Here is an 89,449-nt window from a genome sequence, read left to right on the forward strand (position 1 = left end):
CCCTGCTTTCCCCCGTAGGGCGTATGCGGTATTAGCGCTCCTTTCGGAACGTTGTCCCCCACTAATAGGCAGATTCCTAAGTATTACTCACCCGTCCGCCGCTAGGTTCCAGTAGCAAGCTACCTTCGCCCCGCTCGACTTGCATGTGTTAAGCCTGCCGCCAGCGTTCAATCTGAGCCATGATCAAACTCTTCAGTTTAAAATCAGTAGTGCCTAAAGGACACCAATCTTGGCTCATCAATTTTCTGACAAATTCTCTCAAATAAACTTCGAGTAATTTAAACCAATCAATCAATGATAATATTTCGATCAATCAACCAGTAAAAATCCACACAAGTTGTTCTTCATAATCTCTTAATGATCTTCTTAAAACCTCGTCAGCTTTAAGTCCAACTTAATGACTCAACTTTTCGTTTGGTGCATTGCGTTGGTGTGCTGCGTATTCTATACAGTTTCAAAACGAGCGCAAGTGCTTTTCTTAAAAATATTCAAAAAACGCCACTGCCTGCTTATTTTTTAATCCGAAAGGTTATTTTTAACACTTTTTTAGAGTTTTTCTAGTTACTTCTGCATTTAAACTTTAAGCAAATGTGAATTTGCTCAAACTTCTTAAATAAAAAAGGATCAAAATTACTGTTGATCCTTATCTCCTAACTCTTAAAAGCTTAATTAGCCTGTTCAGCAAGCCACGCCATGAATTTCTGGCGTTCACTCTTAGATGCTTTTTTCCATAACTCAACCATTTGCTGATCACTACTGCTATTTAGAGCCAAGCTCTGTTGAGCTGATACCGTTGCAACCACAGGTTTAACTGTATGTTGTGTATATATAGCTGCGGGTTGATTGACTGGTATTGTAACTTCCCCTCCACTTAAGTCGTTGGCATTATCCCCCCCCCACCTCCAAACCATCGTTTAGAAGAGGCTTTTGCTCCTGCTTGCTGAACCAATAGTTGCTGATTAGCATTATATAAACCGATAATAGGTTGATCTTTATAGGCTTTCGCTTCATCAAAATCTTGTGGTGCATTAATTAAGGCCAGGTTATAAGTCTCGCCATCTTTTAATTCTGGAGTTTTGATCGTTACCACGCCCGATTTTAAAATATCATGTGAACTGTCATGATGTTGAAAGAACTCATTATAGCGAGCGCTAATCGTATTCACGCCCGGATCAATTTTATAAGTCTGATTTGAACGTAATAAGCCTGAATTTACCTTCTGATCATTCACCGCAACAATTTTAATTTCTTCAGGTACAGTTAAAGTGACCATTGAAAAAGCTGACGTACTGCCAAGTAATGCCATTGTCACTGCTGTGATACGTAAACCCATACTCTCTACTCATTGAATGATTCTTAAAAGTTCAGTTGCACTATGCCGTGTATAAATGTCAACTTTATGACAAACATTTCATTTATATTGCAGTTGCATCAATCTGGAGATTTTAGAAACGACAAATATAAAAAAAGAAGCAACAATGTGCTTCTTTTTAGCTTTCCACCCAATTATGCAAAAATTTTAAAGCGATCAGCATCATCTATAAAGGTTTTTTCACCCGCTGGCGCTTCGATTGAACCAAAGACCAACTGAGCACGCAGCTTCCAATTAGATGGCACATTAAAAGTTTTGGCAACTTCTTCATCAATAATTGGATTATAGTGTTGCAAGGAAGCCCCAATATTTCTTTCTGCTAATGCTGTCCAGGTTGCGAACTGAGCAATACCCGTAGAATGTTCTGACCAGTCTGGAAAGTGATCTGCATAGAGTGCAAACTGTTCTTGCAGAGATTTTATGATATCTTGATCTTCATAAAATAATGCTGTGCCATAACCTGCTGCAAAACCGTTAATTTTGGTATTGGTACCTTCAAAAGCCTCAGCAGATATGAGATCACGTAAGGTTTCGCGAACAATATTCCAGAACTTTTCATGTGACTCACCGAACAGAATCACGACACGTGAAGTTTGGGAGTTAAAAGCTGACGGGCTATGCTTGACTGCATCTTTAATAATGTTTTCAATTTCTGCCTGTTCCAGGCTCACGTTTTTACCAATTGCATAAATAGTACGACGTTGTTTGATCTCATTTAAAAATGCCATGAATCCACCTTTATCTATTCTGTTTATTAAAATCAATAAAGCCATCTTAGGCATTTTTCTGCTTTTAAACAGCCTTATTTCAATAACAATGCGTTTTATTTATAGAACATTCTTTATAGCACTAAAATTGATGAATTGTATCTAGCGCCTTGGCCCCTTCGTCTTGCTTGACATAATTTAAATTTAGCTAAAAACCTGGAAAAATTCCTGCTCCGGCTGCTTTACTTTTTCTGCGATAGTTTCTTCAATTGAACCAAAACATAATTGAGCTCGCAGCAGCCAGTTTAGATCTATTTGAAAATGCTCACCAACCCGGCGATCAATCTGCGGGTTATAATGCTGTAGTGAAGCCCCCACGCCAGCAGATGCAAGAGCCGTCCAGGCTGCGTATTGCACCATACCTGAACTTTGCTCGGACCAGACCGGAAAGTCTTCTGCGCTGAATGGCACTTTCTTTTGTAGCTGCTGAATCACTTGCTGATCTTCATAAAACAAGATCGTCCCCAAGGCATTTCGGCACTGATTTAGCTTAACTTCAACACCTTCATAAATCTGGGGAGGTACATACTGTCGTTGTACATCTTTTACAATATCCCAGAACTGATGATGTGAATCACTAAATAACACCACGACTCGCGCAGTTTGAGCATTATATGCAGAAGGACAACTTTTTACGGCTTCCTCAATCAGTTCGGTCAGATAAGCCTGACTATGCTGCACCCGTTTTCCTAATTGATAGATACTACGGCGTTTTTTTAACTGTTCAACAAATGGTATCTGCTGATGTTCAGATATTTTTTGTTTTCTTGAAATTTTAAAATCTTTAGTTAAATCGGTTGTTAATACATGACCAATCTTGTTAAGCAATGCCATCTTATCCCCCAAAGCCCGAGCTACATTACATCTGGCAAATCCCCTACAATTATAATGGCTTTAAGTCAGCAGATTAGTTTTCTGAAATTTCTAGTGTTGTTTTTTAAAACACTTAATTTCTTTAAAAACAATAAACTCCGCATTTAGCGGAGTTTATGTGATGCAGCCTGCATTCCTTATTTTTCAGTTTCAAAAAGCGCAGCTACAAAAGACTTGGCCGAGAAAGGACGTAAGTCATCAATTTTCTCACCCACCCCAATAAAACGAATGGGTACATGAGTGCGGCTAGCGATATTAAACAACACCCCACCTTTAGCTGTACCATCGAGTTTGGTGATGGTTAAGCCAGTTAAGCCGACCGCTTCATCAAACATTTCAACCTGGTTAATCGCATTTTGACCTGTACCGGCATCGACCACCAGCATGACTTCATGAGGTGCAGTCGCATCGATTTTTTGCATAACACGTTTTACTTTGGTCAACTCCTGCATCAAGTGACCTTTGTTATGCAAACGTCCGGCAGTATCAGCAATCAACACGTCCACACCTTTGGCACGTGCACTTTCAAATGCATCGAAAATGACAGAGGCAGAGTCAGCACCATGACCTTGGGCCACAACCTGAATATTATTACGCTCACCCCAGATTTGTAATTGCTCGGTTGCCGCAGCACGGAAAGTATCGCCCGCCGCCAGCATGACTTTTTTACCTTCACCTTGCAAACGTTTTGCCAGCTTACCGATAGTTGTAGTTTTACCTACGCCATTCACCCCCACCACCAAAATCACATATGGTGATTTGTTCGGATCAATGTGCAGAGGCTTGACACGTGGCGCCAGTAAAGCCACCAGTTCTTCCTGAAGTGCCTTATAAAGTGAATGTGAATAAATCAGATCACCACGTGCAGTACGTTCCGTCAGGTTGGCAATAATTGTTTTAGTGGCTTCTACTCCAATATCTGCCACTAATAACTGCTCTTCGACTTCCTCTAATAGCTCATCATCAATTTCTTTACCACCAATCAGGATATTCACCATACCATCCGCAAGGTTTTTACGGGTCTTGGTTAATCCTTCTTTCATCCGACTAAAGAAACCACCTTTTGCAGCAGATTCTTCTGCCTGAACGTCCTCTGTTCCAGGTGTCGATGGGAGGGTCTCACTGCCCTGTGTCTCTACTGATGCTTCTACAATCGGCACATTAACCGCAGGTAAACTCGGTAATGTGACATCATCATCTCCGATATCAGCATCAATCAAAAATTTGTTTTGCCCAGTAGATTGCTGTTGCATGCCGAATCCTTGAAAAGCATTGCGTTAAAAAATAGGATTCTACCATAACTTGGGCCTTTTTGAGCTAGCAATCCAATCGCCCAACAAAGACAGCAAAAAGTTACAAGCTGTGGTTGCTTTCAGTCCGACATTTATTAAAAATAACGATAAATACAAATATATTCAGGAAGATCGAGTGTTCAACTCCCGACTTACCACTTCCTCTTATTTTAAATTACTCAGACAGAGTTTTTATCCTGTCGCCACTCTTCTCATAAGTTTGGGTTTAACCCAAGCTTATGCTCAAACCAGCAGTGAACTTTCACGTACGACTTTTGAAACCACTTTAAGCAATGGTTTAAAAGTGATTATCCGGGAAGATCATCGCGCGCCCATGGTGATGACCCATATCTGGTACAAAGTAGGCAGCTCAGACGAATCCGGCAATATTCTGGGTGTATCTCATGTCCTGGAACATATGATGTTCAAAGGCACAACCAAGGTTCCCAATGATGAATTTACTCGCCTTAGCCGACTCTATGGTGGCAGCATCAATGCAGCGACCTTTACCAATTACACCAATTATTATCAGCTTTATCCCAAAGCCTACTTTCCCTTAGCGCTGGAACTTGAAGCTGATCGCATGAGTAATCTTTTATTAAGGCAACAGGACTTCGAACCTGAAATCAAAGTAGTCATGGAAGAACGGCGCCAACGCACCGAAGACAATCCTCGCGCACGTGCTTTTGAACGCTTTAAATGGATTAGTTATCCCACCAGTCATTATCGCCAGCCAGTGATTGGCCATATGAAAACTTTGAATAATATTCAGTTAAATGATGTGAAAAAATGGTATCGGGACTGGTATACACCCAACAATGCCATTCTGGTGATTGTCGGAGATGTTGAATCAGAAGCTGCATTGCATCAGGTACAAAAATATTTTGGCGATATTCCTTCACGCCCTACACCAGCCCGTAATGATGTGCTGGAATTTGAACAGCCGGGCTATCGGCATATGGAAATAACCACCGATGTACAGGTACCAAACCTGTATATGACCTGGAATGTAAAGTCTCTGGCGAGTGCCAAAAATCCCCAAGATGCCTATACCCTCAGTATTATTCGCAGCCTGCTGGATAGTGGGATTTCTTCACGCTTGCAGGATCGTTTAGTACGTGATCGCAAAGTCTTGACCTCTGTTAGCGCCACTTATGATCCTTATAATCGCGGCGACAGTATTTTTGGGATTTCAGCTTTGCCAGCCCCTGACATTTCTCTGGGAGAAGCACAAACAGCCATTCAGCAGGAAATTGAACTGTTAAAAACTCAAATAGTTTCCACACAGGAACTTGAACGCATCAGCACGCGCTTTATCTCCAGTTTAATCTACAGCCAGGATGATATTGGCGGGCAGGCAAAAATCATAGGCAATCTGGAGGTCAACGGTTTAAGTTACCGCCTGATTGATGCATTACCCACACACTATGCAAGTGTCAGTGCCGAAGATATCCAGCATGTAGCAAATACCTACTTTGTGCGTGATAATCTGAGTACGCTCTACATTATGCCTGAACAGAAAAACCAACAATAATGACGCATATGCCTTCTATTCGCTGTTTTCTTTTGCTAGTCAGTGTGAGTTTTAGTCCTGCTCTGTGGGCAGAAAGTTATTTAAATGCCGAAGTTGGTGTAAACAACTTGCCTGATCAGTTGACATCAGTTCCACTATTACAAAGTTTAAAGAAGCTGAATTTAGAACAGACCTTTCAGGCACCTCATATTCATGATCTCAACAATCGTTACAAGGTACGCACCCTGTTTGTAGAAACTCGAGATCTGCCGATGGTCGATATTCAGCTGACTTTTAATGCGGGCGCAGCACGTGATCAGGAAATTGCACCCGGCTTATACGGACTATCAAATATGGCAGCCAAGTTGATGCGTGAAGGTACAAAAGATTATACCGCCAATCAGATTGCTGCCGTACTTGATCAGGCTGGTGCACAATTGAGTATGCAAGCTTATCGGGATATGTTCATTGTCCGTTTACGTTCACTATCCGATCCTCAAAAGCTGGAACCTGCCTTAAGCATGATGATGGAAATACTGAATCATGCCTCCTTTAAAAGCTCCAGTATTAACCTTGTCTTAAGTAATACCCAAGTGGGCCAGAAACAGCTACAAGAAAATCCAAGCCGCTTAATGAACATCCGTTTCTACCGTACACTTTATGGTAAACACCCATATGCAGAACCAATTAGTGGAACGCAAGGTAGTACCAGAAAAATAACAGCCGACTTGTTGAAAAAATTTCGTGATCAGTTTGTGGTCGCACAGAATATGAATATTGCGATTACCGGAAAACTCACTCCAAAACAGGCATTAAATTTATCAGAACGCATTGCAGGCAACATACGACAAGGCTCAAAAGCTGCACCTTTACCTGAACCTGAACTCAAAACTGGTCTGGAGGTGGTACATTTACCCTATCAGTCTTCGCAGGCGTATGTCATTTTCGGGCATTTAGGACCAACACGCTCTAGTGAAGACCGTCTGGCGCTTGAAGTCGCTAACCGGATGTTTGGCGGCGGAGGCTTTCACTCGGTCTTGATGCAGGAGTTACGCATCAAACGAGGCTTTACTTATAGTGCCAACAGCTCCTTTACTTTTAGTCAGGCACCGGGGGTATTTAGTTTTCAATATTCTACCCGGCAGGATCAACTTCTTGAGAGTATACAAGTCGCGCATCGGGCATTTATTGATTTTGTCCGGCAACCTATTGATCAAAAGCGCCTGGAGGAAACCAAGGCCGGCATGTTGCGCGCCTTTCCTAACAACTACAGCAGCAATGCAACCATTAACGCCCAGTTGGGCACAATGGGCTTTTATGATGAGAAAGCAGATTATTTATCTAGCTATCCTGAGCGACTCAGGAAAATCAGTGCAAGGGATGTACAAGATTCAGTGCGCAAGCACTTACATCCGGAAAATGTCAGTCTGGTGATAGTCAGCAAGGAGCTGGACAGTGCTCAACTAAAAATGCACCTGCAACACAATCTGCTTGAGACCCGTTCTGGTGAAGCAATATCCAGTAAAAACTAGGGATTTTCTAGAGAGATTGGTGGCAGCTGATGCGCACGTAAAGACTCTCGCTGATAGGCGTGCATCAGTTTTAGATATTGTCCTCGGGAAATCTGCTCTTGCTTTAATAGCAGCTGTGCCATGTCCTGGGTTTGTGGCAAGTTATGCTGCTCGGACAATTGCAGCAACTGATTCAACTGCGCCGCTGTTAAAGGACGATATAATGCAAAGGTGGCTAAAGCTAAAATCACCACAACAATAAAAACCACAACCGTATTATAAATTTGTTCAAGCTGAATCTTGCTGAAAAAATCACTAATTTTTTTGCTGTCTATAGCCATACACTACCTCAAGTTAAAAGTAGTGTATGGCTGCGGTTACTGAAGTTCAAGTCATGAATCCGAATATCCATCACCTGCTGAAATGTTATACAGCGATTAATTCAGCCGCTCAAACACGCTCCAGGCAATGACAAACGCTACCAGAGCAAGCACCAGGAAAATTGCAAATTTGCTTAGACCTGCCTCTGCTTCTGGTGGATGCCAGCGGTCTTCTGTTGCAATTCGGACCAGTTCAGTATTGTAGAGTTTATAAAACTGTGCTCGCTGATTCTCATCCAGGGCACGGGTGAAATCATAAACTTCTTTACGCTGAGCCAGACCAAAATGCCCTAAATGTGCATGCCTATCATAAATCACATTATCGAGTTTCTGGCGATGTAAGTCTGCAAGCTGGAGGACCTGACCAGCTGTAGGTGGCATGTCAAAAGTAATACCATCCAATATTCTTGTGCTCATCATTTTTCTCCTTTCTTGTTTCTTGTCTTATTAAAATTTATACTATTAAAAATTATAAGTGTGTATAGTTTAATCATGTAAACTATAATACTGATAACAAAGCTTCAACAATAATTGACTTTTCAATCATTCTGTAATATTAGTTTAATAATACTTAGATATACTTGTATGTAGACTTAGTTAAAGTCGATCCTGTAATCATAATTAAAATTAAGGAGTTTTTATATGATACAACAAATCTCTCAACATGACTTAGAGCATCTGTATGCTGATGCAGTCAATACGATCCAATCACAAATGAACTTTGTAGATGCAGTCAAACAACTAGAAGATGCAGCGCGTGCTGGTCATGGTAAAGCAGCTCTCTTTTTAGCAGAACTGTATTACCAGGGTTTTCGTGTAGAACGGGATTCTCTTAAAGCCCAGTACTGGCAGAGTATGGCCACGATGCAAGCATAAAAAAACGTCACCTCGGTGGCGTTTTTTTCATCTTATATTTCAATAAACTACTAACACTTACATACTTTATTACGATTGCTTGCAAAGCTGAAACAGTAATTTCATACAGATTTCCTAAAATAGCACCCAAGTCCAATACGTACTTTACTCTAATGACAATACCTAAGCTGACCTATCCCAATCTTATTCAGTACAATCCGATCTGCAAAAAAAATTTGCTGAAAGTGACTATGCTCAAATCCCTGATGTATTGTGGCATCCTGTGGGGCGTCTATCATCAGGGTTGGGCCATGATGCGGGATCATGAGGATTGTATCTTTCCATTTTGGCTTAACCCTTTAGATGCTAAAAATTATGCAAAACAGCACTGGCCAAATTATGAGCCACGCAAAATCAATTCAGAGGATTTTGAGAACAATCTGCTGCCTACCCTAACGCGCCTTAATGTAATTCCTGCTCTATGTAATCCAAACGGATCAAAACTAAAATTAACTACAGAACAGATGCGTTATTTATTTTTTTCTCAACAGAGACTGCACATTGCCTGAATAACATGTTATTTATAAAGACTAAACTAAGAAGCAGCTAGCGATAATCAGTTTATATTTCTTCTAAAACCAATAATAAATGAACGAAAGGATCCAATAGAATGACCAATGTGGCACAAGTGCTCAAAGCCAAAGTACACCAGGTAATTTATACCATTCATCCAGATGCAACCGTACTGGAAGCCATCACTCTAATGGCAGATAAAGGAATTGGTGCGGTGGTCGTGACTCAGGAAGACAAAGTGGTCGGCATTCTGTCAGAGCGGGATTACACTCGTAAAATTGCCCTTATGCAAAGATCTTCTGTCGATACAACCGTGAATGAAATTATGACGCCTAAAGTGATTACTGTAACTACAGGCAGCACAGTCGAAAACTGTCTGGAGCTGATGACTGATCATCATTTACGTCACCTGCCTGTGGTTGAAAATGAAAAGCTGATAGGCCTGATTTCAATTGGTGATCTGGTCAAAGCGACCATGGAAGATCAACGGCAATTGATCGATCAACTACAACAATATATTTCGGGTTAAGCTTTCTTTAAAGTATTCAAAGAAATCTCATTCCGATTATTCATTATTGGCTTGTAATGATTTTGAGATAATGAGATATAAAAAAAGATCCCAGCACTAGGCTGGGATCTTTAGTTGAACTCAGGCTATTAATTTAAGCCCAGTTTCTCTGCAACATAGTCTGAATCTTTATCACCACGGCCAGACAGGTTCACCACAACTTTTGTCTCTTTCGACAACTTGCCCGCTTCACGAATCGCCCAGGCAACTGCATGTGAGCTCTCCAGAGCCGGAACAATTCCTTCCACCCGTGACAAGGTCATAAAGGCATCCAGACATTCCTGATCTGTCGCTGTAGTGTATTCTACCCGCCCCAAATCCTTAAGCAGGCTATGCTGCGGACCCACACCCGGATAATCCAGGCCTGAGGCAATTGAATGCACAGGCAAAGGCTCACCTTGTTCATCTTCCAGCACATAGCAGGCCATACCATGCAACTGGCTCGGCCTACCCAAAGTCAAGGTTGCTGAATGCATATCGGTATTCAGACCATGACCTGCCGGTTCCACTCCAATCAGTTTGACTTCGGGATTATTTAAAAAAGCACTAAATGCACCTACAGCATTTGAACCGCCGCCGACACAGGCAACCACATAATCCGGGTTTGCACCAAAACGCTCATGCGTTTGAACTTTAATTTCTTCACCAATAATGGACTGGAAATCACGCACCATCATTGGGAACGGATGTGGCCCTACCACAGAACCAATCGCATAAATAAAGTTTTTCGGATCTTTTAAATATTCCTCAAAGGCACTATCAACCGCATCTTTTAAAGTTGCGGTACCACGAGTCACAGTCACCAGATGAGCACCCAGAATTTTCATCTTGACAACGTTTGGATGTTCTTTTTCGATGTCCACCTGTCCCATGTGAATTTCACATGGAATACCAACCAAGGCACATGCCGTAGCCAGTGCCACACCATGCTGGCCTGCTCCGGTTTCAGCAATGACTTTGGTCTTTCCCATATATTTGGCTAAAAGTGCCTCACCCAGACAGTGATTGATTTTATGAGCACCAGTATGGTTCAGGTCTTCGCGTTTTAAATAGATCTGCGCACCGCCCAATTGCTCAGAGAGACGCTTGGCGTGAAATAAAGGACTCGGACGGCCTACATAATGAGCAAACAGCTCTTTCAGTTCATTTTGAAATTCTTCAGTCTGGCGAATTTCCTGATAGGCAACATTAATATCATTCATGGCCTGTTTTAAATCAGGCGGAATGAACTGACCACCATATTGGCCAAAGAAGCCTTCTTCATTTGGCAGCGCAATGCCATTAATTTGATGATCCATAGCAATCCTTAACTGTGAAATATAGATGAGCACTCAATTGCTTTACTTTATAAACCTGAAAGCAACAGCTTGAGCAATCAAAACTTAAACCATTGATATAAAAAATAAACTAACGGGCCAGATATTTGGTCATATCTTCAATACCCTTTAAGGTCATCGGGAACATATGCCCCTCAAAGATCTGCCTGATGAGCCCGATGGTATGGGTGTAATGCCAGTATCTTTCTTCTTCCGGATTGAGCCAGGCGGTTTTATCAAAATGCTGACGCAGTCGCTGTAACCAGACCTGTCCAGCCTCGTCATTCATATATTCAACTGAGCCGCCCACCGAATTCAATTCATAAGGCGCCATACTGGCATCACCCACCACAATTACCCGATAGTCTCGGCCATAAGTATTGAACAGATCCCAGGTATTCATGCGTGAACTGGAACGCCGAACATTATCTTTCCAGACGTAGTCATACAGACAGTTATGGAAATAGAAATATTCAAGGGTCTTAAATTCGGTCTTGGCTGCACTAAACAGCTTTTCACACTGGGCAATGTGCGCATCCATGGAACCACCGATATCAAACAGCATCAGCACTTTAATACGGTTACGGCGCTCTGGTACCAGCTGTACATTCAGAATGCCCTGCTTGGCTGTTTCACGAATCGTACCATCAATATCCAGCTCTTCCGCTGCACCCTGACGGGCAAATTTACGCAAACGGCGCAGCGCCATTTGCATTTGCCGGCTACCCAGAAGCTGATCATCATCCAGATTACGATATTGACGCTGCTCCCAGACTTTTACCGCAGAGCGTTTACGCCCTGGCCCGCCAATCCGTACACCTTCCGGATGATCACCATAGGCACCAAAGGGAGAAGTCCCACCCGTGCCAATCATTTTGTTACCACCCTGATGTTTTTTATGCTGTTCGCGCAGACGCTCTTCCAGCATTTTCATCAGTTCTTCCAGCGAACCGGCTTTTTTCAGCTCTTCACGCTGTTCAGGGGTCAGATGCTTTTCCAGTAATTCCAGGTCAAACCAGTCTTTAGGCAGTTTGTGCACCTGATTCAACAGCTCATCCAGATCAAAGGTTGAAATACCATCAAAATAGTCTTTCATGGCGCGATCAAACTTGTCGAAATAGCGCTCATCCTTAACCATGATAGTTTTGGCCAGCTGATAGAATTCATCCTGATCAGCAAAGACAATTCCGGCAGCTACTGCCTGATTCAGGTCAATCAGTTCACGGGTCGAAACCGGCACACCATAGCGGCGCAAGGTATAAAACAGTCGCACAAACATGCCTGTTCCCCCCTAACGGCGTGACATAAAGGCTAGACGCTCAAGCAGCTGTACATCCTGCTCGTTTTTGATGAGTGCGCCGTAGAGTGGCGGAATGGCTTTGGTTTTATCAGCATTACGCAGCACATCTTCCGGCATGTCGTCGGCCATGAGCAGGCTGAGCCAGTCAATCAATTCAGAGGTTGATGGTGGTTTTTTTAAACCGGGAATCTGACGTAATTTAAAGAAAACTTGTAAAGCTTCACTCACCAATGTGGCAGAGATATTCTCGAAATGCACATCGATGATTTCGCGCATGGTGGCTTCATCCGGGAATTCGATATAGTGGAAGAAACAACGGCGCAGAAATGCATCCGGCAATTCTTTTTCATTATTTGAGGTAATAATGACAATTGGACGCTGGGTCGCAGTAATGGTCTCGCCAGTTTCGTAAACATAGAACGACATTTTATCGAGTTCATGCAACAAATCATTTGGAAACTCGATATCAGCCTTGTCAATTTCATCAATCAGCAGAACACAGCGCTCTTCACTGGTAAAAGCTTCCCAAAGTTTACCTGGTTTGATGTAATTTTTAATATCATAGACCCGGTCATCGCCCAGCTGGCTATCACGCAAACGAGAAACTGCATCATATTCATACAATCCCTGTTGTGCCTTGGTGGTCGACTTGATATGCCAGGTAATCAGCTTCAATCCCAAACTGTGTGCCACCTGTTCAGCCAGCAGGGTTTTACCGGTCCCCGGCTCACCTTTGACCAGTAAAGGCTTTTGCAAACTACGCGCAGCTTTTACGGCCAGCTTTAGACTGTCAGTCGCAATATACTGATCTGTACCTGAAAATTGTTGAATATCAGCAGACATGATTTAACCTTATTTTTTTACTTACAACGGTGAACTTTTCTTGTTTAAAGTCGTATCCGGTTTTTTCGATATATAACTGGACCAGCAATAGCCAATCACACATCCAAGGCCAATGACAAATAAAATAAGTGACGCATTAATCCAAACCAATTCCTGCTCCTTGGTTAAAACCCCAAATAGCAGACCGAAAATTGCCGGGGCAACCGAGGCATTCGGGCCTTCAGAAACGGTGGGGGTTAATAAAACCGCGAAGGCCAGTAACCATAAAAAACTGCCCATTACTCTCGGCAGGCGTCTGGTTACCCCATACCAGCAAAGCAAGGCAATCAGGCTGCCAAGCAGATACACGGCTACTGCAATACTCTGTTCAGGAATTGAATCTAATACGTTTACATAACCATTCATCTCACAACTCCTGAATTCATATTAGGCACCACGCAATCCTTCAGGCGCTACAGCATTTGGATTGATCAAGCCTTCTGGCGGCATTTGCAAAAAGAAACCGCGAGTCACAATGGAATCCATTACATGCAGGACATTGGCACGCGCCAGTTTGCGCGATTCACTCAATTCAAGGTGCATGACAAAAGTTGCACGCCCAAATGCTACACGTACCGGCTCAGACAAGACTTCGAGCGGCTCAAATGTTTCTTCAGTTTCGCCCTCATCTGCTGGACGCGCCACATAAAGATACATTTCATCTTTTTTACTGGATTTGTAGATAGACACTTGCATGTTTTAAACGACTTTTCTTAAAAAACAACCGCAAGGATACATTAAAAAAAAGACAGATACATTAGCCTTGCCGAATGCATCAGTCGTGATTTTGTATAATTGCTTTATCTTTAATCAATTCTTCCCCAGTCATTCCGTGACTTTCATCTGGGTCGAAAGATAAGATTCATCCTCATGCAGCACCCGAAGTAGCGGCAAGGTCAGCAGTTCATAGCGCCAGCCTAGCAGATAATCCGGCAGCTCCTGCTCATCCTTATGAAAGACTACATGTTGATACAGGGCATTTAGCCATTTCTTACGCATCAGCACTTCCTTGGGGATGGTGGTTTCAGCAGAGACCTGCTGAATAAGGAGATCAATTTTATCGCCAACCTCTCTGGAAGAATGACGGATTGGACGAGCCAGACGTAATGGCCAGTCCGACTGTTCTGGCAGGAATTTCAATAAGTCCAGAATCGTTTTACCATGATCACGTACAATATTGGCACGTATGTCTTTCACCTGACTCAACTGGAAATTATTGCGCGGAAATTTCTCAACCAGATCAATCATGGTCGCATTTTTCAGAATAAAGCTGCGTGGCTGATTTAAAGCCTTGGCAATCTGTTCACGCCAAACCGCCAGCTGCTGTAATTGCATAAGCTGACGGCGAGAATGCCGGTAATTTCCCACATCCTGATACAGCAAGGCAGTCGGTGTTTCTTCCCCTATTTCCCGGGTTAGGAACTGACAATCCTGCAAGGCAAAATCAAGCAGGGATTTGCTGTTTAAATCCAGCTTGATTTTTTCAGCCAATTGCATCAGATAATGCACATCATTGGCCGCATACAGTAACTGCTTGCTACTTAAAGGACGCGCCAGCCAGTTGGAGCGGGTCTGGTCTTTTTCAATATCTATTTTCAGCATCTGCTTCAAGGCATTCTGGTAGCTGACTTGCAGACCATGCCCCAAAAATGACATCCCTACCTGCGTATCAAAAACATTCTCCAGTGCTTTTTGCTGGGTATAATGATAAATCAGGTCGATGTCTTCGCTACAGGCATGAAAAACATTCTGTTGGGCATTAAAAATCTTGTGCAAAAACTCAGTCAGATCCAGAGTCGTTCCATCCAGAAGATAAACCTGATTGTCGACATTGATCTGAAAAACACCGAGTTTTGGCCACAGGGTATCTACCTTGATAAACTCGGTATCCAGACCATAGATTGAATTTTGATCCATTAAATCCAGAACAGGATACAGGTCGTTTTGGTGTTGAATAAACTGAAACATAAAGGCTGAGTCTAAGAATAGATGCTCGATAGCGGAATACTAGCTAATATATAAAATATTTATATAAAAAAACATACTTAATGCGACTAATTATCTAAAATAATTTACTTTGTAAGGGCTAGTTAGGCATAAATTAATATCTTTTTCCTATTAAACTCACACCCTTTCAATAATACAAATTTTATTTAATCCTCATGCGGTTATGCACGGCCTGACTCAGTGTATGACTGTCCACATACTCCAGTTCGCCCCCTTGAGGCACACCTTGGGCAATACGCGTCATCTGCACCGCTAAATGCTTGCTGGCTTCAACCAGATAGTGTGCTGTTGCCTGTCCTTCTACAGTCGCATTGGTGGCCAAGATCACCTCCTTAATCTGCCCTTGACTTAAACGCTGCAGTAAATAAGGAATGCCAATTTCTTCCGGCCCAATCCCGTCAAGTGGTGACAAGTGCCCACCCAAAACATGATATTTACCCCGGAAGCTGCCACTTTGCTCAATAGCCATCACATCAGCAGGTGATTCTACCACGCACAGCAATTCATCATCTCGTTCCAAGGAGGTACAGATATTACAGACCTCATCTTCGGTCAGCGAATGACAAATAGAGCACTCATGAATATGATTGGTCGCCTCAGTCAAGGCATGTGCCAGACCGATCGCACCTTCACGGTTTTTCATGATCAGGTGCAAAGCCATACGCTGAGCCGATTTCGGCCCAACGCTTGGCAAAATGCGTAATGCTTGAACGAGTTGATCAAAACGATCACTAAACATTGCGCACTCTTCCCTAGAATAAACCAGCCAGACCTGGTGGTAAGCCCATGCCTGAGTTTGCTGCCTTCATGCGCTCTTCTGAAATAGTTTCAGCCTGACGCGCTGCATCATTCATAGCAGCTGCAATCAGGTCTTCGATCATGTCAGGATCGTCCTGAAGAAGTTCAGGATTAATTTCGATACGTTTCACTACATTACGTGCAGTCATGGTTACTTTTACCAAACCGCCACCAGCCTCAGCATGCACTTCAGTTTGCGCAAGCTCTTCTTTGGCCTTTTTCACGTTGTTTTCAACTTCTTTTTGCATGCGCTGCGCTTGCTGCATCAACATATTAATGTTCATAAAAATCTCCGAACATATATTTATAAAATTAAATTAGATCTAAACCGCGTGTAATGTCACGGATAATATCATCAATCTCTTCCAAACCGACAGAAATGCGAATTAAACCTTCGCAAATACCTGCTGCAGCTTTGGCTTCTGGAGACAGTTTGCCATGCGTGGTGGTTGCCGGATGAGTAATAGTTGACTTGACATCCCCCAGATTACCGGTAATTGAGATAAAGTTTGTATTATCAATTACTTTCCATGCACCTTCACGGCCCGCCTTCACCACAAAAGAGACTATACCGCCAAAACCAGTTTGCTGTTTTGCTGCCAGCTCATGACCAACATGCTCAGGCAGGCCTGCATAATAGACTTTTTCTACTTTCGGATGCGCATTCAGGAACTCGGCTAATTTTTGTGCATTGGCAGAATGTTCACGCATACGTAAGCGTAATGTTTCCAGACCTTTCAAAAAGACCCAGGCATTAAACGGACTCATGGATGGCCCCGTCGTGCGTACATAACCGAAAACCTCTTCAAGCAGCTTATGGCTCCCCACAACTGCACCGCCCAGAGCACGCCCCTGACCATCCAGATATTTAGTCGCAGAATACACCACCAAGTCTGCACCAAATTTGATGGGTTGTTGTAATACAGGCGTACAGAAGCTGTTATCAATTGCTAGCAAGGCATCATTTGCATGCGCAATATCTGCTAGCGCCTGAATATCCGCCACTTCTGCCAACGGATTTGATGGAGATTCAACAAAGAGCAGTCTGGTTTCTGGCTTAATAGCATTGTTCCAGGCTGCTATATCATGCAGGTCGACGAAATCTACAGCCACGCCAAATTTAGCCACGTATTTTTCAAACAAAGATACAGTCGAGCCAAATACTGCGCGTGAACAGATCACATGATCGCCTGCTTTTAAAAAAGCCATTGCCACGGCCATAATGGCTGCCATACCTGAACTGGTAGCAACGGCGCGCTCTGCACCTTCGAGTGCAGCCAGACGTTTTTCAAAAGTGGCCACAGTTGGATTGGTAAAGCGGGAGTAGATATTGCCCGGTTCCTGGCCTGAAAATTTTGCTGCCGCTTCGGCCGCATTCTCATAGACAAATGAAGATGTTAGAAAAATCGGTTCGCCGTGCTCGCCTTCAAAACTACGGGTATGACCGGTACGAATGGCTAAGGTTTCTAACTGGTAGGAAATATCATCTTGCTGGCTCATCACTTTACCCCAGTCCAAGGGACTGCCTTTTGTAAAAATTTGCCAACATTTTGAGCGCCTAAGCTATTTCAGGTCAAGGTATAATAAGCAAATATTGCTTAGACTTCGATCAAATCTTCCCGAATACGGATAATTTATTTACATGATTCAATTAAAACAAAATATTCAGCGCCAGCGGAAAAAATTAAAACATCTTAATGCGCGTCTGTTTAATTCATCTACCCTGATTCTTTCGCAAAAAACACCTTTTGAATATATTGCCGCCACTGAATTCTGCAAGATTCGTTATTATGCCTCTCCTGACAAGAAATATCGTGAGCCACTGGTCTTTATCGCGCCACTCGCAATCAATATGGATATTTACGACCTTTATCCTTATCGTTCCTTAGTCAAACATTTTCAACATAGTGGCTTTGAGGTGTATTTGCTGGAATGGAAACGTTTTCGTTATAAACATCGCCATTTAAATTTCCTATCCTTTGTTGACGGCGCAATTCCGCAAGCAATTGAGCGCATTTGCGCTCATTCTGGCAGCCAGTTTATTTCGTTGCATGGCTGGAGTATGGCCGGAATTTTTGCCACGCTCTATACTGCCCTGCATTCACCCGAACATGTTAAAAATCTGATCGTACTCGGCAGCCCGATTGACAGCTATGCTTCTGGTCGTATTGGTAAACTGTTTAGGAGCGCCAATCAGTTAATTTCTAAAAATAAAAACTTGCAACATACCCTCTATCAAGGCCTGATTCCAAAACTCTATATCCATTCACCGGGGGTCCTCAATGCGCTTGGCTTTAAATTACTGGACCCTGTTGGCTGGTTTAAAAGCCAGAAGCAGTTTTTACTGAATCTGGAAAATGTAGAAGATGTCTATGAACATGCCACCATGGGCAATTTTCTTAACAAAATGATTGATTATCCGGGTGGAATCAATCAGGACATGGTGCTGAATTTATGGTTACAGAATCCTCTGAAAGAAGGCTCTATGACTTTAAAGGGGCAAACCATCGACCTGAAAAATATCAACTGCTCCTTGTTGGTAGGCGCAGGCCAAACCGACCAGATTGTCACCAAGCACTCAGCTAAGCCTTTGATGGAATTGACAAGCAGTACCGATAAGACGTTTACTCTTATCCCAGGGGGCCATTTGGGGCTGATGTCTAACCAGAAAGCGGCCAATACCTTCTGGCCTAAATTAACCGCTTGGCTGGCACACCGCTCCACACGACTTGATGCCTGACCGCTCGGGGATCCAGAGTCTTTTAAAATTAGCTTTAAATCAGAAAGAATATTCAGAGGATAAACATGATTCAGTCAGTGGCTTTTATTGGTTTGGGTGCAATGGGTTATCGTATGGCAGCGCATCTGCCCAAGCATTTCGATACGGTCTATGTCTGGAACCGGACTTTTGCCAAGGCTGAACAACATGCCGCTGAATATGCTACACAGGCGGTTGCTCTGGAGCAGGCTGTTCAGGCTGATATTATTTTCTCCTGCCTACCCACCAGTGCGGATGTTGAACATCTCTTAAAAGACCTGCCGCTTAAAGCAGGTTCTATCTGGGTAGATTGTACCAGTGGTGTGCCTGAATCCGCCCGTAAACTGGTCACTCAACTGAGTGATCAGGGCGTTATTTTTCTGGATGCGCCGGTAAGCGGCCAGACGATTGGCGCTGAAAATGCCACGTTAACCGTGATGGTCGGCGGTGATGCCCAAGGCTTTGAAAAAGCTCTGCCAGCCATGCAGGCTTTTGGCAAGCTAATCAAGCATGTCGGGGAATCCGGCTCTGGTTTTGCAGTCAAAGCGGTGAATAATATGTTAATGGCCGCTCACCTTTGCGCAGCGGCCGAAGGCTTGACCACCTTAAAAGCACACCGTGTTAATCTGAGTGAAGCACTGGATTGTATTAATGCATCGAGCGGTAAAAGTATGGTGACTGAAACCGTGATTCCACAGCGTATTTTAAATCGCAGTTTCCCGCTGACCTTTGCTCTGCCTTTATTAGCCAAAGACACAGGCATTGCCATAGATCTGGCGCAAGAAGCCAAACTTTCAGTACCTGTTCTGGCACTGGCACAGAATCTGATTCAGGCGGCAAACAGCCTATCAGATAAAAATAGTGATTTTTCAACTGCCGTGAAAATGTATGAATCATGGAGTAAAATTACCATTGAGTAATATCTCGCCATTGAATAATGATAATAAAACCACATATTGTGACTATAAAGCAGTCACACTGAGTGAATAAGCTAGAGGAAATTGCTATGAAAAAATTATCTGTTGCAGTATTAGTAGGTTTTGCAACATTGTTTGGGGCTTCAACATCGGTACTTGCATCTGAACAGGAATGCAAAAAACTGAAAAATGATCATGATGTCATTTATGCATCTAAAGGCTTCTGTTTTAAAGATCCTGAAGCCAAGGCCAAGTTTGGTAATGACAATTGCTATACCACCAAGCCAAAATTCTCTGAAAAAGAGCAACAACGGCTTGACGCGATCAAGGAACGTCAGAAAGAATTGAACTGTAAATAATACAGTTTCAATAATTTCAAGGAATGTAACTATGACTTATGATGATCAGAATATTTTTGCACGAATTTTACGTGGTGAACTTCCTGCCATTAAAGTGTATGAAGATGACCAGGTTCTTGCATTCATGGACATTATGCCTCAGGCAGATGGTCATACCCTGATCATTCCCAAAACGCCAGCAATAACGCTGCTGGATCTGCCAGCAGAAACAGCAGCCTATACCATTCAGGTCGTACAGAAAATTGCGAAAGCTATTGAGAAAGGTTTAGGCGTAGATGGAATTGTCTTGATGCAGTTGTCAGGTGCAGCCGCAGGTCAGACCGTACCACATGTGCATTTCCATCTCGTACCGACTTCTCTGCATAACCTGGGCAAACATGCCGCACAGATGGGTGATCAAGAGAAAATCAAGGCGCTTGCTGAAAAAATTAAAGCTGCACTTTAAGTACGAAATCAATTTAAAGATGGAGCTAGATAGCTCCATTTTTTATGCTCTTTCAGGCACTATAATCTTTTATTTTTAATTATTTCAATCATACGCTGAGACAATTCCAACCGCATTTAAGAATGTAAATTAATAACCTCACCATAGTCGGCGGCTATTCGCTGTTCAAAAAATAAAATTTAATTGGCCATAAAAATTCTGTTGCTTGGGTATGTATATTGACTCGGTTACCATGAGGCAATCGCAGCAGACTGTTAATTACGTTTCTTTTTCACTCACCTAAAAATCCTCTTAGAACTTACAACGCAGTTTTTGCTAGAATCCTGCTCAGAAGCTCAAACCTCCGCTATCTAATGCTTGGTATTAGAAACTTGAACCCTGAGAAGGTACACTTACTCATTAGATTAATCAGGTTTCAAAAAGATTTAACGGGATTTGTCAGGATTTTTTTATGCAATTTATTGTAAATATTAATAGTTTTAAGGGTGCTAAATAAAGTGAAAACAGAAAATATAATCCCTGACCTATCCACGCTTACACCGATGATGCAGCAGTACATGTCGGTCAAAATGCAACATCCACACTCATTAATGTTTTATCGGATGGGTGACTTCTATGAACTGTTTTTTGAAGATGCCCATAAGGCTGCCAAAATTTTAGGTATTACCCTGACTCATCGCGGTAAAGCCAATGGCCAGCCGATTCCAATGGCTGGCGTACCTTTTCATGCAGCCGAGGGTTATCTGGCCCGTCTGGTAAAAAACGGCGAAACTGTGGTGATCTGCGAGCAGATCGGTGAAGTTACAGGTAAAGGACCGGTCGAGCGTGGTGTGGTACGTATTATTACCCCGGGTACCTTAACGGATGATGCTCTCTTAGGCGCTCACCAATCTTCCAATCTGGTCGCCTTATGTATTCAGCAACAGCAGATTGGGATTGCACTCTTAGATTTGAGTGCAGGTCTCTTTAAAGTCCAGCAGCAGGACTATGACCTTAACCAGCTGGCCATTGAACTGGCACGCTTGATGCCAAGCGAAATTGTTTTAGATGAAAATATTACAGATCCAGAGATCATTGAGCAACTTAAAAAACAGCTTGATGTGCCGGTGACCAAACGTCCGAATGTTGACTTCAACCTGAACAATGCCCAAAAAACTTTGTGTGACCAGTTTGCGGTCAGCACCCTTTCAGGATTTGGCATTGATCACTTGCCTTTGGCCAAAGCCGCCGCCGCTGCTTTAATTCACTATGCCAAAGAAACCCAGAAAACGGCTTTACCGCATATTCGCACGATTCAGCTGGAACAAAGCTCGGACTTTATTGCACTTGACCCTGTCACCCGTCGTAATCTGGAACTGATTGAACCGCTTTTTGACCATGGTACGTCACTGTTTCAACTGATCAATGACTGCCAGACAGCGATGGGGGGGCGCCTACTTAGCCGCACCCTGATGCAGCCTTTACGAGATACTGCGGTTTTAGATGAGCGACTGGATGCCACACAGGCCTTGCTGGACGGTTTTCATGAAACCCCTGTACGCCTGATATTAAAAGAAATCAGTGATATTGAGCGTGTGTTAAGCCGGATTGCCTTAGGCAGTGCCCGTCCACGCGATCTGGTCCAACTGCGTCAGGCCTGTGCACAAATCCCATTTTTAAGACATGCTCTACAACCAGCAATCAGCCAACCACAATCCTTCTTGTTACAACAGCTAAATCAAGAGCTTGGGGATTTTCATGGTCTGCATCAGCGGCTTATGTCTGCGATCGTAGAGAATCCGCCCGTCTTACTTCGTGATGGCAATGTCATTGCGGAAGGCTTTGACAGCGAGCTGGATGAACTGCGTAAAATTCGGGACCATGCTGGTCAATTCCTGATTGATCTGGAAATCAGGGAGCGCGAACAAAGTGGTATTCCCAACTTGAAAATCGGTTACAACCGAGTGAGCGGCTATTATATTGAGCTGAATCGTTCGCAGGCAGAACAGGCCCCTGAACATTATATCCGCCGTCAGACCCTGAAAAATGCCGAACGTTATATCACGCCAGAATTAAAGTCTTTTGAAGATAAGGTACTGTCTAGCGAATCTCGTGCGCTTGCCCGTGAAAAAATGCTGTTTGAAATGCTTCTGGATGAACTACGGCAAGATATTGGCAACTTACAGATGATGAGCAGTGCCATTGCCCAGATTGATCTGCTGGCAAACTTTGCCTATCAGGCACGACTGCGTAACTGGTCACGACCGACATTCAGTCCTGAAACTGGCCTTAAAATCATTGCTGGACGTCATCCTGTGGTTGAAGCTCTAAGCAAAACTGCCTTCACCCCGAATGATACCAAGCTCGATTATGCACATCGCATGGCGATTATTACCGGTCCAAACATGGGGGGTAAATCGACCTTTATGCGCCAGACTGCTCTGATTGCCTTGCTGGCCTACTGCGGTAGTTATGTGCCCGCGCAATCGGCCGTACTTGGTCCGATTGACCGGATTTTTACCCGAATTGGCTCTGCAGATGACCTTTCTACTGGCAAATCAACTTTTATGGTGGAAATGACTGAAACTTCGCAGATCTTACATCATGCCACCAGTCAGTCACTGGTTCTGATGGATGAAGTCGGTCGCGGTACCAGTACTTATGACGGTTTGTCATTAGCCTGGGCTTGTGTGCTTGATCTGACCAAGCGCATTCAATGCTTGTGCTTGTTCGCGACGCACTATTTCGAACTGACCGAACTCGACCGGGAAAAAGGTATCGACAATTACCATGTTACTGCCAAAGAATTGAATGGCAATCTGATTTTACTGCACAAAGTTCAACATGGTCCGGCCAGTCAGAGTCACGGCTTGCAGGTTGCCAAACTGGCTGGCATTCCTGCGGCAGTCATTAAAGAAGCACAAAATCGTCTGAAAGCTCTGGAAAAGCAGCATCAGGTGAAACCTTTCAGTCCACAGCATGATCTGTTTTCCGAACCTGAAATCGTGGAAAAGATCATTGAGGTTGAAAAAACGTCGCCAGCGCTGGAGCTGCTGGAAGATCTGGATATTGACAATCTGAGTCCACGGGAGGCGCTACAACAATTGTATGCTTTAAAAGATCTGATGAAACAACCAGGCTAATCTCTTTGCCAGAACCCTGATTTTTCTAGGGTTCTGGCCATGAGTTTCCTCATTTTTAGCCATTTATCCGTATAATTTAATTTTTTTCAAATTTAACAGCCCTATCTATAACAAATATCAATAAAAGGAATTGTTAGTTCCCCCCGTTTTTGCCTAAAATACAGCATTCGTAATTAGAACCATATTTTTTAGGTAGCTGTCGCCATGACCTTCGTTGTCACTGAAAATTGTATTAAATGTAAATATCAAGACTGTGTGGAAGTTTGCCCTGTAGACTGTTTTTATGAAGGCCCTAACTTCCTTGTAATTAATCCAGACGAATGTATCGACTGTGCGTTATGTGAACCTGAATGTCCTGCCAATGCAATTTTCTCCGAAGATGAATTACCAGAAGGCCAAGAAGTGTTTATCGAATTAAACGCTGAACTTTCACAAACATGGCCAAATATCACTCAAATCGGTGACCAGCCTGCTGACCGTGAAGAATGGAACGGTAAACCTGATAAATTACAATATCTTGAAAAGTAATTTAGCGTATTTTAAAAAAGATCAGTACATACTGATCTTTTTTTTATACTCATAACACACATTTCATTGCAATATTCTCCAATTTTCTCCGCATATTTAGTCTAGAATAGCGCTATTTTATAAACACTTGTATTTCTTTAAATGAAGCAATTTTCAAAGGGACTTTTAGGTCTATGCCTAATCCCGCTGATATTTGTGGGTTGTGCAACCACAAAACAACCCGGTCGTGTAAGCCCTGCAGATGGAAAACGGATTTATATTCCACAAGAACGGGTTCAATACGATCGCAAAGCACGGTCTAAAACCGTTCCTTATGTTTATACACACTGGGTTTCAGCACTCGACAATCTGTCACGTGTACGTGAATATGAGGTTTATCTGGAGCGTCATGGGGTGGGTAATATCATTCCAAGTTTTGAGCTGATGCGGACAGCACGCGATTGGGCCAAATGCGGCCGCTCACAATACATGATTCCAAGTCGTGAATTATGGGCTAATCAGATACCGACTTTACGAGTATTTAAATATCTGGTCGCAGCCAATGTACTGACAGATTTTGAAGTGACTTCAGTTTATCGCGACCTACCTTTAAACCGGTGTGCAGGTGGCGCCAATTCCTCCCGACATCTGTTTAACTCAGCGATTGATTTCAGAATCGGACCGGAATATCCGCAAGCCCAAGACTATACTTATATTGAAAATACCAAATTTAAATTGTGTCAATTCTGGAACCAGCATGGTCAAAGCCTGAATATGGGCTTGGGATTATATGCCTCCGGCCAGATTCATATTGATACTCAGGGTTATCGCACTTGGGGTCCTGATCTGACCCGCAACTCTTCAATGTGTAATTACTAATACATTACTTCTGCTATACAAGGCATAGTAGTGGCTTTGTATAGTGCAAAAATCATACAATTATTGAACAATAAATTGCGCTATGCCGCGAAAAGTTTAAAATGCACCCATCGCAACAAAGGTGCTCATACTATGCAACAAATGTGGACAGATATTGACGGCTACATTGATTCACATTTAATCCCTGAAGATCCGATCCTGACCCAGACGCTTGAAAATACCGCCGCACATGGCTTCCCAGACCATCTTGCAGTTGCACCTAATCAAGGCATGCTCCTGCAAATGCTGATTCAGATGAACAAGTGCAAACGGGTATTAGAATTGGGAACTTTTGCTGCTTATAGCACCATGTGGCTGGCGCGTGCCCTGCCTAAAGATGGGTATATCCTGACCATTGAAGGACGAGATACTCATGCCGCTATGGGCCAGGAAAATATTGACCGTGCCCAGCTTAAACCAACAGTCGAGCTTAAGTGTGGCCGTGCGGCAGATGTCCTGAGGGCATTACCTGAAGATACTGAAGCCTTTGACTTTATTTTTATTGATGCCGATAAACAAAGTTATCCTGAATATCTGGAACTCAGCTTAAAGCTGTCACGTTCCGGTACTATCATCTTTCTGGACAATGTAATTCGTGCCGGCGAGATTATTAATCCGGAGAATAAAAAGCCCAGTATCGAAGGTATTCGGGAAATGTTCCAAGCCATGGAAAATCATCCAAAAATTCTGTCTTGTACCGCTTTACAGACAGTAGGCAGTAAAGGACATGATGGTTTTGCACTCGCGATTGTGAAATAAAAGCTTACGCACAAAAATCAACCGACAATATATTTTATATAAATAACATGGTTTTATAAAATATAACCACAGAGTTATCCACAATTTATGAGGATAACTCTGGTTATTTTTAAATCAATCTGTAACAAATAATCTGGCGATTAAATTCTGCCTTATGTTTACCCTCTTGCTTACTTGACGACCAGTAAAGGCACTTTTGAATTACGGAAAATTGTGGTGGCAATACTTCCCAGGAAAAACTGATGAATTTTGCTATGACTAAATGCGCCCAGTACAATCAGCTGGATGCCCTGCTCTTGCTGATAGGACAAAATATTTTCAGCCACCTCTCCATAACGGTATTTAGGAATCACTTCGAGTCCAGCCTGCGTTAAATATTGCAGAGGTTCATTCAGAACCTCCACATGATCCCCAATATATAATAAATGGCACTCTAGCTGACGTAACAAATCACTTTCTGCAACCCGTTTCATCATTTTAAGGCAGGTTGGAGAGTATTCATAAGCAAAGATAAAACGTGTAGGTGGCTTGAATTGCTCTCCTACCGTCATGACCGTACAATTGGCGCCACGGATAAAGTTTTCCACGTTGGTGCCCACGGGTTTGTTTTTTTCGGCAGAACGTTCTCCAATTAATCCGATCACGGCAATATCATCAGGTCGTAAAATCTGAAAGCTCTGTTCCAGAAAATCCCCTTTTTCCTGAATATGGGTAGTCGGAATGCTATATTCCTTAAAAATACGGTCAGAGATATGCTGAAGTAAATTATTACTATAGTTAAGTGCAATCTCACTTTGTTTTTGTTCTAGCTCCGCCAGTTCTTTAAGCAACATCGCATTACTTTCAAAGCCAATGACCCCACTGATTTCCCCCAGATGATAACTGGCCGGATAATAGTCCACGACCTGTAGCAGCACCAGCTCACGTCCAGTCTTTCTGGCAATCCAGGCGGCAGCATCGGCCAAGGCATTGGTACAGGGTGAGGAATCTATGCAGGCAATGACACGTTTCATGTTTAGCCCCTCTCATTATAATAAAATTTTCTTAGTTATTTTTAACTTAGCATATGTTCTTAACAATGTGCAGCAAAATCTGTATGGCTTAAATTGAAATATGTTAATTTTTATGTGATTAAACTAAGTACTAGATTGATTCTAGGCAGGGTGCTAGCGAATCTCCCTTAATCGCGATAGCGGATCAATTTGGCCGGATTACCTGCCATGATGGCACGCGCTGCAACATCTTTGGTCACCATGCTGTTCATACCTATAATGGCCTGATCTGCAATCTTTACCCCATCTTTGATGCCCACATGAGCGCCTAACCACACATCCCGACCAATTTCAATTCCTCGGGAACGCACGGGCTGCTGATAAATCGGCTGTTCCAGCGCCATTCCATGATCAAAAGCATAAAGGTGACAATATGCAGCTAGACGCACCTGATCATGTAATTTGATACCGACCCGCCCCCCATCCAGAATACAATGATGATTGATTGCTACTTCATTGCCAATCTCTAGTGGACCATGCAAGGTACAATCTGCGGCAATAAAAGTATTATCCCCAATACTGATCTTGCGGCCCGGTTCGGCAAAAATATGTGCCAGCGGAGAAATAAAACAGTTTTTGCCTATTTCGACTGTTTCCATCTCCATGAGATAGGCCTGATATTCCTGCTGCCATTCCTCTGCCCAGCCCCGATGTTTAGGCTTTAGGGAGTAGTACAGCCAAGGCATATAATTCAGACGATGCTTATGCTGTTCACGGTATTTGAGCAGCGGATCTATCTCAGTCATCTGTGTCTTCTTCTATGATCTTCAGTTGTTCACGGCCACGGGTCACATCCTGAAGTTTTAAGGCAAAAGCTTCGATCTGATGCGCCTGAAACAAGGCACTGACCTGCACCCCTTCGGCAATATATTCTTCTTGGTAATCAATACCTTGCTGATTCAACTCATATTGAAAAATAGCCCATTCATTAAACTGGCAAAAGAAACTGGCTTTTTTCTTTTCGATTAGTTCAATTTTTTCTGCCAACAGCAAGCATTGTCCGGCACAGCCACCATAAGCCCGCACCAGTCCACCAGTTCCCAACTTGATTCCACCATACCAGCGATTAACCAGAACCAGTATATTGGTCAGCTCATTGCCTTCAATGGTCGCCAGTATGGGCCGACCTGCGGTCCCTGAAGGCTCACCATCATCATTAAAACGCACCTGATGGCCGATTTTCCAGGCCCAGCATTGATGCGTGGTGGTCGGGTCACGGTAAGTTTCCAAAAAATCCTTCACTTCCTGCTCATTTTCTACAGGAGTTGCAAAAGCCTGAAAGCGGCTTTTTTTAATTTCTTCTTCAAAAGTCACTAGACTGGCAATGGTAAATAGCATAAATTCAGGCTGTTAACACTCAGACTTAAAGTATACCCGCTTTGCACAATGAAATAAAAAAGCCTCTTGATAAAGAGGCTTGATTTTATTCAGCTCATACCCAGCTTAGCGTTCACGCAAGGCTTCCTTGGCTTTGTTAAACGGCTTGATCAGATAATCCAAGATGGTTTTTTCACCCGTACGGATATCCACTGTAGCCACCATCCCCGGCGTAATATTAAATTCCTGTCCGGTCTTATTACTCAGCTTGTCACTATCTGTACGGATATATACCCGGTAATAGAACTGATCCTGTTTGACTTCATCACGCAGAGTATCCGGTGAAATCACCGTCACTTTACCTTTTAGGCCACCATAAATGGAATAGTCATAAGCGGTAATCTTGACCAGTGCTTCCTGATCCGGGCGGATGAAGGCAATATCACGAGGTGAAATACGCGCTTCTACCAAGAGTTTTTCATCCAGCGGGACAATGGTCATCAGCTTGCCATTTTGCGGAATCACGCCGCCCAAAGTCATAACATCAATTTCTTTAACCACACCGCGTACGGGTGACTTGAATACAGTCCGGCTTAAGGTATCTGATTTGCCACGTACAATCTGCTGCTGGGTTTGTACATCGGTATTGGCCTTAGACAACTCTTCCCGCGCCTGCACAAAATACTGGTTACGAATGTCATTCATCTGATTCTGCAAGTCATTGGCTTCGCGTTTTAAGCGCAAAACTTCTACTTCACTGGCAGCGCCTTTGGCCACCAGAGGTTCTGTCATTTCCAGTTCTTGTCGTACCAGCACCAACGCCTGCTTAAGCCCAGCCAGTGAGTCTTCCAGATTGGCACGACGTGACTGATACAGCGCTGTTTCTTCTGCGACCAGTTTTGGATATTTCAATACCTCTTCTGGAAACTCTAAAGCTAGACCACTAACTTCTGCACGTAAACGCGCGGAGGTCGCACGTGATGCAACGAGCAAGGATTCCGACTCACCGACATTCGATTCAAAACGTGTAGGGTCCAGTTGGGCCAGCACCTGCCCCTGCTCGACAATTTCACCTTCCTTGACATTTAACTTGGTGAGAATTCCCCCTTCCAGAGACTGAATGACCTGTTCTTTGGAAGATGGAATCACTTTACCAGTACCGGTCGATACTTCTTCCAGCTTAAACAGCCAAGCCCATGTCAATAGAATTAACAGCCCAATACCGATAATCCAGATAATGACACTAGACTTGGGTAAAGGAGGCTCCTGAAAGCTGGCTTTGGTTGAACGTTTTAATTCTGCTTGTTCGCTCATGTACTTGCTCCAGCTGCCCGTTTTGTTCCAGTTGGTGACTGATTCAAAATCTGGTCACGTGGTCCATCCATCACAATCTTGCCTTCATTGACCACAATAATCCGGTCTACCAACTCCAGAACAGCGCGGCGATGCGTGGCTACAATCATGGTCCGGTGAGTCAGGTAGGTTTTTAAATGATCAATAAGCTGTTTTTCCGACACATCATCCAGAGCCGCAGTCGGTTCATCCATTAATACAATATTGGGCTGACGGATCAATAATCGCGCCAGCATCAGCGCCTGACGCTGGCCACCTGAAAAGCCTACGCCACCTTCCAGAATAATATGATCCAGCCCTTCCTTTTTCTCCTGCACAAATCCCAGAGCACCAGTAATCTGAAGCGCTTCGATAAGCTGCTGATCGGTTGCCAATGGTGCACCAAGCGTCAGGTTTTCACGAATAGAGCCATAGAACAGTTGTGAGTGCTGATTAAGCAAGCCCATATCCCGACGCACGTCTGCCGGATCAATCAGGTTTAAATCGAGTCCATCAAGTTTAACTGTACCTTGTATAGGCACCTGCATTCCCGATAGCAACTGTAACAGGGTTGATTTTCCAGCACCGTTTCGACCAAGAATCGCAATTTTTTCTCCCGGTTTAATTTCCAGTTTTTGAATCATTAAACTCGGTTTTGTATCATCTTCGGTGTATTTAAATACCACATTATTCAGCTCATAATGGCCACTTAAAACCGGACGATGAATCAGGTGAGCATAATCAGGCTGGTCTACCGGCTTTTTCATCAACTCATCCAGCCCGGCTTTTGCAGCTTTCGCCTGCTGTAAACGCCCCAAAACACCTGTTAGTTGTGAAATCGGTGCAAGCATACGTGAAGACAGGATTGAACAGGCCACCAGTGCACCGGTTGTCATTTCGCCTTCCATAACCGCAAAGCACCCCACCAGCACTACAATTGCAAAGGTTAAACCCTGAATTTTTTGAGTCCATGCGGTCATCAAGCCGACAATTTTACGTTGCTGCATGCTGACATCAGCAGAAACTTCGTTCATATGATTCCACTGATTCTGGAAACGGGCTTCTGCACGTAATAGCTTGACATCTTCAATGCCTTGGACGGCCTCTACCAGCAAGGCATTACGGATGGAGGATTCACGCATCCCCAGCTGAGCCAGCTCTGCCAGTTTTTTCTGTGCCAGAATACCCGGCAAAATCATTAAGGGTACAACCAGCAGCATCACCCAGAACAGGTTACCGCCAATGATCCAGAAAATCCCCAGAAACAGGAAGAAGAATGGAAGATCTGCAATTGCGGTCACAGTGGTTGAGGTGACCAGTTCACGTACCCCTTCCAGTTCTCGAATCTGTGAAATAAAAGTACCGGTAGATTTGGAACGCTCACTATTTTTAATTCGGAGCGAATGTCCAAAGACCCGGTCAGAGATTTTCAGGTCTGCGCGTTTTCCAATAATATCGGACAGATAAATCCGGGAGACACGCAAGATAAACTCAAAAATCGCCGCAATGAGTACCCCACTTGCCAGCACCCATAAGGTAGGAACGGACTGGGATGGAATTACCCGGTCATAGACATTCATTGAAAATACGATGGTTGCCAGTGCCAGAATATTGGCAATCAATGAGGCAAACATAACATCGATATAACGCTTCCAGTCATTCAGAACAATGGACCAGAACCAGTTTTTTTCAAAGGGCTTGATATATTCATCAACACGGGCATCAGGTACGGATGATTCGGGACGTAAAATATAAAGATGTTTTACCCCTTCATTCAGCTGCTCGACTTTAAATACCTGAGAAAGACCTTGATCTCCACTCAGTTGAACACTGACATTTCCTGCCGTATCAATCCGCTCAATGACACCCACATCACCGTTCTGAAACTCAACCAGCAAAGGTAAACGCCACGGGTTCAGCAAACTGCTGTCAAAGTTATTTTTACGGACATTTAAACCAATCTGGCGGCTGACGATTTTCAGTATCTCATCGGCATCCTGATGCTGACTCCAATCTAGCTGTAAACGGATCCGCTCTTCAGAAGGCTCGATTCGATAATGTTTTGCAATATTCAAAACCGCTTGGAGCCACGGTTGATAATTTATTATAGTACTCATGGCTGAACTTCAAATCCTTGAATTGAAATATCATTAAGCGCATAAAGATCGCGCGTACGACCAGTGACCTGAATATATTGCACAATCGCAGCATAAATATCATAACGCGCTGCCTCAATCTCTTGAGCCGCACTATGAATCGCCTGCTCGGCATTCAACAGATCCACCACGGTACGCGTACCTAATTTATATTGCTCTTGATAAAGCTCTTTGGTCCGGGCAGTGGTCGAGCGGCGTTTGGCCAAAACATCCATCTGCTTTTGCTTGTTCTCTATCTGTTCACGGATAAGACGGATTTGATCCTGCACATCCAAATAAACGGTATTGACCTGAGCACGTGCTGCTTCTTCGGCAAAACTGGCTGCACGAGCCTGAGAACGCATCGCTCCACCTTGATAAAAGTTACTGCTGGCTTCCAGCATAATAGAATTGTAGAACCCGTCATCTTCATTATTATTCGGGTTTCGCCCATTCACGGCCTGGCTTACACTACCTTTTAAGTTAAAGGTCGGATAGCTGCTTAAGCGTGCCTGATTTTTCTGTAAGCGTGCCACTTCCACACCGGCATTGGCCAAAATCATATTGGGAATCCGGGTGAAATCAGGATCTTGATACAAATGGGCTTGCTGCACAATCTTCTCTGGAATAACCCATTCAACATGAGAAACATCAAATCCCAGCAGATTGCGCAAGCGCTGCTGGTACTGTCTTAACTGGGTTTGCTGAATCAGTAGATTCGACTCTGCTGCTTCAAGATTGGATTGGGCTTGGATAGGGTCAGCCTGACTGCTGATTCCGGCTTGGGCACGTAAATTCGCAATTTCTGCGATCCGCCCAATGCCCTCAATCTGTTGCTGGGCAATCTTGGTAATTTCCTGATAGCGCTTGATATTAATAATGGCATCCGCAACTTCCAGAGCAATCTGATCCAGACTGATAAGTACACGTGCCTGCTCTTCTGTCAGTCTGGCTTCTTCGACACTGACATTGGTTTTAATTTTGCCAAAATCATATACAACTTGAGTAGCATTTAAAGAAATAACCTGCCGCCCACGCTCTCCGGTAGTGAAATCACCTGTCCCTAGCCCCCCGGATATCTGGGGATAATAGGCGGCTTTCGCTACATCAATACTGGCAGCCTGCGCAGATAATTGAGAAACACTTTGGGAAATTTCAGGACGCCTTTGTACCGCTGTATGCACTGCATCAATTAAACCCATTTTTCGGGGCAAAGCTACAGCCATTGGATTGACTACACCCTGTCCTGGCTGCGGGCGTATCACCTGAGGCAGCTCCGCGACCCGGGAGGTATCCATAGAGTATTGACTTAAACTAGACATCTCCACCTTATAGGCAGAAGAGGTAGGCTCAGGAGCAATCAGTTTTCCAAAACTATTTTTTATATTTGAAAAATAGCTGGTTTCTGCATGAACGAGAGAGATTTGCAGAGGAAAAAGGAAAAACATAAATATTCCACTTTTCACGTAAACTTTCCTCTGACTTTTAACGCTGTGTTTTACCCGAAATAACATGATTTCTTATATTTTACATTTTGCAAAGACTATAACAAAGTTTGTTTAAAAAGACTGTGTTCTTTCAAATAAATGCTTAAAAAAATTCCCTCATCATTCTAAGCTGATAATGAGGGAATTTTAAAGAAAATAGTAACGGACTTAAACAGTAAAATCATCACCCAAATAAACTTTTCTCACCGTCTCATTGGCCAGAATTTCATTCGGCGTGCCCTCTGCAATGACAGCACCCTCACTGACAATATAAGCATGCTCACAGATCGCCAGAGTTTCACGTACATTATGATCGGTGATCAGCACCCCAATTCCACGTTCTTTCAAGGTCATGATAATGTCTTTAATATCACCGACAGAAATTGGATCGACCCCTGCAAAAGGTTCATCCAAGAGCATAAATTTCGGATCAGCAGCCAATGCCCGTGCAATTTCAGCACGACGGCGTTCTCCACCGGAAACACTCATCCCTAATGAATCTTTGATATGGGTAATTTTAAAATCTGCCAGCAATTCCTTGAGGCGCTGCTGACGTTGTTCCTTATTCAAATCCTTACGGGTTTCCAGAATTGCCATAATATTTTCAGCGATAGTCAATTTTCTGAAAATAGAGGCTTCCTGTGGCAAATAACCAATCCCTTTACGGGCACGTTCATGCATGGCCAGATCAGATAAATCCAGATCATCCAGATGAATTTCACCCTTATCCATGCGCACCAGCCCGACTACCATATAGAAACTGGTGGTTTTTCCGGCACCATTAGGACCCAAAAGCCCTACAATCTGACCACTTTCCATGCTGAAAGAAACATCTTTAACTACCCAGCGTTTGCTATAGTTTTTTGCCAGATGCTTGATGCATAAAGTCTGAACCTGCTGCACTTGCTCCATTAATCACGTGCTCCCGGGAAGGACTGACTCGCAGATGGCGGAATCACAATCTCTACACGACCTGAAGATGAACCGGTTTTGTTCGGTGTACCGATGGCCTCAATATCCCCTTTGTTCATACTGTATTTAAGGATATTACCGCGAATGCTGGCACCATCCTGCTGCAGATAAGCATTGCCTGACAGGGTAATAATACCGGTTTCAGCATTATAAACAATTTTTTGTGCTTGCCCTTTCGCCAGACCTTTCGCCGCGTCTATTTTTTGCTGGAACCGAGCCGGACTACCTGTTGCAGTAATAACACTGATCTGCTTTTTACTGTTCAGATTGGCCACAATTGAGTTGGCCTGCAACCTCATAGTGCCCTGCTCGATAATGACATTCCCGGAATAAGTGGTTACCCCTGTACGCTCATTAAAGGTTGCACGGTCTGCCAGCAGGGTAATTGCCTGATTACGGTCAGATGGCAAAGCGAAAGCCGTCACCGAACAGCATCCGGCTATCGTCACGAGCGCCATGCGCTTCAGGAAAGTGCTCATTATTTTAACTCTACGAATTTGGTTCATACTTTCCTCGAATATTAAAGAACTCGTATTGACCATCATTAAGATCGGCTTTAAGCCCCTGACTCACAAACTCGGCTTGGGGAGAATCCACCAGAACGGTTTTGTCGGTTTCAATTTCACGTGTTTTCGGAAAACCTGTCAGCTCATCCGTACGAAAGCGGATTCTTCCATTGTTCAGGATTTTGGTCGCGATCACGCCATCTGAAAGTACCACTTTTGTATTGTCATCATAACCATTTCCCACCTTGGCAATAAAAGTGGCCTCTACTTTGCCATCTTTATAGGTGGAAGCTAGCAGATTTTTCAGATGCGAACTTCGTTGCTGTAGGTTTTGCTCAAGCTCATCGACTTGTGCACGAACTGACAGCATGCCATTTCCATCAGTTTGGGTTAAGTTAATATCCTTGGCAGAATAAGTCATGCTGCGGGCAGAATCTGTCTGCAGCTTGTTGCCTTTTCCACTGTAATAGTAATAACCACCACTTATTGCGGCAATAATGACAGCCGTAAGGTATAAAAATCTAGTATCCATAAGCGGTGTACTTAATCCAAATCGTATGAATTATTAATAAGGTGCACGCATATATTTTTCAAGTAACTCTTGGTATACGCCTTTAGAGGTCAGCAGCATATCGCAAATTTCACGCACTGCGCCGCGCCCGCCCATGGCCTGAGTCACCAGATCGGCACGACGGCGAACTTCCACATGACCATTCGGTACTGTCACCTTCATGCCAGCAATGGCAAATGCAGACAGGTCTGGCCAGTCATCCCCCATATACAGGCAATCTTCTACCGCAATCTCCAGTTGTGCACAAGCCTCACTCAAAGCCAGGCCTTTGTCTTCACGACCCTGATAGACCAGATCGACTCCCAGATCTGACATACGCTTTTCAACGATATTACTTTTACGTCCAGTGATGATAATCACTTTGATGCCAGCCTGCTGAACCAGTTTCATCCCCAAGCCATCGCGAATATCAAAAGATTTGATTTCATCGCCTGTATTGGTCAACGTGACAAAACCGTCGCTTAAAATACCATCTACATCTAGCACCAATGCTTTAATATGACGTGCCTGCTCTAGTAATACATAAGATGCCATCGATTAATTTACCCCAGCCTGAATCAGGTCATGCATACTGATCACACCAATCACCTTATTGGTCTCATCCACCACTACAAATTGGTTTATTTTACGCTCGTTCATACGTTCCAAGGCTTCGACTGCACGTGCTTCCTGAGAAATCGTCCATGGATTTTGAATCATCACGTCCTGCACCAGAAGATTAACATCAAAACCTTGCTGTTTATCAATCAGGCGGCGCAAGTCACCATCGGTAAAAATTCCGAGCAAACGCTCCTGCTCATCCACAATTGTGGTCAAACCTAAACGCTTATCAGAAATTTCATAAAGCACTTTATTCATCGGGGTATTAGGTGCGACCTTCGGCAAATCTTCCCCCGTATGCATCAAATGCTTTACATGCAGCAGCAAGCGCTTACCAAGCGCACCTGCAGGATGTGATCGTGCAAAGTCATCTGAGGTGAACCCGCGAGCATCCAGCAAGGCCACTGCCAGAGCATCCCCCAGTGCCAAAGTGGCAGTCGTTGAAGATGTCGGTGCCAGGCCCAGTGGACAAGCTTCCTGAATATCGCCCAAAGTCAGGGCAACATCAGCATTTTGTGGCATCGGGCCGCGATCATCACCACTAATGGTAATTAAAGGTACACCAAGGTGCTTGATCAAAGGCATCAGCATCATGATTTCATCACTTTTGCCTGAATTAGAAATGGCAATCAGCACATCTCCTTCGACCAGCATTCCCAAGTCACCATGCCCCGCTTCACCTGGATGCATGAAAAAAGACGGCGTACCTGTGGAAGCAAAGGTGGCTGCCATTTTACGGCCAATATGACCAGATTTCCCCATCCCGGTGATGACCAGACGCCCTTTGCATCGCAGGATAATTTCACATGCCCGACTAAAACGGCCATCAATCTGCCTAGCTAAAATCTGTAACGCATTTTCTTCAATGCGTAATGTTTCAAGTGCAACCTTCTGGAAATCGAATAAGTTCGCTGTTTTTTCTTGATTCAAAGCCTGTTTACCTACACTAAGGACAGAGAAAAACTTTCGTGAGATACGAATAATTTTCGCAATTTTATCATATCTATGCGAATCGCAGTTTTGAAAATAGTGTGCTTTTAATAAAACTTAAACAGAATGCCTTTAAATTCTTCATTCGCCCCGAATCTAGAGCTATACAGTTCTCTTTTCCTGATCAGTTTTTTATAGTTTTTTAGCAAGCAATAAAAAACCCCTAATCTTTCGATCAGGGTTTTTAAAATTTTGGAGCGGGAAACGAGACTCGAACTCGCGACCCCAACCTTGGCAAGGTTGTGCTCTACCAACTGAGCTATTCCCGCAATATGGAAATGAATTATAGAGAGTTTCTTACAACTGTCAACTCTCCATGCAATCAAGTGTCGAATTAATCAGCACGACGCCATACTGTTCCTTGACGGGTATCTTCCAAAACCACCCCTTGGTCCAGTAAGGACTGACGAATTTCATCGGCACGGGCAAAGTTTTTGTCTTTTTTGGCGTCTTGGCGCTGCTGAATCAGATCTTCGATCTGTTCTTCAGTTAGCCCCAAAGCATCCTGCCCAATATCAGATTTTAAAAACTCATCGACATTGTGCTGTACCAGCCCCAGAATATTGGTTAGGTGGCTTAAAGTAGCATATAGAATAGCAGCCTGTTCAGCCTTGTCCTCTTTAACCGCACGATTCAGTTCTTTATTGATTTCAAACAGGACTGCAATTGCCTCTGCCGTATTAAAGTCATCACGCATGGCGGCATTGAAGCGCTCCACCAGGGTTTCATCCAAGTTGCCTACTCGCTTGTCACCATAAACAGCCTGATACGCCTTAAATGAATGATAGAAACGTGACAACGCAGTTTTAGCTTCCTTCAGTGCCACATCAGAGAAGTTCACCGGACTACGGTAGTGTGAAGACACAATGAAATAGCGAATCACTTCCGGATGAAACTTTTCCATGACATCACGAATGGTAAAGAAGTTACCCAGCGACTTCGACATTTTTTCGCCATCGACATTGATAAAGCCCACATGCATCCAGTAATTCACATACTGTTCACCTGTGGAGGCTTCTGATTGCGCAATTTCATTTTCATGATGCGGGAACATCAGGTCCGAACCACCGCCATGAATATCAAAGTGGTTACCCAGGCAGCAGGTCGACATAGCAGAGCATTCAATATGCCAGCCCGGACGGCCATTACCCCATGGAGAAGCCCAAGCCGGCTCATTCTCCTTGGCATGTTTCCAGAGCACAAAGTCAAAAGGATGTTTTTTTTCAACTTCGACATCTACACGTTCCGAAGCACCTGCCTGCATGTCGTCCAGTTTACGCCCCGAAAGACGGCCATACTTTTCAAACTTTTCTACCTGAAAATATACATCACCATTTGCTGCCGGATAGGCGGTTCCCTTCTCAACCAGATTGCCAATCATGCTTTGCATCTGGTCGATGTATTCCGTAGCACGAGGCGCCTCATCTGGTTCCAAGCACCCCAAGTTGGCTGCATCTTCATTCATGGCTTGAATAAAGCGATCTGTCAGTGCCGTGATGCTTTCGCCATTTTCATTAGCACGCTTGATAATCTTGTCATCAATATCGGTGATGTTACGTACATATTTTACGTTCCAGCCCTGACTACGCAGGAAACGAATAATATAGTCGAATGCAACCATGACCCGAGCATGTCCAATATGACAGTAATCATAAACTGTCATACCACACACATACATGTCGATATGCCCTGCTTTGCGTGGAACAAATTCAACTTTTTTACGTTGCTCTGAGTTATATAGAACAAATGGTTGCATAGGTCTTCTAAAGTACGTTTACAAATGATCACTCATCTTAACCTAAGCATTATTTTTCACAAAGTTTTAAGAATCATTTTTATAGCTTCCTTGAAAACAATTTCTACATGAAATTAGAGCCTCAGCCCCGTCTTTCTAGTTGCCAAATGAAAATGAATAAAATAATGGCTTTGCAATAACCATCCACTGATCAATGTGAATGGTTTTCCTGCCCTTCATGTGACTCATGTTGATGCGACAGGTGATGATGCTGTTCGGGCAGACAATGCTCATCTTCAATTTGTAGGGTCATCTCGGTAATATGATGCGCATGCTTCAACATCTCAAATGCTTGCTGATGTAGTTTTTTATAATCAACCTCTGGCGCAACCAGATGAACCGTTAACATAACTTTCTTAGAAGTAATGGCCCAGACTTTTAACTGGTGAATCTCTTTCACGCCTTCCAGTGACAACAGGTCATTACGCAGCTTTTCAATATCAATTTCATCTGGCACACCTTCCAGCAGGATATTGATACTTTGTTTCAGCAAAACCCAGGTGCGTGGCATCACCCAAAAGCCAATCAGGACGGCAATCAGCGTATCAACCCACATCCACCCGCTAAAATAGATCATGATGGCCCCGATAATGACGCCGACTGAGCCTATCGCATCACTTAGCACTTCCAGATAGGCCCCTTTAATATTTAAGCTTTCCTGACTACTAGAAACCAGAATTTTCATTGAAATCAGATTGATGATCAGGCCAAGTACCGCAACCGCCAACATGCCCACACTTTGAATTTCAGGAGGATGACTAAAACGCTGATAGGCCTCAAACAGGATATAAAGCGCCACCACAAAAAGCATGAGCGCATTAAACAGAGCAGCCAGAATTTCAAATCGCTGATAACCAAATGTACGTTTATCATCTGCCGGTTTTTGGCCAATTTTAATCGCCGCCAGTGCAATGGCCAGTGCAGCTGCATCAGTAAACATATGGGCAGCATCAGAGAGCAATGCCAGACTTTGGGTCATGAAACCTGCTATGACCTCTACAATTAAAAAGGTCGTGGTCAGAAGCAATGCCAAGGACAGTTTTTTAGCATTTTTAGCACTGACTTCTACATGACTGTGATCATGTTGATGTGAGCCTCCCATACAATGCTCCTTCTATTTTTAATATTACCTTTGATTTTAAGCTGTTTTTTCGCTGCTTATTTTCAATACTACGTTGGAACTACTGATATTTAAACTCTTTTTTGTATAGTCAGGTTCATATAAAAATACACAGATCACATAATTGAGATACAACTCCCATCAGGAATGTCTATCCTCGGTCACTTAAATCTCCACCCAGTTTTTATAGTCTACCTATAACAGCCATATCTATCTGCATAACCCAGCCTTAATAAAAAATAGCTTAGGCACCTAACTTTGCATTTTCCTGAATCCAGGACTGAACCGAACTACGCTGGAAATTACGTTGGATATAGGCCTGAATTTTTTCAGGCAGTTCAACCTGACAACTAAGTAAGCGGTGTAGCATAAAGGCCAGATCAAAGTCGGCAATGGACCAGTGTTCAGTTAACCAAAACTCCTCTCCTAATACAGTGTCTGTGACTGCCAATAAACGCTGAATATCCTGCATGGCCTCGGCTGAAAAAATAGCAGGTACTTGAGGTGGCACAAAAATTGAATCTGAAGGCATTGCCTGCCGGATTGAGATAAAGTCGGTTTTTACCAAGGCCTGAACTGCGCGGCACTTTGCTCTGGCTTTAATTTCATCAGGATAAAGTGCGGGATACTCCGGGAATGGAAAGGTATTTTCCACATACTCCGTAATGGCCCAGGATTCAAATAAATGGAAATCGTTAACCACCAAACAGGGAATTTTGCCAGTTGGACAAATTCTGCGATAAGCCAGAGAGTGTTGTTCCTGCTGATCCAGATCAATCACTTTTTCCTGAAAATGAAGTCCTTTTTCTGTCAAAGCCACATACACTGACATGGCATAAGGGCTGATACGTTTTTTATCAATATAAAGGCAGATGTTTGGCATTTTTCTTCTTCAACTCTTTTTCTCTATTATCGTTACTCTACCGCTTTTCCCGCTAAAAAGGAAAATACGGCGGCACCATGATACTAAGCTGTTTTCATGTTTAATATCAGGCTAGCTTGAGAACAGAAGCTCTTTCTAGCACACCCAGCCTTTGAGTTAAAAAGACTTCTATTTTTATGCAAAATGACGTTAAATCAATATTTCCTTTTTCAATCTCACCATTATGCTGAACCTGGACCATTTACCCGATACTGTATATGCAATTCAACATCTGGCTTTTGAGGATTTAGGTGCCTGGGAGGATGTCTTTTATCAATTAGGACTACGGGTACGCTATTTTGAAGCCGGTGTAGATGACTTGCGTCAAGCGTATGAGCACTCAGGTCTGACTGTTATTTTAGGTGGCCCGATTGGGGTTTATGACACAGAAGACTATCCTTTCTTACATCAGGAAATAGACTTACTTAAAGTTCGTTTGAAAAAGAATCTCCCTACTTTAGGTATCTGTCTAGGTGCTCAATTGATTGCTCATGCACTCGGTGCTCGAGTCTATGCAGGACCGTATAAAGAAATCGGCTGGTCTCAACTCAGACTTTCCTGTATTAAAAACAATCCCTTAGAAGATTTAGAAAATATTAATGTACTGCACTGGCATGGTGACAGCTTTGATTTACCTGAACAGGCAATATTGCTGGCTAGCTCCAAACATTACCCAAATCAAGCCTTTCGTGTGGGTTCAAATATCCTGGCGCTACAATTTCATGCTGAAGTGGCCAGTGACAGTCTGGAAAAATGGCTGATTGGCCATAGCTCTGAATTGCGTCAGGCAAAGATTAATATTCCGGAATTAAGAACTGCCAGTCTACAGTTTGCTCCTATACTTGAGGCAACTTCACAGACTGTATTAAGCAAATTTCTGGCGCAATTAAATATGACCTCCAAGCCAGCGGCATTTTAGACCAAGACCTGACTCTTACCTGTAGAGATTTTATGGGCGCATGATTTGGGATTGCTATGATTCATTTTTCGCCCTGATCACTAGGGCCAAAGCTTTCTCTGTGACACCAAGTGCCATCCGGTACTCTAGACAACAGACTTTATGTGCAGCCTTAGGTATTTTACTGGTATTCTGGGTGTCAGTCTGTGCGCTCAGTTGCCATTTTCTATTTCATAAAATTATCTGGTTACAACAGGTTTTAATAATCTTTGGCGGATTCTATCTGTTTTATCTGGGCAGTCTGATGTTGAGGTCAAGTTTAAAGCTTCCCTTCCCAGACCAGAAAGCAAGGGTGCAATCTCCAACCATCAACTTTCATACTTGAAACTGTGTCTTCAAGGCTTTTGCACCAATATGGCGCCCCCAAAGCCCTGATTGACTTCAACAGTATTTTTCTTGGGTAATTCGCCCTCCAGCAACTTAGCCGAACAATCTTCTCTTTTGGTTCAGATCTTTGTAGAGAACTTATTCTGGTTTATAACTGTAGCCATTATTTTTTCGATACTAAAAATGAACCTCTATGATCAAAAATCTGTTCATAGATTGATAGAAAGGGAGAGTTTTCATCAACTACAGCTGCCTGATTCAGCAACAAAAAAAGCACTCCAGAAGAGTGCTTTTTGATAAGTTTATGGCTACAAACTTATTTTTTGGCTGGCTGAGCAGGAATGCTTGCTTCGGTGGTAATCTGTACCGTCACTTTATCACCGACATTAGGGGTATAAGCCCCTACACCAAATGCTGAACGATCAAAAGAAGTCGTCGCATTAAAACCAATTGCAGGCACTTTAGCCATTGGGTGTTCAGCCTGTTTATTCAATACTGCATCCAGTACCACTGGCTTGGTAATTCCCTTAATGGTTAAATCACCGGTAATCTTGAAGTTCTTTTTATCCTTCGTTTCTACTTTGGTACTTTTAAATGTAATGTTTGGGTATTTAGCCGCATCAAAGAAATCAGCCTTCAGTATATGCTCATCCAGTGCTTTTACGTTGGTATTAATACTCGACACTGGAATGGTAACATTGACCGATGACTTTTCTGGCTTCGCATTATCAACCACGATCTTACCCTGAATATCAGAGAAATTGGCTGATGGTGTAGAGAAACCAAAATGGCTCCAGCTAAATACTGTCGCTGTATGTGTCGGGTCAATCGTATAAGTCAATGGTTTTGCAAAACTAAAAGTTGCAACGGATGCAACGGCCAACCCTAAAGTTAATGTTTTCAAATTCATGTGGTTATCTCTCATCTGAATAAGCTTCAGTTTATAGAATATTAAAATGATTACATCCCTAAAGATAAAACGTTTTGTTGCAACCATGAAACAATGAAATTGTAAATTCTCATGTAAAGCTAGGCATTTAGGCCATACGATATTGGATAAATCCGGTTTTTTGGGCCACTTTGTCATACAGGACTTGTGCCTGATGATTACTTTCCTGCGTTAGCCAATAGATCCGATCACAATTACGCTGTTGTGCCACCTGATATACATGCTCAATCAGTTTGCGCGCCACACCCTGTCCCCGATAATCCGGATGAGTAAATAGATCTTGCACATAAGCATAAGGCCGCATGGTCCAGCTACTTTCATGCTCAACCACATGCACCAACCCTACGACCTTTTGATCAATGAGTGCAGCAAAACCGTACATATTGTCCTGTTCAGGGCTGGTCAGTTTTGACCAGGTGTTGGAACTCACCTCTTCTGATATTTCGGTTTGATAAAACTTTTGATAGCCTTTCCACAATACAAGCCACTCTTGTTGTGGAACTTTCATCATGTCTTTAATAGTAATTTCTGTCACACTTAAAACGGCCCCGTAAGTTTCTATATTATTAAAAAATCATGGAATATTCTTAGTGTTTAAATTTATACCATAACAAACACCGTTCTTTTAAAAGAATATTGATGACGATCTCTGAGGATTTGAATCAGCACCTCTATAAAACAAGTTGAACTATATTTTTGTTGATCAACAAAAAACGCCCCGAATCCGGAGCGTTTTTCTACAGCCTATTTAAAGATTAAGCAGTGATTTCTTTTACCGCCGCAACCACAGCTTCAGTGGTGATACCAAAGTACTGGAATAAATCTTTTGCAGGTGCAGATTCACCATATGTGGTCATGCCAATTACGCGACCATCAAGACCTACAAATTTCCACCAGTAATCTACATGCGCCGCTTCAACTGCAACACGTGCACGGATATGGGCCGGCAAGACTGCTTCGCGATAAGCCGCTTCCTGCTTCATGAATTCTTCTGCACATGGCATAGAGACGACACGCACACCTTCTAGCTGAGCATAAGCTTCCATCGCCAGGCTTACTTCAGAACCTGTTGCAATGATGATCGCTTTTAACTCGCCTTTTTCTTCAGCCAGTACATAACCGCCTTTTGCCACGTCAGCAATTTGAGCATCTGTACGGTTCTGGAATGGCAGGTTTTGACGAGAGAAGATCAACGCCGTCGGACCTTCAGCACGCATCAAAGCAGATTTCCAGGAAATCGCTGCTTCAACCGTATCACATGGACGCCATGTATTCAGGTTTGGTGTAGCACGTAAAGACGCAATTTGCTCGATTGGCTGATGCGTAGGACCATCTTCACCCAGACCGATTGAGTCATGCGTATAGACATGGATCACACGCTGTTTCATCAGAGCAGACATACGCACCGCATTACGTGCATATTCCATAAACATCAGGAAGGTGGCTACATAAGGAATGAAACCACCGTGTAGTGCTACACCATTGGCAATTGCAGTCATACCAAACTCACGTACGCCATAGTGTACGTAGTTACCTGCCGGATTGTCCTGTACGCCTTGTGCACCTTTCCATAGGGTCAGGTTAGAGCCCGCTAGGTCAGCCGAACCACCAAGAACCTCCGGTAAAGAAGGGACCAGCGCTTGCAGGGTGTTTTGACTGGCTTTACGTGTTGCAATGGTTTCGGCTTTGGCATTTACATCTGCAATATAGGCATCTGCTTTGGCGACGAAATCAGCTGGTAGCTCACCAGAAAGACGGCGTTTTAATTCAGCTGCTTCAGCTGGGTATTTTGCCGTATAAGCGGCAAAAGTTTCATTCCAGGCTGCTTCTGATTCAGCACCTTTGGCTTTCGCATCCCAAGCTGCATACACATCTTCAGGAATCACAAATGCTTCGTCAGTCCAACCTAGCGCTTCACGAGTCAATACGATTTCGTCATGACCGAGTGGTGCACCATGACTGTCTTCTTTACCCTGTTTGTTTGGTGAACCCAAACCAATCACGGTTTTACAGATAATAATGGTTGGTTTGTTCGCTTCTGCTTTTGCTTCAACAGTTGCCTGACGGATCGCATCTGCATCGTGACCATCAACTTTTAGTACTTGCCAGCCATAAGCCAGGAAGCGCTGTTCTGTATCGTCAGAGAACCAGCCTTCTACTTCACCATCAATCGAGATGCCATTGTCATCATAGTAAGCAATCAGTTTACCCAGACCTAAAGTACCTGCCAATGAACAGACTTCATGTGAAACGCCTTCCATTAAGCAGCCATCGCCCAGGAAGCAGTAAGTGTAGTGATCGACAACCTTGATGTCGTCTTTGTTGAATTGTGCTGCTAAGGTTTTTTCTGCCAGCGCAAAACCAACAGCATTGGCAATACCTTGACCCAATGGACCAGTGGTCGTTTCAATCCCGGGCGCATAGCCCAGCTCAGGGTGACCCGGAGTTTTCGAATGAAGCTGACGGAATGCTTTCAGATCTTCAATTGAAAGATCATAGCCCGTTAAATGAAGAAGTGCGTATTGAAGCATAGAACCATGACCATTCGACAATACAAAACGGTCACGGTTAGCCCAATTCGGGTTAGCTGGGTTATGGTTCAGGAATTCGCGCCAGACCACATCAGCGATGTCTGCCATCCCCATTGGAGCACCTGGATGTCCTGAGTTTGCTTTTTGCACAGCATCCATTGCCAATACACGAATTGCGTTTGCAATACGACGTTCATTAAGCGGGGTTGTCATAAATCAGAGTCCAAAATAATTCAGAAATAGGAAATGATGAAAAGACTTTCAAAACTGTGTTCTATTGTCTTAAAAAAACAGCGAGGGGTAAAGACTCCCCTACAATATTTATCAATTTATTGATCTTGTATTTTTTTATCGGGTGAATATTCTGCACTTTTTAGAGAAAAGCCTTTCATTCCAGACCATCAAATCCTGACAACCGATCAAAAATAAAGTTTTCAAATCACTTCCATATATTTTAAATCTGTTTCATAGAGAGAGCTTTTAAGAAAAAATGATCTTTTTGTTCAGCAAAATATCTGATTTTAACCAGAGTAAGGCATGTACTATTTTTTAGATTTAAAATGTCAATCTAAGGTATATTTTAAACACCCCTTATCTAGTTTTTATAATTCAGTACGTCCATATATAAGTCTTGACGTAAATATCGCTAAAGTGAACTTTGGCCCAAGCCAGATATTTATTGCCCAATACAATCTTTAGGTAAATAGCGTTGACTGATATTGCTGGAAAAGCAGTTGCCACTATAGACCTCAAAAGCAATCGACTTTCCGCGAATGGCGCCATTGATTCCATCCTGACGTAATTGAAATTCAATCCGGCAAGCAGCATTAATCACAACTTTTTCAATATACCGGCTTCCATTTCCAATCTGGCGCCCCGCATCACAATGCTCATTTGAGGCAATAAACTGGGTTCGATAAGCACCTGACAACTGAAATACTTCGGCCAACTGGGTCCGAACAATATAGCCCTGATAGCTCATCACGGCTACAGTAGTCAGAATAGCAACCATCGTGAGCACCATCATCATTTCAATCAAACTAAAAGCCTTTTGGTACATCTCTTGCTCTCCCCATAGCGTCCTAAACAAGTCATATAAAAAAGTTGGTTACCCCGACTGGCGACTAGTGAAGAATTGGAGCTAATATGCAGAATAAACTAACCCTGCCACAAGACAGCTTATCGAACATGATGAAGGCGCTAATTTTTTTATTAATATAACAATCACTCTCTTAGTATTTATCCGGTATGAAGGTGATGATTTTTCTGGACTACCTGTTTTTAAAATTTATTCAAAAATATCACCAGTTAATTTTATTATTCTGCTGAATAGAGTCAGTATTTTTTATACTGGATTGCTGAAGGAGAGCAAATCAAACAGCCATATCAGTTTTTTTAATTCCAATAATCAAATAAAAACACAATAATTTGAAACATTTTTAGACAATTTTGTCGTCTTATGCTAGTTCTAAAACGCAAGTCGATGTAACATACCGGGTCTTTAAAATTAACTGTGATAGGACTATGCGCGAGTACGCTGTATTTACTTCGGAATCTGTAAGCGAAGGCCATCCAGATAAAATGGCTGACCAAATCAGTGATGCTATTTTGGATGCAATCTTAAAAGAAGACCCATATGCACGGGTTGCTTGTGAAACGCTTGTAAAAACGGGTGCGGTGATACTTGCTGGTGAAATCACAACAACTGCTAATATCGATTTTGAAGCAGTTGTACGCCATACCGTAAACGGTATTGGTTATCACCATTCTGATCTGGGTTTTGATGGCTCAACGTGTGCAGTCATTAACATGATTGGTAAACAGTCTCCTGAAATTGCTCAGGGTGTAGACCGCCAGAAACCGGAAGATCAAGGTGCCGGTGACCAGGGCCTCATGTTTGGTTATGCCAGCCGTGAAACTGATGTGTTAATGCCAGCGCCAATTTCTTACGCACATCGTCTAATGGAAAAACAGGCAGAATTGCGTCGTAGTGGTGCGCTGCCATGGTTACGTCCGGATGCAAAAAGCCAGGTGACTTTTGCCTATGAAAATGGCGTACCTGTACGTCTGGATGCAGTGGTACTGTCTACCCAGCACGATCCAGAAATTACACAATCGAACTTAAAAGAAGCTGTAATTGAAGAAATCGTAAAAAAAATCATTCCAGCTGATATGTTCCATGCGGATACCAAGTTCCATATCAACCCGACCGGCATGTTTGTAATCGGTGGTCCTGTGGGTGACTGCGGTTTAACTGGCCGTAAAATCATTGTAGATACTTATGGTGGTATGGCGCGTCATGGTGGTGGTGCTTTCTCGGGTAAAGATCCATCCAAAGTTGACCGTTCTGCAGCTTATGCCGGCCGTTATGTTGCTAAAAATATTGTAGCTGCCGGTCTTGCAGATAAATGTGAAATTCAGGTGTCTTATGCAATTGGTGTTGCGGAGCCAACTTCGATTTCTATCAATACCTTTAACACTGCCAAAGTGTCAGAAGAATTGATCATTGCGCTGGTACGTGAGCACTTTGACTTACGCCCATATGGCATTACTCATATGTTAAACCTGATCCAGCCGATGTATAAGCAGACTGCTGCTTATGGTCACTTTGGCCGTGAAGGTTCTGATACTGCATTTACCTGGGAAAAAACCGACAAGGTCGAAGCATTGAAAGCCTCTGCCGGTCTTTAATTCCCCAGACCCGAAAAGCCCGTATAATTACGGGCTTTTTTATTGCAGATTTTATATTTCATACAGAGTGGGTAGATGTAGCACCCTCCTATACGTCATCATTCAACCTATTGTGCCTATTTTTCTTTAGCTTTATTTTCACTCCACTGAATATTTAAAAACAGGCCGCTCAAAATCCTTGACTCACTACAAATGCAGTAAAAAACGTTATAAGCCTTTATAAAAGTTACATTTGCTCAACAAATCATGATCTTTTCTGTAGCACAAAACCCTACCAACAGTCGTTAAACTGAATGCCATTCATACAACAACAAAGGATATTATTTGATGAATAAGTTACTTATTGCTTTAGGTCTGGTGGCAACTGTATCTCTTGTAGGCTGTGCGAAACAAGACGCCCCTGAAACAGGTGCGACCACAGGTGAACATCTGGAAAATGCAGCGACCCAAGCTGGTCATGATATGGAAGATGCAAGTCATGAAGCTGCTGTAGAAACTGAAAGAGCCATGGATAATGCTGCCGAAAATACAGCACAGGCAGCTGATGAGGCAGCCGCCGCTGCATCTCGTGCCGCAGATGCTACAGCTGAAGCAGCTAAAAATGCGACTGCTGCGACTGCTGCTGCAGTTGAAGAAGGCGCAGGTAATGTGCGTGAAAAAGCTGAAAACTAAGATCAGTTATTATGTTAAAAAGCCTGCAAAATGCAGGCTTTTTTATCGTGATTTTTATTGAATTTTTTTAAAAAACAATGCATTGTATCCAAGTTCCGACTAGTTAGAGCTTATACCTATGATTCATTCCCAGCATCATGAAAAACATTATATTAGCCGCACGGGCTGGTTAAGAGCGAGCGTATTGGGTGCAAATGACGGTATTATTTCAGTCACCAGTCTGATTATGGGAATGGCAGCTAGCGGTGCGTCTACGCAGACACTTCTGATCACCTGTATTGCGGGACTGATTTCAGGTGCTTCCTCCATGGCGGCCGGAGAGTATATTTCTGTTAAATCCCAGCAAGATATTGAAACAGCCGACCTGCATATGGAACATCGTGAATTACTTAAAAATCCGGCAGCAGAGCTTGGAGAACTTAGTCAGATTTATATTCAACGTGGCTTAACACCCGAACTTGCCCGGGAGGTTGCATTGCAGCTGACTCAACATAATGCCTTGCAAGCTCATGCACGTGATGAAATCGGGATTATGGAACATACGACAGCCAGACCTATACAGGCAGCCGCATCATCGGCACTGGCTTTCTCTCTGGGTGCCTTACTCCCCACCTTCTCGATTTTGCTCAGCCCGGCACAGTGGGTTGAGTCTGTGGTGGGGTTTGTAGGCCTGTTTTCTCTAGCTTTATTAGGCGCCCTCGCCAGTTACTTTTCTGGCACATCCATGTTGAAAGGCAGCTTAAGGGTACTCCTGTGGGGAGTAGCAGCGATGTTATTTTCCAGCTGGATCGGTTCGCTGTTTAATCTCAACACGATATAAATCAGCTAACCCAATAAATCATATCAATTATAAGACTGAGCAACTGCTCTTTAAATGACTGAACTGATCTCAGTTGAGGGGAGAAGTCGCGTAGAATATAACGGTTTAATCTCTAAAGCTTTATCTCCCATGTCAGTTATTGCTGCATCCTCCCAGCGATCGAATCTTTCGGTCTGGGTGGCTTTTATCTTGCTTATTGTCGGTACGATTGGTGCCTATCAAGTCGTCGGTCTTAACCAGGCTTTGCTTTTTCTCATCGGCGGCGCACTGGGAATGACCCTGTATCATGCCTCCTTTGGTTTTACTTCAAGCTGGCGCGTCTTTATTAAAGAGCGCCGTGGCCGCGGCCTGCGTGCACAAATGATTATGCTGGGCTTGGCAGTTCTCTTGTTTTTCCCTGCATTGGGAGCTGGTGAACTGTTTGGTAATCCGGTTAAAGGCAACATCAATCCAATCTCGATGTCCGTGATGATTGGTGCATTTATTTTCGGTATTGGCATGCAGCTCGGCGGTGGTTGTGCTTCAGGTACACTCTATACTGTCGGTAGTGGCAGTGCACGTATGCTGGTTACGCTATTTTTCTTCTGCACAGGCTCATTGATTGCCACTTCACATCTGGACTGGTGGTTTAACCTGCCTCATTTGGCACCGATTTCCGTGGTAGAAAGTTTTGGGGTGATCCCGGCACTTGTTTTAAGCTTTATCATTTTCGGCCTGATTGCTGCTGCAACGGTGTATTTTGAAAAGAAACGCCATGGCAGTCTGGAAGCGGAACCTGTCAGCGAACATCAAGGCTGGAAACGTTTTCTGCGCGGGCCTTGGCCTTTAATATGGGGGGGTATTATTTTAACCCTGCTCAACTTTGCCACGCTTGCTTTGGCAGGTCGTCCATGGGGAGTCACCTCTGCTCTTGCTGTTTGGGCAGCAAAAGTCGCCAGTCTTGCAGGGATGGAGGTTAGTGCCTGGGATTACTGGCAGCAACCGGGCAATGCCAAAGCTTTGGCTCAATCGCTCTGGTTTGATATTACCTCGATGATGAACTTTGGCATTATGCTGGGTGCCTTGCTGGCAGCTAGTCTGGCAGGTAAGTTTGCGCCGAATTTTAAGATCCCACGCCGCTCCCTGCTGGCTGCTGTGCTCGGTGGATTACTTCTGGGTTATGGTGCGCGTTTGGCTTATGGTTGCAATATCGGTGCTTATTTTAGCGGGATCGCCTCTGGCAGTGTCCATGGCTGGTTATGGCTGGTCTTTGCCTTTCTGGGCAATATCCTTGGTGTTAAATTCCGTCCGATTTTCGTCCCCGGTGAAAAGCCGAAAACTGAAAAATTAACAGGCTGCTAAACCATAAAGCCCATCTACTAGAGATGGGCTTTTGTATTCAGCGCCTAAACTGATAAAGCTGCTTTTAAATTACAACCATAATTCATGGTCTGCTGGACCTGACGATAGGTGGTATAACGATCCAGAATAAAACTGTAGAACTGATCAGAATCAGAGAAGTTCTTTTTCAGATCTTCCTCTTTGGCATTCGGCAATTGAATAGTGTGGACCAGATCCAGATTATAGTGGCCCAAACGATACATTTCGGCAAAGTAAGCATTCATCATATCGCAATAAGCCAGCTTGCTGGATTTCAATGCTGTCCGGCTCACCGGATGCTGATTCAAGGTTTGCAGATTATTGACATCCAGTGGAAGCTGGTGAGAAAAAGCTATGCTTTCTACTTTTTTAAACTGCTGGAAATCCTGCGCCAGCTGGGCATTGAGCGTATTAAAGCGTTGTTGCAGCTCTGCAGCAGTTTTCACCTGATATTGCACCGGATTAACCCTATCTTCAGGTTGCTGCTCTGCCGTACAAGCGGTTAATCCCACCACAAGGGCCAATGACATTAGCCTTGCCTTCATAATGACCTTCTCAGTTTCATGCTAGATAAGCCTATTATGGCAGACCCCTATTAGGTTTAAAGTATTTTTCTCACTCATCTCGCCACCAATTAGGCCACACTTGGGTAAAAGTTGATGATAACTACTTTGTTTATTGCACTTGGAAATAGACTCTCTTTTTCATAAGCCTTCATGCTGAGCACAATGTAATCAGCCTGTTACTAAAGAGCTTATATTTCATAATAAAATAACCAATATTATTTGCTTAATTCTGTTGCCAGAGGCAAAGTAATAAAAATAACAAGGAGCAAATCTATGTCTTTATTAGAGAAACTGGGAATACGACATCCTATTTTTTTAGCACCTATGGCTGGGGTTTCAACGCCTGAACTTGCTGCTGAAGTGTCTAACCAGGGAGGCTTGGGTTCACTGGGTCTCGGAGCCAGCAGTGTTGAGTCTGCTCGTGCACAGATTTTAAAGACTCAAGAGCTGACAGATTGCCCTTTTCAGGTCAATTTTTTCTGCCATGACAGTGAAGAACTTGATGACAGCATCGCCCAAGCATGGATTGCGCAGTTTAAAGATAAATTTGCAGAATACGGCGCCAATGCTCCTACCCAGCTCAAATGTATCTATCCCAGCTTTAAAGACAATGATGATTTTCTGAATTTGGTTCTGGACACCAAGCCCAGTGCGGTAAGTTTTCATTTCGGGATTCCGCATCCACACCAGATTCAGGCCTTAAAAGAAGCTAGGATTGTAACTATGGTATCGGCCACCAACTTTGCCGAAGCCAAAGCAATTGAAGCTGCAGGAATTAATATTATTATTGCCCAAGGCATTGAAGCGGGAGGACATCGTGGAATTTTTTGCACAAAATTTGATGCCTCTGTCAAAACCTCTAATTTAGTCAAACTGATCAAACAGCACTTTTCTCTGCCTGTTGTTGCAGCGGGCGGTATTATGGATGGCCAGCAGGCACGCCAAATGATGGAACTGGGTGCAGAAGCCGTTCAGCTTGGCACTGCCTTTGTACAATGCAAGTCCTCGAATGCCAGTGATGCTTATCGCAGAGCTTTATTGTCTAAGCCGCTTACTCAGGTAAGTGCCAGCATTTCTGGTCGTCCTGCTCGTGGGATTATCAACCACTGGCATATTGAAGTAGATACTCCTGAGCGCCTGGATGTACCGGCCTATCCTTATACCTATGATCTGGCCAAGCAACTATACGCAGCGGCTGCCCAACATGGCGATCACGGTTATGGGGCTTTCTGGGCAGGCTCAAATGTGGCACAGATCCGTGAAATAGAAGCCTCAGATCTGGTGAATCAGCTAGTTCTGGAAATGAGACATAGTTCATAACACAGTCAGAGTTTAAAAAAGCCTCTTATAAAAAGAGGCTTTTTTATTTGCAGAATGTTCACCTGCTATTTAACGCGTCATACGATCCCAGGCATCCTTAACTGCGAACTTGGCTTCTTCCCAGTTTAAACGGGTATTGCCTTTGACCTGTTCCCACTTCGTACGCAGTTCCGGTTCAGCATGAGAAAATTCAGTCTGGCGATCATAGCGTGAACGGTTCTCATAACCGACCTGATAGGCACCCCGATAATCACGGTCATAGTCCAAGTCGCTATACATATTACGGGTTTCACTATAATAGGGGCGATTATGGTACTCATCTCTCCAGTAGTTATCTTCCTGAATTAGATCACTTGGCTGCCGATAGTTATCAGCCTCTCGTAAATTTTCGGGATGCTGGTAATTATCTGCCTGATTTGGATGATCGGGTGTTGCGATATCATTACCTGCAATACCGCCTACAATACCCCCTACTATACCGCCAACGACTGCACCAGGAGGACCACCCACAGCACCAAATGCGGCACCTACAGCAGCTCCGCCTAAAGTACCGGCACCAGTAGCCACCAGATGATCTTCACCTTCATTCATATCTGGAACACGATGACTCTCTTTAGGAGGTGTATTTAAATCTGGACGTGCGCTTGCATCTGTAGCATCAATATCTAAGGCTTCACTGCGTTCTTCTGGTAATTCTGTTGAAGTTTTATGGCTGAATTCTGTCACTGGACGATTAGTATTAGTCATTATGAATCTCCCTTGATCATGAGAATGAACAAGACTGAAACTACATCTTGCCATGCTAGAGACCCATCTTAGAGAAGGTTCACGTAAACAGTGTCCAAGTCCTGTCCAGTTTAGGTGAATATAATATGCAGCTATGTTTAAGTCAGAATAAAATGTAACGGGAACACTTAAAAGCTTCGACTCAAGATAAAAAAGGTACTGTTTTCACTACAGCACCTTTCCTTAATTCATTAGCGATTAATCTGATTTATTTGGTTTCCAGCAGGTTAACTTGATCGACCTGCACATCACTCATAATCTGACCATACTCAAGTAAACGATCAAAATAATCTTCCACTACTTTATATTGATCAGCAGTGTTCTCCACCTGATACATACTTTGCCGGAATTCATTGCTCGAATGCAGCCCCTTGGTGTACCAGGCAATATGTTTACGCGAAATACGGCAACCGGAGTATTCACCATAGAATTCATAAAGTTCAGACAAGTGCCCAAGCAAAACCTGTTTAACTTCATGAATACTTGGCGCAGCCAGATATTCTCCGGTTTTCAGATAATGATCAATTTCACGAAAAATCCAAGGTCTACCTTGAGCAGCCCGGCCGATCATAATGGCATCGGCACCCGTATAGTCGAGCACATATTTGGCTTTTTCAGGACTGTCGATATCACCATTGGCAATCACAGGAATAGTCAATATTTCTTTCACATTTTTAATAAGCGAATACCGTGCCGTATTCAGGTACATATCTTCCCGGGTACGGCCATGCAAGGCCAATGCTGCAATACCTGCTTCTTCAGCACGCTTGGCGACACGTAGAATATTTTCCTGGCCATTCAGAAAGCCCAGACGGGTTTTGAGCGTCACAGGCACATCTACGGCCGCGGCCACAGTGTCCAGAATTCGGGCCACCAGATCTTCATCTTGCAGCAAGGCAGAGCCTGCCAGTTTATTGCAGACTTTTTTGGCTGGACAACCCATATTGATATCAACTATTTGCGCCCCATTGGCGACCTGATAGCGTGCAGCTTCTGCCAGATCCTGCGGGTCCGAACCTGCAATCTGTGCTGAAATGGGTGCCAGCTCACCATCAAAATTTGCACGATACAAACTCTTTTTACTCATGCGCAGGGTTTTATCCGAGGTCATCATTTCACTGACGGCATGGCCTGCACCAAAGTACTTGCATAAAGTCCTGAAGGGACGGTCAGTTACGCCCGCCATCGGGGCAACAATCAAATTATTTGACAGTTGATATGGACCAATATACATATAAAATCATCACTTTTTTGATGAGCATAGTATACTGCATCTGCTTTGTTCACTCATCTTTTCAATTGATTTACGGCATCATGAACAAAAAACCTGCTCTTTCTTTTTCTATTAAGTCCCTGTCTTTGCTTACACTATCTGTAGGTTTGCTGGGCTGCGGTAATGGTTCCTGGTGGTCTAAAGATCATGAACCCACCCTTGAGGTTGAACATATTCGTAAAGCCATTCCAGCCCGGGTCAATGACCGCGAGTCTTGGGCCAAGGATATTTATGACATTACCGAGCAGCTCGGCATTCCTCAAACCAAAGAGAATATCTGTACTATTGTAGCTGTGGTAGATCAGGAATCTAACTTTGTTGCCGATCCTGTGGTTCCAGGTTTGGGCGAAAAAGCCGTGAAGGAAGTGCAGGATCGCCTAGAAGAAAAATTCAAGGATAAACTGGGCGAATCGATTGGTGGAACAGTGGCGGGTTATTTTCAGGATGTACTAAGAAACCATCCGGATCCAAAAGATAATTATCTAAGTCAAATGCGCCGGGTGAAAACCGAACGTGAACTTGATGAACTGTATCGTGAAATTTTTGACTACATGGCCAAGTATTATCGTGTCAGTGCCTTGACGGGTGCCGCCAAACTGTTCGGTCAAAATATTGGTGAGAAGTTGAATCCGATCACCACCTTGGGTTCCATGCAGGTTCATATTAGTTATGCCAAAGAATATAAGCGTCAGGGAGGAAATATTGCAGCGTTGCGCAGCGACTTATACACCCAATACGGCGGCTTATATTATGGTATTCATCGGCTGATGATGTATCCGACAAACTATGACAAACCGATTTACCGTTTTGCAGATTATAATTCAGGTAAATATTCTAGTCGAAATGCAGCCTTCCAGAAGATGCTCAATAGCCTGACCGAGACTAAGCTCAGCCTAGATGGGGATTTATTACTTTATAATAAAGATGGTGGCATACGTGCACAGAAGAGCCAGTCAGAACGTGAGCTCATCCATGTTTTCGCAAAAAATAATTTTGTTATTACTGAACGCCAGATTCGGGCCGACTTAAAGAAAGAAAAAGAAGAAAGCTTTGAAAACACCATGACCTATCGAGGCGTCAGTAAACTTTACCAAGAGAAAACAGGTAAAACCCCATTTTATGCCATAATGCCGGAAGTGGTAATTTCTGGTCCGAAGCTCAGCCGGGATTATAATACCAACTGGTTTGCCACTCGTGTCGATGGTCGATATCAAACATGCATACGCAAAGTCAAAAATCTCAAACTCTAGCCTTATTCGATTTTGATGGCACCCTGTATCCTGATGACAGTTTTACCGGGTTCATCTTCCATGCATTGTCGAAAAGGCATATTCTGAAACGCGGTATTCGTATTTTGCCGTGGATTCAGGCCTATTATCTCAAGCTCTATCCTGCTCATGCGATGCGCCCTAAAATTTATGCCAGCATGTTCAAAAATAGTAATGCTATCGATATTCAGCAATTGGCTCAGGATTATGCCGAACAGCTAGTTTTTAAATTAAATCCCAAGTTGTTCGAGCAATTGAGAATGCATCAACGGCTCGGCCATCAGGTGGTTCTGGTGTCAGCCTCCATAGATCTATACTTGAAGCCGATTTGTGACTATCTGAAAATCGACCTGATTTGTAGCGAAACTGACATTCAAAATGACTATTTAACAGGCATGTACCGTACTGCGGACTGTAGTAAAGAACAAAAGAAAATCAGGGTAATGAAAAAATATCCCCTTGAAAACTTTACTGAAATTTATGCTTATGGAAATAGTGAAGAAGATGAAGAAATGCTAAGTTTGGCAGATTATGCTTATATGGAAGGACAAGATCAAAATCTTCCGGTACTACAGCCGCATAATCCTGAATCTATCCTTCGTTTGAATTATTAAGCGCTTAGCTGAGCATTAAAAGCACAACCCCTCATTCTTTTAATCCTACCTGTCTCAGGATTTTTCAATCCGAGTCTCTTTCCTAAAAGGGGATTCTATTTTGTGGTGATCTGTTAATTGATCTACATGATTGCTTAAATCAGTTGAAGAATATAAAGCTATTTAGACTTCCTGTGTTGATTTCCGGAATAATGACTGATCAAATCCATGGAGCTTTACAGCGCAATGTCATTACAATGTCATTACATATTTCATAAAATACTTAATTTTATTGAGCTTAAAAGCTTTAAAATCCTGGAATACTTGCCCCATTCATCAGCTTCGAGATTTGTGAAGTTTGCCATATTGCTTTAATATTCGATTGAATAATACACTTTATACCGGCATGCAAAACGACACTCAACTCTCCCTGAAAGAATATCTGTCTATGGTACAGGAAGTGGTTAAACTCACTTTCGATCAGCCGGTGTGGGTGACCGCCGAGATTCGTAACTTGAATATAAAAGCGGGTCATTACTATCTGGAACTGGCAGAAAAAGAAGCTGAAACAGATCGGGTCATTGCCAGCTGTCGTGCCACAATCTGGAAATTTAGTGCCCAAAAAATTGTCACCCAATTTGAACGGCACAGCGGAATTGAGCTCAGCTGTGATTTAAAAGTTCTGCTCAAGGTCAAGGCCAGTTTTGACCCACAATACGGCTTTTCTTTAAATATTGTAGGGATTGACCCTAGCTATACTTTAGGTGACATTGCCCGACGTTATCAACAGATCGTAGAAAAGCTGACTGTTGAGAAACTGATTGATCGTAATAAAAAACTGCCGGCCCCTTTTGATCTGAACCGGATTCTGGTAATCGCCCCTGAAAATGCTGCTGGTTTGGGTGACTTCAAGAAAGATGCAGATGCATTGCAGCGTGCACAGGTTTGTCAGTTTATTTATCACAGCGCCACTTTTCAGGGAAATACGGCTCCGCAAAGTATTATGCAAAGTCTGGCCCAAGCACTTAGACAATGGGCACAAACTTTTAGCCAAGCACCCGATCTGATCGTTATCATTCGAGGGGGTGGTTCAGTGAATGATCTGGCTTATTTAAATGACTATGAGCTGGCTGCCCTGCTGTGTAAACGCTCAGTCCCGATTTGGGTAGGCATTGGACATGAAAAAGACCGGACGATTCTGGATGAAATCGCGCATCGTTCCTTTGATACACCGAGTAAGGTTATTGCAGGTATCCGTAATCATATCGTGGAGCTCACCCAGGCACTGATGCAAAATCTGCAACAGATTCAGCGTCTTTCCCAGCAACAGATTCAGGCCTATCAAAACCAGAATGATCAATATCTCAAGCTGATACAAAATCTGGCCAGCCATCAACTCAGTTATGCCGTGCAGCTAGTGGAACAGCTTAAATCTGATACCTCGCATCTAGCTCAACAACATACTCAACTCATCAGCCAACAGCTGGATGCTCTGATGCGGGAAACTTTATTACAAAATCCGCGTCATGTTCTCGCTAAAGGCTATGCCATCGTACGCCAGCAAGATCAGGTGGTTCGCTCAGTCCGTCAACTAGATGTGCAACAACCCGTTCAAGTGGAATTACACGATGGTATTTTCTCCGTACAACTTACACAGGTAAATTCTCATGAGTCATGACACTTTAAGCTTTCAGGAAGGCTATAACATCCTGAAAAAAAATGCTGAATTGCTTGAATCTCAGCAAGAGCCAGATATCGACAACCTGATGAAAATTGTAGAAGAATCGATGAACGCTTATAAAGCATGCAAGGCACGTGTTGAAGCCGTACAAACGGCGTTGAACGATACTTTTAAGGAGTAATTCCAAAGAATGAGAAATAGCATTCACTCAGATCTTTCCATATGACTTAGGCTATTTTTCATTCATTTAAACTTCAGGCCATGAGCAATAGCTTTGTAAACTGTTTAGATAGCTTGAGTTTAAGTTTTCTGTAAGCTGATCTAAGCCTCATGATCTGTACTCCTCAAATATCTAACTTTTATCATCAGCCCTCACCCAGAGGGCTTTTTAAAGTTGAATTAGCTATTTTTGCTCTTTCAGTGGATTCTCCGGTTCTGCATTCGGTTTTTTCTTGGGCTCTGTATTTTTATAAGACTCCTGCTTTCCTTTATCATCATTAGATTCTTTTTGCGGACTGGATTTTTGGTCTGTCTGGTTAGTCATAGCTATTCCTTTGTAATTTATGGTCGAGGGGAATAAACATGATAGTAGGTGTTCAGACTCAAGAATATTGGCGTTGCGTATTAACTTTTTAAAAACAAAGCCCTCATTAAAAAGAGTGTGTTCCTATCGTGAAATGCATCAGCTCTGAGCATATAGGTTTTTAATTTGATGGCTTTATTTAATTATATTTTATACAGAATGAAAAACTGCCGCAGCTTGGAGACATTGAATGGAAATTAAGCAACAAAAACTTACTATCAGGCCCTACAAATCACCTAAACCTTTCTTTTCAACGAGTTATGGTAGCTTGACCCAGAATTATTTTAGTCAGGATAGGATATTGACTGTTGGAGATTTATGAGAGGTGGTTGACTAAATGCTGTTCAGCATATACTTTGTATATACATTTTATTTATTAGCTTTGGTGGGGAAACATGATATGACTGAGTTACCCCAAAAAACCAAGCTTAATAAAAAAGATGGTCAGCTCTTAATTCGCATCAATACAGCTGAGCGTGATGAGTTCATTCACTTATGTGATAGCCTGGATACAAGCGCAGCTAGAGAGTTAAGAAAATTCATCCGTAGTTTTATTAAAAAAAATCAGTCAGCGGATACATCAACAGAGGAGCAACATTGTGGCTAAGCAAGTAAAATCCCTGAAGCAAAAAATTAAAGCTCGCCTTAAGAAAATATCTAAACACAAAGACAAGTTAGCTAAATTGAAAAAGAAGCTGAAAAGTCAAAAGTAATCTCGCGAATTAAACCTTGATTATTAAAAAAGTCCTCAACCCGAGGGCTTTTTTTAACTCTTATATTCATACACTTGCTTCACAGCTGACGCCAGAAAAGCATTTGCAGTCCAGTCTTTGATCGGGAGGATTACCAACTTACTAGAGATCAAAGCTTCACGGCATTTTATAGCCTTCTCCTTGCTAAAAGTTATTTTAAAATGATGAGGCTTAGCAATACTACTCGCTATGTCAAAGCTGAAGGAGCTGTGCGCAGGATACACAGCAAGATAACAACCCGACGCATACTTCGGTCACGCAGGTTGTTGATAGGCCAGATATAATCGGTAAATCTGAGAGTGGCTTAAACTAAAAAACCAATCAGATCCCAGACAAGACAGATAGTTTATCCTTTTTCAGTCAATGCAATAGCATCAACATTCGTCTTGTTGAGTTGCATTTCAGGCCTAAGTTACTAATTTGACACTTGCATTTTAAGCCTGAAACTACTCAATAGTCTACACAGTTATCTCCTGTGTAGACTGAATGAATAACAAATTAAATAACAGTAACTTATATTAACATATATTGTCTCTAAATCAGAAACGCCAGTTCTGAGAACATTGTTTTGCATTTAATCTAATTGGATGTAAATAACAGTAAATCATTGTTTTTAAATATATTGTGTATATGCAACACTTCGCACTAGCAACCACCAACAGTCTACAAATATAACTCAACAGTCTACAAATCAGTCTACATTTTTTAATGGCTGTGTTTAGGTATAATTCAGGATTAATTTTTACCCAGGCTATAATAATGAAAACATGGACCTACTTTTATATAGAGTACACAATAAAAAATGGTGAGCCTTTTTATAAAGAAATCGGCTGGTCGCTTGGACTGAAAAATAAGTATGTTGTTTTGAGTAGAGTGAGGAGCTAACTAATTACTGGGGTCTCTCAATTCACGCACTGTACGCATACAGTAACGTGAACTTTTGTTGAGATTGAATGAGCTGTGCAGCCTGAGAGCAGGAGGCACAGCATTAAAACTTTAATTGCGCTTTTCATAATCAATCAGCACTTTGGCCACAGCTTTTGCAGCAACCCAATACCGCGCCTGAAATGCTGTCAACTCTGCATCATTCGAGATAAATCCAAGCTCTACGATCAAACCGCCAGCATTGATATAACCAAGGCTTCCCCGGGCAGATTTAGATTGATCAATCCAGCCATTATCACCGCGTAACCGGCTGCCTAGTGCATCGGCTACGGCTTTCGATAAATCTTGTGCGAGCTTTTTATCTTTCGGTAATGCAATCGTTTCAACGCCATTAGCCTGCTTGGAAGCTGCTGCATTCATATGAAATTCAACTGCAACGCTTGATCCCTTAATCAACTTAATAGCTGAAGAAAGCGGATCATTTCGAGATCCAGTGCCATCAGTTTTAACCTGCAACCCAGCTTCGCGTAAATAGTGAGTCACTGCATTTCGGAAATTGACGACCAGATCCGCTTCTTTGATTTTGCCGTTTACTGCGCCTGGATCGGTATTGCTGTGGCCAGCTGTGATTGTTGCGAAGCCTAAAGGTTGTTCTAAGTTGGGCTGGGCTTTTTTACGGCCAATCAGAACAGCCAGGAACATCAAACCTAAAGATGCAATTGTTTGATATGGCTCAGGCAATACATTGGCGTTATAAACTTCTTGTAGTACCAAATGTACGCAGGATAAAAAAAGCGCCATATAGGCGCCATATTTTACTGAGTCAAATTTCCATACACTTTCATTGATTAATTTCATGCCTTTTCCCCAATATTGCATTCATGATTTAATTGCTTCATGCGTAATGTGTGCTCTGCTTTTTCGCGTTTATCTCGCTGCCACGAGAAATATGCATTCACAAGTAAACCTGCGATTGCAATTCCCACACCAATCCAGCCCAGCCAATTGATGCCGGCAATAAAGCTTGCAAAGCTTGTAGCACCACCCCCAAAACTCACTTTTGAGCCTATAGCTGCTGCTGATGATTCTGTGATTGCTACTGTTGTTTCGGACACAATTCCCCCTAAATTTTGGCAATAAAAAAGCACCCGGTTGGGTGCGATTGGTATTTTTTACTTAAACTTCAATTTCTGAATGCTGACCAGTAGGTGCTGGTCTTAAAATTACCTGGTTTGCAATAAAAACTCGGACACCCAAGTTATAAGCAGTACCGGATGTGCATAATACTGGACCGGATCCTCCATCAATCTGAACCCTATACTCTGGATGCTTAACCGAGGTGATGGTACCTATATATTCTGCATGGGTCGGATTAAGCAGCTTACGCAGTTCAAATAAAGGATTAGTCACGACTGATACGCTCCACGGTAATGGTTTCATTCACCTTTTCATGCGAAAAACTTCCACTCACCCCATCAATCACGCCCCACCACTGGCCATTAAAGGCAATTGTTTTACCAGGTAGCATCTCGCCAATTTCCTGACTGACCGGGAGATCCGAGAAAGTGTGCAACTCCTGAATATTGGCTTTGACCAGTTCATTTTTGCCGAAACTCGCACCCGATACCACATTAAACAATGGACCAGTGACCGCCTCTAACGGTATATCACCCGAAGTACCGCGCTGCTGTACTTTCAGACTTTCACCACTTCGACTATTCACTACAGTGATGGCATTAAAGTCAGCAATGTATTCATCGTTCTTCTTGATGTTTTGCTGCATCACCAGACTTTCAGATAGCAGAATGTCATAATCATCCACGGTCATCGTATCCCAGTAGCCTTTCTGGTACCGGGGTAAAATAGTCAGTGTATTACATGCTTTCTGGCTATAGATAAAGCCACCTGCTGCATCAACGACCTGTTTGATTGCATCAATGGGTGCAAGTTCTGCATAACTCAGGCTCTCCACCGCTACGATCCAGCCCAGTTCATCAATCAGCTTCCAGTCCAGGTTGGTACCGCTATTTGCTCGATCCAATTCTGCTTGAACCAGCTGTACAGAGGTTCGTTCATTATCCTGGATGAATGAACGTGAAGCTGCGTATTTATCCGAGTTCAAGGCAGTGATACTTCTCCCTGGATAAGTGTAAAGAACACTGGCAAAGCGTCGGCTCTCCTCCGGATCTTCCAGCAGAATATGATGTTCAAAACCATTGATCATGACTTTAAGGACCACCGGCTGCCCATCAATAGGCTGTAGCTTGTCTTTTTCAGTATGAGCTACGGTAATTGAGTAAGTCCAGCACCATTGCGACCGGCTGGTGCTATAGGTACCATCCATGACTTTAATCTTCTCGCCGGTATCCAGTCGCTCGGCTATTAGTGTATTCACGATATACCACCAGTTCCTTTTCGGCAGTGCTGGAATACAGTCATCTGCACCAAAATTTAAAACAACATCATGTGAATCAACGTCATGACATAAGCAGATAAAATTTAGATCTGTGCTGCCTTCATATTTAGGTATTGCAGGCTTTGGCCATGGCAAAACCGGATGCTTGCGGTAGTGAATCGCTTTGGCTTGATCCCAGGGCAAATCTGACCTGGTGACAATCTCAAGCCCTTTATCCCACTCAAATGAAAAACGATGCTCAAATACTTGGGCCACTTCATGTGAACAGGTCAAAGTCTTACGTTTGCGGATCATCTCCTGCCAGACGCTTTCACGGTTGTGACGCAGCTTGATAGTTTCTTCATGCAAGTATCGCTGATGAATAAAGCGTTTATCACCTTCTTCCCAAACCATATACGCATCCGAACTTAAGCCGGTTGCTTGCTCATGTATGGATCTAATCGCCCGGGTTAATGACCCTGCCTGCTCATACTGAATATTTGTCTGATTAGAAATCACCAAGCCCTGGTCATAAAAAAGAGCCTCATTTGAGACTCTTAAAATTGGCTTGGCCCATGGTACTTCTGTGGTACTTAAGGCTGCTATCGCTTTCTGATAGCGCATATCCAAACCATAAGACACCCCGACCAGATGGTTGATATCGAATAATGCTTGGAATTGGGCATTAAATCCAGTTTGAATGACCGCATCCACTGCACAATACTGATCAATTCTGACTGCAAATAATTCAGTTATAAAGCCGGTTTGCAGCTGTACATCTAGCTGAGCCAACTGACCTGTAGCCGCACTGAACTCCGCATTAAAACCGGTATTGATCCGTGCATCCAGTAGATCATTGCTGTAGCTGACTGCCTTAATTTCCGCAACCAATGCTGTACTGAAAACCGCATCCAGAGAGGCAAGATTTTGACTCTCACTACCGAAGTTAAGATCGGTAGAGCCTGTGACTGGATCTTTAAAGTTAAGGTTTACCTGGTGGCCATCGGGTGGAATATAGTTCGACACATGTCCACCTCATTTATGTTGATGGTCGTAGAATCAGTGAGTTCATCATGAGAGTGCTACCCAGCACCAGATCAGGATTGGCCAATGTGATATCGGATCCAACTGCAAAGTCAGCAACTGCTTTCCCTTCACCGTTAAATAGACGTGCCCAAACTGCGGTACCTGATTTTATAACTGTCGCTGCATCCGTCTGATTTAGTTCTATATGATCGGTATGTACCTGTTTGATTGAGGGATTAGGCAGCGTCAATGTAACCAGTCTGGCTTTATTATTTGGATCTATACTGACGTTTACAGGCTTTTCATCATCATAAAAAACGAAGGTAGCATTTGCGCTACCTTGATCTAAAAAGTTTGCCAGTGCCTGAAGTTGGGCCAGTCCAGCAGCTAAAGAGGTTTGGATCATTTTGGCACCACATTGTCTTGAATGACTGCGTTGAATTGATTGGTCGAGTCGATAGCCATAACGATAAACTTTATACCTGCAGGCAAACCACGAAATCCATAATTTCCATTAGATGCACTATGAGCTATAGAAACTAGAGCGCCTGTAGATCGTTCATACAACCTCACCGGTCTTGATAATGGAATGCCAACTTGTGAAATAGTCCCTTTTATTTCTTTGCCGTGGTCATACTGCATAATAGATAAAGACCTATTGATACTCGCCTTTAGCGAACTTAGCCTCATGGCATATCTCCAATCTTAAATACAATCTGGCCGCGTGATGCGCTATAAACTGCAACCTTTTTTGCAATAAATAGCTCGTCACCATCTATAAATACTTGCATTTCTGGATACGGCTCTTGCTGTAAAGGCCATCGTAAATTTTTACATTGTCCTCGCATAACACTTGGTGTTTCACTTGTTTCGAGTAATGCTACTGGGCTTAAGATTAGATTGTGTACAGAAACATAATTGCTAGCACCAGGGTAAAAATTCCCTGTATTGAAAAACCCAATTGTTCCTGCATTTGCATGAGTATTTGATTGATTGTATTTTCTTTGAATAAGCGTATTTGCAGACTGATTGGCTAGTCCGGTTTGTGTTCCAGGGGTTGAGCTATTACCTGCCGGAAAATTGTATATGGTTGCTGATAATAAGGTATTGGATACATCGTTTTGGATTAAGCTGTCAAATTTTCCAAAACCATATAAAAGTCCATATTCATTGTTTGACACAGTGTCTGCCGCTACTGATGGGACAATATAAAAACAATCTCCATCCCCCACTAGTAACCATTTGCGATTTCCATTTACAGGCACTGTCGAATCGTTGTTTCCGCTTGTTGCAGTTGCTGCAAATGCTCTCGCATAATACCATTTTGCCCAGCCGTTCGTGGCTGTGGTACCTGAGCCGACACCCACCCAATTTTTATCAGGATTCACCGCATCAAATGGAGCTTGAACACCAAGCATGGTATCAATGTCTGTCATATCTTCAACAATACCGACTTTCGCATACTTCGCATAATTGGCTGTATAAGCAGGATCAAGCTCATCAACAACACGCAGGAATGGACGGCTAGATAAAAGTAAATTTTTAGAACGATATGCTGCTTTGCCACCGCCAGTTGGATTACTACTTGAGAAAGGCTTTTCCCAGCCCAAGGGTGGTAATGATGCTGTGATTGTACCTGTTGCAGTCGTTGTACTTGGCGCTGCCGCAAGTTCAAACGTAACACTTTGTGCATTCGGCACAGTTAAAATTCGATGCTCACCATTAAATTCCGGTTGGCTGGCACCTGCAATTTTAATCACTTGGTACTGCATTAAATTATGTGCTGAGCTGAATAATGCAGTGACTGTAGTGCCTGATGCTGTAAGGGATGACATTGTGCCAATATTGATACCATTGACCAGACAAGCATCTAGCACATTAATCATCGAGCCATAAGCATTTTGCAGTTGTGGTGCATTGTTATTGGTATACACATAAAACTTGATATCTGTACTTGCAACCATTTTTATATCCATAAAAAAGACCGCATAAAGCGGCCATATTTGATTTAAATTTTAAACAAAGCGGTCAATATCGCCGCGTAGCATGATCTGGAACTGGTCTGACAATACTGCTGGCTCTGACTGTTTTACTGTACGAATCACCCAGACCGGAAAGTTTGCTGCCACGGTATTGAAGCGCAAGACGTTACCATTGGCCCAACCTGCGCCCCAGCCTTCCTTTTTGATGATGAAATACGGAACACCAGTGACCGGATTGATCGGTGCGTAGTCTGCATTGGTGGTACCAGTACCAATCTGGCCAGAGTATTCACCAATGCATCGAAACGATTGCGCATCGGTAAAGATTAATGCCCAACGCTCCTGAATCGCACCTTTATTGGTGATCTGAAGTGGATAAAGTGAATCATTGTAGTTCGCTAAAATGCTTGAACTTGGCTCATCTACCCAGGCATTACTCCACGAACCCTGCACAAACTTACGGGTATATCGGGCCTGCATATCACCAATGACTAAAGCAGATCCCACAATGGTATCCGCCGCATCATAGTTATGCGTTAATGGCTTGGTGAATGTTAGCTGGCCGTTGATCTGTACATCACGGATCAGGCCCATGTCTTGATAACGGTATTTCACTGTTAGAGGTGCAACCAGATTGCCCAGTACGAAGTCACCACCCAGCGTCACGCGGCCATAGTCATAATCAACCGTATACAAATCGAAAGCTACTTTCGTTCCGTTAGCATCTTCAAGTTCGGCCCATGAAATGCGCTGATCATTTAGATTGTATGTGATTCCTGCAATCGCATCGGGCAGTTTCTGGGCTTTGCTTGAGCTGACAATACTAATACCACCAACACGGAAAATAGGCACCCGGCCATCGATCGGCAAGCGTGTAGCAGACAGACCTAGAATTTCAGAATCTAGCGGAATGTAGGTGTAAGCCACTGCGTTATAGCGTACGGATGAAGCATCCACCCAGACCGGGACATTGATATATCGTCCATCTAAGTCATCATATTCAAGCAACGGATCGTACCAGTCGTTGGCTTCAATCTCTGCACGGTTGGCTTCAGTGATTCTGGTTTTGGTATAAAAGTAAATGGTGACAAAACCATTTTCCCAATTGACCTGACCATGCGCCCGACTGGTTTCGATCACCCCATTTTCATCAGCGGTCAGTGTCAGCTGGCCATATTCAAGGGTTCCCACCACCACAGTTAAGGATTGTGGTCGGATCGGCATGATTGGCGTTCTAAAGCTGATCTTGTTGACCGGCAACAGGTCGGTGGTGGTGGTTAAGGATTCCAGAGTAATCGTGTTATCTGCATTCGGAGTCCAGGAATCGATTTCAACAATCCCGGTGCCGTATTGAATAACACCTGACTGAATCCCGCTGTTATTGGCCGGATTCACATTGCGATACAGCAAGCCGGTACGATCCAGAAAGGTATCAGCGCCCACCTTAAATCGAGCTGAACCTGTCAAAATCTGTTCATCAAAACCGGAGGATAAGTCCAGCTTGAGCTTGTTTGCCGTCACTGTATGTGTGGCCGAATTGGAACCTGATGTATCACGGTATTTCACTTGTACATCAACAGTATCAAAAGCTTTCAGCTCTACCTGTTCGCCTTGAACGCTGGATGGTTGTGGAGAATAAAAAGACATATTTCCTCGCTATGCTGATGCATACGTTACTGACATCATTGGCAAGTACTCTTTTCTGAATACTTGCTGATATACCACCGGTGTGACTTCAACTGCGCCAGTAGCATAGGTAATGCTGCCCTGCACCTGACCGCGCTCATTGACCAGATTGCCAATCATCACATTCACTGGCACATCAAACAGCCGTACTGTTCCTGTTATTTTCCGGTCGGTGTTCTGAACGGGAATCTCCAGCTCGATGCTATTCGGCTGAATTGCTGGTCCGGTACCGATGTTGAAGAACATCTTCTGGTTGGCATCTGGTGCAACATCCATCTTGGTCTGCTCAAGTGATTGGCCATAGTTGTAGATCACGGAGAAAACTGTGCCTTTCTGTGGCAGCTTGTTTGGAATGATCTTGCCGGTACCCGTGGCATAGTTGATTTCACCCGTAGCATCACCAGTAAACTTGCCTTGAGCATTGGAAGTCGCTGTTTTGGACTCACCCTCAAGCAACCAGTTGATGGTGATACCCGGCAAAACACCGGGTCGACCTAAATCAAAATCAAAGGCAGCTTTTTCAACACTTAAATTAGATCGTACGAAGGTGACTATCGGTGTGCCCCAGTTCAGCAGAATCGGCGTATCCACATCCGGTAAGGCACCAGTCGTTAATAGCCATGAGCCGGTTTCATAGTTGATCATGCCCGAACCAAATGATGGACTGGCAGCCTTTAACTGCCCCGATCCATCATCTTTAAGTTCATAGAACTTGCCTTGTGACATATACGAGATCGACAAAGCGCCTGGTGCCGGAATTGGAATTAAAACTCCCGACCAGTTACTACCTTGGTTATTCTGGGTTACTGGAATCGCGTGACTCTGGTAATACTGATTTGGTGCAGCTGCCGGCTTAAACGTAATATTCAAACTTACAGTGCCGGCTGGTGCTGCTGCAGTCCATTGAATCAAGCCACGCTGATAATCAATCGTTCCGACCTGGGTGCCTTGGTTATTTTTAAGCAGGCCGCCCTGATCAGTGATCTGCTGGCCTTGCAGGCTAAACGCCACACTGGAAGGAATCACTGCAGAGCCAATGTACAGGTTCTGACTCACCCCAATCACCATATTCGGGTAATTGACTGTGATGACGCCTTCATTACCGGCTACCAGCACTACGCTTTCACCTGCAGCGTTCACATCAATGATCGGTGTTTCAGTCTGGGCCGATGGAATCAGCTGGGCAAAGATACTTTTGGCATTGACCGTAAATTCTCCCACATTGGCATCAGATGCCAGCACTGTAGATGAATAGTAAAGGCCGGTGTCCGCAACAATGGTATCGCGGATAATGGTTTTTGATTTCTCACCGTTGTACCACTGGCGTGCCGATAATCCGACAAAATCAACTTCGAGCGGATCATTGAGTGAGTAGGTCGCCACCTTATACTCAACATTCTTACCATCGATGACCATAATGGCAGTACGGGTTTCAATCTTGGTGATTCGCACGTACTGTTCGCGCTCCAATACCTTGCCTTCATCACTGACCAGCACAATGGTATCGCCTACTGAAGACTCTACTTCCTGAGGAAACATGGCGACCTGAAGTGATGACATGCCCTGCCAATGTGTATCGAGTGGTGTGCCGGCAATTTGCCCGCCTTTGGCTAAATAGTTTTCTACACGGTTCTGGGCAGCCTGACGTTCATCGTTCCAGTTCTTGGTGCTAAATAGCAGTGCGGATACGTTTGGATCCTTTGGCAGTTCAGAGACAAATACCGTTGCACCCATCAGTACATCAGTATCTTCAGTTGTGACTGCTGGAAAGACCTTGCGCATGGAGACATCCCCCATGGTCCGATCCATCTCAGACACATCATTGAACAGGTTATTGCTGATGCCATCCTGCACCACGACACCAGAGTATTTACCACCGCCATCCGAGTTATCGGTCAAGCGTTCAGACTTGTAGATCACTAAATCTTTGGTTTCAATCGCCATCGTCTAACTCCGTAAAGCGCAAGGTCATATTAAAATAATCATCCAGTGATACCGCTGGAATGCCTTTTACCGGTGCGGCCTCTAAAGCCCCATCCTGGTGATTAAATTTGACTTTGAATTGCCGGCTGTCATGTGGTTGTTCAAAATGTAGTCTGAAATTCTCACCTTGCAGCCTGGACCATTCCAAAACAGTCCGCAGTTCACGCAATCTGATCCAGCCCATCTGTGGATCTGCCGGCTGCAGGGTAATTGGTCGGCCCGACTTCTTTTTGCCTTCCTGAATGATCAAAGTGCCATCCATGGCGTAGTCTTGACTCTGCTCAATGGCCTTCCATGAGAATTCATCAGGCCATAAAAAACCGTCCTCTAATGGGACGGTTTCTGATGTTGCTAAGCGAATAAGCTTCATGTGGATCTCGCCTGTATTTTTAATTGATTCACAAGTTCATTCATTAAAGATTCCTGTCCAGCAGGGCCGCTAAATTTCATCTGCTTGCCATTGAAGTCAAAGTTATAGGTAACCTCCTTGCTTGGTTGTCCTGTATCTCTGACTGAAGGTGCAGAAGGAATAGATGGTGCGTAGTCACTCAGACTCGAGCCAGTTGAAGAAATATTGATAGAACGAAGCAATTCATTGATCTTGTTAGTTCCGTGCTGAGTGGTCAGACCATTAGCGGCTGCCCGATCAAATTCAGCATTGATCAATGCTTTCATGGCTGGATTACCATCTTTACCCAGTCCTTGAGCCTTGGCATCCCGATCAGCTGCCATCGCTTTGGACCAGATATCACCCGCCAGTTTTTGAGCTTCCTTATCGCTATATCCCTTACTTTTCAGCTCGGAAAGTACTTCATCTCTGGTGTAGGAGTCATAGCCATAAATGCCCTTGCTTAATGCATCGCCCTGTCGCTTCATCTCCTTATTGAAATCACCTTTAGCTTTATTGACTGCATCAGCCCAGGCTTCGGTAGAAGATTTAGCTTCTTCCCGTGCGATCTGACCTGCATGACGGTATCCATCACCGATTCTATGTGCAGAGTCTCTGACCCGATGATTAGCCTTCTCCCACTCATCCATGGATTTGACGGCAGCAATACCGGTGTCATCAATTTGAATCTCAAGATTACGCCCGGCATTCATTGCATTTATTGCAGCAATTCTTCCTGCGTCACCGGATGCAGCTGCAGACTGAGCAGCTTTTTCATAGGCCTTTTGAACGCCCTCAGCAGTTGCCTTACCGCTATCACGGACATTAATAAAATCCATTAATGCTTGTTGAGCAGCTAGCTTGAGATTTTCCTTAGTCTCAATGCCTAGTCTCTTGAAAGACTCCGTAACTGGATCGATATCATCAGGCAGTTTTTGAGCCTGCATCTTGATAGCAATGAGGCCTTGCTCTACCTGACCAGTCGATACCTGTCCCTGGTCCCCAAACTCTTGAAGCTTGGCTTTGGCCATATCAATTTCAGCTTGGCTTTTGGCTGTTTCCAGCCATTTAAGCCAGGCTTGATAGGTGACATCACCAGCCTGCTGCCCCTCAACACCTAAATCTTCAAGGCCGCTTGCAAAGTTATCTAGCTGGCCTTCTGTTTCCTTGAATTTTGCAGAAACTCGATTAAGCGAAATATCCAAATCAATACCAAGTGCAGTGGCAGCTTTCCGAGCCTTATCGGTGGTATTGCTTTGATGCTCAGTAGCGATCGCAGCATCCTGCATCGCTTTCACAACCACCTTGCCAGTGCTATCAAATTCAGCCTGTAAACCTTGGGCGGCTAACTGGGCGTTAAGAGCCTTTAGTTGTGCCATCCCTGCAGCATCTGCAGATTGAATCATTGCACTAGCTACGACCTGAGCAGCCTGAATTTTGGCATCTGTAATTTTCTGACTTTCAGCCTGATAGGTTTTTTCCTTGGTATCCAATTCAGCAAGGCCTTTTACGGCCTGATCAATTGCAGCCTGATTTCCTGCTTTACGTGCTTCGTGGAGCTGCTGCTCTAACTGAATGCGCTCATCACTGATGGCCTTGTAGTCAGCCTTGTGTTTTTCCTCTTGAAGCTTTAGTTCGTCAAGAGTCTTTTGGCTCTCAGTAATGCGTTCCTGATTTGCCTCATCCTCAGTCTGACGAATCTCTCGAATTGCTTCTCTGGTAGCTGACTTACTTTCAAGTGCCAGCCGGTTTGCCTCGGATGCATTCTTTTCAGCCTGCCTGAATAAAGTATCTGAGGCGTTTTGTGCTTGAGCAGCCAGATCATCAAAACCTAGAAAATCTAATACTGAAGCACTAAGCGCATGAATACCACCGGAAATAAACTGAATACCTGAAAGGAGTAGCTTCAAGGCAATATTTAGCCCAGTTGCAGCATCCGATACCACCCCTAGAGCAATTTTAAAAACATTGAATAAGGTCGTTAAACCATCGACTTCCTCTTTACCATTAAGGATTGCATTAAATAAAGGAGCTATTGAATCTAAGACAGATGTAAAAGCACTCCATGCGGTTTCAGCTATTCCCGCGATACTGGATATGACATTTTTAATTGTGTCGTATACGGCAGATAGTGTGCTTCTAATAGCCTCAATTGTAGATGGATCTATTTCCGAAAGCTTGTCTTGAAACCACCCTATTCCATCTGCTACATCATCGAAGAATAATTTTAGTATCCCAAGATTATCAGCAATAATTGATAGAGCATTTGCTACTGTCGCGCTCGATCCATTGGCCTGATCCATCTCACCAATCAGGATTTGCCACTGCGTAGATATCTTCTGCAAGGCATTGCTGATAGTAGTGGGAAATTGATTGTAAGTTTCTTGAATCTGAGTGGCCTGACTTTGCAAAGCTTTAATAACACGCTCTGCTGAAAGCTCACCATTTTCCGCCATCTTGCGGAGTTCACCAGTAGTGACTCCCAACCCTTTAGCTAGAGCTTCAGCAAGACCGTAACCATTTTCCATCATGGAGTTGAATTCTTCACCACGAAGAACACCACCCTGCATGGCTTGGATGAATTGCTGTACAGCCGCTTCACTCGCCTGAGCTGAACCACCACCGATCTGAATCGCTTGCGTCACTGTTTTAGTCAGGTCTAGCGCTTGTTGTTGCGTCATCCCCATTTCTTTGCCGACTGTATTCAGTCGGGTAAATAAATCACCTGTTGCCTGTAAACTAGAATTTGTGGCAAGTGCTACCTGATGAACTCCAGCCATTGCAGAACTGAAATCACCACCTTCACGGGTAGCAATCTGAATGCGTACAGATAGGTTGGTATAAGAGTCAGCCGCTTGTGCTAATTCTCTTAAACCCAAGCCAATACCAATACCTCCCATTGCACCAACAAGTGCTGTTACAGCGAATTTTGCACCATTAAGCCCTTTTTGAGCTGTTTGTGCTGTACTATCAGTATTTTTTAAACTTGTATTGGCTTTGCCTATTTCTGCTTGAAATCCACTAAAAGCCTGATCTGCTTGCTGTACTTCTTTTTCTAGTTGATCAACCTGAGCCTGTGCCTTTTCAATATCAGCAGGTGAAGCACTGGTTTTAGAAAATGCTTCAAGGTTTTGTTTGGCTTGAACTAAATCGCTCTTAAGTTGGCCTAATGCTTTTTCAGCCTTACTCCCAAAATCTGTAAAGTTTCCTGCTGTAGATTTTGCATTATCGCCGGCATCTTTGATAATGTCTGTAGCGGCATTTAGAGACTGGGAAAGCTTATCTGCTAACTCACTGGTTCCCTTCGGGATAATATTTCCCATCTCTTTAGAAGCATCAGTGGTTGCTTGTTTTAACCGCTCTGATTCTTGCTTAATTGTGTTGAATACTGATTTTGCCGCATCTTCGGACTGATTAATATTGCCAACAAAGCCTTTAGTGTCGGCATCCATGACTAATTTGAATGTTAAATTTTTACCAGACATGCTGACCTCTAAAATTCAGGCAATAAAAAACCCGCCGAAGCGGGTAAACTCAAGTGTTAATAAACCATTCCAAGGGGTTAATTTGAAATTGATGTTAATTTTCCATTTGTGAAATGCAGATATTTTGACCCGGAATAAGGTGTTCTATACACCCATTGCTCAAACTCATTTTTAGCTGTGGTTGTTGTGTTGACTTTATCTGGGTAGCCCCATGTTGATTTCTCAGCCTCGGACTTTGTCATTCCAATGCGCGGTTCTTTCCTCGCATCACGTTCGGCTCTTTCTTTTTCTCTGGTTGCCTGCTGTCCTTTGATTGCAGCTTGAGATTGCTGAACTCGCGCATTCAATTCTTTACCTGGGCAAGGCTTTCCCTGATAAACCGTTTTTCCGTTTACACTGCAGGTATAAACCTCAGCAGCGAAAGAACTTTGAATCAATAATACCGACGTCATCACTAATAATAATTTTTTCACAATAACCCCCTAAATAGTTATTTTCACATCATAACTTTAGGGTGAATCCTGATCAATCAGAAACCATTTCTTTCTTAAATGACTCAAAGCCTTTCTTGTCTGATTGAGCGACACGCGCTGCAACGGCGTTATTAAAGATTCCCTGCTTATATAGCTTGTTTGCTGCTGTGACGTAGTTCTGAAATGCGCCGTAGGTCATTTCCATGATTGCACTATGCTGGTGACCCATGGAAACTAGGAACTGGAATGAATCAAACCAGGTGGAGTCATCTTTCTTTTTGATCCCACGCTTTGGTTTTTCGTATTTGAAGTAAGCCTGATTGACCAAAAGCAGTGCTTTAAGTAGATCTTTAAATCCCTGTTCATCAGTAGCAAGTTTTACCAGTGATTCATTATTCAGATCAGTGACACATGCCATGGTCGAAATGACCTGCACACCATGAGCTTTAAATAGACCTGTCAAAATCTCATCTGAATGATTTTGGTCTTTGATGAAGTTCTTAATCAACTCAGCATGCATTGCCCAGGTATCAAAGTCTTTCATCTGGATCTGGCGCACTTCGATGTCATTCACTTTGATGCTGCGATTTGTTGCTAAGAAAAAATCGTTCATGATGGGATCTCGGGTATTAAAAAACCACCCTAAGGTGGCTATGTATTTTGCTTTTATCGAGGACACAAAGGGTCATCAACAATGAAAACTTTCTTATCAATCTGACTTACAACTTCATTTAAAAGCTCTTCATCATTTGATTCATATTTTATAAGAGTTTCATCACCTGTACTTTGAACACTTACGTGCACAACAGGTATTTGGTCGATGTCATCAAAATTTGGTTTATCCATCTTCTCACCAATGCTTATAATTCTGCCTAAATTATAACATTGATAAAAAATACAGGCACAAAAAAAAGACGCATAGCGCCGTGGAGTTCTTTGTGCCTGTATGGATTATGCAGCTACGCTAAAGCGCTCGATATGGCCAAAGATACTAAGTTCGGCATCATTAGCTTTAGAGATATCAGCCAGTGCCTCACCTTCGATTGAGTAAGATCCAAAGTCTTCATGGATCAGATCAAATTCCGTATCCGGTGAGAATTTCACACGCCATAACGTCAAGACCACCTTGTCACCAGTGAGTGTATCAATACCTTTGAAAAGGATTCGATATTCATTCCCGATGTTATTGGCAATTGTCGTACGTGTCTTAGCACCAGCTTTAGCAGAAAATTTAACTGGACCAGTCACAGTCTCATTAAAAACTACTGTGCCAAAAACTGCATCAAGCACATACTTGTCCGCCTCAATAGCAGTATCCGAGCTATCCTTAAAAGCCACTTCACTTAAATTTCGATGGCCTAAATCAATCATAGCGCCGGCCTGTACAGCGCCAAGAGTGATATCAGTCAGCTGAGCTTCTGGAATTTCAATTGATTTGCCGCTAAGGATTAACTCTAGATTCTCCTTAGTCACCTCTTCAATAGTCCCTGAAATGGCAACGCCAGTTTGCTTATACAACACCGCATCTTTCGAACGTAGACCAGTTTTACTCTCATAGTGGTCGGTGGATTCGGTAGAAACTGCAATCTGTAATTCTGGTGTACTACCAACCGGCAATAATGCAGCAGGTACACCGCTAACCATTTTTGCTAGATGAAGTTCACCTTGAAGTGAAATCACATTTGAATTAGCCATTACTTTTCATCCCCTGTGGTTTTCTTGGCTGGAGCAGCTTTGGTTTCAGGTACTTCCTGAATCACGCCATCTGCCACTAATTTTTTAATTTGTGCATCATCCAGCCCGCCAACCACATCGCCTTTTTTAAAGCGACCGACAGGCTGAGTTGCCTTGTATTGTTTTGCCATGACTGGCTCCTAAATGAGTTTCTGGATTTCAAACATGAATGGGAAATAACAGTGCCCCGCTTTACCACCAACTCGCACTGGACTATTTGTACGCTTGAAGGTTTTGAAGCCAACAACTTGTGGATTAAAACCCTTCATTGCATTCAGAATCTGATCAATAAAAGGTTCAGCCTCTTTGCGAATCACACTGGTTTCCTGAAGCTGTGCACCACTATGCCGAACTGATAGAACCACTAACCATTGCTGGTAAGTCACTGACATTTCCCCGCGTCCTGCTTCACCAGCAACGCGATCATCGTAGTAAATGATGCTGACTGATGGAGAGTTATTAGAAGCTTCCAGCATCTCTTCGATATTGAACGGCGTATTCACTTCAACTAGCCCAGGAACTTCCTGTTTAATACGCTCAACCAGCATTGGCTCAAGAACAAAATATCCCATAGCTACACCACAAATATGCCAGTGCCTGTGAAAGGTTGACCTTCATCACCCTCAGGCTTGATTGGAAATACAAGAATTGCCTTACCGGTTGATATCTTATTCAGCCATGAAATAGCCATTTCATAACGCCGCAAGACTTCATCCGTCGGTTGGTCCTTGTACAGTAGATAGCGAGCAATATCATTCACATTTCGCTTAAGCTGCTCAGGAACACTAGGCAACGGTAAGTCATAACGTGCGGCAATATAGCTATCCACTTCATTGCTCGCCTGATCGATCGCATTAAGCGTGATCAGTTCCTTCTGTTCAGGAGTTAAAGGTGGATCCTGATTGCGAGCAATATTGCTTTCAAGTCGTTCAATTTCGTGCTGACCAAAACTATCAATCAGATCTTTTCGCGCGATATAAGCCATATCAATCCTCTGACACAATGTAAATTACGCCTTGACGCAACTGACCTGTATCAATTAATGGTCTGCTGCTGCCTTTCCGTTTAATGGTTCGTGGGTGCAACGGCGCAAGTCTTGCTGTTATCATCTGTTTCTGAAGGTCGGCTTGACCTTGCATTCCGAGATATTCCCACATGGTCCGTAGATCCATGCTCCCTTCAATCAGTGCAGGAATACTGCGCTCCATAAAGCCCAGATACTTTTCCTGATTCTGTTCAAGAGTTGGTGTAACCACGTCACGCTTAGGAATATTTCTAGATGGTGCGCCGTGGTAGTGAATCGCGGCCAAGTCAGCCATAGTGATAGAGCGTTTGCCCCCACCATGACCAAGATGACTTTGACTCCCTAGCCAACCCACCTCAACATGGCCACCCATCTTTTTGGCATTCTCAATGAAACGATCCAGTGAACCATCATCATTGATCTCTACACTTGAATTAACGTGAACCATGTTGTCACCACTTAACCTGCTGCTTTCAGTTTTTCTTCAAGCTGCTCAATCGTTTCATCTTCACCAAATTCAATAGATTTTTTGGTCAAGGCATCACGTACTGCTTTGAGTTTCTTTTCAGCAGCTTCGGCAGCCTTTTCTTCAGCAGTCTTTTCAGCCTTAGGCGCTTTCGCACCTTCAACTTTAATTTCACCAGACTGAATCAAAGAACTAATGATTTTATGCTTCACAAGTTTGTCATGCTCGGCTTGAGATACTTCAACTTCTTCACCTTTATCCAGCACTAAACGTGGTTTTGTAGGCAAAATTAAAGCGGCTTGATCGCCGCTATAGGTGTACTTTGGCATGGTTTAAATCCCCTTAGATGTCCAGATAACGCATTGAGTCGACGCGCTTCAACCACACGCCTTGATATTTATAGTGACCAGGGATTTTGATATCCACACCCACTGGCTGAGCTGCCAAAAACTGCACTTCATCAGCAAGGAACTGGATGCATGATGGATCACGACGGTAAATTACCGCACGGTCTGCACCCGCAAGACCTTTACCATTAATACGGTCGATACTGCCAAACTCCAGTTTTTTACCTGATGCTGTGAAAATGTTCTTTTCTTTAATTACATCAAGGAATGTCTTACCCGCTGTATCTGGGACAAAACGACCCGCTAAGATGGTGAACTGATCAGATGGCAATAAGAATGTATCTGGGCGAATTGAATCATCGAATTTGGACGCAGTTAATGCTGGTGTAAGTACCACATTCACATCTTCCAGAACTTCTTCGACAGTTACCGTCGCCCAGTCATGTTGAGCAGCTACCACCGTAACGCCAACTTGGTTATAGAAGCCTTTCACAGTTCCTTCACCTTCCCAAGCTACATCGCTTAAGTGCTTTTCAGCCGCCAAACGTGCTGCTTGTGCTTTGTCTGAGTCCAAAGGAATATTGGCAGCCATTGCTGTTTGAATTTCAAAGACTGAGTATTGGTAACCAATGGTGCCGCCAGTAACAGGCATGGTGACTGAATCGTATTCCACTTCCGCCAATGGGATATCAGTCCCGGTTCCCGCATGACGCTTACCTTTACCGATACCACGTTTACGCTTTAATACCTCACCACCGCCTACAACATTGTTGGTAGGTTTGGTTGGGATGTATTTTGCGTATTCTGTTGCTTCAGCCATTTGTGCATCTGTTTCATCGACAAATTCAACTTGCTTGAACAGATTTACAAGGTTTTGCATGTTAAATGCATCACCGATTTGTGCTTGGATCGCACCCGCGACTGGTGTTAAGCGCGCTAATAGTTGATTCATGTATTAAGCCCCACGAAGACGTAAAATTGCTAAACCTTCTGCATTGGTCACGGTTTCCCATGATGCATTTGGTAATTCGGTACCATCAGTTGATGAAGAAGACAGTGAACCCAACGGCGCTGCAGTCGTGCCATTTGCTGTTTTGACATAAACCTGGGCGGTAATGTCAGTTACCGGCGCTGATGGCTTAACCCAGATGTTGCCAATGGTCATTACCGGCAAAATATCACCAAGCTGATAGGCTTCATTGCCCTTGGCATCTTTTCCAGATTTGCCTACACCGTTGCGCAGTACTACACCAAAACGTGTAGGAGTTGCACCCGCTACTGCAGCTACCGATTTACCATCAGTGGTACGTACTACCGTATCACCATCCGACAGCGTTCCTGATCCGATCATTGGAATGGATAGAACTTCTTCTGGACCTACTAAGTACGCCTTTTGACCCGGGCGTGCGGTAATTTGCTGAACCATGTCAGTCATCCCCTATTAGATTGAAGCTTTCCAGGCATCTGCTTTAGATGCTGGCTTTTGTTGTTGACCTGGATCACCATCAACGACTTGTTTCGGGAACATGTGATCGATCGGATTGACTTTGGTTGGTGTCGCCAAGACAGCGCGGAATGCTGTGTCAATCAACTCTGGCTTTGCATCACCGACTGCTGTTCCACCAAGCACAGCTACTACAAGCGCATCACCAGCTTTTGCTGAAATTACATCGCGCTTAATCTGCTCACATGTACAACCTTCAGTTTTGATATTTGGATCAATCTTTTTGGCATCTTGAATTAAAGCTGCTCGGTCAGCTGCAAGTGCTTCAAGCTTTTCAGGAGTCACTTGATTGGCTTCTAGTGTTGGTACCTTGTCTGCCAACTCTTTATGATCTGCTACCAGTTTGTCAGCAACGGCTTGTACAGCACCTAATTCAGTCGCAAGTGAAAACTCCTGATCACCAATTTTTAATTTGGCGGATTTTAAGTTTTCGAGTTGTGACTCTTGTTGTGCCAAGGCATCCGCTAGGGCTTGGTTATCACCAACCTCAAAGCGAATCCCGTTGATTTTGATTTCCATCTTTTTCCCCTTTGGGTCAGGATTATGATCGCCAACACGGCAATCACCACCGCATCGACCTTGATATACAAGAGCAACATGGTTGCCCTCGATGTTTTTGAAGACCGCGTGATACGGCGTACCATCAGGAGCAATACCTGACTCAATGAACAGATCCGCCGTATAACCAAGTGATAACTCGATCTTTTCGTTGGTCTGAATTTGTTCAATGGCATTTTTATCCTTGATGAGCAGATCGCCCACCAAATAGCCACCTTCAACGCGTAGATTGAATAATTCACCTACTGTGTAGTGTCGCCATGTCGCAGCATTTACCTGATTACCAGGTGGATGATTATTCGTTGCATCCTTGCCTTCAAAGCTGGCCATGGTCTTTTTGCTAAAAAGCTCATCTGCCGAGGTATAAACCCCAAATGGCTGCCCTTCCTTAAAACCTTGAATGCCCCCAAATTCCTCTGGGTAATAACTGCGTACTTGTGGTGCCTTGGCAAGTTTTGCCCCTACACATAGCAAAAATCCCTCTTGAGTGAGGGATCGTGAAGATTGGGACGGCGCAAAATCACCAATTTTGATGTGTATCGAATGTCGATTCATAAATTTTAGCCATTAAAAAACCCACCATATTGGTGGGTCGTGTTTTTAAATTTATTAGCTCAATGCTGTAGTCCAAAAGCTTTGCCATAAATCTCCAAAATAAGCCCCACTGCAGTAAATAGCACAAGCTCCTAAAGCCATTGATCCCCACCAAGCTAATGAGCTAACAATTGCTGCCGCACTCATTGTCGACATGAAGCCAAATAGTACTAGTGAACCAAATAGAGTCCCAAAATGTTTACTGGTAAAGAAATTGGTGAATTGAACAATCACAATAGTGATTGCATCTTTTGAAATAACTGCCATATTTTTAATCCTTTAATGTTTTACTGATTAAAAGAATACACCAGTTTATGCACTTCTAAAGTCGATAATACTGATCACCATAATCGATTTGGGCTTTCTATTTAAGCCGCCTCCTGCATCGCAATAATCTCTTCTGGTGTTGGTGCACTTGGATCAAACAGATGCGCCGTATATGGAATAGCAACACAGCGGCAACGAATTGGAATCCCCGGATGCCCATCATCATGCACGTAAGTCCATGCATATAATTTCCCATCACGGTACCGGTGTGAATCACGTACACGCTCGTCACGACTGCATGACCAATAATAGTGAGTAATACCCAGTTTGGTCTGACGTACTTCAGTCAGCTTGCTGGTGAGCTTTCCTGTTTGATCCCGAGCAATGAGCTTGGCGCGTTTCTCTGTGCTGTACCCAATTTCTTGGATGGCCTTCACCATATGTTCAGCACGTAGACCACTCTGAACCCCATTCAGTACAATCTGCTCTACCTTATCCAAATGTTGCTTAGGAATAGATTTGATCAGTTGTACATTGGCCTGAACCGCATCACTTACTGCATCAAACAGATCCTCACTGTGCATCAAGGCTTTAAAATCAATGCCTGTCAGCTTAAATAGTATGTCTGCTAACTGCTGATCCGTAGACTGCTTGTTTTGCTCCACAATACGGCGTGCAATCTCAATGGCCATAGTGTCAGTTATGGTGATCAACCTAAGGCGTAAGGATTCAAGTGCCTGAATGAATTGATCAATAAAACGGTCTGAGACCTGAACACCAGATGTATCGCCAATGTTGTAGCGCTTAAGCAGAGGCAATAGGTCTTTTTTTATTTCAGCCTGAGTAAATGCGACCAAAGACAGAAGCTCACGTGTATATGCTATTTCCGCTTTCCGTGACTGCTGAATGGGTAATGGGTTGGGCTTTCGACCACGCTTTTTAAGTGGCTTAATCAGTTTCAGATCCATTGTAAGACTCCGCTACCGCTTCAAGCGACTTAATATAGGCATCATCGATATAGTCATAAGTGCCATCTTCACGCAGCTGCTTGGCCACATGAGCTTCATTCACAATGCCTTTTTCAAGGTATTTGGCATCGCGTTCAGCATTGTTCCTTTCAACCTCAGAACGGGTTTTATAATCCAGCTGCCAAAGTGGATAAAATTTAATATCCATACCTACCGGAGCTTTTCCAAATAGGCTCTGATAGATCAAACGCAATAATGGAAGTAATACAGGGTGCAAAAACCATTGCTGATCCGTATTGATCCGGTCGTAATAATTGCGCAGATCAAATTCACCTGAATTGTTTAAGCCTGAAGTGGTCTGTCCAAATAACACTGTAAAAGGTATATCTGCAGCTGCTGCAGTTTGAGCAGCAAACTCACGCATCAGCTCAGGAAGGCCGCCAAAGTTATTAGTCTTGCTTTCGTATTTTTCTGATGCATCAAGGACCAGCATGCCATTAATGCTCTTCATGAATGCTGCAGCTGCAAAACGCTCAACTGTGTCTTTCATGCGGGATTTGAGTGCATCAATCAGGCCTGGCATCTGAATTACATCAATTTTTGCCTCATGTACCAAACTGGCTCCAGCGCTATTTGTGCCAACGAATTGCAATAGCGTACGGTAGATTGCCAATAAAACAGATTCGGCCTCTTCGCCGTTCTTGATCTCAACAAGACGCTTGTAATGAACTTTATGTTTGGTTTGTGAACCTTCAATCGTACGGACTTGATAATACTCTGGCTGGTTAGGATCACCATTATTTTGAGAAGGCGGTATTAACGCGGTACCTTGCGCAATTTCAACCTGTGATTTTTTAAGCACAGTAAAAAACTGAAGCTCACCACGGCGAACGCCATCCCAGTCAATGGAATCTTCAAGGCTCCCACCACTAAAACCAATCAGAATATAAGCCTTACCATATAAGCGAGTGTATTTTAAGGCTGTATAGAGCTTACGCGGTAAATGGAGACGATTAACCTCATCTGCCATTTTTTTAGCTTGGGCTTCTTTAATACCTGTATAAAACCATCCCGCCCGCAACATATCCTGAACAGGTCGATTGATAATCTTTTTAGCCAGCCAGTCTTCATAGGCTGCTTCAAAATCCTGATCACCCAACGCAATATTTTTAACGAATTTACCGTGGCTGGCCTTGTCACGCCCTGTACCCAGATTGGTGGCGAAGTTGACATAAGCACCATCAGTCACGTTTACAGGCGTTTGAGTTTGCTCTGTCACTGTTCATCTCCTAATCTAAAAGCGAATACCCATTCACCAAGGTGTCATTAATTGCATCCATTGTTGGATCCCATTGGTCATCATGGTCATGTGTCATATCGGCTGTCAGGCCTTCCACCTCTTCCACATACGGAAGTAACCAAGGAGCATCTGCTGGTAACATCACACGACGATCTTCAACATAAAAAACCACATCCATGGTACGGGTCAGCTTGTCTGTATCACGCTGGATTGCCCGTATTGGTAAGGTAGTAGTTCGTGAGATGGTCTGAATCAGTGTGGTACCAGAGGCTTTATCCTCAATGGCCATATATCGCAATGCACCCAATGCAGGTGTATCAACGTGATGCTTCTTAATAAACCGTTCGGCTTCTTTAATCAGCTCAGGTGCAAGCCACTTACCACGGCGTACATCAATGATGTAAAGCTTGTCGTCATAACCAAGGCCACCACACAGGAATACGGAATAGTCATTATGTTCTTTGACCTTTTGTGCCGTATCTGCCCAGATTCCACGCCATTTAAGTGGCGGTAATTCGACATAACGCCCAAACCATTCGGACTTAACCAGATCGCCACCAAGCTTTTTCGGTGCCTGCTGGTACTGACTGCTGAATGTATAACGAGACACTGTAGCGCCGTCTTTGTCTTGGCCACCTTTCTCCAGCTGTAACAACGATAGTAATGACTCTTTCAAAGGCCAGTAGCTTTGACGGCCTTTTTCATCACGTTCGACATCTCGCGGCACTTTCTTTCGAATGTGCTCTGGCAATGCATTGATATATTCATCATCGATCAACGCTGGTATCGAAATCTGATGCCAATTGCCCGGGACGTTACCAGTCATCACGAAGTTAGTCGGATCCTCAACGTGTAAACGCTGCATGATTAGAATAATTGGTGTGGATGATCTCGCCTTACGTGAGTTGACTGTATTTAGAATTTTACGGTTAGCCTTGTTACGTGCCGTCTTACTGAATGCATCCTCGGGCTTGAGCGGATCGTCCAGGATAATCGCACCGGTAAATCCATTATCAGCCAATGTACCTGCACGGCGGCCCGTAACCTGACCACCCATTGAAGCAGAATAAACGTGCCCTGCTTCATAGCCGTCTACGGTCGTTTTCCAGCTTGCCTTAGCATCGGTACTGGTTGATATCTTTACAGGCCATAAGCCCTGAAAATCTGCTGATTTAACGATGTTCCGCGCCGTAGATGAAACATCCTCAACAAGTGACTGAGAGAATGACAAATATAAGAATCTTGAACGCTGGTTTCGAGCAATTCCCCGAGCAATCAAGTTAGTCAGTAATTCAGTTTTACCCGAGCCTGGTGGAACGTTAATAACTAAATTTTCGATACGGCCTGCAATGACCTCATCAATTGCCCAAGCTATGTATTCATGGTGCCAATTGACCGAAAACTTAAAGCCCATTCGTGGCAAAAAAAAACGGCGCGTAAAGAATAAATGTTCTTTCTCGCACCGCTCCTGTTCGATCTGCATTTCCAGCAAACTAGTATTTACTTTCGAGTTCATCCATCACCTGCCTTACCAATTCTTTTGAGGCAGTTACATAGGTTGTGTTTTCATTCTGCAAAGGACCGCCGTCTGGACCAGTTATTTCCTGCTTGGTCGTACGTGCGTCTGTTTCTTGATAAGCCAATTTCAACAGATTCTGTTTGGATACTTTATTTTTTCCAGCATCCTCATACATTTTCTGAATTTCTTTCAGTCGAAATGCTTGGTTTGCGATCGGAATATCAAAAATATTCTTTCGGAAATCCTCACGTGTCTTATCAAACAGATCCGTTAATTTCTTGCTTAGATTGCGGCCTGCATACTTGGTCGGGTCGTAATTTTCACACTGCCGACGATCAATTTCGATGTTAAATCTTTGCATGACAGCATCTGCTACTTGTTGAGGTGTTTCAAAGCAAGCAAGAGACTGAACTATAAAGATTTTTACAGGCTCTTTTAGTGCCGCCATAATTACCCCTTTGTCATGCTACGTCATGCAAGATAGACAAAAAAAAGAGCCTTTCAGCTCTAACCAATCACACAGTTCCCACAACATGCTGCAATATTCGTTTCAGATACAAACGGCGCATTCTTGGCAATTTCCAGAAGTCGCTTAACAGACTCGTCTGCACCCCATCGTCTGGTCTCACCAAAGAACACTTCAACGTCATGGCCCGCCAAATAATGCTTAGGCAGTCCGGTCATATCGCTATAAATGATTTCACCATCAGCATCACGCTCTACACCGATGTGATACAGTTCATGTTCAATCAAGCGGCAGAACTCACGATCTGAGGCTTGTTCGCAATAAGTAGCATCTACAGTGATTAAGTATTGAGGTACAAATCCAAACCAATCTCGCATCTGTTGTTCCTGACGTGCTTTCTTCCAGCCGCCCTGGTTAAACATGACCTTTTCACATTGACCCAGTACCATACGTTTTTTTGCTACGGCGGCAGATGAAGCCCAGGCGAATGCAAGAAACTCTTCATTGTCATGCAGTAATTCAGCAATATGGTCATGATCCGGGTTATGCAGCTGACCACCGAGAGTGAGCCAATTATTAACGACCCATTCTTTAAGCTCTGGCGCAGGTGCCAAGCGAATAGCTTCCTCTTCCTCAGCCTGATCGATCAGATCGCTCGGTGGGAATGGTCTGAACTGTTCCATAAGATGCCTTTAAATTTCTAAGCCACTTAGTAGCACGCCCCATGTTGATATCATTGGCTTCAAAACGTTGATAGCGATAACCCATTTCTTCAGCATGGTCATAACGATCTATGCTCCAGGATTTTGTAGCAAGTTTGCCTTTTCTTCCACCTGACCAAGGACCACCAACAATTTCAATCAGCATTCGATATTCAATAAGGTGTAGATCGAAACGCCAATGCTTCGTACTTTTAAAATGAAAGTATTCTTCATACTTGATTTCCATCCGATCAAGGATCTCTTTCAATCGTTTGAAGACTTCTAGGTATTTCTCACCAGCTTTAGGTAGTGGCCTATTACGAGGTTTATTCTTAACTGGGCCTTTCGCTGTTAAGCGTTTATAGAGTTTTGGATCCATAATCTGCACACATTAAAAAACCACCCTAAGGTGGCTTGGTTAATGATTAGTTTTCATTTTCTTTTTAACTTCATTTTCTTGATTGCATAGCTGATATGCCTCCATTAGTGCCTCAAGAGCATCATCAATCTTTTTGTTAAACTTAGGATTTATTTTTTGATGATAATATTGATGATTGGCAAGGTGGTCATTCACAAATTCAACAGCAACACTCGTAGTATGTAATGCTTCATGTCTAAACCATTTGGGGTTTACTTTCTTCTTAGCCATCTTCTTCTGCTTAAGTGAAAGCAAAATATAATATCATCTTTAATCACCAACATCCGCTGAGTCTTCAATAACCTTTGTTAAAACATTGCCTCACTTTCTATCCAGTTATCCAATTGGAGCGTATCGAACTGAAAATGACAAGAATAGCATAACGACACTGTAAACGAATCATCTGCTTTAATACCTTTACCCTTGCCATGCTTGACACTATTTGAATGAGCAGCTTGACTGTGTGGATTACCGCACCTGATGCATAGCAGCTTTCTGATTGCTGCGAGTCGCTTTGTATTACGCATACAATGCAAAGCGCAAATTCCTAATACGCTCTTTCAACTTAATCATGATGCCATCGATTGCCAGCAGCTCATTACGTGTCAAACCAGATCGAGTGAGGTTCTGATACTTAGACAGCTCAGCACTGCAAAATTCTAAGTCTTGTTTCGCCTGTACTTTGTCTGTCATAGCATCCACCAATAGAAAAGAAAAACCCCGCCAATATCTAGTATGTAGCGGGGTCTTATGTGCCGTAATACGTTCGGCAAATGCCACCAAAGTGGCGAGGGTTACTTTTTCACTTTACCGCAGTTGCGACATTCAATTTGCACGAAAATATCTGACTCATAGTCGTAATCGTGAATGCAGAACAGTCGCTTTAAGAATTGGAGCATACTTTTCTCCACGCATAAAAAAACCCACATTTGGGGAAATGCGGGTATAAAACTAAGAACTACAGAACGCTCTGAATAAAGTGTATGACACTGTTTAACCAAAATATATACCGCTCATCGGGATGACGGCATTCAATTTAAACCACTACGATTAAAGAGAGCCGCCACGAAAAAAAAGCCCGCTCTACGTGTAGTGCGGGCTATAAACTAAGGACCTTGGAAGGTCATTCAGAAACTACAGCTAGTTTCTGCTCGCTATATTGAAGATTAATAGAACAATACTCATTGGCAAAATATATCAAAAAATAAAAATAAATTTAAATATAAACAAAATCTTAGGTTATTTAGATATGCTATTTTCTTTAGAAAGATCCTCTAATTTTGTGATTTTTTCTTTAGAAGCGCTATGCACATAAAAGCACAATAAAAAAACAAGCACTAATAACACTACACCTAAAATCACCACTCTTTTATTTTTCATTGGATTACTCTTATTTTAATGATATATCCCATTATTATATATAACTATCTAAAAAACAACAAAAAAAGCCCACATTTCTGTGAGCTCTTACGGTAATTATCAGTCTTTCCTGATCGTCATTTGCTTTTCAGGTGGCTAAGTGCGTATTCATGACTTTGACCACTTAACACAAATATGCCATATCGTGGCATGCCAGTCAACTTACTCAAGGCGCAATCTCTTGTCATGCCCTGCTAGATAATATTTCCCACAATAAACCATGCTTTTTAGTGCATTTCGCCCTAACTTAAATTCAACTTCCATTCTGCGATCCGACAACCCTCGCACATTCTTCTCAATAAACAACAAAACTGCCGTCTTTGCCGACTGACAAATTCGATTTGAGAATCGAATATCAATGATCAGCTTCCGTATTTCTTCAGCTTCATCATCTGAAATACTGCACGTTATTTGGTTTTTACGACTGCCGTAGTCTTTATTGTTCTCGCAGATAAGCCAGTAAATCTGATTAATGCCTAAACTATCTGGAACATTACCTGACTTCATTCGGCATGTTTGGATGTATGCACCGTACTGTTTCAACCATTCTTCGATTGAGTATTTTGACCAATCCATCACGTGTGTTTTTAACATCGCATTCACCCCTATTCCCCTAAATCTCTCTAATCTCTAAACCGTGTACTGACTTCATCAAGTGTTTTTTAAGCGATAAACTGGCAAATTCCGTGTCATCCTGCTTTTGACATCCTCAACTACCAACCGCCCTTGCTCTTGATATACAAAATCTGCGACATATTTGATTGCTGGCTTGCGTCTTGGCTCACTCTCAAACTTGACCGACTCAGCCAAAATGAAAGCCTTTTGCAGCTCTAAGTTTTCAATTTCCCCTGCCCGCTCTAACAGTGACAAATCCCGATAGCGTCTGGCTTCTTTCTGACTATCGAAAGTGATGCCGTTAAGCACCACCTTCTTGTTGTTGTATTTAGTCACTGGCACCTCGCAATGCATACATCACACGACTTGGCACCCAGCCACAGTACCCACAAACCAAACTGCCTTTTAAGCGGCCACAGAATTTACACATGTTCACCTACCCGTTCTATGACTGCTTGAATGGCTTTCAATGTCATATCCTTGTCAGTGGAATCACGTAAAAGATCAGCAATCATTAAAACTTTTCGCTTATATTTCTCAGCAACTTTTCCCGCAGCTTTCTGCTTACGATCCTGCACAGTGTTGAATGCGATTAGCTCATTGTGTTCTTGCTTGAGCTGGATATAGCACTGCTCCATGTTGTTGAGCTGGGCTTTTAGGTTGTCGATGATGGCTTGTTTTTCTTTCCAAATATTCCAAGCCATAGCCTTGTTGGCCCATGATTCTTTAGAGGCACTCTCTTCCCAGTATTTCTCAAAATCATTCATGCTCAATCACCTTCGTAGTGGGGCTAATATGATTCCGAATATCACTTACATAGTCGGTGCGATCGTGGTCGGCGATTGTTGTGCGGAGGTCTGATAGTGATTCCAATTTAGGCATCATGAAATAAACCTCATCCCACGTACTGCATTCAGAATCCCAAAAAATCACATTGTTTGTTTTCTGGTAATAAACGATCTCGCAATCTTCATTGCTGTAATGTGTAGCTCCTCTTGGCGCACTATCCACAATTTGCCGCATTTGCTCGATTGTTAAATTCATCCATTCACCCCAAATAATTGTTTTGCTTTTCCCGTTAAGTAGTACCTGTACTCTTTGCCTGCTTCGGCTTTAGCGTACAAAAGCCCGATCTCAATAAAGTTTTTTAAATATCGCTGTACCGCACGCTTCGTCACGTCTGGCATAACTTGCTGCTGAATCTCAGATGCTGTTGCTACTGGAGTGTTTTTAACAGCCAACAGAACATCAATTCCGCGATCTAGCACGGCAGCGCTATTGAGCTTTGAAAGTGATTGGTTCATGCGGCACCTCGCTTTTGTTCTTCATCGATCGCATGGCTATTCGCTAAAAATCTAAATGCTTCTTTTGCCACGATTGGAACTTGTCCATTGCCAATGGCTTTAAGTCGGTCCACCCGATGGGCCACCCCATCAGCCACTCGACCCAATCTGGGTACAGGGCGTGACAAGGCCAGCCACGGTAAATTCGTTAAAAATATTGCGTTGGGTGATCAGGATTTTGAA

General features: G+C 43.4%; 100 protein-coding genes, 1 tRNA gene, 1 rRNA gene and 1 pseudogene. 25 read left to right on the forward strand and 78 right to left on the reverse strand.

Annotated elements, in window-relative coordinates:
• The 5 genes and pseudogenes from E2K52_RS00860 to ftsY all read right to left on the reverse strand — a co-directional run.
• Window positions 1–199, reverse strand: a 16S ribosomal RNA gene (locus E2K52_RS00860); the annotation flags it as partial.
• A gap of 466 nt (window positions 200–665) precedes the next feature.
• Window positions 666–1,333 (reverse strand): annotated as a pseudogene (locus tag E2K52_RS00865) (DUF2057 family protein).
• Between the two features lie 173 nt (window positions 1,334–1,506).
• Window positions 1,507–2,100: a nitroreductase family protein gene (locus E2K52_RS00870; RefSeq protein ID WP_151203123.1), complete on the reverse strand. Its 594-nt coding sequence runs from the start codon at window positions 2,098–2,100 to the stop codon at window positions 1,507–1,509.
• A 183-nt stretch (window positions 2,101–2,283) separates the two neighbouring features.
• Window positions 2,284–2,973: a nitroreductase family protein gene (locus tag E2K52_RS00875; protein ID WP_151203124.1), complete on the reverse strand. Its 690-nt coding sequence runs from the start codon at window positions 2,971–2,973 to the stop codon at window positions 2,284–2,286.
• A gap of 176 nt (window positions 2,974–3,149) precedes the next feature.
• Window positions 3,150–4,265 (reverse strand): signal recognition particle-docking protein FtsY, encoded by a 1,116-nt coding sequence (gene ftsY / locus E2K52_RS00880; protein ID WP_151203125.1) that lies wholly within the window; start codon window positions 4,263–4,265, stop codon window positions 3,150–3,152.
• Window positions 4,266–4,440: 175 nt separating this feature from the next.
• On the opposite strand from ftsY, the gene E2K52_RS00885 reads away from it, so the two are divergent.
• Together E2K52_RS00885 and E2K52_RS00890 are read left to right on the forward strand one after the other, a co-directional pair.
• Window positions 4,441–5,838 carry a M16 family metallopeptidase gene (locus tag E2K52_RS00885; RefSeq protein WP_151203126.1) on the forward strand — a complete coding sequence of 466 codons (1,398 nt, stop codon included), beginning with the start codon at window positions 4,441–4,443 and terminating at the stop codon, window positions 5,836–5,838.
• A gap of 8 nt (window positions 5,839–5,846) precedes the next feature.
• On the forward strand, window positions 5,847–7,349 hold the full coding sequence (locus E2K52_RS00890; protein WP_151203127.1) for a M16 family metallopeptidase: 1,503 nt from the start codon (window positions 5,847–5,849) through the stop codon (window positions 7,347–7,349).
• Here the strand turns inward: E2K52_RS00890 and E2K52_RS00895 are convergent.
• Together E2K52_RS00895 and E2K52_RS00900 are read right to left on the reverse strand one after the other, a co-directional pair.
• Window positions 7,346–7,669 (reverse strand): hypothetical protein, encoded by a 324-nt coding sequence (locus E2K52_RS00895; protein WP_151203128.1) that lies wholly within the window; start codon window positions 7,667–7,669, stop codon window positions 7,346–7,348. The two genes, E2K52_RS00890 and E2K52_RS00895, sit on opposite strands and share 4 nt — an antisense overlap.
• 96 nt (window positions 7,670–7,765) lie before the next feature.
• Window positions 7,766–8,125, reverse strand: a complete 360-nt coding sequence (locus E2K52_RS00900) for a hypothetical protein (protein WP_151203129.1) — start codon at window positions 8,123–8,125, stop codon at window positions 7,766–7,768.
• Window positions 8,126–8,350: 225 nt separating this feature from the next.
• On the opposite strand from E2K52_RS00900, the gene E2K52_RS00905 reads away from it, so the two are divergent.
• The 3 genes from E2K52_RS00905 (at window position 8,351) to E2K52_RS00915 (ending at window position 9,665) form a co-directional block, all read left to right on the forward strand.
• Window positions 8,351–8,584, forward strand: coding sequence for a hypothetical protein (locus tag E2K52_RS00905; protein WP_151203130.1), 234 nt, complete (start codon window positions 8,351–8,353; stop codon window positions 8,582–8,584).
• 152 nt (window positions 8,585–8,736) lie between these two features.
• Window positions 8,737–9,132, forward strand: coding sequence for a DUF2750 domain-containing protein (locus E2K52_RS00910; RefSeq protein ID WP_151203131.1), 396 nt, complete (start codon window positions 8,737–8,739; stop codon window positions 9,130–9,132).
• Between the two features lie 101 nt (window positions 9,133–9,233).
• Complete coding sequence (locus tag E2K52_RS00915; RefSeq protein WP_151203132.1) at window positions 9,234–9,665, forward strand: CBS domain-containing protein; 432 nt, start codon at window positions 9,234–9,236, stop codon at window positions 9,663–9,665.
• 128 nt (window positions 9,666–9,793) lie between these two features.
• On the opposite strand, the gene trpB is transcribed toward E2K52_RS00915, so the two are convergent.
• The 9 genes from trpB to E2K52_RS00960 all read right to left on the reverse strand — a co-directional run bounded on the left by trpB (window position 9,794) and on the right by E2K52_RS00960 (window position 17,507).
• Window positions 9,794–11,002: a tryptophan synthase subunit beta gene (gene trpB, locus E2K52_RS00920; protein ID WP_151203133.1), complete on the reverse strand. Its 1,209-nt coding sequence runs from the start codon at window positions 11,000–11,002 to the stop codon at window positions 9,794–9,796.
• 109 nt (window positions 11,003–11,111) lie between these two features.
• Window positions 11,112–12,299 (reverse strand): vWA domain-containing protein, encoded by a 1,188-nt coding sequence (locus E2K52_RS00925; RefSeq protein WP_151203134.1) that lies wholly within the window; start codon window positions 12,297–12,299, stop codon window positions 11,112–11,114.
• Window positions 12,300–12,311: 12 nt separating this feature from the next.
• On the reverse strand, window positions 12,312–13,163 hold the full coding sequence (locus tag E2K52_RS00930) for an AAA family ATPase (protein WP_151203135.1): 852 nt from the start codon (window positions 13,161–13,163) through the stop codon (window positions 12,312–12,314).
• 21 nt (window positions 13,164–13,184) lie between these two features.
• On the reverse strand, window positions 13,185–13,568 hold the full coding sequence (locus E2K52_RS00935) for a hypothetical protein (RefSeq protein ID WP_151203136.1): 384 nt from the start codon (window positions 13,566–13,568) through the stop codon (window positions 13,185–13,187).
• Between the two features lie 21 nt (window positions 13,569–13,589).
• Window positions 13,590–13,898 (reverse strand): YcgL domain-containing protein, encoded by a 309-nt coding sequence (locus E2K52_RS00940; RefSeq protein WP_151203137.1) that lies wholly within the window; start codon window positions 13,896–13,898, stop codon window positions 13,590–13,592.
• 129 nt (window positions 13,899–14,027) lie between these two features.
• The gene (locus E2K52_RS00945) at window positions 14,028–15,170 is read right to left on the reverse strand and encodes a ribonuclease D (RefSeq protein ID WP_151203138.1); all 1,143 of its coding nucleotides are present in this window, start codon (window positions 15,168–15,170) and stop codon (window positions 14,028–14,030) included.
• A gap of 181 nt (window positions 15,171–15,351) precedes the next feature.
• Window positions 15,352–15,948 carry a recombination mediator RecR gene (gene recR, locus E2K52_RS00950; RefSeq protein WP_151203139.1) on the reverse strand — a complete coding sequence of 199 codons (597 nt, stop codon included), beginning with the start codon at window positions 15,946–15,948 and terminating at the stop codon, window positions 15,352–15,354.
• 13 nt (window positions 15,949–15,961) lie between these two features.
• Window positions 15,962–16,291: a YbaB/EbfC family nucleoid-associated protein gene (locus tag E2K52_RS00955; RefSeq protein WP_151203140.1), complete on the reverse strand. Its 330-nt coding sequence runs from the start codon at window positions 16,289–16,291 to the stop codon at window positions 15,962–15,964.
• Between the two features lie 28 nt (window positions 16,292–16,319).
• The gene (locus E2K52_RS00960; protein WP_151203141.1) at window positions 16,320–17,507 is read right to left on the reverse strand and encodes an O-succinylhomoserine sulfhydrylase; all 1,188 of its coding nucleotides are present in this window, start codon (window positions 17,505–17,507) and stop codon (window positions 16,320–16,322) included.
• A gap of 142 nt (window positions 17,508–17,649) precedes the next feature.
• On the opposite strand from E2K52_RS00960, the gene E2K52_RS00965 reads away from it, so the two are divergent.
• From E2K52_RS00965 to E2K52_RS01000, 8 genes are all read left to right on the forward strand, one after another.
• On the forward strand, window positions 17,650–18,747 hold the full coding sequence (locus tag E2K52_RS00965) for an alpha/beta fold hydrolase (protein WP_151203142.1): 1,098 nt from the start codon (window positions 17,650–17,652) through the stop codon (window positions 18,745–18,747).
• A gap of 65 nt (window positions 18,748–18,812) precedes the next feature.
• Entirely contained in the window at window positions 18,813–19,685 is an 873-nt protein-coding gene (locus E2K52_RS00970; RefSeq protein ID WP_151203143.1) for an NAD(P)-dependent oxidoreductase, read from the forward strand.
• Window positions 19,686–19,771: 86 nt separating this feature from the next.
• On the forward strand, window positions 19,772–20,041 hold the full coding sequence (locus tag E2K52_RS00975) for a YARHG domain-containing protein (protein WP_151203144.1): 270 nt from the start codon (window positions 19,772–19,774) through the stop codon (window positions 20,039–20,041).
• A 31-nt stretch (window positions 20,042–20,072) separates the two neighbouring features.
• Entirely contained in the window at window positions 20,073–20,486 is a 414-nt protein-coding gene (locus E2K52_RS00980; protein WP_151203145.1) for an HIT family protein, read from the forward strand.
• A gap of 542 nt (window positions 20,487–21,028) precedes the next feature.
• Complete coding sequence (mutS, locus tag E2K52_RS00985) at window positions 21,029–23,608, forward strand: DNA mismatch repair protein MutS (RefSeq protein ID WP_413772978.1); 2,580 nt, start codon at window positions 21,029–21,031, stop codon at window positions 23,606–23,608.
• Between the two features lie 204 nt (window positions 23,609–23,812).
• Entirely contained in the window at window positions 23,813–24,136 is a 324-nt protein-coding gene (fdxA, locus tag E2K52_RS00990) for a ferredoxin FdxA (RefSeq protein ID WP_004973093.1), read from the forward strand.
• A 141-nt stretch (window positions 24,137–24,277) separates the two neighbouring features.
• Window positions 24,278–24,994, forward strand: coding sequence for a D-Ala-D-Ala carboxypeptidase family metallohydrolase (locus E2K52_RS00995; protein ID WP_151203147.1), 717 nt, complete (start codon window positions 24,278–24,280; stop codon window positions 24,992–24,994).
• Between the two features lie 132 nt (window positions 24,995–25,126).
• Window positions 25,127–25,792: an O-methyltransferase gene (locus E2K52_RS01000; protein ID WP_151203148.1), complete on the forward strand. Its 666-nt coding sequence runs from the start codon at window positions 25,127–25,129 to the stop codon at window positions 25,790–25,792.
• 170 nt (window positions 25,793–25,962) lie between these two features.
• Here E2K52_RS01000 and E2K52_RS01005 read toward each other — a convergent pair whose 3' ends face one another.
• The 15 genes from E2K52_RS01005 to yfcF all read right to left on the reverse strand — a co-directional run bounded on the left by E2K52_RS01005 (window position 25,963) and on the right by yfcF (window position 40,552).
• On the reverse strand, window positions 25,963–26,805 hold the full coding sequence (locus tag E2K52_RS01005) for a universal stress protein (protein ID WP_151203149.1): 843 nt from the start codon (window positions 26,803–26,805) through the stop codon (window positions 25,963–25,965).
• Between the two features lie 167 nt (window positions 26,806–26,972).
• On the reverse strand, window positions 26,973–27,590 hold the full coding sequence (locus E2K52_RS01010) for an acyltransferase (protein WP_151203150.1): 618 nt from the start codon (window positions 27,588–27,590) through the stop codon (window positions 26,973–26,975).
• Window positions 27,583–28,182 carry an IMPACT family protein gene (locus E2K52_RS01015; RefSeq protein WP_151203151.1) on the reverse strand — a complete coding sequence of 200 codons (600 nt, stop codon included), beginning with the start codon at window positions 28,180–28,182 and terminating at the stop codon, window positions 27,583–27,585. Before E2K52_RS01015 ends, E2K52_RS01010 begins: the two co-directional genes overlap by 8 nt.
• Before the next feature lie 105 nt (window positions 28,183–28,287).
• Complete coding sequence (locus E2K52_RS01020; protein WP_151203152.1) at window positions 28,288–29,475, reverse strand: HlyD family efflux transporter periplasmic adaptor subunit; 1,188 nt, start codon at window positions 29,473–29,475, stop codon at window positions 28,288–28,290.
• Complete coding sequence (locus tag E2K52_RS01025; RefSeq protein ID WP_151203153.1) at window positions 29,472–31,610, reverse strand: type I secretion system permease/ATPase; 2,139 nt, start codon at window positions 31,608–31,610, stop codon at window positions 29,472–29,474. The genes E2K52_RS01020 and E2K52_RS01025 overlap by 4 nt, the downstream gene beginning before the upstream one ends.
• Window positions 31,607–33,142, reverse strand: a complete 1,536-nt coding sequence (locus E2K52_RS01030) for a TolC family protein (RefSeq protein WP_151203154.1) — start codon at window positions 33,140–33,142, stop codon at window positions 31,607–31,609. The genes E2K52_RS01025 and E2K52_RS01030 overlap by 4 nt, the downstream gene beginning before the upstream one ends.
• Before the next feature lie 141 nt (window positions 33,143–33,283).
• Window positions 33,284–34,027 (reverse strand): LPS export ABC transporter ATP-binding protein, encoded by a 744-nt coding sequence (lptB, locus tag E2K52_RS01035; protein WP_151203155.1) that lies wholly within the window; start codon window positions 34,025–34,027, stop codon window positions 33,284–33,286.
• Window positions 34,027–34,593 carry a lipopolysaccharide transport periplasmic protein LptA gene (gene lptA, locus E2K52_RS01040; protein ID WP_151203156.1) on the reverse strand — a complete coding sequence of 189 codons (567 nt, stop codon included), beginning with the start codon at window positions 34,591–34,593 and terminating at the stop codon, window positions 34,027–34,029. Before lptA ends, lptB begins: the two co-directional genes overlap by 1 nt.
• Complete coding sequence (gene lptC, locus E2K52_RS01045) at window positions 34,577–35,125, reverse strand: LPS export ABC transporter periplasmic protein LptC (protein WP_151203157.1); 549 nt, start codon at window positions 35,123–35,125, stop codon at window positions 34,577–34,579. The genes lptA and lptC overlap by 17 nt, the downstream gene beginning before the upstream one ends.
• Window positions 35,126–35,158: 33 nt before the next feature.
• The gene (locus tag E2K52_RS01050; RefSeq protein WP_151203158.1) at window positions 35,159–35,698 is read right to left on the reverse strand and encodes a KdsC family phosphatase; all 540 of its coding nucleotides are present in this window, start codon (window positions 35,696–35,698) and stop codon (window positions 35,159–35,161) included.
• Between the two features lie 3 nt (window positions 35,699–35,701).
• Window positions 35,702–36,694 (reverse strand): KpsF/GutQ family sugar-phosphate isomerase, encoded by a 993-nt coding sequence (locus E2K52_RS01055; protein ID WP_151203159.1) that lies wholly within the window; start codon window positions 36,692–36,694, stop codon window positions 35,702–35,704.
• Between the two features lie 253 nt (window positions 36,695–36,947).
• Window positions 36,948–37,023: transfer RNA gene (locus E2K52_RS01060), tRNA-Gly, on the reverse strand.
• Between the two features lie 65 nt (window positions 37,024–37,088).
• A complete protein-coding gene (cysS, locus tag E2K52_RS01065; RefSeq protein WP_151203160.1) occupies window positions 37,089–38,510 on the reverse strand; it encodes a cysteine--tRNA ligase in 1,422 nt (473 codons plus the stop codon).
• A gap of 190 nt (window positions 38,511–38,700) precedes the next feature.
• Window positions 38,701–39,651: a cation diffusion facilitator family transporter gene (locus tag E2K52_RS01070; protein ID WP_151203161.1), complete on the reverse strand. Its 951-nt coding sequence runs from the start codon at window positions 39,649–39,651 to the stop codon at window positions 38,701–38,703.
• Window positions 39,652–39,913: 262 nt separating this feature from the next.
• Window positions 39,914–40,552: a glutathione transferase gene (gene yfcF, locus E2K52_RS01075; protein WP_151203162.1), complete on the reverse strand. Its 639-nt coding sequence runs from the start codon at window positions 40,550–40,552 to the stop codon at window positions 39,914–39,916.
• 223 nt (window positions 40,553–40,775) lie between these two features.
• Here yfcF and E2K52_RS01080 point away from each other — a divergent pair, with 223 nt between their 5' ends.
• Together E2K52_RS01080 and E2K52_RS15305 are read left to right on the forward strand one after the other, a co-directional pair.
• A complete protein-coding gene (locus E2K52_RS01080) occupies window positions 40,776–41,510 on the forward strand; it encodes a glutamine amidotransferase (RefSeq protein WP_151203163.1) in 735 nt (244 codons plus the stop codon).
• Between the two features lie 40 nt (window positions 41,511–41,550).
• Window positions 41,551–41,874 carry a LysE family transporter gene (locus E2K52_RS15305; protein ID WP_227548200.1) on the forward strand — a complete coding sequence of 108 codons (324 nt, stop codon included), beginning with the start codon at window positions 41,551–41,553 and terminating at the stop codon, window positions 41,872–41,874.
• 318 nt (window positions 41,875–42,192) lie between these two features.
• Here the strand turns inward: E2K52_RS15305 and E2K52_RS01090 are convergent, their stop codons facing one another.
• The 4 genes from E2K52_RS01090 to E2K52_RS01105 form a co-directional block, all read right to left on the reverse strand.
• Window positions 42,193–42,786 carry a YceI family protein gene (locus E2K52_RS01090; protein ID WP_151203164.1) on the reverse strand — a complete coding sequence of 198 codons (594 nt, stop codon included), beginning with the start codon at window positions 42,784–42,786 and terminating at the stop codon, window positions 42,193–42,195.
• Between the two features lie 127 nt (window positions 42,787–42,913).
• The gene (locus E2K52_RS01095) at window positions 42,914–43,336 is read right to left on the reverse strand and encodes a GNAT family N-acetyltransferase (RefSeq protein ID WP_151203207.1); all 423 of its coding nucleotides are present in this window, start codon (window positions 43,334–43,336) and stop codon (window positions 42,914–42,916) included.
• 244 nt (window positions 43,337–43,580) lie between these two features.
• Complete coding sequence (gene tkt, locus E2K52_RS01100; protein WP_151203165.1) at window positions 43,581–45,569, reverse strand: transketolase; 1,989 nt, start codon at window positions 45,567–45,569, stop codon at window positions 43,581–43,583.
• A gap of 463 nt (window positions 45,570–46,032) precedes the next feature.
• Window positions 46,033–46,416, reverse strand: coding sequence for a pilin (locus tag E2K52_RS01105; protein ID WP_151203166.1), 384 nt, complete (start codon window positions 46,414–46,416; stop codon window positions 46,033–46,035).
• Window positions 46,417–46,880: 464 nt separating this feature from the next.
• On the opposite strand from E2K52_RS01105, the gene metK reads away from it, so the two are divergent.
• From metK to E2K52_RS01125, 4 genes are all read left to right on the forward strand, one after another.
• Complete coding sequence (gene metK / locus E2K52_RS01110) at window positions 46,881–48,047, forward strand: methionine adenosyltransferase (protein WP_151203167.1); 1,167 nt, start codon at window positions 46,881–46,883, stop codon at window positions 48,045–48,047.
• 327 nt (window positions 48,048–48,374) lie between these two features.
• The gene (locus E2K52_RS01115) at window positions 48,375–48,719 is read left to right on the forward strand and encodes a hypothetical protein (RefSeq protein WP_151203168.1); all 345 of its coding nucleotides are present in this window, start codon (window positions 48,375–48,377) and stop codon (window positions 48,717–48,719) included.
• 118 nt (window positions 48,720–48,837) lie between these two features.
• Complete coding sequence (locus tag E2K52_RS01120; protein WP_151203169.1) at window positions 48,838–49,539, forward strand: VIT family protein; 702 nt, start codon at window positions 48,838–48,840, stop codon at window positions 49,537–49,539.
• Window positions 49,540–49,668: 129 nt separating this feature from the next.
• Window positions 49,669–50,880, forward strand: a complete 1,212-nt coding sequence (locus E2K52_RS01125; protein ID WP_151203208.1) for a YeeE/YedE family protein — start codon at window positions 49,669–49,671, stop codon at window positions 50,878–50,880.
• A 44-nt stretch (window positions 50,881–50,924) separates the two neighbouring features.
• On the opposite strand, the gene E2K52_RS01130 is transcribed toward E2K52_RS01125, so the two are convergent.
• Window positions 50,925–51,443 (reverse strand): hypothetical protein, encoded by a 519-nt coding sequence (locus tag E2K52_RS01130; RefSeq protein ID WP_151203170.1) that lies wholly within the window; start codon window positions 51,441–51,443, stop codon window positions 50,925–50,927.
• Window positions 51,444–51,737: 294 nt separating this feature from the next.
• Between E2K52_RS01130 and E2K52_RS01135 the strand changes: the two genes are divergently transcribed.
• Entirely contained in the window at window positions 51,738–52,784 is a 1,047-nt protein-coding gene (locus E2K52_RS01135) for an NAD(P)H-dependent flavin oxidoreductase (protein ID WP_151203171.1), read from the forward strand.
• Window positions 52,785–52,853: 69 nt separating this feature from the next.
• On the opposite strand, the gene E2K52_RS01140 is transcribed toward E2K52_RS01135, so the two are convergent.
• Both E2K52_RS01140 and dusB read right to left on the reverse strand, forming a co-directional pair.
• A complete protein-coding gene (locus E2K52_RS01140) occupies window positions 52,854–53,531 on the reverse strand; it encodes a hypothetical protein (RefSeq protein ID WP_151203172.1) in 678 nt (225 codons plus the stop codon).
• Between the two features lie 247 nt (window positions 53,532–53,778).
• A complete protein-coding gene (gene dusB / locus E2K52_RS01145) occupies window positions 53,779–54,804 on the reverse strand; it encodes a tRNA dihydrouridine synthase DusB (protein ID WP_151203173.1) in 1,026 nt (341 codons plus the stop codon).
• Between the two features lie 80 nt (window positions 54,805–54,884).
• Between dusB and E2K52_RS01150 the strand changes: the two genes are divergently transcribed.
• The 4 genes from E2K52_RS01150 to xseB all read left to right on the forward strand — a co-directional run bounded on the left by E2K52_RS01150 (window position 54,885) and on the right by xseB (window position 58,566).
• A complete protein-coding gene (locus E2K52_RS01150; protein WP_151203174.1) occupies window positions 54,885–56,093 on the forward strand; it encodes a DUF1615 domain-containing protein in 1,209 nt (402 codons plus the stop codon).
• On the forward strand, window positions 56,060–56,725 hold the full coding sequence (locus E2K52_RS01155; RefSeq protein WP_151203175.1) for an HAD family hydrolase: 666 nt from the start codon (window positions 56,060–56,062) through the stop codon (window positions 56,723–56,725). The genes E2K52_RS01150 and E2K52_RS01155 overlap by 34 nt, the downstream gene beginning before the upstream one ends.
• Window positions 56,726–57,110: 385 nt before the next feature.
• Window positions 57,111–58,382 carry an exodeoxyribonuclease VII large subunit gene (gene xseA, locus E2K52_RS01160; protein WP_151203209.1) on the forward strand — a complete coding sequence of 424 codons (1,272 nt, stop codon included), beginning with the start codon at window positions 57,111–57,113 and terminating at the stop codon, window positions 58,380–58,382.
• Window positions 58,372–58,566 carry an exodeoxyribonuclease VII small subunit gene (gene xseB, locus E2K52_RS01165; RefSeq protein ID WP_151203176.1) on the forward strand — a complete coding sequence of 65 codons (195 nt, stop codon included), beginning with the start codon at window positions 58,372–58,374 and terminating at the stop codon, window positions 58,564–58,566. The genes xseA and xseB overlap by 11 nt, the downstream gene beginning before the upstream one ends.
• A gap of 222 nt (window positions 58,567–58,788) precedes the next feature.
• Here xseB and E2K52_RS15170 read toward each other — a convergent pair whose 3' ends face one another.
• Entirely contained in the window at window positions 58,789–58,929 is a 141-nt protein-coding gene (locus E2K52_RS15170; protein WP_162850572.1) for a hypothetical protein, read from the reverse strand.
• A gap of 439 nt (window positions 58,930–59,368) precedes the next feature.
• On the opposite strand from E2K52_RS15170, the gene E2K52_RS01170 reads away from it, so the two are divergent.
• On the forward strand, window positions 59,369–59,575 hold the full coding sequence (locus E2K52_RS01170) for a hypothetical protein (protein WP_151203177.1): 207 nt from the start codon (window positions 59,369–59,371) through the stop codon (window positions 59,573–59,575).
• A 1,141-nt stretch (window positions 59,576–60,716) separates the two neighbouring features.
• Here the strand turns inward: E2K52_RS01170 and E2K52_RS01175 are convergent.
• From E2K52_RS01175 to E2K52_RS01350, 39 genes are all read right to left on the reverse strand, one after another.
• Window positions 60,717–61,463: an N-acetylmuramoyl-L-alanine amidase gene (locus E2K52_RS01175; RefSeq protein WP_151203178.1), complete on the reverse strand. Its 747-nt coding sequence runs from the start codon at window positions 61,461–61,463 to the stop codon at window positions 60,717–60,719.
• The gene (locus tag E2K52_RS01180) at window positions 61,460–61,720 is read right to left on the reverse strand and encodes a holin (protein ID WP_151203179.1); all 261 of its coding nucleotides are present in this window, start codon (window positions 61,718–61,720) and stop codon (window positions 61,460–61,462) included. The genes E2K52_RS01175 and E2K52_RS01180 overlap by 4 nt, the downstream gene beginning before the upstream one ends.
• Window positions 61,721–61,781: 61 nt before the next feature.
• A complete protein-coding gene (locus E2K52_RS01185) occupies window positions 61,782–62,015 on the reverse strand; it encodes a hypothetical protein (protein WP_151203180.1) in 234 nt (77 codons plus the stop codon).
• Entirely contained in the window at window positions 62,008–64,026 is a 2,019-nt protein-coding gene (locus E2K52_RS01190; protein WP_151203181.1) for a hypothetical protein, read from the reverse strand. Before E2K52_RS01190 ends, E2K52_RS01185 begins: the two co-directional genes overlap by 8 nt.
• Before the next feature lie 13 nt (window positions 64,027–64,039).
• Window positions 64,040–64,432, reverse strand: coding sequence for a hypothetical protein (locus E2K52_RS01195; RefSeq protein ID WP_151203182.1), 393 nt, complete (start codon window positions 64,430–64,432; stop codon window positions 64,040–64,042).
• Window positions 64,429–64,668 carry a hypothetical protein gene (locus E2K52_RS01200; RefSeq protein ID WP_151203183.1) on the reverse strand — a complete coding sequence of 80 codons (240 nt, stop codon included), beginning with the start codon at window positions 64,666–64,668 and terminating at the stop codon, window positions 64,429–64,431. Before E2K52_RS01200 ends, E2K52_RS01195 begins: the two co-directional genes overlap by 4 nt.
• A 44-nt stretch (window positions 64,669–64,712) precedes the next feature.
• Window positions 64,713–65,990 (reverse strand): hypothetical protein, encoded by a 1,278-nt coding sequence (locus E2K52_RS01205; protein WP_151203184.1) that lies wholly within the window; start codon window positions 65,988–65,990, stop codon window positions 64,713–64,715.
• Window positions 65,991–66,041: 51 nt separating this feature from the next.
• The gene (locus E2K52_RS01210; RefSeq protein ID WP_151203185.1) at window positions 66,042–67,655 is read right to left on the reverse strand and encodes a hypothetical protein; all 1,614 of its coding nucleotides are present in this window, start codon (window positions 67,653–67,655) and stop codon (window positions 66,042–66,044) included.
• A 9-nt stretch (window positions 67,656–67,664) separates the two neighbouring features.
• Window positions 67,665–69,638, reverse strand: coding sequence for a hypothetical protein (locus E2K52_RS01215; RefSeq protein WP_151203186.1), 1,974 nt, complete (start codon window positions 69,636–69,638; stop codon window positions 67,665–67,667).
• Complete coding sequence (locus E2K52_RS01220) at window positions 69,628–70,047, reverse strand: hypothetical protein (protein WP_151203187.1); 420 nt, start codon at window positions 70,045–70,047, stop codon at window positions 69,628–69,630. Before E2K52_RS01220 ends, E2K52_RS01215 begins: the two co-directional genes overlap by 11 nt.
• Window positions 70,044–73,550, reverse strand: a complete 3,507-nt coding sequence (locus E2K52_RS01225) for a tape measure protein (RefSeq protein WP_151203188.1) — start codon at window positions 73,548–73,550, stop codon at window positions 70,044–70,046. Before E2K52_RS01225 ends, E2K52_RS01220 begins: the two co-directional genes overlap by 4 nt.
• 77 nt (window positions 73,551–73,627) lie before the next feature.
• Complete coding sequence (locus tag E2K52_RS01230; protein WP_227548201.1) at window positions 73,628–74,023, reverse strand: hypothetical protein; 396 nt, start codon at window positions 74,021–74,023, stop codon at window positions 73,628–73,630.
• A 52-nt stretch (window positions 74,024–74,075) separates the two neighbouring features.
• Window positions 74,076–74,636 carry a hypothetical protein gene (locus E2K52_RS01235; protein ID WP_151203189.1) on the reverse strand — a complete coding sequence of 187 codons (561 nt, stop codon included), beginning with the start codon at window positions 74,634–74,636 and terminating at the stop codon, window positions 74,076–74,078.
• A gap of 53 nt (window positions 74,637–74,689) precedes the next feature.
• Window positions 74,690–74,869, reverse strand: coding sequence for a hypothetical protein (locus E2K52_RS01240; RefSeq protein WP_151203190.1), 180 nt, complete (start codon window positions 74,867–74,869; stop codon window positions 74,690–74,692).
• A gap of 105 nt (window positions 74,870–74,974) precedes the next feature.
• Window positions 74,975–75,718: a hypothetical protein gene (locus E2K52_RS01245; RefSeq protein WP_151203191.1), complete on the reverse strand. Its 744-nt coding sequence runs from the start codon at window positions 75,716–75,718 to the stop codon at window positions 74,975–74,977.
• On the reverse strand, window positions 75,718–75,888 hold the full coding sequence (locus E2K52_RS15175; RefSeq protein ID WP_171478783.1) for a hypothetical protein: 171 nt from the start codon (window positions 75,886–75,888) through the stop codon (window positions 75,718–75,720). Before E2K52_RS15175 ends, E2K52_RS01245 begins: the two co-directional genes overlap by 1 nt.
• A 9-nt stretch (window positions 75,889–75,897) precedes the next feature.
• Complete coding sequence (locus E2K52_RS01250; RefSeq protein ID WP_151203192.1) at window positions 75,898–76,329, reverse strand: hypothetical protein; 432 nt, start codon at window positions 76,327–76,329, stop codon at window positions 75,898–75,900.
• A gap of 2 nt (window positions 76,330–76,331) precedes the next feature.
• On the reverse strand, window positions 76,332–76,742 hold the full coding sequence (locus tag E2K52_RS01255; RefSeq protein ID WP_151203193.1) for a gp436 family protein: 411 nt from the start codon (window positions 76,740–76,742) through the stop codon (window positions 76,332–76,334).
• A gap of 1 nt (window position 76,743) precedes the next feature.
• On the reverse strand, window positions 76,744–77,229 hold the full coding sequence (locus tag E2K52_RS01260) for a hypothetical protein (protein ID WP_151203194.1): 486 nt from the start codon (window positions 77,227–77,229) through the stop codon (window positions 76,744–76,746).
• An 11-nt stretch (window positions 77,230–77,240) separates the two neighbouring features.
• Window positions 77,241–77,576, reverse strand: coding sequence for a hypothetical protein (locus tag E2K52_RS01265; protein WP_151203195.1), 336 nt, complete (start codon window positions 77,574–77,576; stop codon window positions 77,241–77,243).
• Between the two features lie 13 nt (window positions 77,577–77,589).
• Window positions 77,590–78,546 carry a DUF2184 domain-containing protein gene (locus E2K52_RS01270; RefSeq protein ID WP_151203196.1) on the reverse strand — a complete coding sequence of 319 codons (957 nt, stop codon included), beginning with the start codon at window positions 78,544–78,546 and terminating at the stop codon, window positions 77,590–77,592.
• 3 nt (window positions 78,547–78,549) lie between these two features.
• Window positions 78,550–79,020 carry a hypothetical protein gene (locus E2K52_RS01275; RefSeq protein ID WP_151203197.1) on the reverse strand — a complete coding sequence of 157 codons (471 nt, stop codon included), beginning with the start codon at window positions 79,018–79,020 and terminating at the stop codon, window positions 78,550–78,552.
• A 15-nt stretch (window positions 79,021–79,035) separates the two neighbouring features.
• Window positions 79,036–80,211: a DUF2213 domain-containing protein gene (locus E2K52_RS01280; RefSeq protein WP_151203198.1), complete on the reverse strand. Its 1,176-nt coding sequence runs from the start codon at window positions 80,209–80,211 to the stop codon at window positions 79,036–79,038.
• 54 nt (window positions 80,212–80,265) lie between these two features.
• Window positions 80,266–80,517, reverse strand: a complete 252-nt coding sequence (locus E2K52_RS01285; protein WP_151203199.1) for a hypothetical protein — start codon at window positions 80,515–80,517, stop codon at window positions 80,266–80,268.
• Between the two features lie 101 nt (window positions 80,518–80,618).
• On the reverse strand, window positions 80,619–81,485 hold the full coding sequence (locus E2K52_RS01290) for a minor capsid protein (protein ID WP_151203200.1): 867 nt from the start codon (window positions 81,483–81,485) through the stop codon (window positions 80,619–80,621).
• On the reverse strand, window positions 81,466–82,764 hold the full coding sequence (locus tag E2K52_RS01295; RefSeq protein ID WP_151203201.1) for a DUF1073 domain-containing protein: 1,299 nt from the start codon (window positions 82,762–82,764) through the stop codon (window positions 81,466–81,468). Before E2K52_RS01295 ends, E2K52_RS01290 begins: the two co-directional genes overlap by 20 nt.
• Before the next feature lie 10 nt (window positions 82,765–82,774).
• The gene (gene terL, locus E2K52_RS01300) at window positions 82,775–84,301 is read right to left on the reverse strand and encodes a phage terminase large subunit (RefSeq protein WP_151203202.1); all 1,527 of its coding nucleotides are present in this window, start codon (window positions 84,299–84,301) and stop codon (window positions 82,775–82,777) included.
• Complete coding sequence (locus E2K52_RS01305; protein WP_151203203.1) at window positions 84,279–84,752, reverse strand: DUF2280 domain-containing protein; 474 nt, start codon at window positions 84,750–84,752, stop codon at window positions 84,279–84,281. The genes terL and E2K52_RS01305 overlap by 23 nt, the downstream gene beginning before the upstream one ends.
• A gap of 59 nt (window positions 84,753–84,811) precedes the next feature.
• Window positions 84,812–85,453, reverse strand: a complete 642-nt coding sequence (locus E2K52_RS01310; RefSeq protein WP_064101985.1) for a putative metallopeptidase — start codon at window positions 85,451–85,453, stop codon at window positions 84,812–84,814.
• Complete coding sequence (locus E2K52_RS01315) at window positions 85,404–85,850, reverse strand: hypothetical protein (RefSeq protein WP_064095913.1); 447 nt, start codon at window positions 85,848–85,850, stop codon at window positions 85,404–85,406. The genes E2K52_RS01310 and E2K52_RS01315 overlap by 50 nt, the downstream gene beginning before the upstream one ends.
• A gap of 39 nt (window positions 85,851–85,889) precedes the next feature.
• Complete coding sequence (locus E2K52_RS01320; RefSeq protein WP_064095912.1) at window positions 85,890–86,120, reverse strand: hypothetical protein; 231 nt, start codon at window positions 86,118–86,120, stop codon at window positions 85,890–85,892.
• Between the two features lie 77 nt (window positions 86,121–86,197).
• Entirely contained in the window at window positions 86,198–86,416 is a 219-nt protein-coding gene (locus tag E2K52_RS15310; protein WP_081406356.1) for a hypothetical protein, read from the reverse strand.
• Window positions 86,409–86,582: a hypothetical protein gene (locus tag E2K52_RS15180; protein WP_171254939.1), complete on the reverse strand. Its 174-nt coding sequence runs from the start codon at window positions 86,580–86,582 to the stop codon at window positions 86,409–86,411. Before E2K52_RS15180 ends, E2K52_RS15310 begins: the two co-directional genes overlap by 8 nt.
• A 546-nt stretch (window positions 86,583–87,128) precedes the next feature.
• Window positions 87,129–87,269: a hypothetical protein gene (locus tag E2K52_RS15015; protein WP_153228183.1), complete on the reverse strand. Its 141-nt coding sequence runs from the start codon at window positions 87,267–87,269 to the stop codon at window positions 87,129–87,131.
• A gap of 201 nt (window positions 87,270–87,470) precedes the next feature.
• Window positions 87,471–87,902, reverse strand: coding sequence for a hypothetical protein (locus tag E2K52_RS01330; protein ID WP_227548202.1), 432 nt, complete (start codon window positions 87,900–87,902; stop codon window positions 87,471–87,473).
• 57 nt (window positions 87,903–87,959) lie between these two features.
• Window positions 87,960–88,259, reverse strand: a complete 300-nt coding sequence (locus tag E2K52_RS01335; RefSeq protein WP_227548203.1) for a DUF1064 domain-containing protein — start codon at window positions 88,257–88,259, stop codon at window positions 87,960–87,962.
• 86 nt (window positions 88,260–88,345) lie between these two features.
• Window positions 88,346–88,690 carry a hypothetical protein gene (locus E2K52_RS15315; protein WP_227548204.1) on the reverse strand — a complete coding sequence of 115 codons (345 nt, stop codon included), beginning with the start codon at window positions 88,688–88,690 and terminating at the stop codon, window positions 88,346–88,348.
• Window positions 88,683–88,967 carry a hypothetical protein gene (locus tag E2K52_RS01345; protein WP_151203205.1) on the reverse strand — a complete coding sequence of 95 codons (285 nt, stop codon included), beginning with the start codon at window positions 88,965–88,967 and terminating at the stop codon, window positions 88,683–88,685. Before E2K52_RS01345 ends, E2K52_RS15315 begins: the two co-directional genes overlap by 8 nt.
• Window positions 88,964–89,227, reverse strand: coding sequence for a hypothetical protein (locus E2K52_RS01350; protein ID WP_151203206.1), 264 nt, complete (start codon window positions 89,225–89,227; stop codon window positions 88,964–88,966). The genes E2K52_RS01345 and E2K52_RS01350 overlap by 4 nt, the downstream gene beginning before the upstream one ends.
• Window positions 89,228–89,449: the final 222 nt, after the last annotated feature.

Origin of the sequence: Acinetobacter sp. RF14B (assembly GCF_006864105.1) — a bacterium.
GTDB classification, from domain to species: Bacteria; Pseudomonadota; Gammaproteobacteria; order Pseudomonadales; family Moraxellaceae; genus Acinetobacter; species Acinetobacter lwoffii_C.

What these genes read in the sequence shown, in the direction of transcription:
- E2K52_RS00870 (WP_151203123.1), bottom strand. Translation starts at nt 2,100, where the DNA reads ATGGCATTTTTAAATGAGATCAAACAACGTCGTACTATTTATGCAATT.
- E2K52_RS00875 (WP_151203124.1), bottom strand. Translation starts at nt 2,973, where the DNA reads ATGGCATTGCTTAACAAGATTGGTCATGTATTAACAACCGATTTAACT.
- ftsY (WP_151203125.1), bottom strand. Translation starts at nt 4,265, where the DNA reads ATGCAACAGCAATCTACTGGGCAAAACAAATTTTTGATTGATGCTGAT.
- E2K52_RS00890 (WP_151203127.1), top strand. Translation starts at nt 5,847, where the DNA reads ATGCCTTCTATTCGCTGTTTTCTTTTGCTAGTCAGTGTGAGTTTTAGT.
- E2K52_RS00895 (WP_151203128.1), bottom strand. Translation starts at nt 7,669, where the DNA reads ATGGCTATAGACAGCAAAAAAATTAGTGATTTTTTCAGCAAGATTCAG.
- E2K52_RS00900 (WP_151203129.1), bottom strand. Translation starts at nt 8,125, where the DNA reads ATGAGCACAAGAATATTGGATGGTATTACTTTTGACATGCCACCTACA.
- E2K52_RS00905 (WP_151203130.1), top strand. Translation starts at nt 8,351, where the DNA reads ATGATACAACAAATCTCTCAACATGACTTAGAGCATCTGTATGCTGAT.
- E2K52_RS00910 (WP_151203131.1), top strand. Translation starts at nt 8,737, where the DNA reads ATGACAATACCTAAGCTGACCTATCCCAATCTTATTCAGTACAATCCG.
- E2K52_RS00915 (WP_151203132.1), top strand. Translation starts at nt 9,234, where the DNA reads ATGACCAATGTGGCACAAGTGCTCAAAGCCAAAGTACACCAGGTAATT.
- trpB (WP_151203133.1), bottom strand. Translation starts at nt 11,002, where the DNA reads ATGGATCATCAAATTAATGGCATTGCGCTGCCAAATGAAGAAGGCTTC.
- E2K52_RS00925 (WP_151203134.1), bottom strand. Translation starts at nt 12,299, where the DNA reads ATGTTTGTGCGACTGTTTTATACCTTGCGCCGCTATGGTGTGCCGGTT.
- E2K52_RS00930 (WP_151203135.1), bottom strand. Translation starts at nt 13,163, where the DNA reads ATGTCTGCTGATATTCAACAATTTTCAGGTACAGATCAGTATATTGCG.
- E2K52_RS00935 (WP_151203136.1), bottom strand. Translation starts at nt 13,568, where the DNA reads ATGAATGGTTATGTAAACGTATTAGATTCAATTCCTGAACAGAGTATT.
- E2K52_RS00940 (WP_151203137.1), bottom strand. Translation starts at nt 13,898, where the DNA reads ATGCAAGTGTCTATCTACAAATCCAGTAAAAAAGATGAAATGTATCTT.
- E2K52_RS00945 (WP_151203138.1), bottom strand. Translation starts at nt 15,170, where the DNA reads ATGTTTCAGTTTATTCAACACCAAAACGACCTGTATCCTGTTCTGGAT.
- recR (WP_151203139.1), bottom strand. Translation starts at nt 15,948, where the DNA reads ATGTTTAGTGATCGTTTTGATCAACTCGTTCAAGCATTACGCATTTTG.
- E2K52_RS00955 (WP_151203140.1), bottom strand. Translation starts at nt 16,291, where the DNA reads ATGAACATTAATATGTTGATGCAGCAAGCGCAGCGCATGCAAAAAGAA.
- E2K52_RS00960 (WP_151203141.1), bottom strand. Translation starts at nt 17,507, where the DNA reads ATGAGCCAGCAAGATGATATTTCCTACCAGTTAGAAACCTTAGCCATT.
- E2K52_RS00965 (WP_151203142.1), top strand. Translation starts at nt 17,650, where the DNA reads ATGATTCAATTAAAACAAAATATTCAGCGCCAGCGGAAAAAATTAAAA.
- E2K52_RS00970 (WP_151203143.1), top strand. Translation starts at nt 18,813, where the DNA reads ATGATTCAGTCAGTGGCTTTTATTGGTTTGGGTGCAATGGGTTATCGT.
- E2K52_RS00975 (WP_151203144.1), top strand. Translation starts at nt 19,772, where the DNA reads ATGAAAAAATTATCTGTTGCAGTATTAGTAGGTTTTGCAACATTGTTT.
- E2K52_RS00980 (WP_151203145.1), top strand. Translation starts at nt 20,073, where the DNA reads ATGACTTATGATGATCAGAATATTTTTGCACGAATTTTACGTGGTGAA.
- mutS (WP_413772978.1), top strand. Translation starts at nt 21,029, where the DNA reads ATGATGCAGCAGTACATGTCGGTCAAAATGCAACATCCACACTCATTA.
- fdxA (WP_004973093.1), top strand. Translation starts at nt 23,813, where the DNA reads ATGACCTTCGTTGTCACTGAAAATTGTATTAAATGTAAATATCAAGAC.
- E2K52_RS00995 (WP_151203147.1), top strand. Translation starts at nt 24,278, where the DNA reads ATGAAGCAATTTTCAAAGGGACTTTTAGGTCTATGCCTAATCCCGCTG.
- E2K52_RS01000 (WP_151203148.1), top strand. Translation starts at nt 25,127, where the DNA reads ATGCAACAAATGTGGACAGATATTGACGGCTACATTGATTCACATTTA.
- E2K52_RS01005 (WP_151203149.1), bottom strand. Translation starts at nt 26,805, where the DNA reads ATGAAACGTGTCATTGCCTGCATAGATTCCTCACCCTGTACCAATGCC.
- E2K52_RS01010 (WP_151203150.1), bottom strand. Translation starts at nt 27,590, where the DNA reads ATGACTGAGATAGATCCGCTGCTCAAATACCGTGAACAGCATAAGCAT.
- E2K52_RS01015 (WP_151203151.1), bottom strand. Translation starts at nt 28,182, where the DNA reads ATGCTATTTACCATTGCCAGTCTAGTGACTTTTGAAGAAGAAATTAAA.
- E2K52_RS01020 (WP_151203152.1), bottom strand. Translation starts at nt 29,475, where the DNA reads ATGAGCGAACAAGCAGAATTAAAACGTTCAACCAAAGCCAGCTTTCAG.
- E2K52_RS01025 (WP_151203153.1), bottom strand. Translation starts at nt 31,610, where the DNA reads ATGAGTACTATAATAAATTATCAACCGTGGCTCCAAGCGGTTTTGAAT.
- E2K52_RS01030 (WP_151203154.1), bottom strand. Translation starts at nt 33,142, where the DNA reads ATGTTATTTCGGGTAAAACACAGCGTTAAAAGTCAGAGGAAAGTTTAC.
- lptB (WP_151203155.1), bottom strand. Translation starts at nt 34,027, where the DNA reads ATGGAGCAAGTGCAGCAGGTTCAGACTTTATGCATCAAGCATCTGGCA.
- lptA (WP_151203156.1), bottom strand. Translation starts at nt 34,593, where the DNA reads ATGAACCAAATTCGTAGAGTTAAAATAATGAGCACTTTCCTGAAGCGC.
- lptC (WP_151203157.1), bottom strand. Translation starts at nt 35,125, where the DNA reads ATGGATACTAGATTTTTATACCTTACGGCTGTCATTATTGCCGCAATA.
- E2K52_RS01050 (WP_151203158.1), bottom strand. Translation starts at nt 35,698, where the DNA reads ATGGCATCTTATGTATTACTAGAGCAGGCACGTCATATTAAAGCATTG.
- cysS (WP_151203160.1), bottom strand. Translation starts at nt 38,510, where the DNA reads ATGCAACCATTTGTTCTATATAACTCAGAGCAACGTAAAAAAGTTGAA.
- E2K52_RS01070 (WP_151203161.1), bottom strand. Translation starts at nt 39,651, where the DNA reads ATGGGAGGCTCACATCAACATGATCACAGTCATGTAGAAGTCAGTGCT.
- yfcF (WP_151203162.1), bottom strand. Translation starts at nt 40,552, where the DNA reads ATGCCAAACATCTGCCTTTATATTGATAAAAAACGTATCAGCCCTTAT.
- E2K52_RS01080 (WP_151203163.1), top strand. Translation starts at nt 40,776, where the DNA reads ATGCTGAACCTGGACCATTTACCCGATACTGTATATGCAATTCAACAT.
- E2K52_RS15305 (WP_227548200.1), top strand. Translation starts at nt 41,551, where the DNA reads ATGATTTGGGATTGCTATGATTCATTTTTCGCCCTGATCACTAGGGCC.
- E2K52_RS01090 (WP_151203164.1), bottom strand. Translation starts at nt 42,786, where the DNA reads ATGAATTTGAAAACATTAACTTTAGGGTTGGCCGTTGCATCCGTTGCA.
- E2K52_RS01095 (WP_151203207.1), bottom strand. Translation starts at nt 43,336, where the DNA reads ATGATGAAAGTTCCACAACAAGAGTGGCTTGTATTGTGGAAAGGCTAT.
- tkt (WP_151203165.1), bottom strand. Translation starts at nt 45,569, where the DNA reads ATGACAACCCCGCTTAATGAACGTCGTATTGCAAACGCAATTCGTGTA.
- E2K52_RS01105 (WP_151203166.1), bottom strand. Translation starts at nt 46,416, where the DNA reads ATGTACCAAAAGGCTTTTAGTTTGATTGAAATGATGATGGTGCTCACG.
- metK (WP_151203167.1), top strand. Translation starts at nt 46,881, where the DNA reads ATGCGCGAGTACGCTGTATTTACTTCGGAATCTGTAAGCGAAGGCCAT.
- E2K52_RS01115 (WP_151203168.1), top strand. Translation starts at nt 48,375, where the DNA reads ATGAATAAGTTACTTATTGCTTTAGGTCTGGTGGCAACTGTATCTCTT.
- E2K52_RS01120 (WP_151203169.1), top strand. Translation starts at nt 48,838, where the DNA reads ATGATTCATTCCCAGCATCATGAAAAACATTATATTAGCCGCACGGGC.
- E2K52_RS01125 (WP_151203208.1), top strand. Translation starts at nt 49,669, where the DNA reads ATGTCAGTTATTGCTGCATCCTCCCAGCGATCGAATCTTTCGGTCTGG.
- E2K52_RS01130 (WP_151203170.1), bottom strand. Translation starts at nt 51,443, where the DNA reads ATGAAGGCAAGGCTAATGTCATTGGCCCTTGTGGTGGGATTAACCGCT.
- E2K52_RS01135 (WP_151203171.1), top strand. Translation starts at nt 51,738, where the DNA reads ATGTCTTTATTAGAGAAACTGGGAATACGACATCCTATTTTTTTAGCA.
- E2K52_RS01140 (WP_151203172.1), bottom strand. Translation starts at nt 53,531, where the DNA reads ATGACTAATACTAATCGTCCAGTGACAGAATTCAGCCATAAAACTTCA.
- dusB (WP_151203173.1), bottom strand. Translation starts at nt 54,804, where the DNA reads ATGTATATTGGTCCATATCAACTGTCAAATAATTTGATTGTTGCCCCG.
- E2K52_RS01150 (WP_151203174.1), top strand. Translation starts at nt 54,885, where the DNA reads ATGAACAAAAAACCTGCTCTTTCTTTTTCTATTAAGTCCCTGTCTTTG.
- E2K52_RS01155 (WP_151203175.1), top strand. Translation starts at nt 56,060, where the DNA reads ATGCATACGCAAAGTCAAAAATCTCAAACTCTAGCCTTATTCGATTTT.
- xseA (WP_151203209.1), top strand. Translation starts at nt 57,111, where the DNA reads ATGCAAAACGACACTCAACTCTCCCTGAAAGAATATCTGTCTATGGTA.
- xseB (WP_151203176.1), top strand. Translation starts at nt 58,372, where the DNA reads ATGAGTCATGACACTTTAAGCTTTCAGGAAGGCTATAACATCCTGAAA.
- E2K52_RS15170 (WP_162850572.1), bottom strand. Translation starts at nt 58,929, where the DNA reads ATGACTAACCAGACAGACCAAAAATCCAGTCCGCAAAAAGAATCTAAT.
- E2K52_RS01170 (WP_151203177.1), top strand. Translation starts at nt 59,369, where the DNA reads ATGACTGAGTTACCCCAAAAAACCAAGCTTAATAAAAAAGATGGTCAG.
- E2K52_RS01175 (WP_151203178.1), bottom strand. Translation starts at nt 61,463, where the DNA reads ATGAAATTAATCAATGAAAGTGTATGGAAATTTGACTCAGTAAAATAT.
- E2K52_RS01195 (WP_151203182.1), bottom strand. Translation starts at nt 64,432, where the DNA reads ATGATCCAAACCTCTTTAGCTGCTGGACTGGCCCAACTTCAGGCACTG.
- E2K52_RS01200 (WP_151203183.1), bottom strand. Translation starts at nt 64,668, where the DNA reads ATGCAGTATGACCACGGCAAAGAAATAAAAGGGACTATTTCACAAGTT.
- E2K52_RS01205 (WP_151203184.1), bottom strand. Translation starts at nt 65,990, where the DNA reads ATGGTTGCAAGTACAGATATCAAGTTTTATGTGTATACCAATAACAAT.
- E2K52_RS01210 (WP_151203185.1), bottom strand. Translation starts at nt 67,655, where the DNA reads ATGTCTTTTTATTCTCCACAACCATCCAGCGTTCAAGGCGAACAGGTA.
- E2K52_RS01215 (WP_151203186.1), bottom strand. Translation starts at nt 69,638, where the DNA reads ATGGCGATTGAAACCAAAGATTTAGTGATCTACAAGTCTGAACGCTTG.
- E2K52_RS01220 (WP_151203187.1), bottom strand. Translation starts at nt 70,047, where the DNA reads ATGAAGCTTATTCGCTTAGCAACATCAGAAACCGTCCCATTAGAGGAC.
- E2K52_RS01225 (WP_151203188.1), bottom strand. Translation starts at nt 73,550, where the DNA reads ATGTCTGGTAAAAATTTAACATTCAAATTAGTCATGGATGCCGACACT.
- E2K52_RS01235 (WP_151203189.1), bottom strand. Translation starts at nt 74,636, where the DNA reads ATGAACGATTTTTTCTTAGCAACAAATCGCAGCATCAAAGTGAATGAC.
- E2K52_RS01240 (WP_151203190.1), bottom strand. Translation starts at nt 74,869, where the DNA reads ATGGATAAACCAAATTTTGATGACATCGACCAAATACCTGTTGTGCAC.
- E2K52_RS01245 (WP_151203191.1), bottom strand. Translation starts at nt 75,718, where the DNA reads ATGGCTAATTCAAATGTGATTTCACTTCAAGGTGAACTTCATCTAGCA.
- E2K52_RS15175 (WP_171478783.1), bottom strand. Translation starts at nt 75,888, where the DNA reads ATGGCAAAACAATACAAGGCAACTCAGCCTGTCGGTCGCTTTAAAAAA.
- E2K52_RS01250 (WP_151203192.1), bottom strand. Translation starts at nt 76,329, where the DNA reads ATGGGATATTTTGTTCTTGAGCCAATGCTGGTTGAGCGTATTAAACAG.
- E2K52_RS01255 (WP_151203193.1), bottom strand. Translation starts at nt 76,742, where the DNA reads ATGGCTTATATCGCGCGAAAAGATCTGATTGATAGTTTTGGTCAGCAC.
- E2K52_RS01260 (WP_151203194.1), bottom strand. Translation starts at nt 77,229, where the DNA reads ATGGTTCACGTTAATTCAAGTGTAGAGATCAATGATGATGGTTCACTG.
- E2K52_RS01265 (WP_151203195.1), bottom strand. Translation starts at nt 77,576, where the DNA reads ATGCCAAAGTACACCTATAGCGGCGATCAAGCCGCTTTAATTTTGCCT.
- E2K52_RS01270 (WP_151203196.1), bottom strand. Translation starts at nt 78,546, where the DNA reads ATGAATCAACTATTAGCGCGCTTAACACCAGTCGCGGGTGCGATCCAA.
- E2K52_RS01275 (WP_151203197.1), bottom strand. Translation starts at nt 79,020, where the DNA reads ATGGTTCAGCAAATTACCGCACGCCCGGGTCAAAAGGCGTACTTAGTA.
- E2K52_RS01280 (WP_151203198.1), bottom strand. Translation starts at nt 80,211, where the DNA reads ATGAATCGACATTCGATACACATCAAAATTGGTGATTTTGCGCCGTCC.
- E2K52_RS01285 (WP_151203199.1), bottom strand. Translation starts at nt 80,517, where the DNA reads ATGGCAGTTATTTCAAAAGATGCAATCACTATTGTGATTGTTCAATTC.
- E2K52_RS01290 (WP_151203200.1), bottom strand. Translation starts at nt 81,485, where the DNA reads ATGGATCTGAAACTGATTAAGCCACTTAAAAAGCGTGGTCGAAAGCCC.
- terL (WP_151203202.1), bottom strand. Translation starts at nt 84,301, where the DNA reads ATGAACTCGAAAGTAAATACTAGTTTGCTGGAAATGCAGATCGAACAG.
- E2K52_RS01305 (WP_151203203.1), bottom strand. Translation starts at nt 84,752, where the DNA reads ATGGCGGCACTAAAAGAGCCTGTAAAAATCTTTATAGTTCAGTCTCTT.
- E2K52_RS01310 (WP_064101985.1), bottom strand. Translation starts at nt 85,453, where the DNA reads ATGGAACAGTTCAGACCATTCCCACCGAGCGATCTGATCGATCAGGCT.
- E2K52_RS01315 (WP_064095913.1), bottom strand. Translation starts at nt 85,850, where the DNA reads ATGGATCCAAAACTCTATAAACGCTTAACAGCGAAAGGCCCAGTTAAG.
- E2K52_RS01320 (WP_064095912.1), bottom strand. Translation starts at nt 86,120, where the DNA reads ATGGCTAAGAAGAAAGTAAACCCCAAATGGTTTAGACATGAAGCATTA.
- E2K52_RS15310 (WP_081406356.1), bottom strand. Translation starts at nt 86,416, where the DNA reads ATGCGTAATACAAAGCGACTCGCAGCAATCAGAAAGCTGCTATGCATC.
- E2K52_RS15180 (WP_171254939.1), bottom strand. Translation starts at nt 86,582, where the DNA reads ATGACAGACAAAGTACAGGCGAAACAAGACTTAGAATTTTGCAGTGCT.
- E2K52_RS15015 (WP_153228183.1), bottom strand. Translation starts at nt 87,269, where the DNA reads ATGAAAAATAAAAGAGTGGTGATTTTAGGTGTAGTGTTATTAGTGCTT.
- E2K52_RS01330 (WP_227548202.1), bottom strand. Translation starts at nt 87,902, where the DNA reads ATGTTAAAAACACACGTGATGGATTGGTCAAAATACTCAATCGAAGAA.
- E2K52_RS15315 (WP_227548204.1), bottom strand. Translation starts at nt 88,690, where the DNA reads ATGAATGATTTTGAGAAATACTGGGAAGAGAGTGCCTCTAAAGAATCA.
- E2K52_RS01345 (WP_151203205.1), bottom strand. Translation starts at nt 88,967, where the DNA reads ATGAATTTAACAATCGAGCAAATGCGGCAAATTGTGGATAGTGCGCCA.
- E2K52_RS01350 (WP_151203206.1), bottom strand. Translation starts at nt 89,227, where the DNA reads ATGAACCAATCACTTTCAAAGCTCAATAGCGCTGCCGTGCTAGATCGC.